Here is a 115,343-nt window from a genome sequence, read left to right on the forward strand (position 1 = left end):
TGGGGGGTAGCCCCCTGGGAGAGTAGGTCGTCGCCAACACTCACCAGCCTCTTTGCTTGTTTAAAGCCCACTAGCATTCCTTCATGATCGTTCAATTTATTTTAAATCCCCAAAACAACCTAAAAACACCTGTTAAAATTCCCGTAAATGTGCTATCTTCTCCTATATTCAATCGGGTTGAAACACGGTTTGACAGGTAGATTTGTTTATGATAATCTTTAAAAAGTTTGTTCTAATTTGTACAATTAACATCTGATTAGCCTCGCGCCGTCTTGCACAAGGGAGAACCTGTTGTGCTATCAGATTTTGCCCCAGTTGCGGCTCTGCTCATTCTGTCCGTCGCGATCAGCTTCCTGATCGTTTTTATGTCGCGTTTGTTCGGCCCGTTCAACCCGGCTGAACGTAAGCTTAGCCCCTATGAAAGCGGTATGAAGCCCTTCGGCCCCGCAATGCGGCGTATTCCCGTCCGCTTCTACCGGGTTGCAGTCCTGTTCATTCTCTTCGACATCGAAGTGATCTTCTTCATTCCCTGGGCAGTTATTTTCCGTGACCTGGCATGGTACGGGTTGGCGGTTATTGGTGTTTTCTTCTTTATCCTGACGGTTGGATTCGTATACGAGTGGAAGGTTGGAGGCTTGGAATGGGAGTAGGCCAGAAGCTCGGTGATTTGGGCGTCGTGACCGTCCGGCTTGAGGATGCGGTCAATTGGGCACGCACCAATGCCATGTGGCCGATGCTGTTTGGCTTGGCGTGCTGCGCGATTGAAATGATGAGCACCCAGGCATCGAATTATGACATGTCCCGCTTCGGGATGGAGCTGAACCGTCCCAGCCCGCGCCAGAGCGACCTGATGATTGTGGCGGGGCGGGTGGCTCGCAAGATGGCTCCGGTCCTGCGCCAGCTCTACGACCAGATGCCCGATCCCAAGTGGGTGTTGAGCATGGGTGACTGTGCATCGTGCAGCGGCGTGTTCAATAACTATGCGCTGGTGCAGGGCGTCGATGAGATCGTTCCGGTTGACGTTTATGTCGCGGGGTGTCCTCCGCGCCCGGAGCAGCTCATCCACGGCATTATAACCCTGCACGAACGGGTGAAGCAGGAACGGTTCGACTACTGGTACGAAAAAGAACGGGCGTAGCAGCGAAGCTGCGCCACTGCTCTCGTCATGGCTTGTACGGACAGGTGAGAATGTTATGCCTGAACTAGATGCAGTTGTAGAAGCGCTCAAATCGGCTTTCCCCGATGCGATCGAGGACGTGCTGGTATTCCGGGGGGATACCACGGTAACCGTCTCGCGCGAGCGCTTGCTGGATATCTGCCGGTTTTGCCGGGACACGGAAGGTCTCGAATACAATTTCCTCTCGGATGTCGCCGGGGTTGACTATTATCCGGCGGAACCGCGCTTTGGGCTTGCCTATAACTTGTATTCGATGCCGCGCAACGCGTCGCTGCGGCTGAAGGTGATGCTGCCGGGCGACGATCCCACCGTGGACAGCGTGACGCCCGTGTATCCGGCGGCAAACTGGCAGGAACGCGAATATCTTGACCTGCTGGGGATTACGTTTAACGGCCATCCGGACCCGCGCCGCATTCTGCTGCCCGACGACTGGGAAGGCCATCCGCTGCGCAAGGACTACCCGCTCGGCTACGAAACCGTGCAGTTCTCGTTTAACTACGACGAGATCACCAAGCACAAGCCGCTGGCCCAAAAGTGACGGATACCGGAAGCGAGTATGTAATGACAACTGTGCCAGAACAATACGAGTGGGAAGAATCCCTGCAATCGCTGAAGAATCTTGTCAGCGAGCGCGCCCTGACGGGTGAAACGATGGTCCTGAACATGGGACCTCAGCACCCGAGCACGCATGGTGTTCTGCGTTTGGCGATTGAGCTTGACGGCGAGACGGTCGTGAACTGTATTCCCGATATCGGCTATCTTCACACCGGTATCGAGAAGAATATGGAGTCCAAGAAGTACGAGGGCGCCCTGGTCATGACCGACCGCATGGACTACCTCAACAACATGGGCAACAACCTCGCGTACTGCCTCGCTATCGAAAAGCTGGCGGAGCTTGACGTGCCGATCCGTGGACAGTATCTGCGCGTGATTGGCGCGGAACTGACACGCATTAACAGCCATCTCGTGTGGCTCGGTACGCACGCAATGGACATCGGCGCGATGAGCCTGTTCCTTTACTGCTTCCGCGAGCGCGAGCGTATCCTCGACATGTTCGAGATGATTTCCGGCCAGCGCATGATGACCAGCTACATTCGCCCCGGCGGTGTGTGGCGTGATATCACGCCTGACTTTCTACCTACACTGCGCGGCTTCCTGAACGATTTCCCTCGCCGCATCGACGAATACGAAACGCTTTTGACCAATAACCCGCTGTGGCGCGACCGCACGCAGGGTATCGGCTATGTTTCGCTCGATGATGCGCTGGCGATGGGCTGCACCGGCCCCACGCTGCGCGGTTCGGGCATCGCGTGGGACATTCGTAAGGCGATGCCGTACAGCGCGTACGACCAGTTCGATTTTGACGTGCCGGTGGGCCAGAATGGCGACGTGTACGACCGGTACATGGTCCGCGTCGAGGAACTGCGCCAGAGCGTGCGTATTCTGAATCAGGCCGTCGAGAAGCTGCCTGATGGCCCGTTCCGTTCGAACAACCGCAAGTATGTGCCGCCGCCGCGTTCCGAGCTGGGCCGCAGCATGGAAGCAGTCATCCACCACTTCAAGCTGTGGACCGAGGGCTTCCGCCCGCCGAAGGGCGAAGTGTAGGCCCGCGTGGAAAGCCCGCGCGGTGAACTGGGATGCTTCCTGGTCAGCGACGGCAGCCCGCGCCCGTGGCGCGCGCACTTCCGCACGCCGAGCTTCATTCACCTGAGCGCGCTGCCCGCGATGTCGGAAGGGTACATGATTGCCGACCTCGTCGGTATCATCGGCAGCATCGATATTGTGCTTGGCGATAGTGACCGCTAAGCCGCGCGATTAACGTTCTACAGAACCGGAGTAATGCCGTGCTGGCAGAAAAGTATCCCGAGCGCATCGCTAAGATTTTCTCGAAGTACCAGGACAAGCGGTCCGGTATCATGGATCTGCTTTATCTGGCGCAGGAAGAATACGGCTGGCTGGACGAGAACGCGCTGCGCGAAGTCGCGGCCCTGTGTGACGTCGATCCGACCCAGGCGCACTCCATCGCCGGGTTCTACACCATGTATTCAGAGAAGCCCAAGGGCAAATATTGGCTTCAGGTGTGCACGGACCTGCCGTGCGCACTGCGCGGCGCGGATGACTTTTACGCGCAGTTGTGCGACTACCTGAGCCTGGGCGATCACGGCGGTACGACCGAAGATGGCCTGTTTACGGTCGAGCCGGTGATGTGCCTCGCGGCCTGCGATCATGGGCCGATGCTTCAGTGCAATTTCCATTATCACGAAAATCTGGATATGGAAAAGATGAAGGCGCTGATCGAACAACTGCGGACCGAAGCGGCACAGTCCGAGGCGGGGGAACCCGCCGCTAGCTAGCAGCATGGATGGCTGGCGGGTTGTGACGCTGGCTGCCGGGGACTACGACGCAGTACGTGCGTTGTGGGAAGCGGCGGGATTGCCCATCCGCCCGACGGGACGCGACAGCCGTGAGGCGTTCGCGGAGCAGATCGAAGGCGGAACCCAGACCGTGATCGGGCTGGAACAGGGCGGGCGGCTGATCGGTGTAGTCCTGGCGACGCACGATGGCCGCAAGGGATGGATCAACCGGTTAGCGGTCGATCCGGCGGTGCGCCGTAAGGGTGCCGGACGGCGGCTGATCGAAGAAGCCGAGTGCCTGCTGAAGGCTCAAGGCATGAGCGTCATCGCGGCATTGATTGAAGGCTCGAACGGCGCGAGTCTGGCGCTTTTTGAACAGGCCGGGTACGAGACGCACCCTGATATTCATTACGTGAGTAAGCGGGATCGTGGTGATGTGTAGTCCTCGCCGGGCTGAACCAGACCCGCAGGGCGGGAATCCGACGGTATCCCGAACAGGAGCAAGTATCGAGAATTATGGCCCATATCCTACTGCGCGATCTTGATATTCCTGACATCTGGCAGTTCGACACGTACGTGGCGAATGGGGGCTACGAGGGGCTGCGTAAAGCGCTCCAGATGACCCCGCCAGAGGTGATTCAAACCGTCCTCGACTCCAACCTGCGCGGTAGAGGCGGCGCGGGGTTCTCGACGGGACGCAAGTGGAGCTTCATCCCCCAGGATGCGGCGATCAAGTATGTGGTGGTCAATGCCGATGAGAGCGAGCCGGGCACCTTCAAGGATCGGCAGATCATCGAGAAGAACCCCCACCAGTTGGTCGAAGGCGCGATGATCGCAGCCTACGCGATCCAGGCGACGGCGGTATACATCTACTGCCGAGGCGAGTTCTGGGATATCGCGCATGCGCTCGAAGAACGCATCGAAGAGGCGCGCCAGGCGAATCTCGTGGGCGAGAACGTGCTCGGCTCCGGCTGGAGCTGTGACATGTTCGTGCACCTCGGCGCAGGCGCGTACATCTGCGGCGAGGAAAGCGCGCTGCTCAACAGTCTGCAGGGGCTGCTCGGCCAGCCGCGCGTCCGTCCTCCGTTCCCGGCGCAGAAGGGCGGCGGTCTGTATTACCAGCCGACCGTGGTCAACAACGTCGAGACGCTCTCGAACGTGCCGTGGATCATGGTCAACGGACCGGATGCCTATAAGGAGATCGGCACGCCGCAAAGCCCCGGCCCGAAGATCTTCTGCCTCAGCGGCCACATTGAAAAGCCAGGAAACTACGAGCTTCCGCTTGGCACGACCATGCGCGAGCTGATCTTCGAGCATGGCGGCGGCATTCCCAACGGCAAGAAGCTTAAAGGTATTCTGCCGTCCGGCGCGAGCGGTCCGGTCATTCGCGTGACCGATGAAGTCCTCGATACGCCGATGACGTACGAGGAAATGGCGAAAATTGGCAGCACGCTCGGTTCCGCGTCGTTCATCCTGATGGACGAAGATACGGACATCGTCTGGGCCGCAGCCAAGATGACGCACTTCTTCAAACACGAAAGCTGCGGGAAGTGCACACCCTGCCGCGAAGGGACATTCTGGCTGGATCGTATTTACGAACGCCTGCTGCGGGGTGAGGGAACGCCGCGTGACCTCACGCTGCTGGAATCCGTGCCGAAGCAGATGAAGGGCGTAACTCTGTGCGCGCTCGGCGATTTCGCCGCTAACCCCGTGTTGGTAACGGTTCAGACTTTCCGCGAGGAATACGAGCAGTATATCGCCAACGCCCAGACGAAGCACGCGCAGACCGTTGAAACGATGCAAGACCTCACGCGCAAAGAAGCGGGCGAGCTGCCCGAGACTGTTCCGCAGGGTGGTGCATAGTGGATCTGACGCCGATTCCGGTGCTGCTGTTGAGCGAAACGATCGAAGCAGAGCCGGACGTGCCCGTCAACTATCTCTTTCGCGCCGAAGAATGGCTGGCGCGGGGATGCGTGGACGAGGCGCAGGCGGATTTTGCGGCGGCGCATGACCTGGCTGCCGATGCGCTGGAACGCAGTGCGTGGGGATATCTTTACCAATACTATATGGACTGGGCTGAAGACGGGCTGCAACGCTGCCGCCGCTAGCTCATTGTTGTTGAGCGAGTACGCTATCGCTGAGCTCTGATCGCTGAGGAGCGACATGACCGACACCGTAACGATTACTGTTGATGGACGCGAGTATCAGGTTCCCCGTGGGGCGAATCTGGTCGATGCGGCCAAGCTGCATGGCGTCAAGATCCCGGTATTCTGCTACCACCCGAAGATGAAGCCGGTCGGCATGTGCCGGATGTGTCTGGTGGAGCTGGGCACGATGACCATCGACCGGGAAACGGGCAAGCCGCAGCTTGACGACCAGGGCCAGCCCGCCGTGCGTTGGTTCCCGACTCTGCAAACCGCCTGCACGCAAACGTGTGCTGACGGCATGGTGATCCGCACCACGACCGAAAAAGTGGTCGCGGGGCGCAATTCCATCCTCGAATTTCTCCTGACCAGCCACCCGCTGGACTGCCCGATCTGCGACAAGGGCGGTGAATGCCCGCTGCAAAATCTGACGATGGGCTACGGCCCCGGCGAGTCGCGCTTCGTGTTCGACGACAAGCAGCGTTTGGCGAAGCACGTGCCCTTGGGCCAGCTGATCTTCCTCGACCGCGAGCGCTGCATCCAGTGCGCGCGCTGCACGCGGTTCTGCGACGAGGTCGCCGGGGACGATGTACTCGGCTTCCACGAGCGCGGACGCCGCCTGCAAATCGTTACGATCAGCGATCCGCCCTTCGATACGAAGTTCAGCGGCAACACGACCGATATCTGCCCGGTGGGTGCCCTGACGACCGCGGATTTCCGTTTTGGCGCGCGTCCGTGGGAGATGGAAGAGCAGGCGACGATCTGCCCGCACTGCCCGGTCGGATGCAACCTCACTGCCAGCACCCGCATGGATCGTGATGCGGGCGGCAAGACGATCATCAAGCGCATCATGCCGCGCCAGAACGAGCGCGTCAACGAGATCTGGATCTGCGACAAGGGTCGTTTCGGCCATCACTTCACGCGGTCCGAAAACCGGATCGAGTGCCCGTCGCTCCGTAAGGACGGGGCGCTGGTCGAGACGGATTGGGCTGCAGTGCGCGGTGAAGTCGCGCGGCAGTTGAAGACGTCCGGCGGGCGGGTCGGCTTCCTGGCCGGTCCGAGCCTGTCCAATGAAGACCTGTGGGAAATGCGCCGGTTGGCGGAACAGGTCGGCGGTGAGCCGCTCCTGGGCGTCTGGCCCGCGACTATGACCGGCGCGGATGCTGTGGCGCAGGCCGGGGTGGGCGTCGAGACGCGCATTCAGGATATGCGCGCGGGTGACGCGATCCTCGTGGTGGCGTCCGATTTTGAGGAAGAAGCCCCGATCTGGTGGCTGCAGGTCAAGCAGGCGGCAGAACGCGGCGTCAACGTCGTGGTGGCGAACGCGCGCCCAACCAAGCTCGACCAGTATGCGCACACCTCGATCCGCTACACTTACGACGACGCGGTGAATTGGTTGAACGGCGTCGTCGCGGCGGCTGTCGGCGGCGACGCAGGCAGCGGGTCGCCGGTTGCCGGGCGCGTGGATGGACTGAAAGAGCTGCGTGCGAGCCTGAAGAAAGCCACGGCGGACAGCAGCGACCTTCCGGGCGCGCTGGCAGGCGCGAACAATTTGGTAATCTTCGCCGGGGCGGAAGGGCTGACGTTGGACCAGCACCGCGATCTGATGCGGTCCGCGGCGAACCTGTTGATCGCCACCGGACATGTTGGCCGTCCGTTAAACGGCCTCGTCCCGGTGTGGCCCGGCGCGAACATGCAGGGCGCATTCGACATGGGCTTCTCGTCCGAAGCCACCGCCGCAATGATCCAGAATCCGCCGGAAGCCTGGGTGATCGCCGGGTGCGACCCCGTGGCCGCCGACGCGACGATTGCTGCCGCAATTCAGAAGGCGCGCTATGTCGTGACGGTTTCGCCGCTGGTAAGCGAAACGACCGCGATTTCTCACGCGGTCCTGCCCAGCCAGACCTTTGCGGAGCGGGATGGCTCGTTCACCAACGGCATGCGCCGGGTGCAGCGCTTCTATGCGGCGCAGAGTCCGGTGGGCGACGCACTGCCCGACTGGCGTATTTTTGCCGATCTGGCCGCAGATCTGGGCGGCAAGGCGCCGCGTGTTTCGGCGGCGGGTGTCATGCGCGACATCACGCAGAACATGGCGCGCTACGCCGATATGGGCTTCAGCAACCTCGCCTGGGTCGAGGATCAGTTCCCCGACGTCGGCGGCGACGACCTGTACTATGGCGGCACGTCCTATACGAACCGCAGTGGCTTGGGCGTCCAGTGGATCACGGATGCTGAAGATCCGGCGGCGCGGCTGAAGGTTGATCCGGTTGGCGGCGCGGCTGCTCCGGCGGCAGGACTTCAGGTCGTGCCGGTGTGGACGCTGTTCGATCGCGGACTGCTGTTCAAAGAAAGCGATCTGATGCACCATCGCGTTCCCGAACCGTATGCCGAGATCAACGCCGATGACGCGGCAAAGCTGGGTGTGAGCGATGGCGATCGCATCGTGGTCAACGCCGGGGGCGCACAGGTTGAGGTTGTCGCGCGGGTGGATGGCAAGGCTCCGGCTGGTACGGTGCTGCTGCCGCGCCAGTTGACCGATACCCCGTCACCGATTTATCCCGCGGCATGCACAGTGCAAAAAGTAGGGGAGTAGCCGGGCTATGTTTGGACCGGGAGAATCTGCGATTATCGTGGAATGCAGCACGAATACCACGTGCTCTGTGCTCCACGCGATCTTCACCAGTTTGCTGTTGTTCTTTGTCTTGCTGACAGCGTTCGCGTATACGACGCTGCTTGAGCGCCGTTTCCTGGCCGCGCTTCAGGCGCGCATCGGGCCGAACCGCGCGGGCCCGTGGGGGCTTTTGCAGCCCGTCGCTGACGGTGTGAAGCTGATCTTTAAGGAAGACCTCACTCCGCTTCAGGCGGAAAAGATCATCTTCTGGCTGGCCCCTGTCATTCGAACGGTTCCCGCCCTGTTGATTGTGGCCGTGATTCCGCTTGGCCCGAAGATCTCGATCCCGTGGTTCGACGGCAAGTGGTATCGCGTCGAGCAGGGGCTGGTGGATCTGAACGTCGGTGTGCTGTGGCTGCTGGCGATTACCAGCATCGGTGTGTATGGCGTTGTGCTGGCAGGGTGGTCGAGCAATAACAAGTATTCGATGCTCGGCGGTTTGCGTTCGTCGGCGCAGATGATCAGCTACGAGCTGAGCATGGGCGCGGCGATCGTGGTCCCGATTCTGCTGGCGGGGTCGCTCAGTGTGGGCGACATCATCGACGCGCAGAATAAGGTCCCGATTCTGGGGTGGTACGTCTTCCAGAATCCGCTGGGCGCAGCAATCTTGCTGATTGCGCTGCTGGCAGAAGTCAACCGTGCGCCGTTCGACCTGCCCGAAGCGGAGCAGGAACTGGCGGCAGGCTACCATACCGAATACAGCGGCATGAAGTTTGCTATGTTCTACATGGCCGAATACATCAGCATGATCAACGTCAGCCTGGTGGGGACGGCAATGTACTTCGGCGGCTATCACTTCTTCTTCATCGACAAGCTGCCGCTGCTTGGCCCGCTGGTGTACGGCATCAAAGTATTCCTGCTGCTGATGGGCATGATCTGGGTGCGCGCGACGCTGCCTCGTATACGCTACGACCGCCTGATGTCGCTGGGCTGGAAGATTATGCTGCCGCTGGCGCTGGTTGCTGTGGCGTGGTCGGCCTTCGCGGTCCTGATTGCGGACGCGATCGGAACCGGGGCGTACGCGGTCCTGTCCATCGTGGCCATTGTGGTCACGGTGATTGGCGCGGCGCGCTGGCTGAACCGCACCGGCGGGAACGAACCGCTCGATCGCAGCGCTCACGTACAGCTCGTGTCGGTTCCGAGCGGCGCGCGTGCGGTAGTGCTGCAGACCCCCGCCTCGACGGGACAGGCCGCGTCTCTTGAGTCGAGCCGTCAGTAAACGTAGAGTTCAGGTGATTGCTGAATGAATATCATCCGTGGTTTGACAACGGTCCTTAAACAATCGTTCGAGCCGAAGGTCACGATCCAGTACCCGGAGCAGGAGCGCCCGGTGCGCGAGCGGTTCAAGGGCCGCCACGCGCTGAAGCGCTATGATAACGGGCTGGAAAAGTGTATCGGCTGCGCCTTGTGCGCGGCGGCCTGCCCGGCGGACGCGATCTGGGTGGAAGCATCTGAAAACACCGACGAACAGCGCTTTAGCCCCGGCGAGCGGTACGCGAAAACGTACGAGATCAACATGCTGCGCTGCATCTTCTGCGGCTACTGCGAAGACGCGTGCCCGACCGAGGCGATTGTGCTGGAACACGACTATCGTCTGAGCTTCCAGGACCGGCGCGACGCGATTTACACGAAAGACATGCTCATCGATCCACCGGCACCGGGTGCGCCGGAAACGCCCCAACAGACGGAACCGGGCAAGTTCACGCGGGCGATCCCAGACATGGAAGATCCGCTCTAGGCGTGACCAATCGGAAGCCAGGCTGGCAAGATGCCCGGCTTCCCGTTACGTATCGTCCTGGTTATGTGTTTGAGCCGGTCGTTATCATAGGACGGCATTACCGATGGAACTCACGCTTTTTATTATCGTTGGCGCAATCGCCGTTGTTGCGGCAGCCATGATGCTCATCAGCGAAAACGCTGTGCACAGCGCCTTGTTCCTGATCTTGAACTTTGCGTGCATCGCGTTCTTCTTCCTGATGCTCAACGCGCCTTTCCTGGCGATGGTGCAAATTACCGTCTATGCGGGCGCAATCATGGTCTTGTTTTTGTTCGTGATCATGCTGCTGGGCGCAGAGCGCGTGTTTCCTGGCGCTCAAACGCGGTTCCGCTGGATGACCCCGGTTGCGATTACCCTCGCGGTTGCGTTCCTGCTCGTCGCCAGTCTGGCGATCGTGCGCGGTGACGTCAAGCTCACCTCGCGCGACCAGACGGTTCCGCGCGTCCGAGTGGTGAACGCGGCCAGCGCGCTCGACAGCATCGACGTGTACGTCAACGACGAGGTCGTGGCGAGCGCACTGGCGTTCAAGTCTGCATCGGACTTCGAGGCGATGGACGCCGGTTCGGTGACCGTCAGCATGTTCAACGCAGGCGACGATCCGCAGGATACCGAGCCGGTCATCACGCAGGATGTCGATCTGCGCGCGGGCGAGGCGGTATCGCTCACTGCAATCGGCACATCTACGCAGCAGTTGGAACTGGTCCCGGCGGTCGAGGATCTGTCGCAGCCTGCGGGCAGCGATCTGCGCGTGCTGGCGATCAATGCACTGCCGGATGGTATGCCGGTCGATGTGCGGGACGTGTCTCAGGACGAGCTGCTGTTCCAGGACTTGAGCTACGGCGAGGCGATACCGGGCGTGACCATCCATGCCGGGACGCATTCCATCGGCGTCTTCCCGACCGGGGACACGAACACGCATCTCGCCATGCTGCGCGATGAAACGCTCGACGCGGGCAAGTCCATGCTGTGGATCTTCACCGCCACCCAGGAAAGCGGCAACGCGTGGGAGAATCAGGTGATCGAGCTGGAAGGCGAGACGCTCGCCAGCTTCGGCAGCCCGACCCACATCGGCCAACTGTTGTTCGGCCACTATATCCTGCCGTTCGAGATGGTGGCGCTGGTGCTGTTGGTGGCGATGATCGGCGCGCTCGTTTTGACGCACGACTCGACCGTACGCCGCGACACGCAGCATCGTCCCGGGTATGTGCCCGCGATAGACCCAATCACCCGCGAGGTCGGCAAGTAGCCGCCGCGCTTACAGGGGGAACCTCATGGGAGCACCAGAAGTCTCAACCGAATTGTTCGTTTTGCTCAGCGCGATCCTGTTCGTTATGGGTGCGGTGGGTGTGCTGCTGCGCCGGAATGCCATCCTCATTTTCATGTCGGTGGAGCTCATGCTCAATGCGGCAAATCTGGCACTGGCTGCCTTCGCGCGCCAGTGGGGGAACGGTGACGGACAGCTTATGGTCTTCTTCGTGATGACCGTGGCTGCGGCAGAAGTTGCCATTGGGCTGGCGCTGATCGTCGCAATTTTCAAGACGAAAAAGAGCATCGATATCGACGAGCTTCATCTCTTCCGGGACTAACCGGCCATGCTTGTCGTTGGATGGACCCATCGATAGGGGCATTCATGGAAAACTTCTTCGACCTTGTACCACTGATAATTCTGTTCCCGCTCGTTGGGATGGTGATCAACCTGTTCACGGGCAAACACCTGGGTGAACGGGGGGTCGCAATCGTTGCCGTTGGCGCGAGCGGGTTGGCGTTTCTGATCGCAGTGCTGCTGTGGATTGCGCAGGTGGACACCGGCTACGGGGCGGCGGTCGTGAATATGCCGCTGCTCGGAAGCTGGATCAAGATCCCCTCGGAAAACATCGACTTCCTGTGGCAGTTCCGCGTCGATACGCTCAGCGTGACGATGATGCTGGTCGTCACGGGCGTGGGTACGCTGATCCACATCTACGCCATCGGCTACATGCACGGCGATGAGCGGTTCCCGCGCTTCTTCGTGTACCTGAATTTGTTCCTGGTGTTCATGCTGATCCTGGTGACGGGCAACAGCTATTTGGTGCTGTTCGTCGGCTGGGAAGGCGTGGGGTTGTGCTCGTTCCTGCTGATCGGCTTCTGGTTCGACAAGCCGAACGGCGAAGGCTGGAAGAACAGCAATGCCGCGCGCAAGGCATTCATTGCCAACCGCGTGGGCGACTGGGGCCTGTTGATGGGCATCTTCCTGGTCTTCTGGACCTTTGGCTCGCTGACCTTCTACGAGAAGGGCGAAGCCCCGCTGGTGCACCACACCGAAGCGGCGGCGGAAGCGGAAGGCGAAGCCGTCTTCGAGGCGGAAGTCCCCGAAGAGCCGCACGAGACGACCGCGATGGGCGTATTCAATCAGGCGTCACATTGGCTTGAAGAAGGCGATCACGAGGTCAACTTCGGCGTCTTTTCGATGAGCCTGAAGACCACCCTGACGCTGATCACGCTGTTCTTCCTGCTCGGCGCGACCGGTAAGAGCGCGCAGATCCCGCTGTTCGTCTGGCTGCCGGACGCGATGGCCGGTCCTACGCCGGTCAGCGCCCTGATCCATGCGGCGACGATGGTGACCGCGGGCGTCTATATGATGGTCCGCTCCAACGTGTTCTACCACGCCGCCGAAACGACATCCTTCATTGTGACGATCATCGGCACGGCGACGGCGCTCGTGGCCGGGTTTATCGCGCTGGGGCAGTGGGACATCAAAAAAGTCCTGGCCTACAGCACGGTCAGCCAGTTGGGCTTCATGGTGGCGGCGGTTGGCGTCGGCGCGTACGCGGCGGCGATGTTCCACCTCGTGACGCACGCGTTCTTCAAGGCGCTGCTGTTCCTCGGCTCCGGCTCGGTGATTCACGGCATGGAGCACGGCCACCATCACCTGCACGAACACGGACACGGCCACCACGACGAGGAGCCGTTCGACGCGCAGGATATGCGTAACATGGGCGGCCTGCGAAACCGCATGCCGGTCACATTCTGGACCTATCTGGCGGCGACGCTGGCTATCGCGGGCATCTTCCCCTTCGCCGGGTTCTGGTCGAAAGACGAAATCCTGGCGGATGCGCTCAAGCTGGGCACTGACGAGGGCCGTCTGGACGGGTACATCGCGTTCGCGGGCCTGCTGATCGCGGCGGCGTTCACGGCGTTCTACATGTGGCGTCAGGTGCGGTTGGTCTTCTTCGGCAAGGCGCGCCACGAGGCTGCCGAACACGCGCCCGAATCCGCCCTGACGATGATCGCCCCTCTGGCGGTCCTGGGCTTCTTCAGCGTCGTGATCGGCTTCATCAACGTTCCGTCCAACGTCCCGATTCTCTCGGACATCTTCGGCTCGCACCAGTTCACGTCCTGGCTGGAGCACGCCGTAACCTACGCGCACGCGGGCAACCTCGTCTGGCTGCTGGCGGGCATCGCGCTGTTGGTCGCCGGGGCTGCAATTTACCTCGCCCAGCTCATTTACAACGATCGCACGCTCGACCGCGTTCCGCCGGACCCGCTGGAAGCCAATCCGCGCACAGCCCCGGCGTTTGCGCTGTCGAATGCCCGGCTGTACTGGGATGAAGCCTACTACAAGTACATTGTGTTCCCGTTCCGTGACGCTGCATGGTGGCTGGCGGGCAAGTTGGACTGGTCGTTCTGGCACGACTTCGTGCACGAGGTGCTGATCTATCGCTCCTTCCAGACCGCGACCCGCGTCCTTTCGCAGCCGATCGATCGCGGCATCATCGACCGCTCGTTCAACTCGATTGGCGGCGGTGTGCAGATGGCGTCAAACCGCTTACGCCGCATCCAAACCGGTTTTGTACGGACATATGCGCTCAGCGTGCTGTTCGGTGCGCTGTTGGTAATCGTCATTATTCTCTTCCCGGTGATCCGCGATCTGCTGGGCATGTAACACAAGGACCGAAAACATATGGATGACATCTCTTTGGTCACTGTGGTTTTTATGCTCCCTCTGTTGGGAGTGGCGGCGCTGATACTTCTCCGCACGCTGAGTGATCAGGCCATTCGTTGGACCGCTCTGACCTTCTCATTGGTCACGTTCGCTGTGTCGCTGCTGGTGCTGCGGGAGTTCGACAGCAGCGTAGTAGGGCTGCAACCGTCAATGACGGATCACTGGAACTGGATCAAGGGCGATACCTTCACGATCAGCTACTACGTTGGCGTGGATGGGTTCAGCATCTGGCTGCTGCTGCTCACCACGTTCATCATGCCGATCGCGATCCTGTCGTCGTTCAACTCCATCAAAGAGCGGGTGCGGCTGTACTACAGCTTCCTGCTCATGATCGAGTGGGCCATGATGGGCGTGTTCATCGCGCAGGACCTCTTCCTGTTCTACGTGTTCTGGGAAGTGTCGCTGATCCCGATGTACTTCCTCATCGGCATCTGGGGCAGCGAAAACCGCATCTACGCCGCGATCAAGTTCTTCCTCTACACGATGGCAGGCAGCCTGATCATGCTGCTGGCGATCCTGTGGTTGGGCAACAAGGCGGGTACGTTCGAGCTGCCGGTTATTCTCGCCCACATGCAGAACGGCTCGCTGGTGCTGGACACGAACACCGCGCGCTGGCTGTTCCTGGCCTTCGCCATTGCGTTCGCGGTGAAGGTCCCCATGTGGCCGCTGCACTCGTGGCTGCCCGACGCGCACGTGCAGGCCCCGACCGCTGGCTCGGTCATCCTGGCGGGCGTCATGCTGAAGATGGGTACCTACGGTTTCGTGCGCTTCAACCTGCCGCTGTTCCCCGAAGCGAGCCGTCACTTCGCGCCGTACATTGCGACGCTGGCCGTCATCGGCATCATCTACGGCGCGTGGGTCAGCTACGCGCAGCGCGACATCAAAAAGCTGGTCGCCTACTCGTCCATCAGCCACCTGGGCTTCGTGATGCTCGGTATCTTCGCGCTGAACTCAGCGGGCATCGAGGGTGGCATCCTGCAAATGGTGAACCACGGCATCAGCACGGGCGGCTTGTTCCTGGCGGTCGGTGTGCTGTACGAACGCCGTCACACCCGTATGCTGGACGCCTTCGGCGGCATCTGGAAGGTGATGCCCCTCTACAGCGGTATCGCGCTGGTGATCGTGCTGTCGAGCATGGGTCTGCCCGGCCTGAACGGCTTCGTGGGCGAGTTCACGATTCTGCTGGGGTCGGCTGGCTCGGACGTGTTGAGCATGGTCTTCACGGCGCTGGCGGCGCTGGGCGTCATCCTGGCGGCGGTGTACATGCTGTACATGTTCAACACCGTCTTCATGGGCGCGGTCACCAAAGACGAAAACAAGAACCTGCCCGATCTGAACTGGCAGGAACTGTGGTCGCTCGTTCCGATCCTGATCGTGATCTTCGTGATTGGTTTGCAGGCGGGCCTGTTCTTCAACCTGATGGATAGCTCGGTGGCGCATCTCGTCGAGCAGCTCGGTGCTACAGCCACGGCAGTCGCAGGTCGATAGGCGGTGATACTCAATGTTTCAAGTTCCTGACATAGGGGATCTCAACATTTGGGCGACGCTGCCGGTGCTCATACTGGCGATCTGGGCGTGCCTCCTGCTGGTCGCGGATTTGTTCATCCCGCAGGAACGTAAGTCCCTCACGGCGGGACTGGCTGCGGCGGGCATTGGCTTATCGCTGGTGCTCTCGCTGCTGTCGCTCACGGATGTGATCGATCTCAGCGGCAGCGATCCGGTCCTTCAGGGGTTGTTCCTGGCCGATCATTTCACCGACATGATCAACGTGATCGCGCTGGTCACGGCCCTGTTGGGCGTCATGGTTGCTTATGACTACTTGCAGCGCACAGGTATCCAGCGCGGTGAATATTACGTTCTGCTGCTGTTCGTCACCAGCGGCGTGATGTTTATGGGGGCGGCAGGCGACCTGACGGTCATCTTCATCGCCCTTGAGCTGCTCTCGATTCCGCTGTATATCCTGAGCGGATTCCGGCGCGAGCAGGCGCAGTCCGAAGAAAGCGCGATGAAGTACTTCCTGCTTGGCGCGTTTGCGTCTAGCTTCCTGGTGTACGGCATTGCGCTGGTTTACGGTGCGACCGGCACGACGAGCCTGCAGGGTGTCTGGACCGCCGTGGATCAAATCGTCGCCGATGCCGACAGCACGCGCTATCTGCTGCTAGTCGGTGTCGGGCTGGTGCTGGTGGGCCTGGGCTTCAAGGTGGCGGCGGTGCCGTTCCACATGTGGACGCCGGACGTCTACCAGGGTGCGCCTACCTCGGTTGTGGCGTTCATGAGCGTCGCGGCGAAGGTCGGCGGGTTCGCCGGGCTGCTGCGCGTGCTGGCGGGTGGCGTGCCGAACTTCATGCTCGATGCAGGTGACGCGGCAGCGTGGCAAAGTACGATCTGGCTGCTGGCGATCCTGACGATGCTGCTCGGCAACATCGTCGCCATCGCGCAGAGCGATCTCAAGCGTCTGCTGGCCTATTCGAGCATCGCGCATGCCGGGTATATCCTGATCGCGGTGGCGGCGGCTGGCCTGCCGGGCGAGGGGCCGGAAGCTGTGCAGGCGATCCTGATCTACCTGCTGGCGTACACCTTCACCAATGTGGGTGCGTTCGCGGTGATCATCGCGGTCGAGCGCAACGACACATCCAATACCGGCCTGGACGCAGTGCGCGGCCTGTCGCGCTCCAATCCGGCGCTGGCGGCGGCGATGGCGCTGTTCATGTTCAGCCTGACGGGCATTCCGCTGACCGGTGGCTTCATCGGGAAGTGGTTCGTGTTCCGCTCTGCGATCTCGGCGGATCTGATGGGCGTGGCGCTGGTCGGCGTGCTGACGAGCGCGATTTCCGCGTTCTACTACCTGCGCGTCGTGTGGGCGATGTATTTCGAAGATGGCGACAGCGAAGCATCGACGCCGTGGCCGCTGGCCTGGGCGATCGGCATTTCGGCGGTTGGAACGCTGATCCTCGGCATCCTACCCTATCTGGCGACCGACATGGCGAAAGGCATCACGCTCGCCTTTGGCCATTGACGCACCACGTGAATTCGATCGAAGGGGCAGCCGCGTGCTGCTCCTTTTTGTTTCCCATACCCCGGTACGTTGCCCAGGACATTGCCCGGCACGTTGACTTGCCGTTACAATTAGAGGGTATGAACGGTTACTACATCCGGTTCTTTTCACTGGCCCCACTGTCCTCTACGACGCAGCTTCAGGTGTGGCTCGCGGAACGGCATCACTACGTCCGCCCCCTGGGAACCAATCGCTTTGAAGTGTTTGACGATCCGGTGCTGGCTTCGCTCCACGTCATTTTGAATACGGCCCGTGATGAAGTCATCCGCCAGGAAGTCATGGCCTTTATCGAGGCAGCAGCGCGGGCGCGGCGTCCGGCGTCAAGTTACGTGATGGACCGGCTGGCACGGTCGCAGGCGGTCGTCGCGCTGCAAGGCTGGCAGTTGGTGGATGAGGGCATCGTGGACGAGACGCTGACCGCCTGTTACGCGATCAGTGAGGGATTGGTCCAGATTGATGGTGAGGGATTTTTCGAACAGGGTGTATTTATTCTAGGTACCGATGATTAACCCGAAGGCAAAAGTCCGGTGAACGATCAAATAACTCCTACGAAAGACGTGAAGGAAGTGCCGGTCCACGAATATGGGCAGCACTATTTTGAAAGTTATAACTATGCCGATCGCCCGCTGGGCCGGTTCAGCATGTACTGGTTTGCGCGGCGCTACTATGCTGCGCTGGCGAAGCGCTATGCGCCGCCCGGCGGCGGCAAGCTGCTCGAAATGGGCTGCGGGCTGGGGCATTTGCTCGGTCTGCTGGAAGATGACTTTTCGTGCGTGGGTATCGATATCGCGGCCTACAGCATCGATCAGTTGCACGTCAACGCGCCGAAGGCGGAAGGCTTCGTGATGGACGCCGACGACCTGTCGCGTTTTGGCGATGGCGAGTTCAGCGTCGTGGTCGCGCTGCATCTGGTCGAGCATCTGGCCGATCCTGAAGGAACGATCCAGCAGGTGAACCGCATTTTGCGCCCCGGCGGGCTGTTCCTGTTTGCGACGCCGAATCCCGGCTACAGCCTGCGCCGTTTCAAAGATCCGGCAACGGACGCGATCGGCAAAGACCCGACGCACATCAACGTGCAGCCGCCCGCCCAGTGGCGCGCATGGTGCGAAGCCAACGGGTTCAAGATGCTGCACCACTTTGGGGACGGGTTGTGGGACGTGCCCTATTTCCCGGTTGTGCCGAAAAGCATCCAGTTTGCCGTGTTGGGTATTCCGTCACTGATCCAGGTGATGACGCGTACGACGCTCATTCCGCTGACGCTGGGGGTCAATCAGGTCGGCATCGCGCGTAAAGTGTCCGGAACGTAAAGGAGCGGCACATGAAACGCAGCCATCGTTTGCTGTGGGGCGGGGCGGTCGCCGGGGGATTGTACTGGTTGGCGCGCTACTTCCAGCCGCGCCATTCGCCGCTGGTGCTGGACGGCGAAGTCGTGTTGATCACCGGCGCGTCATCGGGCATCGGGCGGGCGCTGGCGTTCGCCTTCGCACGCCGGGGCGCGCGTCTGGTGCTGGTCGCGCGGACGGTCGAGCAGCTCGAAGCCGTGCGCCGCGAGGTCGAGCCATACACGACGGCGGTGCTGGTTATTCCGACCGATTTAACCGACGAAGCGCAGATGCAGCACGCCGTCGATCTGACGCTGAGCACGTTCGGTCGGATCGACGTGCTGGTGAATAACGCCGGGCTGCTGTTGGCGGGCAAGCTGCAAGATCAAGACCCGCTCGCGATGCAGCGCGTGATCGATGTGGACCTGCGCATTCCGATTCGGCTCACGCAACTTGTGCTGCCGTCCATGCTGGCGGCGCACCACGGCACGATCATCAACGTAGGATCGGGGTTCAGCCGCACCCCGACGCCGCTATTCACGGCTTACGTCGCCGCGAAGGCCGGGTTAGCCGCGTTTACCGATGCGCTGCGGCGCGAGGTGGACGGTTCCGGCGTGCAGGCGATGCTCGTGCTGCCGGGGTGGACGCATACCGATTTGCTGCCGCCGGAAGCGGAGGATTACCTGGAGCGCCAGGGGTTCCGCATCGAGCACCCCGACGAAGTGGCGGAGCGTGCGATTCTGGGCCTGCTGCGCGGCGAGCACGAAGTTATCATGGGGGGGGCGATGGAAAAGCTGAGTGTGCTGGCGGAGCGATATGCGCCCGGCCTGATGCGCCTCTACTGGCGGCTGCGGCTGACGCCCGAATGGACGGCGGTGCTCAGCCGGGTTGGAAACCAGGGCGAAGGGGTGGATTAAGCCCCGTTTTTCCACGCTGCGATCATGGTGCGGGTGCTTTCAAACGCGAGATCGGGCAGGCTGTCGGTGCGGGTGAGCCAGCACAGCGCATCGACATCATCCTGCGGGCGTGCTTCACCGCCGAGGGCGCGTGCCGCATAGATCAGGATGAGCGATGTCCCGAATTCGTTGGGCCCCATTACCTGCACGAGACGCAGAATCTCGACTTCCAGCCCGGTTTCTTCGAGGACTTCGCGGGCGGCGGCTGCGCGCGGATCTTCTCCCGCATCCATGTAGCCCGCGGGTAGTGCCCACTTGCCGCGCTCGGGGTTGTTGGCGCGGCGCACCAGCAGCACTCGCTCCTGGTCCTCGATGAACGCGGCAACTGCCACTTTCGGATCTTCGAAATAGATGAATCCACAGCTCGAACAAACGCGGCGAACCTTCCCGAACGCAACCTGATCGCTCATTGGTTCGCCGCATACCTGGCAGAAATTGACCGGATATCTCATGTACGCCTGCTATTTTTGCGGCCCAAGACAAAGACGACGCCGGATAGAATGAGCAGCCCTGCGCCGGAGCCGATCAGCGCCCAGTTGCGGCTTGTGCTTGTTGTCTGCGCTGGCGCGGCTTCTTTCGCGGCTTCGGCAGGGACCGTCTCCGTTGCCATTTCAGCCTGTTGAACTGCCGGTTCCGCCAGCGTGATCGCATCGGCGGCGGTTTCTGTCACCGCCATCTGGGGCGCAGCCGCGGCAGGCGCGGGCTGCTCGGCTTCTTCCTGCTCGCGGAACGCAGAAAGGGTGCTCTGTGCTTCCCCTGTACCTCCACCGCTGTCTGCGGCGCTTTCTGCCGCGCTGTCGAAGGCTACCGCAGGCGGCTGAATGGTCGCTTCGGGCGAGAACGAATCGCTCGCTGGGGCAGGGGCGCCATCCAGTTCAGGCTGCGCCGCCGCGCCATAGGGCGCGCTCAAGGCTTCAGGGGAGGTTGGATTCATTTCGCCTTCGGCGGCCTGTGCCGCGTACATCTCGATCTGCGGTGTGCCGGTGGGCAGCACTGCGGGCGTCGCGGTCATGGGCTGCGGCTGCGGTGAGAGAGACGATTCGGCTATAGTTCCTGCGGCCATGTTCGCCTGCACTTCGAGCGTGGCGGTCGGCGCTGCTGCGACTTCGCTCTGGCCCACGGTTGAAAGAGCCTTTTCCTGCGTTGTGCCCGTCAGCGCGCCGATGACGATCAGAATGGCGGCTGCCGCTGCGCCCAACGCGCCGCTGAACTGAAGCACGCGCGGGGTCAGCACGACCTGCCACCATGCCGGTTTGCGGCTGTACACTGCCGGGTCGAGCGTGAAGTTACGCGGCGCGCGCAGCCGTGGCAGATCGTTGAGCAAACTGTGGGTTTGCTCAATGCTGGCCAGGGCGTCGCGCCAGGACGCATCGTCCGCCAGATGGTGCTCGACCTCCGCGCGTTCGCGGGCAGACAGCTCGCCGTCGCGGTAGGCGGACAGAAGCTCGATGTCGCGGTCAGTCAGGGTGCTGCGAGAAGTAGGCATGATTCGTTCTTTACGTGCTTATGGCTGCGATTCGCGGCCCGTGTTTACTCACTGATCAGACGATATTTCGCCGGTAAAAGTTCCTCAGCGCCTTGCAAACAATCGCGCAGGCGGGTTCTGGCGCGGCTCAGGCGCGATTTCACCGTGCCCAGACTGCTGCCGGTCATGTCCGCGATTTCCTGGTAAGCGTACCCCTCGACATCGGCCAGGACGGCTACCATGCGCTGATCGGTTGGTAGATCGGTCAGGCAGTCCTGAATCGCCTGGTTGAGTTCCGCGCGTTGGAGGCGCTGCTCGGGGGTTTCGTCATCGTCCAGCAGGGCAAGCTCGGCCTGGGGCGCTTCATCTTGCAGCGTGTCGAGACTGGCCGCCGGGCGGCGCTGGCGGCGGCGCAGCTCATCGTAACAGGCATTCGTGACGATGCGCATCAACCACGCTTTGAACTGGTCGCCCCGGAACTGGTCCAGCTTTTTGAACGCAGAAATGAACGCTTCCTGGGTGGCGTCGGCGGCGGCTTCGGATTCGCCCATGACGCGGTACGCGACGCTGAAGGCCATGTCCTGGTACGCCAGCACGAGTGTGTTAAACGACTCGACATCGCCCCGCCGGGCCGCTTGAATGAGAAGAAACTCGTCCATGCCGGGTGCCGGTTTTTTAGCCTTTCACGGCGTAAATTACCGTTGACGAATGCTCGAAATCAACATATACTTGCAACACATTAAGCCGGAGTGGCGGAATTGGCAGACGCACGCGACTCAAAATCGCGCGGAGGTGACTCCTTGTGGGTTCGACTCCCACCTTCGGCACTACTGACGAGCCGGGATGCAGACATCCTGGCTCGTGTTGTATTGGTAAACAGTCAGTTCTTGCGCGATCCCGCCGGGCCAGATTATAACAGGTGGCATTGGCTCAGTCTAACCCGAGATGTGCGCGTCTTATGAAACGAACGATTGGTTCCCTGTTAATCGGACTTCTGGCCGGGATCGGCATCGGCATCTACCTGGGGTGGGAACAATTCCCGGTAGAATACACCAACAGTTCTCTGGCGGCGCTGGCGCCGTGGTACCAGGACGAGTATACGGTGATGGTTGCCGAAGGCTACGGGGTGGATCAGGATGTGAACGCCGCGCTGCTCCGGCTCCAGCCGTTGGGGAAAGACAATATTTTTGATTACGTGCAGACCCTAACCGAGCGTTATATCAGCCAGAGCAATGTGCCCAACATCACGCCGATGGTCGCCCTGGCGGAGGCGATGGGCCGGTTGACGCCCGTCATGGAGATTTACCGTAGTACCCCGGCTCCGCAGCCGGATGCGCTTGCTGCGCCGTAACCACACTTTCGATTCTCATGCGTCCAAGTCGTGTTCGTGAGCCAAAACGTTCTTTGCGCGGGATCTCCATCCTGGGGCTGCTGTTGGGCCTTGCCGTGGGGATCGGGCTGGCGCTGATCTATACCTGGGAGATCGATCCGGTCATCGAGCGGAACACAGCTCCCTGGCAGCTTTCCGACAGCGCGCGGGAAGACTACGTGGTGGCGGTGGCGCTCAGTTATGCCGAGAACCAGGATCTCCAACTGGCGTTCGACCGCCTGCGCCAGCTGCGGCCCAGCCAGGACGTGTGGACGGTCGTCGCGCAGATCGCGTGCGAGCGCCATAAGCGCGTGCAGGTGAAGACAAACAGCGACGTTGTCGTGATGCGCGCGCTGGAACAGCTTTATCGCCCGCAGGGGGCGAGCGGGTGCGCGGACGGGCAATATCCGACCCCAGCTCCCGTCAACTTCGTGACGCAGGTGCCAACGCCGTTCCCGACATCGACCCTGACGCCGCCCGCCACCAAGACGCCCACGCCGGTGCTGTTTACCAGCGAGCCGGAGACGCCGTTCGCGCCGACTGCGACTGTCTCGTTCGCGGGCAGTTATGTCCTGGCGCGAATCAACCCGTTCTGCGATTCGGACGTGAATGGGGTGATCCAGGTCAATGTGTACGACAACAACGGGCAGGGTATCGCGGGGGTGCCGGTGCGCGTGTCGTGGGCCGGGGATCAGTCGGATCTGTTCTATACGGGTCTCGTGCCAGACGAAGGCCCCGAGTATGGCGACTTCGTGATGGAAGCCGGACGCACCTATACGGTGGCGGTGGCAAGCGCGGGGGCGGCGCAGCAGTCGGTTGAGGCCGTGCCCTGCGGCAGCGACTCGTCGCTGATCACGTCCTACCAGATCTCCTTCCGGCGCGAAGACTGATCGAGCCAAACTATATTCAGGTAAGAATCAAAAAGCGGACGCTCTCTCAAAGAACGCCCGCTTTTGTATTTTTCAGATCCAGCGGCTAGCGCGCGGACTGCGCGTCCGGATCGATCGTCCATAGATCGAATCGCGCCGCGCCGTATTCGTTCACGTCCGTAAGCCACGGCTGCTGAATCCACGTCGTCGTGGTGACGAACAGCGGAATGACCGGGAACGTGCCGTTGGGGCCGAACATGGCTTCTTCTGCGGTCGCGTAGTCCTGGGTGCGCGCGTCGAGATCCTCCTCGGTGACAGCGCGATCCAGCGCGGAATCACCCTGGTCGCAGGCGCGCCCGGTGCTGATCCAGCCGTAGCGGCAGTGCAGGGCGTCGTTGATCCAGGCGTTCGCGTCGGGATAGTCGGCGCTCCACTGTACGATCCAACTGTGGGAACGTGTCACGGCCTCGGAGTCGTACGTGCCGTGGCTCAATTCGATCATGAGCTTGCGCTCCAGCGGCACGACCTGGAACATGTTCGCCGCGCAGCCGAGATTGGCGACCCACTGGTCCACGAGGAACTGTCCGGCGGTGGTCCAGATCGGATCTTCTTCCGGCACGAGCACAATGATCTGTTCCGGCAGGTTCGTGCAGTCGGGGTAACCCGCCGCTGCAAAGGCGGCGCGCGCTGCGGCGGGGTCGAAGCCCAGCCCCTCGACGTCGGGCGCGGCAGCGACCCCTGCCGGGGTGAACGCCAGCGCTGGCACCGCCTGATTCGGGAAGAACTGATCGATGAGCGCCTGACGGTCGATGGCAAGCGAGAACGCACGGCGCGCATCGGTGCTGTCCACCACGGCGCGATCGGTCGCAAAGCCGAGCGCCGTGATCTGGTTGGCCGGTGTGGCGGCGAGTGCCGAGGATGCGCTGGTGCGCAGCGCGTCCGCTTCTGCGGCGGTCAGGCGCACCATATCGTAGGGCACCGCCGAGCCGATCGCGTCCGTCAGCGCCACTTCGATCTGATCGACGTTGCCGGAAAACGCATCCGGCCACAGCGAATTGCGCACCAGGGTCATGGCCGACGCACTGCGGCTCTTGAGCGCGTACGGGCCGCTGGTGATGATGCGCTCTGCCGATGTCCAGTCGCCTTCATCCGCGACCGCTTCACGTGCTACCGGACGGAACTCGGATGTGCTCACCAGCGTCGGGAAGTACGAGGCTGGCACGACGATGTCGATTTCGAGCGTGTAGGGGCCGGTTGCGCGCACGCCGATTTCACGCGCGATCATCAGATCGGTGATAACTTCGGGGAAGGCGTTCGCAACCGTCTGGCAGCCCTGGACCAGCATCATATTGGTGGTGACGGGGGAGGGGCGCAGCGGGTTGCATGCGCGCTGAATGGCATACACGAAGTCGCCTGCCTGGATCGGGCGTACGGCGGTCACTGCATCCGTGCCGGCGTCGTAGCGCACCCACTGGATGTCGTCGCGCAGGTTGAAGGTCCAGGTCAGGCCGTCATCGCTGACCGACCACGACTCCGCGATCATGGGTTCGACTTGCTGCGTCACCGGGTCGAAGCGGGTCAGGCCCACGAACAGGTTCTCGACCAGATCGTGTGACGTAGGATCGAAGCGCGAAATCAGCAGGGGATCGAGCGTCGTAGTGGTCGCCGCCGCCGTATACAGGGTGACAGGAGTATCACTCTGCGCCTGGGGATAAGCCGCCACAGGCGCGACACTCAATGACAGGCTCACCACGAGCGCTGCCAGAAGATAAAGCGTGATGGTACGTTTTGATGCCGGGATCAATGGCCGCATTCTAATCCTCACTCAATGCAGTGCGAGCATTCCGAGATGGGCAAAACGACGTGTATTGTAGCGCAAAAGTCCCGCCACAAACCGACGCCTCGCCGTTGCTTGGCTGTTGGAGTGACCATCGCCGCTAGTGCGGTGTTGTATTCGCGCCAAATGCAAGCCACGTCAGAAGCGCATCCGCCGCGCCGTAGACGATCCAGCGTGCCCACAGCGGCAGGGAAAATCGCACGGAGAGACGATAGGCCGAGGCCGCGATCAGCGCAATAAGCAGCACGGTGACCACGGGCACGGAAATGCTTGTCGCATCGAGCGCCAGCAGCAGGGCGGGACCACATTGGAACAGACCGGATGGAAACAGCAATTTGAGCGCCGCGTACAGCGCCGAAGCGATCCACAGCGCCGCATTCGGGAACTTCGATGCGACGATAAGCATCATCGTGGGCAGGGCCAGCCAGAGCGCCGCCAGCGGCAGCCCTGCCATCCCGGCGAGGATCGTGGCGCTCAGATCCGGCGAGGCGTCGTGGAAATCAGCGGCAGCCGCCAACAGGTGTGGCTCGGTGTTTTGCAGACTGGTCCAAACCAGGACCGGATCGCTGTCGCCGTCAATTGCAGCGGTGATTGGGCCGCCATCGACCGCATCTTCAGCGGCGATACCTGCTGCGACAACATGCCCCGCATCGAATGCGACCAGCACAGGCTGCCAGCCCTGAACAGTTCGTATAGCCACTACTGCGCGAAGCTGCGCCGACTGACCCTGCGCGAAGCGCGGCCAGCGGAGCAGTGCCGCTCGATCCTCTGCCGCCGGAACAAACAACGCGGCGTCATTCCATGCCGCCAGATCAGAGGGCAGCGCGAGCGTCGAAGTAACCGCCGCGGAAGGATCGGACAGCGGAAGGTTGAGCAGCAGAACGCGCTCCGCATCGGGCCGATCAGCCGAAGTAATCCCAACCAACACGTACCCGTAGCTGGCATCAGTTCCCAGATCGAGCGACGTGATGGTGTCCATCTCGCTCAAATCGATGCTGGTAAGCGGTGCGGGGACCGGAAGCGAGGCGTCGAAAAATGAGTCGAGGCTGCTGTCGCTGTAATACAGTTCGGCTGTGCCGCCAGCACCCAATACGATCCAGACTGCATGCAGGTTTTGGCTGCTGTCGATGCCTGCTGTGAACATTTGAAGGGACGCAAATGCACGGCTGCCCGTGATACGCGGACGCCCCGTACTGTCGATGACCGCGCCTGTTACCGTCGGGTCGCCGGGCTCCCAGGCCAGTATGAGCCCCTGTCCGCCGGACAGGGGCAGCATCTCGAACCGCGCATTGACCGGCAGCGACAGTCGGATCGGGCCGCGCAGCGTCTGGCCCTGCAAATCGATCAGCGCGTTGTATAGCCCGCCACCATGTTCGCGCCAGACGAGATGAAAGCTGTCCGGCCCGGCGGGGACCGCTGCCCAGGCTTCCGGCTCGATGTCCGGGTAGGGCAGCAAGGCGTGGGTATCTACTGAGGAATTTATCTCTCTATACAAAAGGGTGACTGATTTATCTGCGGGCTGCCAGATCGCCGCAGTCGCTCCATTGACGTCCACTAATGCAGGCTGCGTGAGCGCGGGAACCGTGCCCAGATCGTCCACGCCCAATGTCGAAGCTCCGGACGATGAGTTGGCGGAAGCAGCACGCATCCCTGCAATCGCAGCAAGAACGAGGGGAAAGAGGAGCATCCATAAATCCGTGCGGCTGACTTGCCTGAACATGGTAAGTAACGAATCCTGGCGTTGCGTAAGAATGGTTCGATCGCCCATTGCGGCCACAATTCTGCGCATATGAAAAGACGGAGTATAATGGAATTGAGTGTACCCCGTAATCCTTCCGTTCGACCGTAACTGGAACTGTCAAAAGGAATTGTAATGGCGGACGAATCATCGACTCAGCCTGAAGCGAAGCCCATCAAGCGCGAGACATCGATCCTTGATGATTTGGTCGAGCGCAACCCGGCTGCTGCCGATTCGACGACCGGGGGACGCCCAAAGACAGCTCGTCTGGCCCAACCGTGGCGGCTGATGCTGCAAATCGGCGGTGAGACACAAACAACCGTGGGCATCGAGATCAAAGAGCAGGTTACGCTGGGTCGCAGCGATCCGGTCGCTAACTTCTTCCCCGAACTCGATCTGACGCCCTATGGCGGGCAGGATCGCGGTGTTTCGCGCCGCCATGCGACGATCGTGCAGGATAACGAACATAAGGCGCTCTATATCGAAGACCTGAACAGCACGAACGGGACGCGGATCAACGGCTTTGCGCTGGAGCCAAACCGCCGCTATCGCCTGCGCGACGGCGACGAGGTCGAGCTGGGGCGCGTGAGGATGGTTCTGCGCTTCGTCCGGTCGCCGTATAAGTAACGCTGGCGCTAGAGTGTCATGCAATAAAAGCGTCCCTGGCAAAATAACAGGGACGCTTGTTTTTTGGAACTACAGAAGATTGTTTTTGCCGTCTTGCTTAGGCCAGCGGCAGACGCATTTCGATCTGCTTCAGACTGGTCTGGTAATCCAGGTGCCAATAGGCCTGCAGAACGGGATCGTCAGCGGGCGTGTTGTAGGTGCTGCCGGGCGCATCAGGATAACGGGAATGCAGTGCGGTCAGCATGGCGGTGCCTGCCGCCTGCGGATCGCCGTTCGGGTTCATCGCAAAATCAATCAGGCGGACGCCGTGGCGCCCGGCCCAGCCCAGCCCATACCCGGCAAGGCAGTCGCCCAATGTGACGGACCAGCCTTCGATGTGCGGCACCAGCAGCTCAAGCGAGCGCAGACTGCGCTGCCAGCAGTTTTCGACCGTGTGAAAGTCGTTGTAGTGGGGCAGCAGGGTAGTGACCGCCTGTTCCTGCACATTGTAATCGCCAATCGCTTCCAGATTGGCGGGGATGCCGGGTTCGCGCTCGACGGACACCAGGCTGCGAGTCTCGATGAACCCCAGGCTGAGGTACAGCGCGTGCGCGCCATAATTCTGATCGATGACTTCCAGATCGATGTGGCTCAGACCGTGCTGGCGGGCACGTTCGATCAGAAACAGCATCATGTGGCGGCCAATGCCGCGCCGCCTGTGGTCGGGCACGACGCCCATGCCGCCAATCCACCCGTGATTGTCACGGATGCCCAACAAGCCGGTCCCGACAATGCGTTTATCCTCGACCGCAGCCACCGAATCCTGCAGGCTTAAGTCGTCGCGCTCGATCAGCGAGCGAAACGAGGAAACGGTCATCGAAATTGGGGTAAAATAGTCACTGTAAGCAAGGTTGAAAGCAGCGGTGAAAGCGCGAAAGTCAACATCTGTAACCGCGCGATAATCGACGGGAGACATGCGTGCTTCCTTCGGTATTCAAAGAGATGGCCCGATTGTCTCACCTTGTGTTTCCAAAAGCAAGACGCCTACAATGACTGGTGGATTGAGGTATACTGCCACGGGACCAGCGTTTACTTGCGTGCTGGCACAGAGCGAGTATAGTCACGGGTTGAACATCGCCGCTTTTGAAGGATGGATCGCATGCGTTCACAGCGCTTGACGCGAAGCTTGATCGATCGCGTATTGGGAGGCGTGTGCGGCGGCCTGGCCGCTTATATTGGCGTCGGCCCGTGGTGGGTTCGCGCCGTTTTTGTCGTCCTGGGCGTTTTCACGGCGGGCACGGGAATTTTGCTCTACCTCGTCCTGTGGCTGACGCTGCCCGCACAAACGCTGGAGGATCTTGAAGATCTGTCCGACCGGCGCACGCGAACTGCCCCACGCCCTGAGACGGTCATTCTGATCGGCGCGCTCGTGATCGCCATGGGGCTGATCTTGCTGGCACGCAGCCTGGGCATGCTCGACGGCGCGAACGGCGACGTCTTCTTGTCGGTCATGCTGCTGGCCTTCGGGCTGGTGCTGGCCCTCAAACAACTGTGGAGGAGAACCGCATGACAGCCTCCCGGCGTATGGTCATCTGGCCTCTGCTTATTGTCGCGATTGGCGCGTTGTGGCTGCTGGCGACGGTCGATGTGCTGCCGGATGCTGCGACCGATATCCTGCTGCGGTCGTGGCCCGTGCTGCTGATTCTGTTCGGATTCGATCTGCTGATTGGTCGCCGCCGCTTGCGATTGGGGCAGCAGGGCGTCAGTTATACGGTCGTTGCGCTGGTTGGAACACTGGTGGCGCTGGCCGCGATCGTGTGGCTGGCCTACGCGAAACAGGCGGACGTGGTGCGGGCCGACAAGCAGGCGGCATTCGCTCAGGCGGTCGAGGACACTGCCAGCCAGCTTCGTGTTGATGCGGCTGTAAACAGGGCCGAGATCACGATCAGTCCGGTTGAAGGCGACAGCCGCGAGGTCCGAGCAGACTATGCGGGCAGTGATGAAAGTGACGTTAGCTTCGAGTGGTCCTCCGAGGCTGACGTTTCCAGCCTTTCAATCACCGAGGCGGAGCAAGACGCCCTTCCGAAACTGGAAGCCTACGGACGCGGCACGCTCGATCTCACGCTGCCCGTGGTTGTGTCGCTGCAAGAATTGACCGTGGGGGGCGATGCCGGGAACATCAGCGCCAACTTGCGCCCGCTGCGGATCGGGCAGCTTAATCTGGCAGTGGGGGAGGGCGACCTGGACGTGTCGCTGCCCTCTGATGCTGTGATGACCGGCGTGATTCGCACCGGAGACGGCAGCATTACCCTGAACGTGCCGCAAAATGTTGCGCTGACACTCAGCCTGGGTGAAGGCAGTGGACAGCCGACCTACGAATATGACGTAACGCGCTACGATCTGCTGATCAACGGCACGTTGAAGCTAAAAAACACCGATGCGTTCCAGATCGGGCTGACGGTATCACTGCCGAATGGCGCGCACTTGATTATCAACGACGTCGAGTAGCAGGCATGGCCGACTCCATAGGGTGGCGAATCTGGTTGGGGGACATGCCCCTGGGCGCGGTGCACCTGCTGGCGTGCGATCCGCCGCTGGTCGCGGTATGGGGATCGCCTCGGGAAGCGTATTTCTTCGGCGCGTACGACGCGGACTATCTCGGCAAGCTGACCGTGCCCGCGCCACCGGCAGATGCGCCGCACACGGCAAATTGGCGCGACTTTTTGGATGGACTGCGCGCGCCGGACGGCACCTGGCTGCCGGTGGTAAAAGCGGGCGCGTGGCAGATCCACACCAGCTATGATGGCCGGTTCCGGGTGCTGCATACCGACCGGGATCTGCTGGTTGAGATCGATGGCGATATTACCCCTCTCGAACGCGAGTCTGACGAGCCGTTGGCGGCGGTGGCGCTGGATCGGGAACTTGGGACCGTGGCGGCGCTTGATGGTCACTCGCGGCTCCAGTTCTTCCAGCAGGCACTGGCGATGGGCACCTATACGCTCGACGGAGCAGACGCCGCCAGCGGATGTTTGCTCACCCTGCCGGATGCGCCCGATGCGGCGCTCGTGGTGGCCGGGGTGCAGGCGCTCCTGATCGATACGGCAGGGCAAATTCGGCAGCAGACGCGTGCCCGGTCGCCGTTGACCGCTGTAGACATCGCGCCCGATGCCAGCCTCGTTGCGACTGCCGAAAGCGCCTCCCTTCGCATACTGGACGGCAGGCTGGTTCCGCTCTGGCAGGCGGCAGTGCCGGACCTGCTGGATGCGCTCGATCCGCTCGATGACGACACGGCGGCGATCTCCACCAATCCCGCGGTACCGGTTCGTTCGGTGGCGATCCTGGCAGAGGGGACGATTGGATTTGTGGCAGGCGGAATGTTAGGGATCACCATCGCGGACGCGTTTGAGCCGCTGCCCCAGCCGCGTCCATTGCTTTAGCCAAAGTTGAGATTCCAATTATTGACAGGAGGAGGGACTTCTCATATACTGGCAGAAATTAAGGAAGATTAACCTATGAGCGTTTTAAGCCAATCACGTTGTCATTTGCCCACAAGAGCACGCGGGGGTTTTATTCCCGCGTGCTTTTTTGTTATTAAGTTAGCTTAAAGGAGAGGCGAGCTATGGACTACGGGATGATCAGCAAGATCGAAAAGGCCAAGCGGTACGCTGAGCAGCGCGACAGAATTCATTTTACGTCGTTCCAGGTAACCCTTGAGGGTGAAAATAATCCGCATACTGTTACCTATCAGGATGGCAAGTGGGATTGCGACTGCAGTTTCTTTAAGTCACGCGGCGTGTGCAGCCATACGATGGCGCTTGAGCGTGTTCTTGCTGACATGATCCCGAGCTCGGTGACGGCTGAATCTTAGCCGCACCCAACCACATATAACACTTCCTCAAGGCGGCGCCGTTACAGCGCCGTCTTTTGTTTTTTTGCGGAAAACGCGCTGTGGGCGTGTACCACCTGGATAGATAGTGCGCCAGGAGGGGCTTTGGGGTAGAATGCCCCGCTGCCCTTTTGTGTTGGCTGAAAGGATCGTCTGTTTGAACTGGCGACAAGTGATTCAATTTGCCCGCCGCTGGTGGACGCTGGCTCTTGGCATCGCCGTCAGCGCGCTATTTCTTTACCTCGGACTGCGCGGGCTGCACCTCGGTGACGTGTGGGACGATGTGCGCCACGCGCGCGTGGGGTGGCTGGTTCCGGCGGTCGCCGTCTACTTTCTGGCGGTGTGGGGCCGTACGTGGCGGTGGCACTATTTGCTGCGCTCGATCAAGCCGATTTCGCTGAAGGCGCTGTTCCCGGTCGTGGTGATCGGCTACATGGGGAACAACGTCTATCCCTTCCGCGCGGGTGAAGTGATCCGTGCATATGTGCTGAAACGCAACGAAGGGGTGAACATCCCTGCCAGTCTGGCGACGATCGTCATCGAGCGCATATTCGACGGGTTGGTGATGTTGATCTTCGTGTTCGTCGCGCTGCCCTTTGCGGATTTCAACGAAGACTGGCTGCGCAACGTGGTCGTGCTCTCGACGCTGCTGTTCTGGGGCGCGTTCATGGTGTTTCTGGTGATGGCGCTGCGTCCCGAGCGGACGCGCCAGCTTTATATGTGGCTGTTCGACCGGCTGCTGCCGAACCGTTTTCGCGTACCGGTTCAGGGCTTGGCCGATCACTTTATGCTGGGGCTGGAAAACCTGCGCCACCCGCGCGACGTGTGGATGACCCTGGTATCCTCGATCTTCATCTGGCTGACGGAAACGACCAAATACTGGTTCGTGATGCACGCCTTTGACTTCGAGGTCAGCTTCTTCGTGCTGATGGTCATGACTGCCGTGGTGAATCTGGCGACGACGCTGCCGTCCTCGCCCGGTTATGTCGGCACATTTGATACGCCGGGTATTGCGACGCTCAAGGCCTACGGCGTCAGCGAAACGATTGCCGCGTCGTATACGCTGGTGCTGCATGCGGCGCTGTGGTTGCCGATTACCCTGTTAGGGTTTTACTATCTTTACCGTGAGGGGCTTGGATGGAGCGACTTCCGCCGCGCACAGCAAGCGGCATCCGAAGACCGTGCATCCGAGCAGCCTATCGCTCTGGAAGGTGAGGCAAGAATCGGATGACGCAGCAGGTGGCGATCATTGGCGCGGGGGCGGCAGGGCTGGCGGCAGCATATGATCTCAGCCGTGCCGGGGCTGCCGTCACCATCTACGAAGCCGGGCCAGAAGTGGGCGGTCTGGCGGCGGGCTTCCGCGACGAAGGCTGGGAGTGGACGCTCGAAAAGTTTTACCATCACTGGTTCGCTAACGACGATGCCGTGTTAGGGTTGGTCAAAGAACTGGGAGTCGGGGACAAACTGCTGTTTCCGCGCCCGATCACGTCGCTGTGGCTGGACGGCAAGATTTACCAGATGGACCGTCCCAACATCGTGACGGCTAATCTACGCCTGCCGATTTCGCTGCTGGCGAAAGTTCGCTACGGGCTGACGGGCCTGTACCTGCGGTTTTTCGACCGTTGGCAGCCGATGGAGCGCGTGACCGCCGATCAATGGCTGCGGCGCACGATGGGCCGCGAGGCGTACGAGCGCGTCTGGCGCTCGCTGCTGATCGGTAAGTTTGGCCGCGTGTACGATCAGGTCAACATGGCATGGTTCTGGGCACGGGTTTACAAGCGCACGCCGCGGCTGGGCACGTTCGCAGGCGGCTTCCAGGCGTTTTTGGAACTGCTCGCGGCGCGTGACCGGGAATTGGGCGTCAAGATCTGCCTGAATACGCCCGTCGAGCGCATCGAGCAGCGGCCCGAAGGCGGCCTGACGGTGACCGTGGCCGGGGAACCGCACTCGTTCGACGCGGTGATCAGCACCAGCTCGCCGCACATCATGCAACGTCTCGCGCCCGGCCTGCCCGCCGCGTATCAGGATAAGCTCGGCGCGCTGAAAAGTATGGGCGCGGTGGTGGTTGTGCTGGCGTTGAAGCACCAGCTTTTGACCGACGGTACATATTGGCTCAGCCTGCCTTCCGATAACCCCGACAAGTCGAAATCAGAGTTTCCGTTTCTGGCGCTGGTGGAACACACCAACTATATGGATCGCGCGCATTATGGCGGCGATCACATCGTCTACTGCGGGGATTATGTCGAACCGGATCACGAGTATTTTTCGATGAGCGACGAAGCCCTGGTCGAGCATTTCACCGGGGCGCTGAAGACGTTCAACCCCGCGTTTTCGCCGGATTGGATTCGGAAGTCGTGGGTCTTCCGGGTGAAGTATGCGCAGCCGATTCCATTCGTAAACCATTCACAGGCCATCCCCGATCTGCGCACACCGATACCGGGGCTGTATTTCGCCAGTATGAGTCAGGTTTACCCGTGGGATCGCGGGACGAATTATGCGGTCGAGATGGGGCGTAACGTGGCTTCCATGCTGCTGCAAGATCAAGGCATGTCTCAATCCGGCGCATAACATTCAACATATGTGACATTCCTTATCCGTTCCAGTTCTGTTCAGTTGATCAGCCGTAACGTGCCCACCGTGGGGTAGGGGCCGGTGCGGTGAGTGTCTAGACTCAGTGAGGATCAATCTATGAAGAACATCACCGTTGTTGGGGTCGGCTACGTCGGACTGGTGTCCGCGGCTTGTTTCGCCGACCTGGGTAACTGTGTGACGGCGCTCGATATCAACGAGGAGCGCATCGCCAATCTGCGCAAAGGCGTCCTGCCGATTTACGAGCCGGGCCTAGGCGAGATCGTCGAGCGTACGATGCGCGCCAGGCGCCTGTTCTTTACGACGTCCTATGACGAAGCCCTGAAGGATGCCGAATTTGTGTTTATCGCCGTGGGCACGCCCGAGGGTGTGGACGGCGAGGCGGATCTGCAGTACGTGCGCATGGCGGCGGAAAGCATCGCCAAGGCTATGACGCACCCGCTGGTGATTGTGAATAAGTCCACTGTTCCGGTTGGTACGGGGGACTGGGTGGCGGACATTGTGCGCGAAAGCCAGCCCACGTCCGTGCCATTCAGCGTGGTGAGCTGCCCCGAATTCCTGCGTGAAGGCTCGGCCATCACCGACTTCTTCAATCCCGATCGCACGGTGCTCGGCTCGACGGACATGGAAGCCGCCGAACGCGTGGCGCAGCTTCACCTGCCGCTGCGCGCCACGATCATGGTCACCGATCTCCGCACGGCGGAGATGATCAAGTACGCCTCGAATGCGTTCCTGGCGACGCGCATTAGCTTCATCAACGAGATGTCTAACATCTGCGAGGCGCTGGGCGCGGACGTGAAAGAAGTGGCGCGCGGCATGGGCTATGACAAGCGCATCGGGCATCACTTCCTCGAAGCCGGGGTAGGGTATGGCGGTTCGTGCTTCCCGAAGGACGTCAAGGCCCTGGCGCACATGGCGCAGGTGCATGGGCGTCATCCGCAGTTGCTGCAGGCCGTGATGGACATTAACGCGTTCCAGCGGCATCACGTGCTGACCAAGGTCGATACGCTGCTGGATGGCCTGGAAGGGCGCACGGTGGCACTGCTGGGGTTGGCGTTCAAGCAGAACACCGACGACATGCGCGATGCGCCGTCGATCACGATTGCGGAGCAGCTTCACGCGCAGGGCGCGGTTGTGCGTGGGTACGATCCGGTGGCGATGGATGTCGCCAAGCGCATCATGCCGTTCATCGAGATGTGCGAGGACCCGTATGTGCTGGCGCGCGGCGCAGATGCGCTGATCGTGATGACGCCCTGGAACGAGTTCAAGCACCTTGATATGAAGGCCGTGAAAGAGGCGATGACCACGCCGGTGATGATCGACGCGCGCAACCTGTACGAGCCTGCCGAGATGCGCAGCGTGGGCTTCACCTATCGCGGCATCGGGCGCGGCTATAACGGCTAAAAAGCCTGAATCCCCGGCAGACGGGGGCATACATGGTCATTTTACGCAGGGATGCCACGGATCGGCATCCCTGCTAAACTTAGGGCACAAGACGGTCGGCGCTGTAGTGGAAGGACTTGGAATGCCAGGTGAGGGGCACGGCGTAACCCGGCACATACTCGACAACGGCCTTACCATTTTGCTCAAAGAGGTGCACACCGCGCCGGTCATCAGCTGGTGGGTCCTATACCGCGTTGGCAGCCGCAACGAGCCGACCGGGCACACCGGCATCTCCCACTGGGTCGAGCACATGATGTTCAAGGGCACGCCAAAGTATCCCGCGGGCGTGCTGGATAAGGCCGTGGACCGCGAGGGCGGCATCTGGAACGCGCAGACCTCGTATGACTACACCGCCTACTTTGAAACGATGCCTGCCAGCCGGATCGCGCTGGCGCTGGAAGCCGAAGCCGACCGGATGCAGAATGCCGCGTTCGATCCCGACGAAGTGGAATCCGAGCGAACGGTGATCATCTCCGAACGCCAGGGATCGGAGAACTCGCCGGGCTTCTGGCTGTCGGAAGCGGTGCGTGCGACGGCCTTCCGCGTGCACCCGTACCACCACCAGATCATCGGGGACATGGCCGATTTGCATACCATGACCCGCGACGATCTGTATACCCACTACCGGACCTTTTACGCACCGAATAATGCCATCGCCGTTGCCGTGGGCGACTTCGACAGCGCCGAGATGCTGGCGCAGATCAAGGCGCTGTACGGCTCGATTCCGGTAGGCGCCGCGCCGCCGCTGTTCAACCGCCCGGAGCCGCCGCAGCAAGGCGAACGCAGCGTGCGCGTGGAGCGCGAAGGCAGCGCGGCGACGATCTTCACCGCGTACCGCGCGCCCGCAGCGACCGATCCCGATTGGTTCAAGCTGGCTCTGGTAGACAGCATCCTGGCGGGCGCGAGCGCACCGGGGGGTGATGGTATTGGCAACAAGACTTCGCGCTTATATCGCGCGCTCGTCGAGACGGAACTGGCGGCATCGGTGGGCGGCGGACTGTACCCGTCGATCGATCCCTACCTGTTCAGCGTCATCTTGACCGTGCGTGATGGTCGCCAGATCGAGGAAGTGCAGGCCGCGCTGGATGCCGAAATCGACCGGCTGGTGGCAGGCGATCTGACGCAGGCCGAACTGGACCGGGCGAAAAAGCAGGCGAAAGCGCTGTTTGCGTATGGCACGGAAGGCGTCACCGGGCAGGCGTTCTGGTTGGCGTTCTCTGAGAATTTTTCCGGCTACGAGTGGTATCTACACTACCTGGATCACCTCGATGCAGTGACCCTGGACGATGTACAGGACGCCTCACGCCGGTATTTCCGCCGCTCGCAGCGAACGGTCGGCTGGTTTATCCCCACGAACAGCGGGCAGGAAGGCTGACGCAATGACATTACCTGTTGAATCCCTGCCGGGGCCGGATGATATTATCCGGCGTGAGCTGTCCAACGGCATTGTGGTGCTGGTGCGCGAGAACTTCAACGCGCGTTCGGTCGTGCTGGCCGGGTCGCTGGATGCAGGCGCGGCGTTCGATCCGCCTGATGCGCACGGACTCGCCGCTATCACGGCGTCCGCGCTGCTGCGCGGCACGGAGACGCGCGACTTTGCGGCCATTCACGAGTTGCTGGAGAGCAACGGCGCGAGTCTGTCGATCAGCGGCGGGCTGCATACGGTCGGGTTCTCCGGCAAGGGACTGGCCGAAGATCTGCCGATGCTGTTCGATCTTGTGGGAGACGCCCTGCGACATCCGGCTTTTCCCACGGGGCAGGTGGAGCGGCTGCGCGGTGAAATCATCACCGGACTGAAGATCCGTGAAAAGGACACGCGGTATATGGCCGCAAGGACTTTCCGCGAACTGGCGTATCCCGCAGGGCATCCTTATAGCCGCCAGCCCGAAGGGCGGTTGGCGACGGTGGCGGCCATCACGCGTGACCAGATGTCCGCGTTTCACCGCACCCATTACGGCCCGCGTGGAATGCTCGTGGTGATCGTCGGCGCGGTGAATGCCGAGCGCGCGCTGTCACTGGTCGAGGAGACGTTCGGCGCGTGGGAGAATCCCGATCAGCCTGCAATGCCGCTGGCGCCGGACGGTGTTGGGTTGGACGCGGCGCGCACGCAGACGATCACGTTGCCGGACAAAAGCCAGATCGATCTGGTGCTCGGTGTGCCGGGACCACCGCGCCGCGCCGACGAGTGGCAGGCCGCGACCCTGGCGAACGCCGTGCTGGGCGTGTTTGGGATGTACGGACGCATCGGCGCGGAAGTACGTGAAAAGCGTGGGCTGGCCTATTACAGCTACAGCCGCCTCGATGGCGGTATGGGGCCGGGCCCGTGGCGCGTAATCGCGGGGGTGAATCCGGCGAACGTCGAGCGGGCGCTGGAGGCCATTCGCGGCGAGATCCGGCGGATCGTCAGCGAGCCGGTTCAGGAGTCAGAGCTGGCGGACGTGAAGGCGAATTTCATCGGGCGGCTGCCGCTCCAGCTTGAGACGAACGAGGGCGTGGCTGGCTCGATCCTGTCGATGGAGCGCTACGAATTGGGGCTGGACTACCTGCGCCGCTATCCCGATTTGATTGTATCGATCACACCGGAGGCGGCGCTGGATGCCGCGCAGCGTTACCTGGACCCGGACGTGTACGCGCTGGCGCTGGCCGGGCCGGAACTGCCGGACTTTTCCGAAAGCGCCCCCACTGAGGCGCAGTCGGAGGCGTAATGCTGCGTATTGGCGTGGACCTGATCGAAGTCGAGCGCGTCGAGCGCGTGATGAACCGGTATGGCGATCGGTTCTTCGAGCGGTTTTTTACGCCTGCCGAGCGCGCGCAGTGCAAGGATCTTCCCGTGCGGTTGGCGGCGCGCATCGCCGCGAAAGAAGCGGCAGCGAAGGCGCTGGGAACCGGCATTGGGGACGTGCGTTGGATCGATATCGAAGTGTCGTCTGACGATCGCGGCGCGCCGCACCTGCATTTGCACGCGGCGGCAGCGGAACTCGCGCAGGAACTCGGGCTGTGCGAGTGGCAGATCAGCCTCAGCCACACGGCGGAACATGCCATCGCGTTTGTGGTCGCCGTGGGAAATGGAGCCGCTTCGCAGGAGTAGACCATTGTAACCCCCCGCGGCTCGCGTTATACTTCCTGCCATTGTCTAACAACTATGAAACGTCCAGGTGACGAACGCCCGGAAGCGTTCGTCGTAATGGGGGAAGCCGGTCCAAGTCCGGCGCTGTCCCGCAACTGTTGTGCGAGGAGTTTCACAGCCTCGCAGAGCCAGATTACCCGCCTGGACCGCCATATACATTACCCATCTCTCGCGGATCGGAGGTGATTCATGCTGTTCTCAGCGAGCTAGAACAGCGCCTTTCTTAACCGTCGGGAAAGGCGCTGTTTTTATTGGGCTCACTTTCCCCTGCATGTTGTCTTTTTTCAATTTCGAGGAGCATGATCCTGATGAAACGTTCTCATCTGTTGAGCACTATTGTGGCGCTGGCGCTGATCCTGGCGCTGGCGATCCCTGCGTTCGCGCAAGACGATACCGATCCCGCGCTGGCGGCGGTTGATTACCTGGATTCGATCCAGAATGCGGATGGCGGCTTCCCGACCGGCTACGCGCCGGAAAGCGATCTGACGACGACGGCAGACGCGATTATCGCGTTTGTCGCGGCGGGTGAAGATCCTAATGCGGTGCTATCGCCGGACATGGCAAATCCGTACTACTTCCTCGGCCAGCAGGTTGAGGCCGGGAACGTCACGGCTGCCGGGCAGGTTGCGAAAGTCGCCAATGCGGTCATCGCGGGCGGCAAGGACGTCACGGCGTTCGGCGGGCATAATCTGGTGAACGATCTGCTCGCGCTGCAGGACGAGAGCGGCCTGTTCGGAACCGGCGCGTTCGATCACTGCCTGGCGCTGACCGCGCTGGAAAACGCGGGCGTCGAGCTTCCTGAAGGCGCGGTGGATGCAGTTATCAGCGCGCAGACGGAAGACGGCGGCTGGGGCTTCGGGCCGGATCAGCCTGCGGATAGCAACACGACCGCGATCTGCGTGCAGGCGCTGGCCCTGACGGATCAGGCGGACGCGGTTGACGCGGCGCTGGCCTACTTCGAAGCCATTCAGAACGAGGACGGCGGCTGGCCGTACCAGAGCCCGAGCGACTACGGCACCGACAGCGATGTGAACTCGACTTCGGTCGTGGTTCAGGCACTGCTGGCGGCGGGCGAAGATCTGGCCGACTGGAATACCCCGCAGGACTGGCTGCTGTCGTTGCAGACGGAAGAAGGCGCGTTCGGCTACCAGACGGCCATGCCTGACGCGAACATTCTGGCGACGATCGCTGCGATCCCGGCAGTGGAAGGCGTTACGCTGACCGCGTGGGCGCCCATGCCCGAAGCGGAATAACGCCGGTTCGGAACATACACTAAACACGAGGGGCATGCAGACGACCGCATGCCCCTTTCTTTTTTGGACTTGTTGCGGCTGCATATGGGGGCTAGAATCAGCCGCATGTGAGGTTTATCTAGCGCTTTCGCTGCCACAGGATGCCATACACATGACGGATACCCTACCGAAGATGATGAAGGCCGTGGTGAAGGCCAAACGCGCCCCTGGCCTTGAACTGACCGAATGGCCTGTGCCGGAGATCGGCCCCGGAGAAGTACTGGTGAAGGTCCGTGCCGCGTCGATTTGTGGGACGGACCTTCATATCTATAAGTGGGATGAGTGGGCGCAGAACCGCCTCAAGCCGCCGTTTGTGGTCGGTCACGAGATCGCGGGCGAGATCGCGCAGGTTGCCGATGACGTGACGAGCGTGAAGGTGGGCGATTACGTCTCGCTGGAAAGTCACGTCGTGTGTAACGAATGTTTCTATTGCAAAACCGGACGCGAGTATATCTGCGAAAACACGAAAATCCTGGGTGTGGATCGTGACGGCGGATTTGCCGAATATGTCGCTGTGCCCGCCCAGAATGCGTGGAAAAATCCGCCCGATCTGCCGCTGCGCATTGCGGTGATCGAAGAAAATTTCGGCAACGCCGTGCATACGGCCATGGCGCAGGATCTGTCGGCCAAGTACGTGCTGGTGACCGGCTGCGGCCCGGTGGGCATCATGGCGATCGCCGTGGCCAAGGCAGCGGGTGCGCGGCGCGTGTTCGCTACCGACATCAGCGACTACCGTTTAGCGATGGCGCGCAAGATGGGCGCGGATCTGACGGTGAACGTGCTGGAAGAAGACGTGGTCGGCAAGCTGCTTGAGGCGACCTGCGATGAAGGCGTGGATGTGCTGCTCGAAATGTCCGGCGCGCCTAGCGCCATCGATCAGGGTTTCACGGTGCTGAAGGAAGGCGGCGAGGCGGCGCTGTTGGGCCTCGCACCGGGACCGTTCACCTTTGACCTGAACCAGCACATCATCTTCAAGGGTGCGATCGTGCGCGGTATCGTCGGACGGCGGCTGTGGGAGACGTGGTACCAGACGCGCGGCCTGCTCGAATCGGGCGCAGTTGATCTCAGCCAGATCGTGACACATGAGTTTACTCTGGAACAATTTGACGAAGCCTATCATGTCTTCATGAGCGGCGAGAGCGGCAAGATTATGTTCCACCTGTAGACGCCAGAGCCGAGGGCGGATCGCAGGAACTGATCCGCCCTCATTTTTTGAACTATTCCCCGGCGAGCCCTTCGGGTGCCAGCTCGCTGAGCCTCATTTCCTCAGATGCCTGTGCCGCGGGCTGCGGCGAATCGTCAACGTCGCGCAGCGCCCACCACGACACGATCCCCGCCAAGAAAATGATGACGCCCGCCCAGGCGAACACGCTGCGCGCGCCGATAGGGTCCATCAGGTAGCCCGCCGCGCCCATCGAGGCGATGTTTGCCACGTTGACGATGGTGTTCTGTGCGCCGGATGCCCGTCCGAGCTTTTCCTGGGGCACATGCTGCTGCATCAACGTCGCCGCGATGATCTGGGGCGGAGAGATAGTCAGCCCGACCAGGAACAGCACGACGATCATCAGCGAGTAGCTGCGCGTGACGGCCACGAGCACCGTGGTCACCCCGAACGCCAGCATACCCAGCCCGATCAGATTCCGTGCCCGGTAGCGCGCAGCCAGGGTCGAGATTGCCATGCTGCTCAGGATGATGCCCGCCGTTTGCGAGAACCGAATGGGGCCAATGCCCGCTTCGTTCATGCCCAGCTCGTTGACGAGCAGCGGTACGAAGGTGACATTTGCCGCGCCAAGCCCCAACATCATCGCCAGAAAGCTGATGAGTACGCCGCGCATGATCGTATCAGTGAGGGTGTAGCGCACGCCCACGACCAGCTCGCCTGCCATGGCCCGCGCGGTGTTCCAGATACTGTCCAGGGCGCTGCCGAGCGTATTCAGGCTTGCCTGAGCGGCCTGCATGGCGCCCTGGCGTGTGACGCGGCCCGAAATGCTGATGCGCGTGATGAAGTAGGCGGACACGAAAAACGACAGGCTGTCGATGATAAACGCCGGGGCCGTCGCATCAGCCCAGCCGACGAGGATGCCCGCGAGCGCCGCCCCTACGACGAATGACAGTGTATGTGTCAACTGGCCGAAGGCATTTGCAGCCAGCAGCTCTTTCTTATTCAAGATCATCGGCACGAGAGCCGTGCGCGCCGGATAGAAGAACGCGCTGACGACGCTGGATGAGACTGACACGACGAAGAAAATCCAGACTTTGTCCCATTCGTCCACGAACAAATAGGCCAGCGTAATGAAGCCGCGCATCAGGTCAGCGATGATCATCATGTGTTTGCGGTTGGCACGATCTGCCACGGTTCCCGCCACGAGGCCCAGGACGAGCGTGGGCAGCGCGCCGATCACGGCCAACAGGCCAATGACTGAGCCGGATCCCTTTCCTGCATCGTCGGCCATACGAATGATGGCGAACAGCATCGTGTTGTACGCGACAGCGTCGCCAAGCATCGAGATCATTTGCCCGATCCACAGGTTGCGGAAATCGGGCACGGCCAGGACGCTGAACACACTGGTTCCGTCCCGGTAAAACAGCTTTGCGCGGAACCGGCGCATAGCAAAACCAAGACCAGATACACTGCGGTGCATGATCTTCAATCCTTATCTACCGTTTTTCAGGGCAGCAGAGCAGGGCGGTTGAACGGTGAACGGGCATCCTCTGGTGAGATAAAAACAACCGCGCCCGACAATGCGGCGCGGTTGGATGTTTCACACAGAGATGCTAGCGATCCAAACTGGAAGTTTCATTATTATCCAAGAAATAGAGGTCGTCAAGCATTTGATCGATCTCGCCCTCATCTGCAACTTCGTAATCCTGCTCCAATGGCTCAATTTCGACCGTTTCTTCAGGAAGCTCGTACGGGGGCAGCACGACGGCATAGCCATTCTCGGTGGCCCACTGCACCATCTCTTCGATGACCTGGGCGATCTGCGGACCGTCCAGGGCGACAGGGCCGCGCCAGATGACGGGTGGCTCGGGCTCCGTGCCATCGCCAGCGAACAGCGTGATATGTCCATCTTCCGCGATGATGATATAGGCCGGTTCCACGGCTCACTCCTTTGGAATGAATACGCGGGTGAACACATCATAGCGCCACAGCAGCCGGATGGCGATAGCCCAAAGGATTGCCGCCGCAATGACGACCGCAAAATCGGCCCAGCCCAGAACCGACAGCTCAAAGAAGTGGCGCATCGGCGGCACGATATATACGACGACAAATGCGCCCAGCATCGCAAGGGCAAGCCAACGGCGGCGCGGATTATCGGTGCGCGGCGCGCTGCTTTTCCACACCTCGACAGGGTGCTCGGCCAGGATGATAAGCCACAGGCCGCAGAACAGCGCGGTGAGGGTCAACATCGTGCGCTGAAGCTCGACGCTCTGGTCGCGGTAGAGCAGGTAGACAACGAGCCCGACGATCGTGATGCTGAAACCGGTCGGAAGCGCGAACTCGCCCACGACTTTGAGCAGGCCGCGTTTATCCGTTTGCCCGGCGCTGGCCCAGACGGTCAGGATGACGGCGGGAATGCCAACGGGTAGCGTCGTGAGCAGGGCGTTGTGGCGCGGCGTGAAGGGGAAGTTCGCGCCGATGAACCCGGTGATCATGATCAGCAGGGCGGCGTAGATGGTGCGTGTCAGGAACAGACGCATGACGTCTTGCATGCCGTTCAGGATGCGCTGGCCTTCTTTGATCGCTTCCGGCAGAACGCTGAATTTATCGCCCAGCAGCACCATATCCGCGACGCTGCGCGTGGCCTGACTGCCGCTTTCCATCGCAATACCCATCTGGGCCTGCTTCAGCGACAGGACGTCGTTCACGCCGTCGCCAATCATGGCGACGTAGTGTTCATCCGCGCGCAGAGCCTGCACGATGCGCTGCTTCTGTTCCGGCGTGATGCGCCCGAAAACCGTCGCTTCGTTGACGGTTTCGGTGAACCGGCCTTCGCTCATCTCGGCCAGATCCAGGCCGGAGACGACGCTCACCTCGCGGCTGATCCCGGCCTGCTGCGCCAGGGCTGCGACCGTCTGCGGATTGTCGCCGGAGATCAGCTTGAGCGCGACGCCCGCTTCGCGGAAGCTGTCCAGAACGTCTTTGACGCCGGGGCGCAGCTCGTCCGAAAACGTCAGCCAGCCGAGCGGTTCCAGGTCGCCGGGTGGCTGCGGCGGTCCGTCCTGGGAGGTTCCGTTCAAGGCTGCGCCGCAGCGCGTGAAGATCAGGACGCGCAGCCCTTCGTCGGCCCACGCGCCGATGTCGCTGTTCAGCGCGTCGCCATCCGGCACGTAGCGCAGCAGGACTTCGGGCGCGCCGAGAATGAGCGTGTTCGATGCGCCGTTTGTGCCGAAGGTCGCGCCGCTCCACTTGTACTCGGATGAGAATGGAACCTCCGCTGTGATGGGTTTGGCCTGGCCGGGCAACGCGTCGGCTATGGCTTCGGCGGTGCGGTTGACTCGCCCGGTGCTCGCGGCGAAGTCGCCCAGAAGCTGCCGCAGCTCGGCTTCCGCGCAGCGAATGGGCACCACGTCGCGCAGCATGATCCGGTTGGTGGTCAGCGTGCCGGTTTTGTCCAGGCAGAGCACGTCTACGTTGCTCAGCGACTCGACGGCATTGATCTGCTGCACCAGCGCCCCTTGCCCCGCGATACGTACCGCGCCGAGCGCATAGGCGACGGTGATCATGAGCAGGAGGCCCTGAGGGACCAGCGAAATTACCACGGCGGCGGACTTGACGCCGTTGCGGAAGGGCTCATCTTTGACGGCAAAGGACAGAAACAGTAGGATCGAAAACAAAATGGCGAGCACGACCAGCGACCGCACCAGGATGCTGATCTGCCTCTGGAGCGGCGTCCACACGCGGCGATATTCGCGCGCTCCCGCAGTGAGCTTGTTGGCGAAGCTGTCGCTGCCGACGCGCTCGGCGCGGTAAACGCCGCTGCCCGTTACGCAGAAACTGCCCGAAAGCAGCTCGTCATCTTTCTCTTTGGGCACGAAGTCCGATTCGCCGGTGAGCAGCGATTCATTCACGTCGATGCGTCGAGAGGTGAGCAGTCGCCCATCGACCACGATCTGATCGCCGGGGTGCAGGACCAAGGCATCATCCAGCACCACGTCGCCGGGATCGATCTGCGCCTCCTGGCCGTCGCGGATGACGGTTACCTTGGGGCGCGTCAGCAGGGCGATGCGGTCGAGCTGGCGTTTGGCGCGCAACTCCTGAAAGACGCCGATGACCACGTTGATCAGCACGACGCCGCCCGTGACGAACGCGTCACCCGGCTCCCCGATGATGACCAGCACGATCATGATGCCGAACAGGATGACGTTGGTCAGCGAGGCGAAGTTCTCGCGGAGGATCTGCGGTAGGGTACGGCTCGTCTTGACCGGCATGACGTTACGCTGGCCGCGCTGAAGACGCTCCTGTACTTCAGCAGCGGATAGGCCGCGGATGCCCGGAAACGAGGCGCTTTCCTGGGCGGTGCTGCTGGCGGGATCGGACATAACGCTCTCTCTCCGCGAGTGCGATGGGCGAATTAAGCGGTGCGCAGAACCTGCGCGACGCGAGCCTCGACCTCAGGGTCGAGCGTCCTGTACCAGATATGAGTCGGGGGCAGGGCCAGGAAGATGTCGCGCACAAAAATGAAGCGGGTCGGGGAGGTGTCCCACAAGTAGGTCGCCGGTTTGGTCTGATCCAGCGGCCACAGGTAGGCGCGTTCGTCGCGGACGGAGTGCACGAAATAGCGCACGGTCTCAGCCAGATCCTCGCCCGGCGCGACGCTGACATCGCGCGAATCGACCGGCAGCGTTTCCCACGTTCCGGCTTCCGCAGCGCGGCCCTGCTGGCGCGGATGAACCCAGGTTTTGCCTTCCCGCCGCCAGTCGAAGCCAGGGCGCATGCAGTACTGGCGCTCGTAGGGCCAGCCCCGGTACTCGTTGCTGGCATGTGTGCCTTCGTGCAGGAAGACGCGGTAGAGCAGCGACGGATCGTGGCCGGGATCGCCGATCCGCAGGGTGCCGCTGCCGTAGCCACCACCACCCGGCGTGCGATCGATCCAGAGGTCCAGCGGGTGGGCCAGAAACGGGCTGTAGAATGCGGGGCCCAGCAGGGCAAGCGTTTCGTTGATGAGGTGAAGCTCGACTTTACGCCAGGGACGCGCACCGCGATCAGGTGTGGCTTCGAGGATGCGTATCCCGTAGTTCATTGCGATGTCGCCAATTGCTTCAGCGTGTTCAAAGGCTGCACGATCGATCGTCTCTTCACCGGCGAGACGCCTGAACATGCCCCACAGTCCTGTTTGTTTGGTCATTGTCCATCCTTCCCGTCGATCTGTGACGATATCTTACGGCGTTCCTGGAGGTTTCGCCATGTCGAATTGGAGTGTATGATTCTGGCGATTGTACTCTCAACGTTGTTTTTGTCCTAAGTCAATGAACCGTGGAAACTCGGCAGCAACCTATGGGCGATGAAAAGAATAATCGTGCCTCGGTCGATACCCGGCGTGTGGTGGTCCCGGTCGCAAACCCTTCCACCGCACCCGGCCTCATTCGATTGGCGTGCAAGCTCGCTGCCCCTCAGGATGGAGAGGTCACGGCCCTGTACGTCGTGCTGGGATCAGGTGAGGACGACGGCGAAGCCCTCGAAGATCTCGAAGCGATCGTCGAAGAGACCCAGGCTGCCGGATCCCCCGTAGAACTGGTCACGCGTAGCGCGACCAGTGTCGCACGCGGCATCCTTGACGCGGCGCGCGAACAGGGCGCGACCCTGCTATTGATGGGCTTCGAAGCACCTTCAAAGGGTAAGGTCGAGCTTGGCCCTGTTGTGGACGCGGTGGCGCGCATTGCGCCATGCGATCTGCTTGTGTTCCGGCATCCCCCTCACATGAAACACGCGTTTGAAGATATCGAGCACGTGATTTTGCCGCTGGACGGGCGCGAACACTCGCACATCGCTGCACGATTTGGCGTATTTCTGGCGGGGATTGTTGACGCGCAGGCATCGGCGGTCTACATCCAGACGACACCCAATGCTCCAACGTGGTACGGCCTGGGACGGATCGAGGCGTCGCTGCAAGGCGTGCCGAATGCGCAGCGGGTGCACCGGCAGGTGGTTCAGGCGGGGAATGTTGCGGCGGGCATTCTTTCACGGGCCGATCCTGAAGATTTGATCGTGCTGGGGTTTTCGGAACGCAGTTCGCTAGATCGCTTGATCTATGGGACGGTTACGCAGCAGGTGCTTACCCAGGCGCCCGGCCCGGTGCTTGTCGCCAAGCGCGCCATGCGCGAAGATATGCCTGCCATCGAGCGGGCGGGGCGGCGTCTGCTGGCACGACTGTCGCCCACACTGACGCCGTACGAGCGCAGCGAAGTGGAACGCGTGGCGCTGGAAACAAGCCCGGTCAACATCAACTTTATTGTGCTGATCCTGCTCTCCGCGGTGCTGGCAAGCTTTGGCCTGCTGCAAAACAGCGCCGCCGTGATCATTGGCGCGATGCTGGTCGCGCCGCTGATGTCGCCGCTGATGTCGTTCTCCGTTGGATTGGTCCAGGGGCAGCCGCTGGTGCTTCGCCGCGCGGCGATCACTACTGTGTTCGGCGTTTTGATGGCGCTGCTGGTAGCCATTGCGGTTGGTGCTGCGATGCCGGTTAATTTTTCGACTTCCGAAATGCTGGCGCGCGGGCAGCCGTCGTTGATCGACATGGGCGTGGCACTGGCGTCGGGGGCTGCAGGTGCGTATGCGCTGGCGCGGAAAGACATTCCCTCGGCGCTGGCAGGCGTTGCGATCGCCGCGGCCCTGGTTCCGCCGCTGTGCACGGTGGGGCTGGCGCTGGCGTTCACCGATCGTACGCTGGCATCGGGCGCTGCGCTGCTGTTTTTGACGAACATCGTGAGCATCAGCTTGGCGGGCGCAGTGATCTTCGCGTGGCTCGGCCTCCGTCCTGACCGGCGGGTTCGAACGCGCTTTGGCTGGACCGTCTCGTTGGGGCTGCTGCTGATCCTGACCGTGCCATTGGGCAGCGCCTTTTTGAGCGCCGTGCGGACCGAACGCCAAACCGACGCCGCACGCACCATTTTGGAGCGAGAACTGACGGACGCCGACGTGCTCGAAGTCAAGCTGACTTCGGGGACGCCGTTGATTATCACGGCGACCGTGCTCAGCTCAGACTGGGTGTCTTCGGCTTCGGTTTACGCGGCGCAGAGCGCATTGGCGGACGAGCTGGATCAGGAGGTGCAGCTTACCGTGACGAACTGGCGAGCGATTACACCCCAGCAGGCGGAACCGTCTGATCCGGGAATCCGGCCCTGAGGGGCATTCGACGAGTAGGAGCAGCATGACTTTCGCGCGGAAACTGACTACCGAGCGGCTGGCAGCAGCCATTCTGTTCATCATGTTATTCGCAATCGCGGTGCGCGTTCCACTGGACACGGACACATGGTGGCATATCCGCAGTGGCGAGCAGATCGTCGATACGGGCCGCGTTCCTCACACCGATCCGTTTTCGCACACGCGGCTGGGTCAGGACTGGATCGATCACAGTTGGGGATCGCAGGTGGCTCTGTACGCGGCCTATGAGTTGTTCGGGGGCGGAACCGCGCCGGGAGATTCAGGCAACATCGGGCTGGCGCTGTTTACCGCGACTCTGGCAACGATCGGCATGGCCCTTGTGTATCTGATGTGCGAGGGCAATGCGTACCTGCGCGCGTTTGCGGTCGTGCTTGGAGCGAGCGCCGCGGCAGTGTTCTGGTCGCCGCGCCCTCAAATGTTTTCGTTTGCGCTGAGTGCGCTCGTGCTTTACCTGCTGATGCTGTACAAGCGGAAACACATCGATCGCTTGTGGTTCATTCCGCCCATCATGGCGCTGTGGTCCAACCTGCACGGCGGGTTCGCGTTGGGCTTCATCATTATGGTTGGGGTGCTGGCGGGGGAGGTGCTGGGTAACCTGTTCAATCCCGACGACGAGCGCGTGATCCGCTGGACGCGCTTGCGGAAACCTGCACTCGTCGCGGTGGTATCGATCCCTGCGATCATGCTCAATCCCTTTGGCGTGACGATGCTGGGCTATCCCCTGCGAACGGTGCGCATCGGCGTGCTGCAAGATTACATCCAGGAGTGGGCTTCCCCGAATTTTCACCAGCTTCAGATGTGGCCGTTTGCGCTGTTGCTGCTGGATACGCTGGTGGCGCTGGGATTGACTGCACGCCGGGCTGATTGGACGGATCTGGCGCTGACGGCGGGGACGGCGATGCTGGCGCTGATGGGCGGGCGAAACATCGCCCTGTTCGCCGTTGCCGCCACGCCGGTTCTCACGCGTGCGGTGGACGCGTGGCTGGAGGATCGCGGGTGGCAGATTGTACCGGCGCGGCGCGTTCGTGGGGCGCGGCTCGCGCTCAACTGGATCTTACTGGCGGTGATCGCGGCAGGTGCGCTGGCGAAAATCGCCGCGACGTTGAATACCACGACGATGCGCGACGCGCAGAAAGCCAGTCTGCCGGTCGAAGCGGCGGCCTACCTGAACGAAACGCCGCCGCCGGGGGAAATGTTTAACACCTACAATTGGGGCGGCTATTTGATGTTTGCCGCGCCCGATGTGCCCGTATACGTCGATGGGCGCACGGACCTCTATGACGACGATTTCCTGCGCGACTATCTCAAGATCACCTATTTGCGCGACGACTGGCTGGATAAACTGCAAGCGCAGGACATCGGCTTTGTGGTGATCGAAGCGAACAGCGTGCTGGCTTCCGGCCTGCGCGCCTATCCTGATTTGTGGCGCGAGCGGCAGTTCGATGACGGGCGATCCTCGATCTTCGTGCGGCAGGAGTCGTGAGCATGCCATCCGATTCGCGCGCATCACGCCGTCTCTACGTCGTGATATTTCTGCTGGCCCTGATCGTCGCTGCAGGGTATGCAGCCCTTATCTCACAGCCCGGCTATACGGATGCCTACTACTACTACAATGGCGGTGCGCGGCTGGTGGAGGGTGACGGGCTAACCGATCCCTACCTGTGGATGTACCTGAACGCGCCCGATAAGCTGCCCGGCCCCAGCCATACCTACTGGATGCCGATGGAATCGCTGTTGGTGGCCGCCAGCACGGCGGTGTTTGGCGTAGGATTCGGGGCTGCACAGGTGCCTTCGGTGCTGTGTTTTGCCGGGCTGGTGACACTCGCCGCCTGGATTGGCTGGCGGATCGGTGGAACGCAGCGCTATATGGTGATCGCGGCGCTGCTGGTGCTGTTCAGCGGTTACTTCACACCTTACTGGACGGGAACCGATACGTTTGCGCTGTATGGCCTCGTCGGGGCGGGCGCTCTGGCTGCGGTCGGGCAGGGGCGCGGAGAGGGATCGTGGCGCTGGTTTGCCGTGGCCGGAGCACTGAGCGCAGTCGGACATTTATCACGCGCGGATGGCCTGCTGCTGCTAATCGTGACGCTGTTGGTGGCGGTGTGGCCTGCAGCCTCCCTCTCTTCCTCACAGCGCGGGCGAAACGCAGCCATTGCGCTGGGGGCGTATGCGATCGTGATGCTGCCGTGGTTCGTGCGGAACCTGTCGGTGATCGACTCGCCGCTGCCGGTTGACGGGATGCAAACGGTCTGGCTGCGCGGCTACGAGGATCTGGTCAACTATCCGCCGGGCGTGACCTTCAGCGATTTTCTGCATTGGGGCGTCTGGAACATTCTCCAGTCGCGGTGGGTGGCGTTCCAGAATAATGTAGGCACGTTCGTTGCGGTCGAGACGTGGATCGTGTTGGGGCCGTTCGCATTGCTGGGGCTGTGGACGCGCCGCCGCCACCCGATGGTTCCTGGCGTGGTGCTCTATGCCCTGGGTCTGCATGTTGCCATGACATTTGTATTCGCATATCCCGGTTACCGCGGCGGCCTGTTTCACTCGTCTGCGGCGCTGCTGCCTTTCTGGGCCGCGTTCGGACTGGCCGGACTGGATGACGCGATCGCCTGGATGGCGGTTCATCGAGGCTGGAAAAAGCGACAGGCACAGCGTGTCTTTTCAACGGCGCTGGTCGTGCTGGCGGTGGCGCTAAGTCTGGGACTGCTGCTTGGACGCCGGTCGGGTTGGAACACGGCGGACGAACTTTACACGACCATTGACTCGGATCTGCCGCCGGATGCGGTCGTCATGATCAACGATCCGCCGAGCCTGTATTACCATACGGGCCTGAGCGGGGTCGTGCTGCCGAATTCCGATCCTGACGTCGTGCCGGAAATTGCGGCGCGATACGGCGTCACGCACCTCGTGCTGGATATCAACCGGACGCAGCCTTTTGCAGCTTTGTTCGAGGGGCAGGACCGGCGTCCGTTTTTACGTGAGATTCGTGTTTACGATCGAGGAACCTCAGATCCCGACGATGATTTGCGCCTGTTCGAGATCGTATCGACCGTGGAGAACTAAATGGTGCGTCGGCTGCTGGATAAACGGGATACGTTAATTGCGCTGGCGGCGGTGCTTAGTGTCGTCGTGTACGTGGTCGTGTCGGCGGTGATGTACGAAGTCGGATTTGCGCTGGACGACGCATGGATTCATCAGGTGTATGCGCGCAATCTGGCGGAGCATGGGGAATGGTCATTCCTGGCGGGGCAAAGCAGCGCGGCTGCCACGTCACCGCTGTATGCCGTGCTGCTGGCCGCCGGACGATGGCTGCATCTGCCGATGTTCGTGTGGACGTTCGCCCTGGGCGCGCTGACGCTGGCGATGTGCGGGTGGTTTGGCGCGCGTCTGGCCGAGCGGATGTTCCCATCGATAAAACGGATTGGGTTGTTGACCGGCCTGGCGATGGTGTTGACGTGGCATCTGGTCTGGGCGGCGGTTTCCGGAATGGAGACGAGCCTGTTTTGCGCATTGGCGCTGGCCGTGATGTGGCTGGGATGGCGCGAGATCGATGCTGCGGCTCAGCCGATGGCAGCATCGCGGCGCGCGATGCACGGCGGGCTGTTGGGGTTGGTGGGTGCTGCGCTGACGACCACGCGCCCTGAAGGAGCGGGACTGCTGGCGCTGATCGGGCTGGCCGCGCTTGTTGCGTGGCCGCGTGAGCGATCGGGGTGGGGCGATTTCGCGGCCTGGGCGGTGGGAGTCGCCGCCGGGTGGCTGGTGGGCATGGTGCCGTATGCCCTGCTGAACCTCGACATCGCAGGGTCGATGCTGCCGGATACGGCGTCGGCCAAACAAGCCGAATATGAGCCGCTGCTTTCTTTGTCACTCGCGGAACGTTATGGGCGGCTGGTGCTGCCGATTCTGGCAGGCGCGCAGATCATGCTGCTGCCGGGGCTGGTGGCCGGCCTGCGGTCGGCAGCGATCCGGCTGCGATCGTCGCGTACGGCTCTGATGCTGTTCGTGCCGCTGGCGTGGACGCTGCTCGATCTGACGGCCTACGCACTGCGCCTGCCAGCGAATTACCAGCATGGGCGTTACGTGATCCCTGCGCTGCCGCCGATCGTGTTGTATGGAGTAGGGGGCACACTGCTGATCGTACGGGGCGGCAGCCAGTCGATTGCGGGCCGTGTGCTCACCCGCAGTCTGGCGGTGTCGGCTGCGGCGCTGTATGTCGTCTTTTGGGGCGTGGGCGCGCAGGCGTATGGCCGGGATGTGCGGATCATTCAAAGCGAGATGGTCGCCACAGCGCATTGGGTCGAGGCGAATATCCCGGCTGACGTGGTGCTGGCCGCGCACGATATCGGCGCGCTGGGATACTTTGCGCCGCATCCGCTGGTCGATCTGGCAGGGCTGGTCACGCCGGACGTCGTGCCCATCATACACGATCACGAGGCGCTGATGGCGCTGATGTGCGCACGCGGCGCGCAGTATCTGATGGCGCTGCCGGATCAGGTTCCTGCCGATCTGGACGATCCTCACCTCGGGAACGCGCCCGTTTACATCACCAATGCGCCGTATGCGCTGGCGATGGGGTATGGAAACATGGCGGTCTATCGTTTGGAGTGGGAAGACGAGTGCGGCGTTTCCGCACCATAGTAAATGCGGCTGCCGCGTGCTGCCCGCTGCGTACGACGCCCGTAAGCACTGGCGGTGGGGTTGCTTGTGCGCTGTTTTTGTACTATGGTATACTCCCGAAAATGTAAATTTGAACCGAGAATTTGGGACCATCGCACTAATGAGAGGCCGTGTCCCCAAATGAACGAAAATCAGGCGGGTGACGATCTGCGCACCCTCCGCCTAGTCATTGTGGACGATCACCCCGTGTTTCGACAGGGGGTCCGCAACCTCTTCGAAGTTGAAGAGGGCGTTGACGTTATTGCCGAAGGCTCCAGCGGGGAAGAAGCGCTGGATCTCGTGCACCAGCTTCAGCCGGACGTCATCGTGCTGGATATTAACCTGCCGAATATGAACGGGCTTCAGGTGACCAGCCGTCTCAAGGCAAGCCACCTCAACACACGCGTGGTGCTTCTGACAGCGTATGACGACCGCGAACAGGTTCTGCATGCAATGCGATCCGGTGCGTCGGCGTACTGCCCGAAAGATATCGAGCCGGAGCTTTTGGTAGACATCGTGCGGCGCGTCGCAAATGGGCTTTTTGTGGTGGATAACCGCACCTTCGACGAAGAGGCGCTGAAGCTGTGGCTGGATGCAGGCGTTGAGGCGGCAACCGGGCCTTACATGGTCGATCCGGGCGAGCACTTTGTGCCGCTCAGCCCGCGCGAGATGGAAATCTTGCAGTATGTTACGCAGGGTAAGAGTAACAAAGAAATCGCGCAGTCGCTGGGCATCAGCCACCAGACGGTGAAGAATCATATGACGTCCATCTTGAAGAAGCTGGACGTGCGCGACCGCACCCAGGCCGCCGTCTATGCACTGAAACGGGGTTGGGTCCGCCCCAGTGACGCCGATCCCGACTTGAAACATGACTGGTAAGGAACGAGCAGAAACACACAAGGGCGAATCGCATGGCGCAGAGCGCGATGTCATCACGAGATGAGGTACTGGCCGAATTTCGTACCGAGCACGACCGGATTAAGGGCCGTATTCGTGAGAACCAGCAGCTCATCGAGCAGAGCCAGCTTGAAGTGGACCGGCTGCGTGAGAAGAACGTAGCCGTTAGCTCGCAGCTCCGGCGCGTCGAAGGTAATTTCGATACCATTCCGCGCGCGGACATCAAGACTGCATACGATGACGCGCTGGATGCCAAGACGCGTTTGCTGACGATGCAGGGACAGCTTGAAAAGCTGAAGGGAACTCAGGAAGAACTGCAATACTTCGAGCAGCTCGTGGGCCGCTTCCTGGGCCTTCTGGAAGGGGTTATGCCCGACCGGCTGTCGAGCACGGCAGGCTACATGCCTACCACGCCCTCCACCGCGCCCGATGGCAGCCTGTCGAATCAAGTCATCATCCGTATCGTGGAAGCGCAGGAATCCGAGCGCCAGCGCCTTGCCCGCCAGATGCACGACGGTCCGGCGCAGTCGCTGACCAATTTCATCCTGCAGGCAGAAATCTGCCAACGCCTGTTCGACCGCAACCCCGATCGCGCACGGGACGAGCTGGATCAGCTTAAGGTGGTTGCCAGCGGAACCTTCCAGAAAGTACGCGACTTCATTTTTGACCTCCGTCCGATGATGTTGGACGACCTCGGCCTCGTACCGACGATCCGCCGGTATGTCGAAGCCTACCAGGAAAAGACCGAGATCGAAACGCAGCTTAACGTTCTGGGCGATGAACGGCGTTTGCCGGGCCACATTGAAGTGATGATGTTCCGCTCGATTCAAGAAATCATGGGGCACGCCCGCGACAGCCTGGGCGCTAAATCGATGAGCATCGTGCTTGATATGGGGCCGGAGTGGGCCAAAGCGACGATGGAGACAGATGGTCGCGGCTTTGATCCGGCGCAGGTGCTCTCCGATACGCACGACGAGAACCTGTTTGGCCTGAGAACACTGAAGGAACGTGTCGAACTGGTGGGGGGACGGTTGGATGTCACGAGCGCCGAAGAGGGGCTCAATCGCTTCATAATTCTGCTCCCCGCAAATTCTTAACGCAAGCACGTTCACCCGGTGCTCAAGCATCTTTCCGTGCCGCCTAATGTTGGGCCAAGGGCGGCACGGTAGGACTTTCCTACTGTTTGCGTAAATTTTGCATCTGGATACACTGAAGATGCTAAGCGTCAATCTCATCTTAATCAATTAACAGTTTATTGAGGCTGCCATTTTCGTCTCCGCGGGAGGGTGTTCATGCGAGGCCGAGTACTCATTCTTATAGGCGCCATTATCTTACTTGGTGTGGTATTGGTTGCCCTGCTTATGTTCCGTCAGGATGACGGCGGGACTGACGGTGTCTCGACACAGACCGCTGGCGACCTCGCACCCCAGATCAACGATCAGGGTACGCCGGTTCCGGTTGCGCAAGTGGAGCCGATGGTCGATATCGTTATTGCCGTGCAGGACCTCCCGCGCGGCCTGAAGATTCCCGAAGATGGCGTGAGCCTGCAGCCGTGGCCGGAGCGGGCGCTGCCGGAAGAGGGAAGCTACTTCACCAACACCAGCGACGTGGTTGGGATGATTGCCCGTACGGACCTGACGCGCGGCGCACCCGTGCTGCGGCGCCAACTGGTTGAGGACCTGCGCGACATCGCGGCGACCGGCTCCGATGCAGCGGCCATCCTTGAGCCGGGGACGCGTGCGGTATCCGTGCCGCTGGACCTGTCGGGTATCGGCTCGGTGGCGTACGGCATTCAAGACGGGGACTACGTGGACGTGATCCTGTCGTTCCTGTTCATTGATGTCGATGAAGAATTCCAGACCCGCCTGCCGAACAATATCTCGATTATCACCTCGCTGGAAACGGGCGAGTTGGTCATCGGCTCTCCGCGCCAGGGCCGTCAGGAACCCAGCCCGCTGTCGCCGCAGGGTGTCTTGATCAGCCCGAGCGAACAGAACCAGCGCCCGCGCCTGGTAACCCAGATGACGATCGAAAATGCGTTCGTGGTCCATGTCGGATACTTCCCGGCGGATGGACAGTTCATCGGCTCGACGCCGACGGCGCTGCCGGTTGCTGCTGCGCCGGAAGCTGCGGGCGAGGAACAGGCGAATGCGACTCCACAGCCGACGGCAACGTCGTACACGCCCTCTATCGTCACCCTGGCGGTTTCGCCGCAGGATTCACTGGTGCTGACCTGGGCTGTTGACTCGCAGATTCCGATCACGTTGGCGCTGCGCCCGGCGGGCGACCTGAGCACGTCGCAGACGCAGTCTGTTACCCTGCAGTACATGATCCAGAACTTCAATATCACCCAGCCGGACCGTTTGCCCTTCGCGTTGGAACCACCGATCACCAGCGTCCGTCGCTTCGACCTCGGCACGGTGTTCAGCTTCCTGGCCGATAGCGCGTCTGCTGATACGGCGGCTGCGCAATAATGACGCGCGGCTATGAAGAGCAGTAACGGTTAAGTCCCCACGAGGTAAGAGCGCGACCCGAACATTTGGGTGGGTCGCGCTTTTCCCCTACTCGTATAGAGAACGTTCTCATTGCGAGGCCTGAATGACTAGCGGATCGCAGAAACAAGTAATCAAAGTTCTAATCGTCGATGACATCCCTGATGTACGCGACAATCTCCGCAAGCTGCTGGCCTTCGAACCGGATATTGAGGTCGTAGGCGCTGCCGGAACGGGGCGCGAAGCTATCCAGATTGCAACGGAGATGCGGCCCGATGTCGTGCTGATGGACATTAACATGCCGGACATGGATGGCATTACGGCCACCAAGTCTATCAGCACAGCGGTCCGTACCGCAGCAGTGGTTATTGTCTCGGTTCAAAGTGAGCCTGGTTATCTCCGGCAGGCGATGCTGGCCGGTGCGCGTGACTTCCTGACCAAGCCGATCGCCAGCGAAGAACTGTATACGACCATCCGGCGCGTATACGAGCGCAACGAGCCAGTGCGCCAGCAGGAAGCACAGTTGGCTGTGGCGGGCAGAACCACGAAGGGCGAGGTGCCCAAAAAGGTTGCTGCGGCAGCGCGTGCAGCCGGGCATATCATTGTGGTGTACAGCCCGCAGGGTGGGGTAGGGACAACGACGATTGCCACCAATCTGGCATCGGCCCTGATGCGCCCGGATACTCGTGTGCTGTTGGTGGACTGTGCGCTCCAGTTTGGAGACGTTGATGCGTTTTTGAACCTGCAGTCGACGGCGAACATTTCCAAGCTGACCCAGTCGGTTAATGACCTCGATGCAGATGTGATCGAAAATGTGGTCATTACTCACGGGAGCGGCCTCAAAGTGATCACTGCGCCATCGCATCCCGAGCAGGCCTACGACATCACGTCCGACGAGATCAAAGACCTGATGCTGATGCTGGGCACGCTGTACGACTATATCATCGTGGATACGCCGACCCAGTACGACGACATGACTCTGAAGCTGTTTGAAGTCGCGGAACGGATTGTGATGGTTGCCAACCCGACTATTCCGTCGATTCGTAACAGCCGCAAGATGATCGATATCCTCGATGTGGCTGAGCGGCCTGACAAACTGTCTGATAAAGTGATTTTTGTGCTCAATCGCGTGGTGAATGAGAAAGAACGCGGGCATGGCACAGTCCCGATTGCGTCGATCGAAAATCACGTGAAGCGCAAAGTGACAGCGGCGGTTCCGGCGGACGATCGTGCCGTGCTGACGGCGGTGAACCAGGGCGTGCCGTTGGTGGCAAAGCTGAAGTCGCGGTCACCCGGTCGAGAACTGGTGCTTCTGGCCGAGGCTGTGCGTAAATCGGTCGAGTCTGAAGGCGACGAAGAAGATACCGAGGAAAAGCCAACGGAGCGGTCGAAGAGCGGGCTGCGGGCTTTATTTGGCGGATCAGGATAATTGGCTCACGACTATCAGGATATGCCCGTAAAACAGTGAACGTGGAGGAAGTGCGATGTCGTTATTAAGGCGAATTGATCGCGGTGGTCAGGACGAAGAGCCGCCGCAGGATTCCAAACTTGCCCAAATGCGTCGCCGGACGGCGGTTCCTCCGACCGGGGGGAACCCTGCCGCACGGACGGATAATAATACCTACCTGGATCTTAAGAGCCGCGTTCAGAACAAGCTGCTGGCCGAACTTGATACGAGTGTGGACCCGCACTCGCCTGAGGTTCGCACCACGATCGAAGAGTTGTTCACGACGATTCTGGCCGAGGAAAGTATTGTTTTGGGGCGCGCTGAGCGCCAACGCCTTTTCGAAGCCATCGTTGCGGAAATTCTGGGTTTCGGCCCGCTGGAACCGCTGCTTGCCGAAGACAGTATATCTGAAATCATGGTCAACGGGCCAAAGAACGTTTACATCGAGAAATCCGGTAACCTTACACGCTCGAATGTGACTTTCGAGGACGATGACCACGTGCTGCGCGTGCTGGACCGCATTGTCGCGCCGCTGGGCCGTCGTATCGACGAAAGCTCGCCGACGGTGGACGCTCGTCTGCCCGATGGCTCGCGTGTGAACGCCGTAATTCGCCCCATCGCGCTGTGCGGCCCGACGATCACCATCCGTAAGTTCTCCAAGCGGCCTCTGACGGTTGAGGACCTTATTCGGTTTGGCTCGATGACGCCCGAAATTGCGGAGTTCCTGCGGGCGTGCGTTATCGGAAAGCTGAACATCGTCGTGTCCGGCGGTACGGGGTCGGGCAAGACGACGCTGCTCAACGTGCTTTCGAGCTTCATTCCCAACGACGAGCGCATCATCACGATCGAAAACGCCGCTGAGCTTCAACTCCGGCAGGAACATGTGGTAACGCTGGAAAGCCGCCCTCCGAACATTGAAGGGCGCGGTGAAGTGAGTATCCGCGATCTTGTGGTGAACTGCCTTCGTATGCGCCCTGACCGCATCGTGGTCGGGGAGTGCCGTTCCGGCGAAGCCCTGGACATGCTCCAGGCGATGAATACCGGTCACGAAGGATCGTTGACGACATTGCACTCCAACAGCCCACGCGATACCCTGGCCCGTTTGGAAGTGATGTGCCTGATGGCGGGGGTGGATCTGCCTGTACGCGCTATCCGCGAGCAGGTGGCGTCCGCTCTGAACCTGATCGTTCACCAGGAGCGCCTGCGTGACGGGACACGCCGTATCGTGAAGATTACGGACGTGCAGGGCATGGAAGGTGACGTGGTCACGATGTCTGACATCTTCGAGTTCGAACAGACGGGCATCGAAGCGGGCAAGGTGATCGGGCGTATTCGCCCGACGGGCCTGCGCCCCAAGTTCATCGACAAGATCGAAGCGGCGGGCATCCATCTGCCGCCAGCCGTCTTCGGCATTGGCATGTCGCGCTACTAGTCGAACACGACGAGCCGCGGGGCAGTCCGGTTGGCGCCGGAAGCTCCGCGGTTCGGTTACCAAACAGGACCAGATGGGGAGTTACGACACGCGAATTCCTGGTACAATGAAGGAAAGATTGCGTGATTAAGGTTTGGAGGCTGGGGCTTTATGGGTATTGAACTCATTATTGCCGGTGTCGCCGGGATTATGGCGGTTGCCATCCTGATCTTCGGAGTGGTGAGTCTTCGCTCTGAACGACAGACAGAGGTCGAGGAACGCCTGGGCCGGTATACGTCTGAGTACAGCAGCCTTCTCGCGCAGTTCGAAGAGGCCAATGATGAGCGGCTGGCGAACGAGCCGGGCGCGATCACCCAGCGGCTGGATTCTGCCCTTGCGGATCGGGAATTCGCCAAGAAGTGGCGCACGCAGTTGGCTCGCGCAGACCTCAAACTGACGGTGGGCGAGTACTTCGCGTTGCACATCATCGCGGGCATCGCCACGTTTTTCGTGGGCTGGCTCCTCATTTTTGGCAATCCAATTGGCGGCGCTGTCGCCGGGTTTGCCGGATTATTCTTCCCCCGGTTTTACGTCGCACGCAAGCAGGGCCAGCGCCTGCGTTCGTTTGAAGGTCAACTGCCGGATACGTTGAGCCTGTGGGTGAACGCGCTGCGTTCCGGTTATTCCGTCCTGCAAGCGATGGAAGCGATTGGCCGCGAGTCGCCTGATCCGACCTCAACCGAGTTCAAGCGTGTTGTACAAGAAGTGCAACTTGGCATCCCGATGGAGGCTGCGCTCGATCATCTGCTTGTCCGCCTGCCCAGTGAAGACATGGACCTCGTGAATACGGCGGTCAATATCCAGCGCGAAGTCGGTGGTAATCTGGCTGAAATTCTCGAATCGATCAGTCATACCATCCGTGACCGTATCAAGCTGAAGGGTGAGATTCGCGTTCTGACTTCTCAGGGGCGCGTGACGGGCTGGATTATTTCGGGCCTGCCGATCTTGCTGACTGTATTCCTGTACTTTGTGAGTCCCGACTACACAGGGCGTCTCGTCGAAAACCGCCTCTGTGGGTGGCCGATGATCGGCGTTGGCCTGGGCTTGATCGGTTCCGGCGCGGCTGTGATCCAGAAGATCGTGAACATCGAATACTAGCCCTGGCAACAGGGTAGGAGGGGTAAGCCTATGCTGGGCATTGTCGCCCTGATTGTTGCCGGTATCCTGCTGCTGGGCGGACTGGTTATCGTTGGGATGCGCAACGAGAGCGGTGTCGATCCCCTTGAGCGCCGTCTGGCTGAATACGGCGACCGGGAAATGCCCGCATCCCTGGAAGAGCTTGAGCTGTCGCTCAGCTTGCAGGAACGCGTCATTATCCCAATGTATAAAGCGCTGGCGGGCTTCGTCGTGCGCTTTACCCCCGAAAACCAGATCGACAGCATTCGCCACCAGCTTGAGCTTGCGGGGAAGTCACAGTCGGTTGAACCCACTACATTTTTCGGCCAGCGCATCGCGCTGACGATCGGTTTTGGCGTCGGGGCATTTGCCCTGTTCTTCCTGGTCAGCGACTGGGGCGCGACGAAGGGAATCCTGGGCACAATCGGTGCGGCGCTGCTGGGTTATTATCTGCCCGTGCTCCAGCTTCGCAGCCAGATTCGCCGCCGTCAGGATGGCATTATTAAGGCGCTGCCGAACGCGCTCGACCTGTTGTGCATCTGCGTTGAGGCCGGTCTGGGCTTCGAGCAGGCGATGGGCAAGGTATACGAGAAGTGGGATAACGACCTCGCTATCGCGTTTGGCCGTGTGTTGCAGGAAATCCAGTTGGGCAAGCGGCGCAGCGAAGCCCTGCGCGATATGTCTAACCGCATGGAAGTCAACGACGTGACGAGTTTTATCGCGGCGCTGATCCAGGCTGAGCAGTTGGGTGTGAGTATTGCTAAAATCTTGCGTATTCAGGCGGATCAGATGCGAGTGAAACGCCGCCAGCGCGCGCAAGAGAAGGCTCAGCAGGCCCCTGTGAAGATGGTTATCCCCATGGTTCTGCTGATCTTCCCGTCACTGTATATTGTACTGTTGGGCCCGGCGATTATTATTCTGCTTGAGAGCGGCGTTTTTGGAGCAATTTAGCTGCGAAACCGGCTGCTCGGTGTTATAACCATATATTATTGGCGCGGCATCACAATCCCGCTGGAGACATGCCGCTGATGGTTGATCAAGTAAAGCTCCTGGTACGTCAGGCTGTATTCGTGGGGTTGGATCTGGTTTTCCCACCCTATTGTGTACACTGCGGGCGTGTCGGGAGCTTGTTGTGTCCACGGTGTGTCGCTTCGATCGCTCCTTCAGAACCGCGTCACCTACCAGAGTTCGAACAGATATGGGTTGTGGGCCATTTTGATGGCGCAGTTCGTGACGCGGTTCATGCGCTCAAGTATGACGGGATGCGGCGAGTTGCGGAGCCGCTCGGTGATTTGCTGGCGGGGCTGATCGAGGATTCCGGGCAAGTTCCCGATCTCGTGGTGGGGATTCCACTGTCATCCCAGCGACTTGCCGAGCGTGGCTATAATCAGGCCGGGCTGATCGCACATCGTGTTGCCGAGCGGTTGGGGGTGCCCGATGAGCTCGAAGCTGTCACGCGGGTGAAGAATACCGCAAGCCAGGTTGATCTGAGTGCGGCGGAACGCCAGGAGAACGTAAAAGACGCATTTCGCGCGGAACCTGGGCAGGTAGCGGGGCGACGGGTGCTGGTGATTGATGACGTTTTGACAACCGGATCGACCATGTCCGCATGTGCGGAAGCGCTGCGGCTGGCCGGAGCATCGCAAATTTTTGGCGGGGCGATAGGAGGAGCCGGACACGGCATGGATCGTTAGGGACGCAGACAGGTGCGCATCACTGCGCATTCACTCAATGTTCCTTGCTGCACGCTTAAGGAGAGTAATGCTATGGAACTCAAGATTCATACCCGCAACGTTGATGTCACTCCGCGCCTGCAAGAACATGTTGAGAAGAAAGTGAGCAAGCTCGACAAATACCTTCCAAATATTCACGAGGTCCGCGTGGACCTCGCAATGGAGCGGCGTAAGCAAGGACAGGACCAGTCGGTTGCGCAGCTCACGCTGCGGAACTCGCGCGGGGTTATTTTGCGCGCCGAAGAGAAGAAGGAAGGCGATATTTACGCGGCGCTGGACCGGGCGCTGGACAAGATGTATCGCCAGATCGAGCGCTATAAGGGGAAGCGTAAGCGTCGTGGGGGCGGCAAGTTTGCGGAAGCGGATGCTGCGCTGGCACTGGCTGAGCCTGTGCCGCTGGCCGAGGAAGAGGAAGAAGCAGAGGATAAGCTGGATATTGTACGTCGTAAGCGGGTTGAGCTGAATCCGATGACCGAGGAGGAAGCAATCGACCAGATGGAGCTGTTGGGCCACGATTTCTTCATCTTCCTCAATGCAACTACGGCGCGGATCGGTGTGTTGTATCGTCGCGAAGACGGCAACTACGGTGTGTTGGAGCCGGATGTCCGGTAAGGTTTAGGCGTGTACTCGCAGGGCCGGGGTTGTCCCCGGCCCTTTTTTGTATAGTCAGGACAATTCAATGCCCCAACATCCGCCCAGCGCCGTGATTTTAGTGGGTCCCGAAGGCCAAACCATTCCAGAACGTATCGTGACGCGGGCGGTTCGGGGCGCGGCGCTCGACTTGGTCGCCATGCTCGCAGCAGCGGGCGTCGAACCGGTCATTGTCGCCGGGCCCGACCTGGACTGGCTGCCGGAGCAGTTATCTATAATCCGCGATGTGGATGTAGTTCCGTTTCAATTCGGGCAGCGCCTTGCGGATCTCATCGAGCGATACGATCTGCGCACGATGTTGTATTTTGGGGCTGGCAGCGCGCCGCTGCTGCCGCCGGACGCCGTGGCGCACCTGTTGCATGCGTGCGGTGAAGGGGATCGCGTCGTCGTCACCAATAATCTGCATTCGAGCGATTGGATCGCTCTGGCGGATGCACCTTCGGCGCTGCCTGTGATCCGGCAGGCGGACCGTGACAACAGCCTCGCGTGGATGCTGCACGACAGCGGCCTGTTCGATGTGGGTGTACTGCCGGATCTCGGTCTGGCTGCCGGGCTGGATATCGACACGCCTTCTGACGCGGCCCTGCTGGCGCATTATGGGCCGCTTGCTCCACACTTGGCCGGTGCGCTGAGCGATCCACTGCTTGAGGCTGTGCCGGTAGGGCAGGTGATCGATGTGGCGGTGCGGGACGGCAGCCGGATTGCGCTGATCGGGCGAGTGTCTCCGGCGGCCTGGACCGCGCTCAGCCGTGCCACGCAGTGCTGGATTCGCGCTTATTCCGAAGAACGCGGAATGGCGGCCAGCGAGCGTCTGAAACGCGGCGAAGTGCGGTCTCTGCTGCTGCCGCTGTATGAACTATCAGGGCCCGAAGGCTTTTTTCGCTCTTTGGCGGACGTGGCCGATGCAGCGATCATGGATTCGCGCGTGCTGATGGCGGCCAGTGGCCACTATCCACCCGATGCGGAGCGATTCGCTTCGGATTTGTTGATGTGCGATGCAATACGGGATGACTGGGTGTGGGCGTTCACGCAGGCGGCTGCGTCCGCATCGATTCCGGTGCTGCTGGGCGGGCATAATGTTGTGGCGAGCGGATTGGCGTTGCTGGCGCAGATCGTCGCGGGGCGGCGGGCAGCGGGTTAGGGGCGATCGCGTTCGAGCCGCCGCAGGTGCACGTATTTCTGAAACTCGTACCACGCCATGAGCAGGCTCAAGCGCAAGCCGTGCCAGCCATCGCGGTAGCCTTCCAGCGTGACGAAGCGCCAGATGAACTGGCGGGCAGGCTGAGTGATGAACTTGTGCGGCTTTGGCTGAATGCCCTGCTGTTGAAGCATACGCGCATCGTACTGGACGTAGCGGCGCTGCTTCGCGCGGAACTGGGCAAAGCTGGTGTAGTTATAGTGGATGAACGGCGTCTTCAGATAGCCCGGTTCGCCTTCGAGATTGACCAGCTCGTGAACCTGCCGTTCCATGTCGTAGTGGGCTTTGCTGCGGCGCAGCAGGCGAAGCTGATAGTCGGGATACCACCCGGTGTGCCGCGTCAGCTTGCCAAAAATGTAATTGTGGCGCGGAATCCAGTAGCCGTTGTGCTCGCCGGAGCGAATCAGCGTGCGGATCTCGGCGGCTTGCTCCTCGCTTGAGCGCTCGTCGGCATCGACGAACAAAATCCACTCGGCATCCACCGCCTGCAGCGCGGCTTCCCGCTGGCGCGCATAATCTTCAAAGGCGTGTTGGATCACTTCTGCGCCCGCGGCGTGCGCCCGCGCAACCGTTTCATCCTGGCTGAGCGAGTCGAATACGACGATCCGGTCGGTCCAGCGCAGGCTGTCGATGCAGGCGGTAACATTTTCCGCCTCGTTATACGTCAGGATAACCGCTGCCAATTCGACGGACATCAGTGCCTCACAGCTTTTGTACGCTCCGGTAAGCGTCGATGATCTGGGCCACCTGATCGTCCGAGAGCTCACCACGCGCGGCAGCGGTTCGCGCCTGCCGGATTTTGTATGCCATGCCCGCATGGACGATTCGCCGCGCCAGCGCGCGCCGAAGAGGTGAATAGTAGCGCTCGAATAACATCAGGCGGCTGCGCCACAAGTTGACGATGCTTTGCGGGCGGACCTGACTGGTGCTCTGCCCGGCAAGGTGTGTTACATGCGCGCCGGGAATGCAGTAAATCTCCCACCCGGCCCGGCGAATGCGCATGCTCCAGTCAATTTCTTCGCAGTACATGAAATAGCGCTCGTCGAGCAGGCCGGTTTGCCGGATGACCTCGCGGCGCAGCATCATCGTCGCGCCCAGGGTGTGATCGGCGGGGAAGGGCGCGTTGCCGTCGTACGCCGCGTAGGGGTAGCGGCCATTGAGCGCGCTGTCATAGAAGCGTGCCGGAACCGGGAACAGGTCGATCACCAACTGCGCGAGACCGGGGAACCGGAAGGCGCTGTGCTGGTGCGAGCCATCGCCATAAAACAGACGCGCACCGACGACACCCGCACGGGGCTGCGACATCAGCGCGTCATAAAGCGCACGCGTCGCGCCGGGATGCGTGCGCGTATCGGAATTGAGCAAATACACGGCCTGAGGCAGTGTGTCGTCAGGCGCAGGGTCGTCGGTGTCGAAGCCCAGTTGACGCAGCGCGTGGTTATTGCCCCCTGCAAAGCCCAGATTCTCCTTGCAGGTGACCAGATGCGCCTGCGGAAACCGTTCCCGGATGGCGTCGGGCGAGCCGTCCGATGACGCGTTGTCTACGATCCACACCTGCGTCTGAGGGCCGTTTGCGTCGAGATCGGCATACAGCGTGCGCAGCGCGTCGAGCGTGAGATCGCGCGTGTTCCACGAGACGATGATAACGGCCAGTTCAGGGGGAGATGCGTTCATGAGTTTCGAGTCAGACCATGCGGCAGGGTTCGTGGCTGCCGCATGGTCTTGAGTGTGTGGGATTGGGCAGGGCTAGCCCGCAAAGGTCATATCCCAGTTGGCTTGATTGACGACCGCGCGGAACGCGCCAAAATCGCCTGCATCAACAGCGATGACAGCCGACGCGTCCAAAACCGTGTCCAGCAGGTCCCGACCGTCCCGGCTTTCAGCGTGCTCGCTGAGCGCGGCGACGATTTGCTCGCGCAGTTCGTTCGGCAGCACGCTGGACGGCGGAAACACCAATGCGTCATACGGAATCACGTTGGTATCGTAGCCGCTCCAGCTTGCGCCACGGGGCGGAGCCGGATCGCCTGCGGGCCGCAGAATGGTGAACGCGGCTTCAATTTGCTCGCGGCTGACGCCTGTCAGCGAGCTTTCCAGATCATCCAGCGCGTCGTCGTAGACGTCCGGCGGCAGTGCCGCCGCAGGGCAGTCGCCGTCGTAAATGGCACGGACGACATCTGCCGCGCTTTCATACTCGCGCGGGGCGGGCATATCGGTGAACGGATTGACACCCGCGCCCGTAAGCAGCAGGGTTGGATAAATCCAGGTGCTTAAATCGTCTTCGCCCGCGACGCGGCATATGGCCTGACCGCGCAGCGCATCTAACGCCGCCAGCCCAGCGCGTCCCACAAGCTCGACGGCTGTGCCTACCGCGGCACGCGTGCCCGTGCCGCGCACGATGCCCATTACAGGTTCAGCGCCACAGGCGCTTTCCGCGGCCATGACCGTGAAGGCACTCACCCACGCGGCGGTGGGGGAGGCGTCTTCCGTTTCCGAACATATGGCGCGCAGCGCTTCGGAATCGTTGTTAACGAAGGTGACAGAGACGGTCACTCCCAGCTCGCCCAGGAGCCACGTTTCCAGATCGTTCGCGGCGGCTGCCGTTTGCGTATCTCGATCGTCGATGGGGAGCACGAAGGCCAGAGTCAGCGGGCGATCTTCGCTGCCAAGCTGCGCGACCGGCGACACTTCGGGTAGAGGCGTTGCACGCGGCGTCGGTGAGACGGGAACCGCTGTGGTACGCCGTCCGACCGGCTCCTCGCTGCTGCTGCAAGCCGCAAGCGCCAGACTCAAGGCGAGACCGGCGACTGCGATATGTCGTGTAGAGAAAATTTGATGCGAAATGGTACACCTCCTGCCCGGGAACCGCGTTCGCCCTCATGCTACAGCAGGGCACGCATTGGGGCAAGATTACTCCGGTCGTGCCGCGATCAGTTCGCGCTGCCCGGACCGGGCGCGATTTTCACTTCGCGTGCGCCAACACGCGTCTGTAGGGTTTCCACGCGCTCGTGGATCAACCCCGCCCAGCAGTCCTGCGGGTTCACCGCCGGAACCAGCTCCGTGAGCCGCACCGCGCCCCAAACCTCTGCGCGCGCGCCGGGAAGCAGATAATAATAGGTCGCGTCCTGGGTTTCGTCGTATACGGCTTCAAGCTGATCCTTGGGCGCGATCGCCCACCGCCACGGGAAATCACTCAGCGCGGTGTCGCAGTTGATGCCCACGCGCCACGCACCGGGTTCGACGTAAGCGCCAATGGTGCTGTACTGCTGGTCGAAATCGTAGACCGTGCCGGGGAAGGGGCCAATGGTGCGGATAGGCGTGTCGCCATAATTCCACACCGTCAGCTTGAATACCAGCAGATCGCCCTGGACGACTTCGAGTGTCGTCAGGTCGGACATGACGCCTTCGGGCATCGGGATCATTGCCCCGGTCTCGTCGGCGGTGGTGTGCATCGCCTCGTCGTAGGGCTGCGTCTCGAAATACACGTCGGTTCCGGTCGTCTGGGCCACGATCTCGACCTGCGGCAATCCGCCGTCCTGAATCTCAAGCGTGCCCTGGCGCATGATGCGCTGTCCTTCTGCATCCTGCGCGACCGCATAGACGGTATAAACCCCGTCGGCGGGCGGCTCCATACCCTGATCTACGCCGCCGTCATAGTCGAACTCGTGGTTTCCCATGTCGCCCGGTTCGCGCCCCTGCTCGATTTCGTCAAGGTAGTAGCGCTGTCCGGCGTTGTCTTCGAGATAAACGCTGAGGTCGGCGGCTTTTTCGAGATAGACGTTGATGTCCACCCGGTCGCTGATGCCGTCCTGGTTGGGCGTGAAGATGCCGGGATTGATGCTGAAGCTCGAAATAACCGGCGGACGGCTGTCAGCATCAACAACATCCAGCGTGCCCGTGGCGCTGGCGGAGTCGTCATCGTTATGGGCATCGATCACCCAGGTGTAGCTGCCGTTGGGGATCAGTCGCGTCTGAATGTCGCCGGGGATATCTTCGCCGTCGAGCGTGTACCCGCCGACGATCCCGCTGAACAGCACGCTGTAATCGCCGGACGTGCGGCGCTCATTGTCACGGAAGGTATACCGGTCACCCGACTCGTTTTCGAGCGTGATGCTAACCTGCGCGGGACGTGCCAGAGAATAGGTGATCGTTGTCAGGTCGTCCACGCCATCAGCGTTAGGCGAGATCAGTGCCATCTCGAAGGCCGCATTGCTGAGCAAGGCGGTCGGTGGGCGCAGCACGACGTAACCAACGACGCCGACAACCGCCAGCGCGATGACGGCGATCACAACTGTGAGCAGTTTGGGAAAGTCCATCGTTCTCCTCTTGGGCGCGCCTGCGATTATGCCATGCCGACCGTAATTGTACCAGGGTCCAAACCGCACGGGACCGCCGTGAGGCAATCACCGTCTGTGCGGTGGTCAGGCTGAAACGGTTATCGTAAGTTAACCCTTGTAAGCTGTGTATTTTAACGGTAGTATGTGGGATATGTGGGATAATTAACGCGCCGAATGGCCTGTAATATCCCACCTGCTTTTGCTCGTCCTTTCCACAGCCTTATCGAGATGACCATGACGCAATCTTCTATCTATACCTTTGCCGAAGCACTTGAATATCTTTATAGCTTTATCAACTGGGAAGTCGAACGGCACGTCCGTTATGCCCCGGAAGTTATGACGCTCGATCGGCCACGTCGCGTCATGGAGGCGTTCGGCAACCCGCACGAACAGTACCCGATTCTGCACATCACGGGCACGAAGGGGAAGGGTTCGGTGGGGGCGATGGCCGCCTCGGCGCTCCAGGCCTCCGGCTTGAAGGCCGGGTTGTACTCGTCGCCTCACCTTCAGGACTTCCGCGAACGCTTCCGTATCAATAACATGCTGATCCCGGAAGACGAGTTCACACTGCTGGTAAACGACATGAAACCCGTGCTGGATACCATCCCCGACATCACGTGGTTTGAAGTGACCACGGCGCTGGCGTTCCTGTATTTCGCGCGGGAAAAAGTCGATGCGGCAGTGATCGAGGTGGGATTGGGTGGCCGCCTGGATGCGACCAACATCGTGACCCCGGTCGCGTCGGTGATCACCAGCATCAGCTACGATCATATGCACCTGCTCGGCAATTCCCTCGCTTCCATCGCGCGCGAGAAGGGCGGCATCATCAAACCGGGCGTGCCGGTTGTTTCCGCACCCCAGGCGCAGGAAGCGCTCGATGTGTTGGCCGAGATCGCAGAGGAACGGCACGCGCCGTTTGTATTGGTGGGGCGTGACTGGCTGTTCGACGCAGGCGATCTCTCGCCGTACTGCGAGCCGTTCCGTGCCGGGCGAGCGGGTGAGCCGCTGCATGGGTATGCGACAGCATTACCCGGCGAGCACCAAGCCCTGAACGCGACCGTAGCGCTGGCCGCGCTGGACGTGATGAAGCAGGCCGGTGTGGACGTCACGGAGGCGGGGATTCAGGCCGGGCTGGCCGGTGTGGATTGGCCGGGACGGCTGGAAATCGTCGAACAGAAACCGCTGCTGGTGCTGGACGCCGCACATAATGGCGAATCGGCACAGCGGCTGGCCGCGGCGCTGACCGGCACATTCTCTGAACGGCCCATCGCGTTTGTGTTTGGCGCGTCCGCCGATAAGGACGTCAGCGGCATGTTCGAACACCTGCTGCCGGTGGCGGACTTCCTGATCGTGTCTCAGGCCGTGCACCCGCGTGCGCTCGATCCGAACGAAATCAAGAATATCGCGCTGGCGAAGGGTTTTACGCACCCAATCGAGATTATTCCCGATACGCGCATCGCTCTGGATCGCGCGGCGGAGTTGGTTGGTCCCGGTGGCCTCATCTGCACCACCGGATCGCTGTTCATCATTGGGGAAGTGCGGTCGGTGTGTGGACTGCCCGCCGGGCATGTCCCGCGCGCAAACCGCGTACCGTGCGCCCCCATTTCACCAGAGCTTTAACTTGCGGCCTAGCTTCACGCAGTGCTGAAAGCATAGATCAATGCTCGGACACGGAATTAACGACTTCTACGCCATTCAAGACGCGGTTCCAGATGCCGACGGTTTGATCGAAGCGGCGGTGATTCCGCTCATCAACGTTGTGATCTTCCCGAACATGGTTGCGCCGCTGTTTGTCCAACGCGAGCAGGATCTGCTGGCAATTTCCGGCGCGCAGGCTGATGGCCGAACGGTGATTGGGATCGCACTGCGCGAGCCGGACCCGGAAACCATCACGCCTGAGGATCTGTTCGCTACCGGGACCGAAATGGCGCTGGGACGCACGCTGAATATGCCGCAAGGCGGCACGTCGGTGCTGGTCCAGGGACGGCGGCGCGTAGAAATAGTCGAGTTCGTGCAGACCGAGCCGTATATGCGCGTGCGCGCTCGCCCGATTGAAGTGGACGAAGACGCCGATCACGATAGCACGGCGCTGATGCGCGCGACCACAAATCTATTCCAGAAGTGCGTGCAACTTAACCCACGCGTGCCTGAAGAAGCCTATATCTACGCGCTCAACATCGAGGAACCGGGGTGGCTGGCGGACATGATCGTTTCCACGCTCGACCTGCCGCTGCCCGAGCGCCAGTCGCTCTTGGAACTCGTCGATCCGGTCGAGCGTTTGCGGCAGGTCAGCGCCCTGTTGGGGCGCGAGCTTGAAGTGTTGGAACTGGAAGAAAGCATCCAATCTCAGGTGCGCGATGAAGTGGATCGCGGGCAGCGCGAGATGTTCCTGCGCGAGCAAATGCGCGTCATCCAGAACGAGCTGGGCGAAGCGGATATCTACCAGCAGGAGATCAACGAGCTGCGTGACCGGATCGCGCAGGCTGGGCTGCCGGATGCGGCGCACGATAAGGCGGAAAAAGAACTCGCGCGGCTGGCGCTGGTCCCGCCGATGGCTCCCGAAGTCGGGATCATTCGCACCTACCTGGAATGGTTGGTGGATCTGCCGTGGAGTGCTGTCACCGAAGATAATCTCGACCTGAGCAACGCAGCGAAAGTGCTCGATGAGGAGCATTACGGGCTGCCCAAGGCGAAGGACCGGATTCTGGAGCATATTGCCGTGCGTAAGCTCGCGCCGGACAAGATGCGCAGCCCGATCCTGTGTTTTGTGGGCCCGCCCGGCACGGGCAAAACGTCGCTGGGCAAGAGCATCGCCAAGGCCCTGGGGCGCGAGTTCGTACGCGTCAGCCTGGGCGGGGTGCGCGACGAAGCCGAGATTCGCGGCCACCGTCGAACGTACATCGGCGCGCTGCCGGGGCGCATCCTGCAGACGATGCGTCGGGCAGGTACGGTTAACCCGGTGTTCATGCTGGACGAGATCGACAAGCTGGGCATGGACTTTCGCGGCGATCCGGCGGCGGCGCTGCTGGAAGTGCTCGATCCCGAACAGAACGCACAGTATTCGGATCATTATCTGGAAGTGGATTACGACCTGTCGAAAGTGTTTTTCATCACCACGGCCAACTATCTCGATCCGGTTCCGCCTGCGCTGCTGGACCGCATGGAGCTGATCGAGTTCCCCGGCTACGTGGAAGAGGAAAAACTGGAGATCGCCAAAGCGTACCTGATTCCGCGTCTGCTGGAGCAGCACGGGTTAGATGGGCGCGGACTTCACTTCGATGACGAGACGATTCGCCTGATCAGCCGCGAGTACACCTACGAAGCGGGCGTGCGCAACCTGGAACGCGAGATCGCCCAGGTGTGCCGCAAGCTGGCGCGGCGCGTGGCCGAAGAGAAGACTATCCCGAAGCGCATCGTGCCTGCCAGCCTGACGCGTTATCTCGGTCCGCCGGAGTTCATCCTGCCGTTGGCGGAAGAAGAAGACGAGATCGGCGTGGCGACCGGGCTGGCCTGGACGGAAGCGGGCGGCGACATCATGGCGATCGAAGTGTCGCTGATGCCGGGGAAAGGCACGCTGCAATTGACCGGGCAGTTGGGCGAAGTCATGCAGGAGTCGGCCCAGGCTGCACTGAGTTATACCCGCGCGCTGGCGGGGCAGTGGGATATTGATCCGGACGAATTCGACCGTGTGGATATCCACGTGCATCTGCCGGAAGGCGCCATTCCCAAAGACGGCCCTTCGGCGGGTATCACCCTGGCGACGGCGATGATCTCGGCGTTCACGCAGCGGCCTATCCGGCGCGACGTCGCCATGACGGGCGAAATCACCCTGCGGGGACGTATCCTGCCGATCGGCGGCGTGCGCGAGAAATTACTGGCTGCGCGGCGTGCCGGGGTGAAGACCGTTTTGCTGCCCAAACGGAACGAAAAAGATCTGGCGGATATTCCCAAGCGCACGCTGCGCGGGTTGACGATTGTGCTGGTGGATCGGATGGATGATGTACTGGCGCAAGCGCTGCTGCCAGCAGTGTACTAGCGCCTGCAGCACGGAGCATTTCGGACGGGGGGCTTGTAATGCAGGAGCAGGAAATTCTCGATCTGCTGGAGAATGGCCGCTCGGAAACGGTCGAGTGGCTGCCAGGGCGCGCGCCAGTCGAGGAGATCGCCACGACGATGGCGGCGATGGCGAACGCTCGTGGCGGCACCCTGGTGCTGGGCGTTACGGTGCGTACCAACAAGCCGGGCGGCATCGACGATCCTGAAGCGATGTCTGACCGCGTCCTGGCTGCTGCCCTGGCGATCCAGCCGCCGCTGATCATCCCGCTCCCCGATGTAATCAAGGTCAAAGACGTGGTGATGATGGCTATCCAGGTCCCGCGCGGGATGCCGCACGTGTACGCCGTCGATGGGCGCTATCTGACGCGTGTGGGCGAAAAGAACGAGCCGCTGGCCCCACTGCACATGCGCCGCCTGTTGTTCGAGCGAGGCGACGTATCGTTCGAGTCGCTGCCCGTGCGCGGCGCACGCAAAGAAGACCTGGACTGGGATCAGGTCGTGATGTATACGTCCAAGCTGACCGGCATGGGCGGGATCTCGCCGGAGTTGGTGCTGATCAAACGCGGCTGCCTGGTCAGGCAGGAAGGCAAGCTCTATCCGACCAACGCGGGTATGCTGCTGTTTGGGCGCGATCCGCAGCAGTTCTTGCGCGGCTCCGAGATTACGGCGGCGCGGTTCGCAGGCAAGGAAATGGGCGACGTCTTCTTGCGGCAGGATATCAACGGCCCGCTGCCGCAGCAGATCCGGCGGGTAGAGACGTTCCTGATCGACAGTATGCGCAAAGGGGTGCAGCTCAGCGGGAATATGGCGCGCTCGGAAGAATTTGAGTATCCGCTGCAAGCCGTTCGTGAGCTGGTGGTAAATGCCGTTGCGCACCGGGATTACAGTATTCAGGGCGATGGTATCCGGCTCTACCTGTTCAGCGACCGGCTTGAAATCACCAGCCCCGGCGGGCTGCCTGGGCCGGTGACGGTGGACAACATCGTGGATGAGCGGTTCTCGCGCAATACGGCTATCGTGCAGGTGCTGTCGGATATGGGGTTCATCGAGCGTCTGGGCTATGGCGTGGATCGCGTGCTGGCGCTGGTCAACGAGCACCGGCTGCCGCGACCTGTTTTCACGGAAACAGCGGGCGGTTTTCGAGTCAGCCTGTATAATCGTCCCGAAGCGGCAGAGGATGCACCCGCCGAGCCGCAGCTTTTTGGGGGCGTTTTCCGTGGACAGCCGATCAACCGGCGGCAGGAATATGCCCTGGACTTCCTGATCAATCAGAAAAACCCACGGATTACCAACAAAGATTTACAGGAACTTTGCCCGGACGTGCATTCCGAAACGCTCCGGCGAGATTTTGCGGATCTGGTAAGTCGTGGCATTCTCGTGAAGATGGGTGAGAAGCGGGGATCGTACTACGTCTTGAAGCGCCACCCCTGACGCCCAGTGACGTCGCGGTGCAGCGGCACCGCGCCTGCGTGGACCGAGTGAAAGCGCCTTAATTTGCCAATGCTTACGCGTATCAACCGTCAATCGTGGATCGTCCTGGTTCTCCTCGCGGTCATCCTTGCCGCCTGTAATTTTGCAGTCGGCACGCCTACACCGGAGCCAACCGCGACTTCGACGGAGACCTATACGCCGAGTCCTGAACCGACCGCGACGGCCTCTCCGACCACGACACCGAGTCCTGAGCCGACCGTGACGCCAACGGCCACGCTGACGCCGAGTATCACGCCGACCGCCTCGGCGACGCCGATGGCGACGGCCATGTTTACCAATGATCAATGGACGAGCTTTTCAGTCGATCCGGCGCTGGCAGGTGGCATCGACAGCGCATGGTTCGCGTTCATCAATGCCAACGAGCGCGCCAGCACGGAAAATATGCTGACGCCGGTGCCGTCGTCCGATACGGAAACCGTGTATCTGGTCAATCCGTCGACGGGCGATCGCGTCAGGATCATGGATTTGCCCTATTCGACAGGTGACCGGGTGTACTGGTCGCCGGACGGCATGAAAATGTTGTACTTCCTGGAGCCGTCGATCTCCAGCAGCGGCGTGCAGGTCGGCGGCCTGTATTTGTTGAATATGCGTTTAGGAATCAGCCTGCGCGTGTTGGATATTTCCACACTCAGCCCGCGCGGCATCCCGGAGCACCGGCCCGTCTGGTCGCCGGATAGCACGCAGTTTGCGATCGCGCTGCCGACCGATTATGACGTGGACATTTTTGTCATTTCGGAAGACGGATCTTCGTTCCGCAATGTGACGTCGAGCGGTGCGTTTGACCTGTGGCCCGCATGGTCGCCGGACGGTCGAACGCTGGCGCTCGTGTCGGATCGGGGTACCTGCCCAAGCTGGATCCCTGGGGACGAGGATTCGTGCGCGGCCATCGACGCAACCGCCCCACTCAGCGGGCGGCTGTTCACCGTGGAGTTGGAGAGCGGCCAGCTTGAACAGGTCTCCGAAGTCGCGGTGGATGGACCTCCAACGTGGATTACGAATTCACAGGTGGCTTTTTCTACCGGTGTAGCCGATGTGTTCGCCAGCGAGAGCCACGTGTTTCTGGCGGACGTGACATCAGGCACGGTGCGCCAGATTTCCAGCGGGGATCAGTCGGTCAATCTTGCTCCCGCATGGGCACCCGGCGCAACCGGCGTGGTGTATTACGAGGCGAACGATCCGGGGCAGGTGATCCTGCGCGACCGACAGGGGAACCGGATTGCGTCGCTGGATGATTACACCTTCCCACGGTACGGATTCTCGGCATCCTGGTCACCGGATGGCCGCTACGTGGCTATCGGCGGGCATAACGGCCAGTGCCCCTACGGTCTGATCGTCGCAGGCGAGAATTTGCAAATCGTATATGGCCCGACACAGGCCCCGCGCGTATGTGATCCCTCCTATTCACCGGACGGACGGTGGCTGGCGTTTGCGGGTATCACGTATGTGGCCGGAGTCGATGACGGGCGACTTGACGTTTACATCGGGCAGCCTAATGGTTACAGCGCGCAGAACCAGACGGGCAGCCTGAGGGGAGAAATTCGATTGCTGGGATGGATCGGTCCGAAAGTCAGCTAAAACAACAGTGACAACAGCGCACTCAAAAGGGGGATACGGTGACAGCACGCACGGCACTCGTCACAGATAGCACTAGCGACCTGTCGCACGATCTGGCAGCTGAAAAGCACATTCATGTTGTGCCACTGTATGTACTGTGGGGCGAAGAAACAATGCGCGACGGCGTCGATCTGGAGACGCCCGATTTCTACCGCATGCTGGAAGCATCGGAAGAAATCCCAAAAACGTCGCAGGCATCCCCTCAGGATTTCGTGGATGCGTTTATTGCAGCCCGCGAGACTGAAAACGCCGATGAGGTGGTGTGTGCGCTGATCTCAGAGCAGCTCAGCGGCACCTATGCATCTGCGATTCAAGCCAAGTCGATGGTCGATTTTCCGGTTCATGTTATCGATACGCAGCAGACGACATGGGCATTAGGCCATGCGATGCTGTCTGGCGCGGAAGCGCGCGACGGTGGCGCGTCCCCGGAGGAGATCGCAGACGTCATCCGGCAGGTGGCAATGCGGCAGCGTATCCTGTTTACGGTGGAAAACCTGGAATACCTGCGGCGCGGCGGGCGAATCGGCAACGCGCGCCTGCTGATCGGCACGGCGTTGAACATCAAGCCGGTGCTTCAACTGAAAGACGGCGTTGTCGCGTCGGTGGATAATGTGCGTGCGCGCCGCCGTGCAATGGATCGTATTTTGGCGGAGGCGGAGGCATTTGCGGGCGAGCATCCCATGACCCGAGTGGCGGTCATTCATGGCAATGCCGAAAGCGAAGCGCAGTTTCTACTAGGAGAAGTGAAGCGGCGTTTTGCGCCGGATGATCTCCGTATCGGCTATGCGTGCATGGCGATCGGCGTGCATACTGGCCCCGGTGTGTTGGGATTGATCGTAGAGCGTGGCCTGTTGGATTAGTGGGATAACCATTTCCCACACAAAACAACATTCCATGCTGTCTCTGGTGGGTTTTATCACTATCGCCGGATAAATAGAATGGTTAACTATCCAACATATCCCACAAAACCCACATTCTTGTGGGATATGTTGGAATTCCGTTTGGGAAATGTGGGTTAACCTGTGTGATTCGCTATTCACTACCTTCTTGAATCAAGTTTACCTGAAGCTTTTCCAACACCTCCAGCAAGTTTCCCTGCCATATGACATCTTCCAGCGTTTCCTGGGGCAGCCAGACTGCCGTCCGGCTGACTCGCACATTGTGGCCTAGCTCTAGTTGCAGCGCAGGGCGATCGACGCCCGCCAGATAAGGCAGGCGAATGCTGATCTGCCCGTTCTCGCTGGCGATGGCGGTTACGTTAGAGTGCTGCGCCAGCAGCTTGACGCGCATCTGGAACAGTAAATTCTGGACGGTGCGGGGCAGAGGGCCGAACCGGTCAGTCAGCTCCGTCTGCATGTCATTAACCGCGGCCATATCCCGCAGTTCGGCCAGCCGCCGGTACAACTGGATGCGCAGGGCGGCCTCTGGGATGTAGTTGGTGGGGATATAAGCCGGGATAGGCAGGTCGATGGTGACCGTCGGGGTCGAAATCGGGAGCTGCGGCGCTTCACCTTCGCCCTTGAGGTGGCGCACTGCCTGGGCCAATAACTGCGTGTAGAGGTGGAATCCCACCGCTGCGATGTGACCGCTCTGGCGCGTGCCAAGCAGGTCGCCTGCACCGCGAATTTCCAGGTCGCGCATGGCGATGTTCATCGCTGCACCGAGTTCCGTCTGCTCCCCGATCGTGTCGAGGCGCGCACGCGCCTCCGGCGTCAGGCGGTTGGTGCGCGGGTGGAAAAAGTAGGCATACGCCTGATTCGCACCGCGCCCAACGCGCCCGCGAAGCTGGTAAAGCTGGGCCAGCCCGAACCAGTCGGCACGGTCCACGATCAGGGTATTGGCATTGGGGATATCCAGCCCACTTTCGATGATCGATGTCGAGAGCAGCACATCGTAGTCACCGCGCGCAAACGCCGTCATCACTTCTTCGAGCCGGTCCTCATCCATTTGCCCATGCCCGATGACCACACTCGCTTCGGGCACAACACGCGACAGGCGCGCGGCAATACCCTGAATCGTCTGGACGCGGTTGTGCACGAAAAACACCTGCCCGCCGCGATCGACTTCGCGCAGGACGGCTTGGCGTATAACTTTGTCATCGTAGACGCCCACCTGCGTGATGATCGGCAGGCGCTCTTCGGGCGGGGTCTGGATCATGCTGATGTCACGGATGCCGGTCAGGCTCATATACAACGTGCGCGGAATGGGCGTGGCAGTCAGAGTGAGCACGTCTACTTCGGTGCGCAGCTCTTTGAACTGCTCCTTGTGCGTCACACCAAAGCGCTGTTCCTCGTCGATGATCAGCAGGCCCAGGTTCTTGAGCTTGACGTCTGGTTGGAGCAGACGGTGCGTGCCGATGATGATATCGACCTGACCCTCAGCCAGATCGTAGATGATCTTGCGCTGCTCAGCAGGGCTGCGGAAACGGGACAGCATCTCTACTTTGACGGGGAAGGGCAGCCGCCGCCGCGAGAAATTGTTGAAGTGCTGCTGGGCGAGTACGGTTGTGGGGACCAGGATGGCGACCTGTTTGCCATCCATCACGGCCTTAAATGCCGCACGCAGCGCGACTTCCGTTTTCCCATATCCCACATCACCGCAGATCAGGCGGTCCATCGGCTGTGGGCGCTCCATGTCGGCTTTCACTTCGTCCAGCGCGCGCAGCTGGTCGGACGTCTCGATATAGGGGAACGATGCCTCAAGCTCGGCCTGCCAGGGTGTATCGGCACTGAACGCGTAGCCCTGAACGTTCTCGCGCGTGGCATACAACTCCAGCAGTTCGCGGGCAACTTCCTGCACGGCAGCCTGGGTGCTGGCTTTGGTGCGGGACCAGTCTTGCGAACCCAGCCGGTTAAGCTGGGGCGGGCGTTCATCCGCGCCCACGTAGCGGGACAGCCGGTCGGCCTGATGGATGGGCACGTAAAGCAGGTCGCTGCCTGAATATTCGATGACGAGGTACTCGCGTTCAGTCTCGTCGATTTGGCGTTTTCGCAGCCCGGCAAAGCGACCGATGCCGTATTCGACATGCACCACGAAGTCACCCACTTGCAGATCGGCAAAGTGTGATTCGGGCGGCAGGGCGCGCGGCTGCATGCGGCGGCGCGGCTCGGGACGCTTCCAGCCGAAGATCTCGGCGTCGGTCAGGAGATGCAGTTCGGTGTGGTCGCCGCGCAGCACCCATCCTTCGCCTAGAGAGCCTTCCACAAAGGTCAGGTATCCCAGATCGCCGGGACTTTCTATCACGGTCACCGGATGAACATAATCTTCCTGTTCGCCCCATAGTTCCGCCAGCCGCTGTGCCTGCTGGGTGACGATCACGACCGGGCGCGTTTCGTCGTACAGGCCGACCAGATCGTCAAGTACGGATCGAAGCTGCCCGCCGTAGCGCTGCCCCGGTGCGAACAGGTCTCCCAACGCGGGCGTCGTATCACCGGGAATTTCGTAGTTCGTGCCGAGGTGGAGCGTCTGCCGCGTCGAGATTTCGTCCTGAAGCTCGGCCCAGGTGAAGTAGGGCAGCGGGAAATCGGGCGGAAGCTGGTTGGAAGACACCTTGTCTTCGCGGTTAGCAAGCGCCTGCTCTTCCATCTCGGCCATTGTGTCGCCCAGGCTGCCCCAATCGTCCATGACGATCAGCGCGTCGTCCGGGGCATAACTGAGCAGGCTGGCCGGGTACGAATAGAAGTAGGGCAGGTAGAATTCGCTCTGCGGGAAGGCAACGCCATTCGCCAGCGGTTCGGCGTCCGGCTGCATCGACGTGACATCCTCGGTGGGATCGGGCTGCGACACGAACCAGTCATGCAGGCGTTCGGCGACCGACAGCGAAAAACGCGGCAGGGCTTCGCGGGCCGGTGTGACGACGATCTGATCGATGGTGTCCATCGATCGCTGCGTAGACGGGCTGAACGTGCGCAGACTTTCGATCTCGTCCCCGAAAAACTCGATGCGCACGGGCACATCGGCGGAGGCAGGGAAGATGTCGAGAATGCCGCCCCGGCGGCTGAATGTGCCCGGCTCCACCACAATCGAGGCGGGCATATATCCCACCTGGAGCCACGTACGCAGCAGCTTGTCGGGATCGCTGATCGCGCCGACTTTGAGCGCGCGCGATCCAGACCGGAACTCGCGTACGGGCAGTGTCTTCTGCATGAGCGCGTAGGCGGACGCGACGACTACCGCTGGCGCGTTCGACTGCACCGGCGTGCCGATGGGCGGCGCAAGACGGGCCAGGGTGTTCAGGCGGCTGCGGATAGTCGTGGCGGTCCAGGGTGAGCGCTCGTAGAAGCTGGCGCTTGGCTCAGCGAACCGCTCCACGGACCGGTCCGGCATCCAGACCGGAAGCTGCTCAGCTAGGTTGTGTGCGCGATCGACCCGGCCTGCCAGGAACATGATCGGGCAATTGAGGTCTTCCGCCAGCGCCGCAGCGACGAACGGGCGGGCTGCCCGCATCAGCCGCTGATCGACAGTGGGGCGATTCGCGCGCAGGTCGTCCAATAACTGCCGGTATATGCTGCTCTGACGCAGCAGCTCCAACAGCCCATTGAGATGCATAGAGTCGTGATCCGTTCTACTGTAGACTTGGTCCGGTAGATGGGGTGGGTGAGGCGTGCGGTTTGGCGGGCGTGTCGTTCTGATCCGGCTCGTTCACCGATCCGTTGAAGTGATTCATGGCCGCATCGAGTCCGCTGACCAGCCATGTTTCGACCGCTTCATTGACGCGCGCGATCGCAAGCTGAAGCGTCGCGGTTTCTTCGCCATCAAATGGGCGCAGGACGTACGCCGCCGGGTCCATCCGGTTGGGCGGACGCCCGATCCCAAACCGGATACGAGGAAAGTCCTGTGTGCCCAGCCGCTGGATGATGTCGGTCAGCCCACGATGCCCGCCCGCTCCGCCTTTGTGGCGGATGCGCAGCGTGCCGAAGGGCAGGTCCAGGTCATCGAATATGACCAGCAGGCGTGATGGCGGGATCTTATAGAACGCCATCAGCCCCTGTGCTGCGCTGCCGCTCAGATTCATATAGGTCTGGGGTTTCGCCAGCAGGACACGCCGCCCCGCGATTGTGCCGTCGGCGATCTTGGCATGGGAGCGCTTTTTCGGCTCAAACGCAATGTGATGTGCCTGTGCCAACGCATCAACGCAGCGAAAGCCGACGTTATGCCGGGTGTTGTCGTATTCTTTGCCGGGGTTGCCCAGGCCGACGATCAAGTAACGCTCGGTCATCGTGTAGTCGTATTGCCTTTGTAGTCTCGAAAGGACGGAAATGGTTCAGTATGGTCTGTGGGAGGAATCCCGCTGAGGCCATGCCGGGTCCTGAACGGACGAACGAAAGCGCCTGTGCAGGACAGCATAGAGCAGTACTAGCATGAACACTCCGCCGCCAATGATCGCGCCGGTGCAAAAAGCGTCTTGTACGCGCCCGACATTGACGGTGGTTTTAGCCTGCGGCTCGTTATCGTCCAGCAGACTTGGGGCGGCGGCCTGCCCGTTTTCCACGACGATTCCGGCAGCGCCCCCATCATTCGGATTATTGCTTGGCGGCTGTTCTACCGGCGACGTGGGCGAAGGACCGGGCGTGATCGCCAGCGGCGTCGCTGCCAGCCCGCTGCCCGGCACCGTTGGAACCGGCGTAGGCGCGCTGTTGATGACGCGCAGCCCACGCACGACGTACTCGCCGATGTCCCCGGTTGTCAGCGTGACGCTCAAGCGAAGCTGGTACGTGCCATCGGGAACAAGGTTGGTGTTCCAGGCTCCCAGCACGCCGTTATCGACCTGCTGCGTGACGCGCTCCTGAACCGGGATCCACTGCTCGGCAGGGTCACTCAGATCATCGTATTCCAGTGTGTAGCTGGCAAATGCGCCAGAATGACGGGCGCTGCCGCTGATGCTCACCATGCCGAACAACTGCTGTCCGTCGGTGGGGGAGGTGATGACCGCCGTCAGCTCACCGTCCGGCGACTGGGCACGAGCGTTCCGCCCGCTACCCCACAGCGTGCCTAACGAGATGATCACGGCAATGGCATAAATTGTCCGCCGCTTCATGAGGCGCCTCTCTACCCACCTGAGCGCAACGCAATCGGCTAAGTTTACCCAGCGCCGGAGCGTCCTGCAAGCGTGGAAGCGCGCATTTTATAGGGTGGAGTTTCGTAGAAATTCATTAATTTTTTATCTAATTGAATTGACAGAACACGCGGTCTATGGCATAATCTCGCTATCGATCAACCCGGTTGGTCGATCCCAAAACTGCCATCCCAAAAAGAAGGAGGTGGTGTCGATGTATGATAGTAGTAGCACGTATGGCGCTGTGACACCCCTCCTCTCGGTTGAGAGCTAGTGTCACAGCGCCAGCAAAGTTCGTGAAAAGACCCCGACTCGTCGGGGTTTTTTCATTTCTGGGCCCTCAACGGCCTGAATCGGCCCCAGAAGGGCGATTGTTAACCGGTAACAGGATGCTATTCCTCACTTTTTTGACCTCCAAACCTAAACTCTAGGTCTATTCACCCTTTGCGCTGTGGTCCTAAATTTGCGAACGGGGTAGAATTTAGCCCGTGATTTGGCCCGCCCTAACCTAGTCTGCTTAGGCCGGTGATTAGGAGCATTTCTGCTTCGTCGTAACACCCTAATTAAATATGGGCGTCTGTTTTTTTGGCTAAATCATGCCTGCTGGTCGTCGCAGGTCGTTCTTAGACCTACATCTTTTTTTAATATAGGAGGGGCATCGTTCACCATGTTCCAAATGGATATCAAAGCCTTCGAGCAAGTCATGATGTTCATCGTGCTTGCGATCGCTGTCGTAGCCTTAGCCTACGCCTTTTGGTTACGCAACTTCATTATGTCGTCCGACAAGGGCAACTCCGAGATGCAGCGCATCTGGGGGTACATCCGTGACGGTGCGAACGCTTATCTCCGTACGCAGCTGAAGACGGTTGCCGTGCTGATCGTCGTGCTGACGGTGGCGATGTTCCTCAGCGTGTTTGTGGTTAAGCCAACCCCCGAAGCTCGCGCATTCTTCGATAACGACGAAGACAAAGCCCGTATCGTGATCGCGATCGCTCGCGCGCTCGCGTTCGTCATGGGCTCGACCTTCTCCGCGATGGTCGGCTTCTTTGGCATGAATATGGCCGTGCAGGGCAACGTGCGCGTGGCCGCTGCTGCCGAAAAGGGTGGTTACCAGGAAGCCCTGAAGATCGCTTATCGTTCCGGCACGATCACGGGCATGCTGACCGACGGCCTGGGCCTGCTGGGGGGCACGACGATCTTCATCATCTTCGGTGAAGCTTCGCCGGATGTGCTGTTGGGCTTCGGTTTCGGCGGTACGCTGCTGGCGTTGTTCATGCGCGTGGGTGGCGGTATCTATACCAAGGCGGCTGACGTTGGTGCAGACCTCGTCGGCAAGGTCGAAGCGGGGATGGAAGAAGACGATCCTCGTAACGCTGCTGTGATCGCTGACCTCGTCGGTGACAACGTGGGTGACTGTGCCGGTATGGCTGCGGACATCTTCGAGTCCTACGAAGTGACGATCGTTTCCAGCCTGATCCTCGGCCTCGCGCTGACCGCCATCAACGGCGAACTGTACTGGATCGTGCTGCCGCTGCTGGTCCGTGGTATCGGCGTGGTGAGCTCGATTGTCGGTACGTACGCGGTGTCCCTGTGGCACGTAGACGACGCCGAAGAGGCGATGTTCAAGAGCTATGAAGTGTCGAGCTTCATCACCATTACTGCGACCTTCCTGCTCGCGTGGCTGTATGCGGGCCAGCTTTCCCTGGCGACCCTGGTGGCCGTCGGTGTGGCTCTGGCCGTGGTGTTCAACCCGCTGACCTCTTACGCAACCAGCGCCAAGAGTGAGCGCGTGAAGACTATCGCTGCGTCTACGCGTTATGGCCCGGCCTCGGTGATCCTCGAAGGTCTGTCGCTGGGTTATCTGTCGAGCGTGTGGGCGCTGTTCGTGATCGTTGCAAGCCTGACCGCTTCGATCCTGGTCTACAGCTTTGACTTCCCGGACAAGTACGAAATCTTCGTCGTGCTCGGTGGCGCAATCCTCTCGGTCGTATGGATCATTCGCCGCCAGCAGCAGGGTCACCTGATTGAAGGCCTGTTCTCTGCGCTGTGGATTATGGTGGCGGCGCTGTTCGTCGTCAGCATGCACGAAGTTCCGGAAATTCACCGCTACAACTACATCCTGTTCGGCATCACGCTGATCGGCGTTGGTATGCTCTCGCACACCGGCAACAACGTCAGCATGGACTCCTTCGGCCCGATTTCTGACAACGCTAACGGTATCGGCGAGTTGGCGGGCATGGGGCCGGAAGCGCGCCAGATCATGGCCGATCTCGACGCGGCGGGTAACACGACCAAGGCTATCACCAAGGGTGTGGCGATTGGCTCGGCGGTTATCGCTGCGGTGTCGCTGTTCGGCAGCTTCTTCGCTGACATTCAGCGTGTGAAGCCGGACTTCGAAGAAGTGATCAACCTGGCGAATCCGACTGTGTTCGTCGGCCTGCTCATCGGCGGTTCGCTGCCGCTGCTGTTTAGCGGCCTGCTAATCAAGGCTGTGAACCGCGCTGCGGGCCTGATCATGGCCGAAGTTCGCCGCCAATTGCGTGACCCGAAGATCCTAGACCGCACCAAGACCCCGGACTACGCCAAGGCCGTGACCATCTCCACGCAGTCCGCACAGCGCGAGCTGGTTCCGCTGGGCGTGATCGCCGTGCTGGCCCCGATTGCTGTGGGTCTGCTGTTGAAGGAACAGGCATTGGGCGGCTTCCTGGCGGGCGTGATCGTCTCCGGGCAGCTTCTGGCCGTGTTCATGTCGAATGCGGGCGGCGCCTGGGACAATGCCAAGAAGTACGTTGAAGACGGCAACTATGGCGGCAAGAACAGCGAGAATCACAAGGCGAGCGTCGTGGGTGACACGGTCGGTGACCCGCTGAAGGACACCGCTGGCCCTGCACTGAACCCGATGATCAAAGTCATGAACCTCGTTTCAACCATCATGGCCCCGATTATCGTCCAGTACGATGGCTACAGCATCGGTGTGATCATCGCGGCGGCGTTGGCCGTGGCTGCTATCGTGTACGCGGTTCGCCAGAGCGACCGCCGCATCGAAATCGCAGACGACGCGGCCTCCGAGCGTATCACCACGGCAGTCAGCGCGAGCGACTAACTCTGACTGTTTGACCAACTGAAAGCGTTACTGCTGCGGCCCATTCCGGTATGTGCGGGAATGGGCCGTATTGTTTGCATAAGGGAGGGTGCAAGCGGGACTTTCGGTCGATTTCCGGCTGGGCGGAGCCATTCTATAATGGGGGCCATCTTGTTCGCTGCCGGGTAGAAAGAAGTGTTATGCCTACCGCCTACGCTACGGCCAGCTGCTTCGCGCTGCACGATAGGCCCGACCATCCCGAAAACGCCCGCCGGTTATTCGCCGCACAGCAAGGGCTGCTCGATGCCGGATTGAATGAGCGTCTGGCGGAGGTGGATGCGCTGCCGGTAAGCGACGACCTTCTGCTTGCTGCTCATGCGGGGGCGTATTTGCACCGGCTTGGCCAGCTTGCCCAGGGCCGCAATTCGATGCTTGGGCCGGATACGTATGTGACGCCGGAGTCTTACGACGTGGCGCGAACAGCGGTCGGCAGCGTCGTCGGGGCGGTTCATGCCGTGCTGGAAGGCCGGGCCGCAAATGCGCTTGCGGCAGTTCGTCCGCCCGGTCACCACGCGACGCCGACACAGGCGATGGGATTCTGCCTGTTGAATAACATCGCGCTAGGCGCGTGTTATGCCCGGCGCGAATTCGATCTTGAACGCGTCTTGATCGTGGATTACGACGTGCATCACGGGAATGGAACGCAAGATATTTTTTACGACGATCCATCCGTGCTGTTCGTCTCGACCCACCAGTGGCCGCTGTACCCTGGAACCGGGGCGATTGCCGATGTGGGATCCGCGTTAGGGCGGGGGATGACGATCAACGTGCCGCTGCCGCCCGGTACCGGTGATCGCGGCTACGCGGCTGTTTTCGAGCGCATTGTCTGGCCCGCGGCAGAGCGTTTTCAACCGGAACTGATTCTGGTATCCGCCGGGTTTGATGCTCATTGGGATGATCCACTGGCGCAAATGGGATTGTCTCTGGCAGGGTACAGCCACCTCACACGCGAGCTGATTCGCATGGCACAGACGTTGTGCAATGGGCGGATCGTGTTCGTTTTGGAAGGAGGCTATAATTTAATTGTACTGCGATACGCGTGGGCAGACGTTGCGCGCGCGCTGCTAGGCGACGATGAGAGCGCCGATCCGTTGGGGGCTGGGCCTCGCGGCGAACCAGATATTGCATCGGTACTGGCACGGGTGACGACCGTTCACCAACTGGATTAAGGCTGCCGCACCGGTTTTGCTCATCTGTTCTTACTATTGCATAATTGGTAAATGCTGCGCCTGAGTATTGCGAAATGGGTCGGTCATGGCGAACACCGTAACACTTCAAGCCTATCTGCAAGAACTTAATTTCATGCTAGACAATGACGCGCCTACCGAGGTGGTTAGCCATTGCCGGTATATTCTGCAGCATTTCCCGAAGAACGTGGCCGTATATCGCCTTTTGGGGCAGGCGCTGCTGCAAAAGGGCCAGAACGAAGTCCAGCCGCAGCTTCTTGAGGAAGCTGCTGAAATCTTCCGGCGGGTCCTCAGCGCGCAGCCTGATGATTACGTGGCGCAGATCGGGTTGGGCGAAATCGCTGAGCAGCGCGGCGCTTTGGACGACGCGATCTGGTACTTCGAACGCGCGGCTGAGCAGACTCCCGGAAATAACGTGCTGCAAGACACCATCCGGCAGTTGTACGAAAAGCGCGGCGTACAGCGCAGCACCGAAGAAAAGCTCCCGCTGACGCGTGTCACGCTCGTCCGGCAGTATTTGAAAGCGGGCGCGCACGATCAAGCGTTGAGCGAAATTCGCGGGGCACTGGCAGACACGCCCGATCGTCTCGATCTGCGTATGCTGGAAGCGGAAGCGTTGTGGGAAAGCGGGCGCTGGACCGAGGCGGGTGAGGCGGCGGCAGCGGTTTTGCATGACTGCCCGGACTGCCTGTCCGCGAACCGTATCATGGCGGGCATGTGGCTCAAATACAAGCGCCCAACCGATGCGCAACCGTTCCTGGCGCGGTTGGAGTCGCTCGATCCGCTGGCTGCCGCACGCGTATTAAAGGCGGATGGAGAGGTTGCGGATGTCGTCGCGCTGCCCCGGCTGGACTATACCAGCAAAGCTGCCGCATCGCTGACTTCGGAAATGCCTGAATGGGTGCAGGATCTGGGCGAGACGGACCAGTATACGAATCCGTTCGAGGCCCCGCCGATCGAGCCGCCAGCGCCTAGTATGCCTGCTTTCCACGAAGAACCGCCCTCGGCGGGGGTTCCTGATTGGGCTGCAATGTTTGCCGGGGCTGAACCGGAGCCTGAACCTGCATGGCCGCAGGCACAAGACATGGGTGCTCCGCGCGAGGATATGGGCTCCTCACTGCCGGAAGATCTTTGGGATGCGCCTTTTCCCTCGACGCCTTCCTCGCCTGCCTCACCGTCGGCGCCCGCTCCGCTGGCAGATGTGCCGGACTGGTTTGCCGAAGCGATTCATGAACAGGCTGCACCTGAAGAACCCTTTGGTGCGGCTCAATGGCCCGGCCCGGATACCCTGAGGGCCGATGACTATTCTGAGGCGCAGTGGGACGCGGGCAGTGAGCAAGCGCCGGAATTCGACAGCTTTTTTGAAAATCTCTCGGCTGCTCGGAGCGAGCCGGGCGAGTTCGGCGGCGTAATGGAGTCAGATCTGTTCAGTTCTGGCGGCAGCAGTGACACAAGTGAAGATCCGTTTGGTTCCGCACCTGCTGGCGACAGCGGCTACGCGCTGGACTGGATGAACGATCTGGGTGCGCCTGCGGCTGAACCAGCCCCCGCACCAGAACCTGAGCCGGATTTCACGACGCCCGATCTGCCGTCCTGGGATTCGCTTGCTGAACCGGCTGCGCCCGCACCGGCGGACGACTGGCTTGCCAACTATTCGGCGGAGACTGAAGAAGAACCGGAAGCTGAACCGGAACCCGATTTGAGCGAAAACGACTGGCTCTCGGTTCTCGAAACGCGTGCCACGGCGGGCACGGAGCACGACGTGGTTCCCGCTGAAACGCCTGAAGAAGATGACTCGTTGAGTGAAGAAGACTGGATTACGCGCCTGTCCACCGGGCCGCTGGACAGCCAGTCTCTACCCGAATCGACCCAGGATCAACTCGATTTGCTGGGCGATCTGAACTTTGCGGCGGACGAGGAAATCAGCAGCTCGGCGGTTGAGCCGGAACTGCCCGAACCGGAGACATCTGCGAAGCCAACGATCACCGAGGAAGAACTGGCAATGCTGCGGCGGGCGTCGATGCCGCCACCAGAGCTTGATCCCAACGCGCCGTTTGTACCCGAGGATGTAGAGGCCGTGCCCGCGGAGGAGATCCCGTCGTGGATGCAGCCTCTTGAGCCTGAGGAACCTGCTGCCGAAACCCCCATGCAGTCACCGGAGGGTAAAGCCTGGGGGCAAATTGACGCGGCCAGTTTCGCAGAAATGCTCGATACCGAGGCGGCACAACTCTCCGATGAAGAGATCCAGTCCGCGTTTATGCCCATGGAACAGCCAGGCGATGCGTCCGACATGTTCAACTGGTTGGGGAATAACTCGACAGAAGAATCGGATGAAGCCGCTTCAGATCTAATGGGTGTGCTCGATCTTCCGCCTGCGTCGCTGCCGGGCACGGTTGAACTCGATGCGGAACTGCTGGCGTTCTTCGAGACACCTGCGGAGCCTGAGACGCCCGCCGGGCTGAGCCTGCCGGGTACGGACGTTCTGCCGGAAAGCTCGGAGTTTGGGCATGCATTTGAAGAGAGCACTGCGGCGGAATCTTCTGACGAGCCGGAACGCGATTGGCTGAGTTCCTATGCTGCACCCGAAATGCCCTTGGAAGAGGAGGCGGAAGCCTCTGCTTTTGCGGAGAGCGTTCCGGCTGAGTGGATGCCACAGGATCTGGATCTCGGCCCGCTGACGAACGATATCGAATCCGAGCCGGAACAGCCTCAAGCGGAGGTCGCGCCGGTTTGGAGCGATGAAATCGAGGCGCTGACTGCGGATACGCCACCCATCGATGAAGCTGAAGAGACTGAACTCGCTGGCGTGACCGGGCTGGAAACCGACGAATCGCAGGATCAGCCGGTGGCGCTTGATGTGGAAGAGATCCGCGAGGTATCCGGGGATGCCGAAACGCCCGGGTGGCTGTCCGCTATGCAGCCCAGCACGGCGGAATCCCCGCTGCTGGCGGAATTGGACACTCTGCTCAATCAACCGTACGATCCCTTCGAGAGCGGGCGTGAAGATCAGGTCCCGAGTTATGCGACTGCCGGGGAAACCGGCATCCTCCAGCCCAACGAACAGCCGGATTGGATGACTGCCTTCCTGGATGGCGAGGCGGATGAAGAGGCGGAGCCTGCTGAAGCTTCGGACGCACTCGCAGCGCCCGACAAGCCCGCGAGCCGCGCTGCGGTTCAAGGGGAAGGCGTTCTGGCCCCTGATGCTGAAGAGGATTGGCTGGCGTCGCTGGAAACGGACGATGAAGTCGAGCCGGATGCTGACATTGTGGACGGAATTCCTGCTGTGGCGTCGCAGCCCCGCGAAGAACCAGCACTAGCCGAATCAGAGAGCGAAGAATCGACGGAATCCGGCGGTCTGGGCGGTGTATATGTGCCGCTTCAGTCGCGCCAGCCGAAATTGAACTATATGCCAGATTGGTTGGCGGCAATCGCGTCTGAAGGCAAAAAATTCGACGCGGAACTGAATGCCGCTGAACAGCCAGATGCGGACGAATTCGAACCGGCCCTTGAAAACGCGCCAGCCAGCGCCCCTGAACCACAAGCAGATGATTGGTACGCGCTGGCAGAGGAGACCGCGTGGCAGGTCGAGGATGTGGCAGAGCTTCCGCAGGATGCGTCTGAATCTGTCCAGCCCGCGGCATCGCTGGACGTCGAGGATCTGATGGAGGAAGCCCACGAACCAGCCCCGGAGGCAGCACCTGGCGACGATACGAGTGCCGCATCTTTTCTGGAACAGCTGGATCAGGTAGGCTGGCTGCCGGAAGTACGGGAAGAAACCGACGGCGACGAGGCTGTGCCCGAAGAGGATTTCCTGACCGATCTGGATCTGGGCGACCTGAGCGATACGATTTATTCCGCGCAGTCATCCGCGCCTGAGCCAGAGGTTGCGCCCGCGTGGGATCTGCTCGATACTACTAACGATTCGCCCGCGCAGCAGGACGATTTCGCGCCGACGGACAATTTTGCGTTTGACGATGAAGAATTACCAGCATGGTTTCGTGGGGAGCACGGACGCGATCAGGGGTTAGGCCCGGATAGCGGGCTGCCGGAGTGGCTGCGTTCGCCCGACGAAGATTAGCATGAGCCGCATGGGATGAGCGTGCGCCGAGCGTTGCGGCTTATGCCCACCACACGCGCCTAGGAGGAATGGTATGGTTCCGCCGCCAGATGATGCCGGCATCGAATTCCCTGATTTTGATAAGATGACGCTTGAGGAGCAAATGGCATGGCTGGAAAGCCTTGCCCGGCGTCAGGGTGCAAATGACGAGGAATTCACGACCGCCGCGGACTTAGATATTGCTATTCCCGAGGACGCCGTTGTGGACGAGCCGGGCTATGTGCCGTTTTTCGAGCGCGAGCGCGGCAGCGCACCGCGCGAGGAAGCGCCCGCACAGGAGGCCCCCGCGCCACAGGCATCTGCTCCCGAACCGGAGGTTGTCGAAGCCCCCGAAGAGCCTGTAGTGGAAGAACAGTCCGTGCCGGAAGTGATTGAACCGGAAGCTGACCCCATGCGCTGGCTGGACAGCTTTACGCCGCACTCGGAAGACGCTTTCGGCGAGCTGGATCTCGATCTTGAGCCTGCTCCGCTTGAAGATTTCGATCTTGACGCATTCGAACCGCTGGATCTTGAGCCGCCCGAACCCGTTCAGCCCAGCCCGCGCCCGGTTGATCCCACGCGCGAGGCTCCGCCCGCCGCCGAGTTTATTGAGGCAGATGGTGAGCTTGAACCGTCCGAGGAGTTCGATTTCAATGCGCTGTTCGGAGAATCCGAGGCGGCAGTAGAAACCGAGCCGCAGTCTGCCAGCGAGGATCTTCCAGGCGGCTTTGACCCGATGCGTTGGCTTGAAAGCCTTGCGGTTCGTCAGGGCGTGCCCACCGAGGAACTGACTACCGCCGCCGATCTTGAAATTCCCGAGCTGCCGGAAGATACGGTCGTGGATGAGCCGGGCTATGTGCCTTACGACGCGACCGACGGCACGCGCGAACCGGACTCGATTCGCCGGATGGCCTCGGAAGTAGAGCCACCTGTGTCCGCCGCGGAAGACACCGCCGCTCCGGCGCAAGAAAGTGTGCCCGCTGCGCCGCCGGATGTTCCGGAATTGTTCGAGGATGAGCTTGCCGGATCGCTGGCGTGGATGTCCGACCTGACAGCGGCCCCCGAACTCGATGAATTTGCCGCCATGCTTGACGTGGACCAGGGAACGCTCGGTACAGAGTACCCCGTCGCTCAAGATATGGGGCAGGGGCAGCCTGACGAGGACGAAGAAATCTCGCTGGAAGAACTGCTGGCCGGGCTGACCGACGAAGAAATCCTTGAGCTTCAGGTGCGGGGCGAGCTGACCGGCGAGCAGGAGTTAATGTGGCTCCAGCGGCAGGCGGAGAAGCTGGCGGAAGCGCGGCAGCTTGAAGCGAGCCAGGCAGGCACGCCCGAAGAAACACTCGAAGAGGCCGAACCCGCCGTTTTGCCGGATTGGCTGGAAGAAATGCGCACCGAGGCCGAGCAAACGGAAGCTGAGGTGGTCGAGACGCTCGAACAGGATCTGTTCGCCGCCGAACCGGGAACCTTGCCGGATTGGCTCACGCCGCCTGAATCGGCTCCGGTGATGGGAAGTACATCCGAGGAAGTGCTGGACGCGCTGTGGGGCGAGGCCGTTACTGGTGATACGCCGTTGGAAGCGCCGGTCGAAGTGTCCGCGTCGGAAGTGGATGCTTTCCTCTCCGATCAGTACGCGGTAGAGCCGGATCCCCTGGCGGATGCGCTCGATGCGGAATACGAGCGGCGGATGACCGGGGACAATTCCGAGCCGGACTGGTACCGTGACGCCACTGCTGAAAGCGGCGAGCTGGAACCGGCAGCCGTAGACGAGTCGGAGCTTGATCTCCAGCCCGCCGTTCCTGTCGATCTGCCGGATTGGCTCAAAGACGAGACGGAATCCGAAGAGGCCGTGGTTTCTGGCGACGAGCCTGCATGGCTGCTGGAATCGGAACCTGCTGCAGAGCAGGCCGCTGCCGAGGCGGTTCCTGATTGGCTTGAAGCGTCCGCCGACGTATTTGATGCCGAACCGGCGATACCCGAACCGGCAGCGCCTGCCGTCCAGCGTGAAGCGGCAATACCGGCCAGCCCGCAGTTTGAGATGTACCGCGAGCAGCTTGAGCAGGATCCTGCGGATCATCCCGTCCGGCTGTCTTTGGCGCGCGCTCTGCGCTCTAGCGGCGAGGTCGTCGGCAGCCTGGACCATTACGAGGTCCTGGTAGAATCAAATTCGCTGCTGCCGGATGTCTCCGAGGATCTTTCTGCGCTGGCGAGCGAACAGCAGGCGGATACGCGTGTCCATCGCCTGCGCGGGGACGTTTATATGCGCCGGGGTATGTTACAGGAAGCGCTGGACGCTTACCGGACGGCCCTGGAACAACTGTAGGATTGAGGGTACACTAAGCGGACTATCAAGTGGGCGGGGTGACGACATCCGGCCCACTTCTACTGAAATGGCTCAGATCAATTCTCTGGAGGACCTGTGGAACGCACACTGATTATCATCAAGCCCGATGCCGTACAGCGCGGCCTCATCGGTGAGATCATTCGCCGGTTCGAAAACCGCGGCCTGCGCATCGCGGGCATGAAGTTCATGCTGGTAACGCGCGAAATCGCCGCCCGCCATTATGCCGAGCACGAAGGCAAGGGCTTCTACGAGGGCCTGATCGATTACATTACGTCCGGCCCAGTGGTCGTGATGGCGCTCGAAGGCAAGGACGCGATCAACATCGCGCGCAACACGATCGGCAAGACTAAGCCCGTCGAAGCCGCGCCGGGCACGATTCGCGGCGATTTCGGCATGGAAGTTGGCCGGAATCTGGTGCACGGCTCGGATAAGCCGGAAAGCGCCGAGCGCGAACTCGGTATTTTCTTCGATGCGGCGGAACTGTACGACTGGACCCGCGACGTGGATCGCTGGATCTTCGAAAATTAAGCGGTCAGTTTGCCACGCAAACAAAAACGCTGCACCCGGTATCATTCCGGCGCAGCGTTTTTTGTTCTTTCACCGTGGAATGCGGCTCGAAATCGGACTCACTGCATGTGGACGACGACGGGGGCGTTGTGCCACAGCCCTTCGAGGTCGTAATAGGTGCGTTTTTCGGGCAGAAAACCGTGAACGACAATATCGCCGAAGTCGATGAGCACCCAACCGTTCTGCGCTTCACCTTCGGTTCTCCAGGCGGTGATGTGGTACTGCTTTTTGACTTCTTCAGCGATGTGATCCACGATGGCTTTAAGCTGCCGCTCGCTCGTTCCTGTGACGATGACGAAATAGTCTGCGATGGGCGAGACCTGGCGCATATCCATCAGGACGATATTTTCGCCTTTAATGTCCGATGCAAGGTCCACGACTGCGTGGGCGAGATCTAGTGTTTCCAGGGGTTCAATCCTCCCAAGTTTGGTAATCGTTCCTTTGGCTTATTGTAGCACGGCTCTAACAGAGCGCCATGCTAACTCACTCCGACGGGTGGAGCAGGGACTGCCCGATCTCGGTATACACCGCGCCGCCGGGCTTTAGTTCGCTGCGCATGAGGCTGATACGGTCTACTGTCCAGGTTTCATGTTCGGTGGTAGGCTTGTCGCTGAGCAGTGTTCCGAGCTTGGCGAGAGCATCCCGGCGGGCTTCCGGGCGCACGCGCCCCAGCGTCAGGTGAGGGCTGAACGGGCGGTCCTCCGTCGGGTAGCCTAACGGCGCAACATGCGTTTCGACCGCATCGCGCAGCGCGTTCAGGGCAGACCGGCTGCGTTCGATCCCAATCCAGATCACACGTGGGCGGGTCGCGTTGGGAAAACAGCCCAGCGAGCCCGTTTCTAGCGTGAAGGGGGTATGCCCCCGCGCGGCTTCTGACATCGCGCTGCGCACGGCATCCAGGTCCGTTACAGGCACATCACCCAGGAATTTGAGCGTGAGGTGGATTCCTTCCGGCGCGACCCACCGCACCGATCCTGCCGGAGCCTGACGCTTCAAATCTGCCTGCGTGCGGCTGAGCAGACTCAACGGCGGATTGGGCAGTTCCACAGCGATGAAGACACGCCACATTTCAGGAGACATACACATTCCTTTTGTGCCGGGTTTTGTTCAGGCACGTTGTCTATTATACCTGCCACGCCCAGACGCAGCAGGTTGCAGTCTTGGTAGTACTTTTGCCTGCTATCGGCACGAGGGATGTTGTAGTAAAATGTCCGCAGCGCTATCGTGTAGGAAGAATTAAGACCTGCATGGCTTTCGAACAAACAGAGCAAGCTAGGCAACTTTTACAGCAGGGGATTGCGGCGGCACGCGGGGGGCGGCCCGAGCGTGCGCGCGATTTGCTCCAGCAGGCAGTGCGGCTCGATCCACAAAACGAGACGACGTGGCTGTGGCTGAGCAGTGTCGCGCGTGATGACAAAGAACGCCTCTTTTGTTTACGGCAACTGCTGACGATCAATCCGCAGAATGAATTCGCGTTGAAGGGATTGCGCGCGTTGGGCGCTGAGCCGGTTGCTGCCAACCAGCCGACCGCGACGCCCGGTGTGCCGATTCTGGACGACGATAAATATGCGCGACTCCAGGCTGAAATCGACGCGTTCGTTCACCGTTACGCACCGCTTCCTCCCACTTCGGCAGCGGGGCAGTGGGTGCACCGCACGCGGGGTCGCTATGGCGAAGGCGGCGCGCAGCGGCTGCGAACGGCGGCGTTTATCGTGGCCGCGCTCGTGGTCGTGGGGCTGGTAGCCCTGGTGGCTCTGGCTGGCGAGAACATTCAGAGCTTCCTGACCGGGACCGAGGTTGCGGCGCGTGCAACGCACGTATTGACGTCCACGCCGACCGCGACGGCTTCTCCCACGCCCGGCGGGGCGACGCCGACACCGTTCAGCGAGTCCATGGCTGTGCCTCCGACGCAGATTCCCAGTGGCATCCAACCGGGCAGCATTTACGGCGCGACTTCTACGCCCGTATATCCCGCCCTGGACCCGAGTATCCGCGTCATTGAGGGTGCGATCGACCGCTACTCGTCGGGCGACTATCCGAACGCGATCGGCACGCTGACGATCGAGCAGGAAGGCTCAAGCCCTCACTGCTATTCGGCCATTGTTTACTACGAGGCGATGAGTTATCTCGCCCAGGGTGGAACCCAGAATGTCAACCGGGCTGATCAAATTCTGGAAGATGCGCTATCCTACCAGCCGTCTGATGTGCGCTACAGCACGTGCCAGGATGCGCCCCTGGTCTTGACCGGATTGGCTAATGTCCGCCGCGTCCAAGGGCAGTACGATGAGGCGATTAGCCTGACGGATCAGGCGCTGGCGGATGATCCCAAGCTGGTGCTTGCCGTGGTGGAAAAAGCACGGGCCCTTGACGCGATGGGGCAGGGCGATCAGGCACGCAGCGTGGTGTTGGAAGCGCTGACCGATCTACCCAACGACACCAATCTGCTTGTCGTGGCGTCTGAACTTTCTCTCAACGCGGGACAGCCGTCCTCTGCGCTCGATTTCATCGGGCGTGCGCTCTATCTCAATCCCTTGCTGCAAGATGCACTCGATCTTCAGGCGCGCATTTACCTGCGGTTGGCGGATGGGGCATCGGGGCAGGCGCAAGAAGAATACTTTGGTCTGGCGGCGCTCAGTTCCGAAACGCTGCTGCTGCACTATCCCGGCGATCCACGCGGTTACCTGTATCTTGCCCAGGCGCGGATCGGTGAGGGCAAAGACGATCTTGCTGAAACCGCACTGACGCGCGTGATCGCTTCCGCGGATGCGCTGCCCGCTAGCGCTGAGTCCATCGTCGAAGCGGCATACCGCTTGCGCGGCGATCTTTATTACCGGGCGGGCCGGTTGGCCGCAGCGCGTGATGACCTCGAAGAAGTCGCGTTCGACGATCCGCAAGCGATGGCTCAACTGGTGAACCTGGATCTGCGTATGGGTGATTACGCCAGCGCGGCAGAAGGGATCGACCAACTGGTCGCTTCAAGCCCCGACGACGCGAATTACAGACTGCTCCAGGCCCATATACTGGTCGAGATTTGTACCTTCTATGAAAATGTCGTGGACTGCGACTATGACGGCATGGCGGTCCTGTTAACCGATACTTTCATCGACGGGCTGGGCACACCGCTTCAGCGTGCGGATGCTCATTCGTACCGGGCGCAGGCCACAGTCTTGCTGACAGAGCGTCGCGCGGAATCACTGTCGCCAGCGGATCTTTCTGTCGCCTATCAAGGTGCACTGGCCGACGTGAATCAGGCGTTGAGCGTGCGGGAGACCCCGATCGATCATTACTATCGCGGACGCATTTTTGAGGCTCAGGGGCAAAGCAGTTCGGCGCTTGAGGAATACCGCTGGATTGGCTACTGGAACCGGCTCTACGACTATCCGTTTGTTGACACCGCGTTCGAGGAACGTGTGGCCGCGCTCGCGGAGATCGTCAGCGCGTCGCAGCCGACCGTGACGCCGCGACCGGATAATCCGACGCCGGTACCACAGGCAACGCAAACGCCTGCACCGACGACCGTCCAGGGCACACCGTCACCGACGCCGAGCCCGACCCCAGAAGCGACGGCAACCCAACCGCCGACGCCTCCGCCCGCGCCGCAGCTGCCATAGCGGGGACCCTATAGGATTTCATGACCGCCAACTGGCGGTCTTTTTTTTGTGGCGAATGCGACCGGATTTAGATGGGAGGCCAGGGATAGTTGGGGCCGGGGCCGGGCTGTGGAAACGTCTTGCAGTCGATGATCTGGGTCGTGCGCTGAAGCAGCGCCCGGATCTCAACTGTGCTGAGCAGCTTGCTCAACGCCTTGTGCAGCGTTCCGCCGCCGCCGATCTGTTCCGCCAGAGTGCACACATCCGCTATCAGCGGATCGTCAATCGGCTGCCCGGCAAAGTCCCAGACGACAGTACGCAGCTTGGGAACCGCGTGGAAGGTAAGTCCATGATCGATAGCCCACAATTTGCCCGATTCGTCCAGCAGCAGATGCCCGCCCTTACGGTCAGCATTGTTGATGAGGAAGTCGAACAGGGCATATTTTTTGAGTTGCGGCGCAAACTGCGCGTCGAGGGTGAAATACGTAACTTCCGGGTTGTGCGACACGAAGTATTGCAGCGATCCCAGGCCATGTGGCCCCTGACGCAAGACTGTAGGCGGCACGAGATGCCACCTGAGCGCTTCCGACACGTGGTACGCGGCAACCTCGCGGTAGCACAACGTGCCGTCGGGAAAATCCCACAAAGGGCGTTCCCCGCGCTGGGGCTTGTAGACGGCGGTTACCGTGGGGCTGTCCTCGCCACTGACGGATACCAGCGCCGCGTAGTTCGATCCCCAGCGCATGACGCCATGCGTGGTGGAAATACGCCCTTCACGCAGCAGGTGTTCCATGCGCTGTGTGAAGGACGCGATCGTATTTTCGGTGCTGCCAGATGGCTCCGCCGGATCGGATGGGGTAGGCGGCTGGTGAAGGTCGTCGGTCATTATATCCAGTAGTACGTCAAGTGCCCGTTGCTCTTCGGATCGACGCGGCCCTGCCTGACAACCTGGAGCGTGTGTTCGCTCAGCGCGCGCATTTGCTCGCGTGTGCCCCACAGGCGAACGACCTGTGGCTCAGGCACTAACGCGGGATCTTCCTCTTCCGAGGCAACGAGTTCCTGGGCAACGAGGACGACCATGTTTCGCGCCTCCTCATACCCCAGGCCCATCTGGGCGATGCGGAACATAGGATCGATGGGGTCCCGCAGGGACATGTCCCACCGTGACAGGTTCACTTCGTCTTCGGAGACTTCGGGTAACTTGACGGCGAGGTCATCCAGCATTTCGACGATTGCTTCCGCCAGTGCGCGGGCCTGTTCTTTTTCGAGAACGAGGGTGATGATTTCGCTGCCGCGCCCGCCTTGAAGGTGAAACAGGCGTTTTCCCTTAGGACCGACGGTCCCGATAGTCACAAAGTCCACAGGATCGAGTTCAATTTCGTTCCGAGGCATCCTCGCTAACACCTTTCAGAACATGGATGATGGCGCAATTAATTGCCAATCTCTAACGATTTTATGGCTGTGCTGTTTGGATGACAACAAACGATGAAATTGGATCAGCCGCCGCCGAACAGGCCGAGAAACCGCTTGCGTCGTTTATCTTGTTCGCCAGGTGGTTCGCGGCGCGGTAAATGGCTCGTGTCGTTGACGCACACGATGTACGGGCGGCTCTGCCCGAGCGCCAGAATCGTGAGCGACGCGGGGGAGATCTCAATGCGTTGGAAAAAGTCGATATGCGCGCCGAGGTAGTGAGCAACGATCAACTTGATGATGTCGCTGTGCGAAACGACGACCACGCGCCCGGAAGGGTATTTTTGGAATAACTGCTCCAGTGCATCCACTGCGCGGGCCTGCGCCTGGCGAATCGTCTCGCCGCTCGGAAACTGTACCCGGCTGGGATAAGTCTGAACGTTATCCCACAGTTTTTCGCGCCGCAGGTTGCTGAGCTTGGCGCCTTGCCACGTGCCGTAGCGGACCTCGCCCACGCCCTCAAGCGGCTCGACCTGCATGCCCTCATGGTGCGCTGCGACCGCCTCGGCTGTCTGCACGGTACGCTCAAGCGGGCTGGCATAGATCGCAGCCAGTTTTACGCTCGCCAATCGTTCCCCGAGCGCCGCCGCCTGAAGTTTTCCATCATCATTGAGGTGAACGCCGGGTGTCCAACCCGCCAAGCGGCCAGTGCTAACAAACGTGTTAGTGGCGTGGCGTATAAGCAGGAATTCAGTCATAACTTGCCCCACTTCACGATACGAAGATAATAACATAAAAATAGCATGGTCACCTGTGGACATACCACAGCATTACCGCAAAACGAATGAGTTTTTTACGCGTTTTTTGTTGCTTTCTAAACGTACCTGGACTAACGTTGTTCTAGTGCAACTGTTGCTGATGTGATGTGACTGATGAGTAAACAAGATTCGCTCGATACGCTTGCGCTTCATGCCTGGGCGGACACGTCGAGTGATGGAGTCATCGTAGTCGATCTCGCAGGTCGGATAGATCTCATTAACGTCTCGGCGCAGGAGTTTCTGCTTACAAACTGCGTGCCGGAAACCGTTGATGAGCTTCTGGCCTGTGTTGGTGCGCCTATTCCCAGCCTATCACCCATGTTCAGCCGTGATCTCGTGTCCGAAACGACCCGGTGGGGGAGTATGCGGGTGCCGAAATATCCTGCGCGGCTGCTGACGTGGCATCGTGTACCGCTGTACAGTTTAGGGGATGTAGTCGGAGTGTTGTTGGTCATCAAAGCGCCACCCAATACCTCACCCATTGATCGGGTAAACCAATCGTTCCTGAGCGTGATTTCTCACGATCTACGGACGCCGCTAAGTGCTATTCTCGGATTTGCGGAACTGCTGCGCAACAACCGGGGCACGCTTACCGCCGATGAACAGACGGAATTCCTGGACCACATCATCAAAAACGCGAACGAGCTGAACCAATACACTCAGATCGCGCTCGACATCATGTACCTGGAAGCCAATCTGCAACAATTCGAAATCGAGCCGATGGTGTTAAGCCAGTTCGTAGGACATTGGATGTCCGACGCCCGCCATCGCTTCCCAGGCGGGCGCTTAGTTTACCAGGATGGCGTCGCCGAGGAGCCTATCACGCGCTTCTCGCCCTCGGCGCTGCACCGGATTTTGCATATCCTGGTGGAATTTGCGATGGCCGAAAGCGTGCCTCCCGATCCGGTTCAGATCTGTCTGTCCTATTCGGATTCGATGGCGCGCGTGTTGATCCAGCACAGTGCGCCGAACCTGCCTGCGTCGGACGCACCGTCTTTGTTCGAGATTTTGACCAACCGCGACCTCCGCTACCAGGGACGCCCGTATCTGCACCGGATGCAGCTCTATGTAGCGAGTCTGTTGGCGGAGCGGCAGAACGGGTCGCTGACGCTGCACGCCCAGGGTGGAGATCGCTACCTGATCGAGCTGATGCTGCCCTGCGCTGCGCCTGCATGACCCGAAAAAGCCTCTTGACTTTGACCCCTGCTGCCAGTATCGTACAGCGACTGTTGGCGGATGCCTCTTGGATCAACAAGACTGGAGCCATAGAACGTAATGAGCCGCGTTGTAAATACAAATAGCCCCGGAAAAGTCCGTAATCAGAATATGCGCACGGCGGCGGAGCTTTTGCGCCACCTGAGCCAAAAAGCCGATCTGGACGATGAAGTAAAAGATATGGCGGCAGAGCTTGTGTACTGCCTGCGCGCGATTGATGATGGCATCGAGGCGTCGGCGGGGGCGTGGGAAAAGCGCGACTACTGGATCAAGGCGGAGCAGCTTCGCCAGCGCTGGGTGTGGACCAGTTCCGCCTCGGCCCGGCTGGAAAACATGATCCGTACCGGCGTATGGGAAAACCTGCCGGAAATCCTCGTCTCTATGGTCGAGCATTTCGCTGACATCAAGATCACCAAGCTCACGCGCAAATCCAGCGAATGGGCAGGGGCCTATCAGGAACTGCTGGCGGATCTGGAACAGCAAGGAAAATAACCGGATCGATCAGTTGAAGTTCTGATCGATCCAGGGCTGGATCTGCTCGTAATCCGGGACCGCGTAGCCGCCTTCGGTCACGTACAGGTAATCGCGGTCCAATACCATGCTTTCACGCCCTGACCATCCCAGCACAATGCCCGGACTGAGCCGCAGCATGTCGATGACGTTCATATCCGTATCGATATGCGACTGAAGCACGCTCAGAATCTTCGGCCACCGCACCACCTGAAGCGGATTTTCCAACTTGTGGATGACGGCATCGACCACCTGCTGCTGGCGTTCGGCGCGGCGATAGTCGTCGTCCTGGTGGCGGGTGCGGGCGTATTTCAGCGCCGTTTCGCCATTCATGTGTTGGCGTCCCGGCTCGAAGCGGATGTGCTCTATCCCCCCGTCGACGGTGGGATACTCCCAGTCTTCCACGACGTACGGCACGTCGATATCCACGCCGCCAACGGCGTCCACCAACTCGATGAACGCATCAAAATCCAGCCGGGCGTAATAGTCTGCCTGGATGTCAAAGCTCTGCTGCAAACTGGCCTTGATCAGATCGGGTCCACCGCCGGATGCATCCTGTTCGCCAAGCACGTTGATTGTGTTGATGCGCTGCGCCCCGTAGCCCGGTACATCGATGAACACGTCACGCGGGATCGACAGCAGCGCCACGTGCGCGCGACCGGGTGCGACGTTGAGCAGCATGATGCTGTCGGTGCGGGTGAGGTACCCCTGGCCGGGGCGTGCGTCCACGCCCAGCAGCACGATGGTCGCCGGGGTCGGTGGAAACAAGATAAACGCGATTAGAAATGCGCCCACGCACGTCAGGGGCAGGGCGATCAGCAGCAAGCAGGATGGGATCAGGCAGCCGCGACGACGCCGCACCGGGCGCATGGGGCGCGGCGGACGAACATACTGCGGCGGGGAAGGGTTCTGGACCGGGTACTGTTGCAAGCCTGGCTATCCTTTCAACGACGATCGAGCGGCAGAGATTGTCTCCTGTCAGCAGAGGGAATGCAATCTACGCCTGCCCTGCGCGTGTCTCGCGTTTGAACGGTGGACTATTGGCGGTGCGCTTCTTATAATCATAACAGTTTGCTCGCGGCCCCCTCAATTCAGGAGCTAGCTTTGTCCGCAGCCGATATTTTCATTACCGTGGCGATTATCGCCGTTCTGTGCGTGATTACTATCGCGGCAAATTATGCTGACCGATCGCGGAGCGCTTCGACGCGGCGGTCTGTTTTTGCCGCGCTGCTGTTGATTAACGGTCTGATTGTGATGGTCTACGGTGTGCTCCAGGTCGCGGCGGCGTACAGCTCTTCCGAAGACGCGCCTAAGAAATCGGATGCCTGGATCTCGTTTGCCGTAGCGATTGTGATGGCGACGGCCACTACTGCGCTGATGAGTCGCGCCGTGCGGGAGCGGTTGGGCCGATTCTTCCCGCGCGGATCTGCCGCAGTGCAGGAACATCGGGCGGTGGTTTTAACGCCGGAGCAGTTCAAAGTTCCTAACGCCGATTCTGCCGGAACGCCGCTTTTCCCACAGATGTTGAATTACTATACAGCGGAAACACGGCAGCAGGCGGAAGGGACGCAGATCTGGAACATTCCCTCGGCGCGCTCGTCTATCCTGGCGCAGACGGGACCGTATGGCTTCAACCCTGCTTCTCTGGTGCACATGTTGGCGCTGGTATTCATTTGCTACCTGATCGGCAATACCATCGTGAATTTTGTGCTGGGCGGTGGCCTCAGCGGCGTGGCGGAGGAATATTCGACGAGCGGGCTAACCTCCACGGATCTGCTGCTGAACATGCTGCCGATGGTTGTGCTGCCTGTCGCCGGGGTTGGGCTCGGCATCCGGCGCAATGGGCGGCAGGTATTAGACCGCCTCGGACTCAAACTGCCAACGCTGGATGGCCTGGGAATGGGCATTGGGGCGGCGATCGGATTGATTATCTTCGCCACGATCATGGCAGCGCTGTGGCAAACCCTCGTATCGCCGGAAACGTTTGAGCAGCAGACAGAAGCGTCAGAGGCGCTGACGAACAGTGTCACCACGATTGGGTTGGCATTCCTTGTGGCGGCAACGGCAGCGATCGGCGAAGAGATCGCGTTTCGTGGTGCGATGCAGCCCATTTTTGGCTTCTGGCCGACTGCGCTGATCTTCGCGCTGACGCATATTCAGTATACGCTGACGCCTGCCTCCCTGATCATCCTGGGCGTGGCACTGGTGTTTGGCTGGCTGCGCGCGCGTTACAACACGTCGGTGGCGATGATTGCGCACTTCCTGTACGACTTCATTCCTCTTGCACTATTCGTGGTCTACCCGGATGCTGTGCTGTTACTCCACCTGCATTGAGGCTGAACGTCTGCACCCTTGAAAGGACTCGCCGCGCATGACATCGCTTGATACGGGGGCGGTTCAGGATGTTCAGGTGGACAGTTACGCTCTCGGGCGTTCCATGCCGCTTAAGATCGTGCTGCCGCCCGGATATGATGAGTCGGCTGGTACGACCTATCCGGTGCTGTATTTCCTGCATCCCTGGGGCCTCAGTCCGCATTATATCGTGAGCAAGCTGCGCATCGACCATCACCTCGCTGCTGGCGTCGAGACGGGCGCGCTGCCGCCGATGGTGATCGTGCTGCCAACCGGAGAAAAAAGTTTCTTTGTCAATGCGGAAGATCCGCAAGGGTACGACTGGCCGCGCCTCATCGACATGGAGAACGACTTTTTCCGTGGCGCGCTCGACCAGTACGGGCAATATGGAGACTACCTGTGCAACGAAATCATCCCGTTCGTGGAGCAGCATTATGCCGTGCGGACGGAGAGGGCAGGGCGGGCGATAGGCGGTATTTCGATGGGCGGCGCTGCGGCGGCGGTGCATGCCTTCCGCGATCCGGCGCAGTTTTGCGCACTGGGTATTCATAGTCCCGCGCTGTTTATCGGCCCGCCGGAGCAAAACGGCCCGCCGTGGATTTTCGGCGTCACACGCGACCGGTTTGCAGCCTATAACCCGGCGGATCTGGCAGCCAGTGTAAGCCCTGAGGTTCAGCCGCGCATCTACCTGGATGTGGGCAATCAGGATATGATGGCCGAGCGGGTGAAGCATCTGCATACGGCACTGGACAATGCCGGGCTGGTGCATACCTACCAGCTGCGACCCGGCGGGCACAATAAGCTGTACTGGGAGCCCAATATGCCGGAATATCTCGCGTTTTACAGCGCGGGCTGGGGAACCCCTTAGGGAAACAAAAACGGACCGCTCATCACGGCCCCTTATTTTTTGCGGCAGCGGTATCTATGACGTCTGACGGCGCGGCACTTCGTGGTGCTCGCGGCAGCGGGCCTCGTAGCTCTCTGACGCGCCCACCATGATGATTGGGTCGTCATAGTAGGCCGGACTGCCATTTACGAGGCGCTGGGTGCGTGTGGCGGGCTCTCCACAGTCCACACAGATGGCGTGGAGTTTCTGCACGTCGTCCGCGCAGCACAACAGCTCCGGCATGGGGCCGAACGGCTCGCCCCGAAAGTCCATATCCAGTCCGGCGCAGATTATGCGCAGGCCCCGATCGGCAAGCTGCTGCGCGACGGCTACGATACCGGGATCAAAGAACTGAGCCTCATCGATAGCGATGACTGTTGTTTCTGGTTCAACACGTGCCAGCAGCGCCTGCGAGTCTTTTACGGGCAGCGCCTCGAAGGCCAGCCCGTTGTGTGAAGTTACGCTTTCGACGGAATAACGCGTATCAATTTCCGGCTTAAAAACCTGAATCTTTTGGCGAGCAATGACAGCACGGCGCACGCGACGGATCAGTTCTTCCGTTTTGCCGCTGAACATGCTGCCGCAGATTACCTCAACTCCCCCAGTGTGGTGCTTCACGTGGCTCTCCCTCTGGTGTGTTGACTGGTCGGGGTCGGAAGGGCTTGGCGCGCGTCCGGCTTCGTGCCGGGAGTGCGCTGCCACAAAAACCCTCTAGGCATCAAAGATGGAAATAAGCGCATCTCAACAGAAAGGGCAGGTGTAGAAAACTACAGCCTGCCCTTTAATATACTAGCCGGGGTTCCGGTGCTTACTCGGCAGCCTCTGCTTGATCCACGGCATAGCCACGCGCGCGCAGCGCCTTCTTGGTGTCGGCCAGGACCTTGCGGCCAATGCCAGAGATGGCGAGGATGGCGTCATCGCCACCTTCCTGCCAACGCGCCATGAAGTCACCGATGACTTCGATGCCCGCTTCAGCGAACACGGTCAGATAGCGGCGCTCAAGGCCCAATTCGCTCATCGACACGTCAGGCGACATGCGCTGCGTGTTGCGGGTTTCTATATCGGCCATGATGTCGTCGCGCACGCGCAGACGCTTCATGAAGCGGTCGACCTGACCCTCGGTGTCCACGATACGCTGTTCGCCCGTGAAGAACGGGTGGCAGGCAGAGCACACATCGGTGCGAATTTCCGGCACGGTCGAGCCGACCGTCCAGCTGTTGCCACACGCGCAGACGACGCGCGCTTCAGGATACCACTTGGGGTGAATGTTTTCACGCATGATGTTGTTTTTTCAACCTTTCCGGCCACGGTTCCCTCAGGTGAGGGGGATGCGTAGCGGTTATCTGCGGCTGATGAGATCGACTAATTCAGGCGTTATGCCTGTGCGGCATCCTGAGCTTCGGTCTGCGGTTGTTCAGGATAGACGCTAATACGTTTGCGGCCACCACGGAACGTCTCGAAGGTCACATAACCTTCCACCGTGGCGAAAATGGTGAAGTCACGACCCATACCAACGTTTTCGCCGGGGTGGAACTTCGTGCCGTGCTGGCGCACGATGATGTTGCCGGGAATGACGTATTCGCCGCCGAAGCGCTTGACGCCTAGCCGTTGACCCGCGCTGTCGCGCCCGTTACGAGTCGAGCCGCCACCTTTTTTATGTGCCATGTCTCAGTACCCCTCTATCCTCTGATGCCTATACGCCCGCGATACTGTCAATGCGCAGCCGGGTGAAGTACTGGCGATGGCCCCGACGGCGGCGATAACGCAGCTTCGGCTTGTACTTCCACACGAAGACCTTACGGGCGCGATCCTGCTTGACCACCGTGGCTTTCACGACGGCGTTGGCGACGGTCGGCTGACCGACCTGCACGTCACCCGCGTCCGACGCGACCAGCAGCACATCCGTAATGTCGATGACCTCGCCCTCGGCCTGGGGCAACCGCTCAACGTCGATCACCAGACCGGGTTCGGCGCGGTATTGGCGACCGCCCGTGCGAATAATTGCATACATCTTGCAGTGTCTCCAATCTTCGCTTTGCCGCCGTGAGCAACAGCCTTGAAAGGCGTCCTCACGGGGAAAATTGGCATGCGAGTGAACAAACAAAGACATCCCAGCAGCAGCCAGGATACCGGGTGGGTATTATACCAGTAGGGAAGGGGCAGCGTCAATGGCGCGTCAGGCAGGCGGATGCCTGCGGCATTGGCGGGGCGGGGCGCGTGGAGTATTATTCTGGCGTCGTCCAAGTGGTGAGGTATTTATGACTCGCAGCCTCAAGGCTTTAGTTGGAGCCGGAGCGATCGGCCTCCTTGTGTTGATACTGCAAGCGTGCGCGCCGGAGTCGCAGACGGCGATCATTTCGCCGGTTCCGCGCACCCAGGCGACCGTGCCGCCAACCAATACGCCGCGCCCCGTGCCGCTGCCGTCGCAGGTGGCTGAGGTCACCGCTGTGCCGGTAACGACGAAGGTTCCGTGCCCCGCGCAGGTGGAGAGCGCTTCACCACTGCGTTACGACATCACGGCGGCATTCGATTGGTCCAGTCGCGCCGTGACCGCACAGCAAAAGGTGACGTTCCTGAATGAGACGGGCCAGACGCTGCAAGAGTTGGTGTTTAACGTGGATGCCAACCGGGTTGCGGGGCAGTTCACGTTCAAGGGAGCCAGGACCGCGGACGGTCGCCCGATCGACCATTCGGTGTTGGAGGGCACGACGCTCACCATCCCGCTGCCGGAGCGCCTGCACGCGCACTGCGGGGTCGCGGTGACGTTGGAATTCACCGTGGCGCTGCCCGTTGTGGCTTCCGATGCCCAATCGCCCGGCTATCGCGCTTATTCGTCCCGGCAGGCGAATTTGGGGCTGTGGCTGCCGCTGCTGGCCGGGTATGACGGAGGGCGAGGGTGGATCACGCCCGAGGCTTACGCAGTGGGCGAGCAGGACGCGCTGCTGGCAGCGGATTTTAGCCTCGATTTTGCCGTCACGAACGCGCCTTCGGGGCTCCAGATTGCTGCACCGGGAGAAGTGACTCAAACGGGGGCCGCGACGTGGCATTACGATTTGGCTCAAGCGCGGGAGATCACCCTGTCACTCTCCGATCAGTTCCAATATCTCAGCACAATGACGGAATCCGGCATTAAGGTCGAGCTATATTATTACCAAGTTCCCGGCTCGTCACTGGATGCGCCTCAGCATGCGCTGAAAACAGCGGCGCAGGCCATTGAAGTGTACAGCCAGTTGTACAGTCCCTATTCGCGCGAGCGTATCACTGTGGTGGAGGGCGACTTTCCCGATGGAATGGAATTTACCGGGCTGGTCTTCGTCAGCGAAGCGTGGTTCCGCACCTGGACCGGGGAGCCAAACGACTGGCTGACGATCATCACCGCGCACGAGGTTTCGCACCAGTGGTGGTATGCGTTGGTGGGGAACGACCAGGGCAATTATCCCTATCTGGACGAATCGCTTGCCACTTACAGCGAACTGTTTTTCTTCGAGCATACTTATCCCGAACTGGTCGATTGGTGGTGGCAGGCTCGCATCTACGATTACGGGCCGGGGGGATATGCCGACTCGAAGGTCTACGACTTCTATTCCGTGCGGGAGTACATCAACGCGGTGTACCTGCGCGGCGCGCTGATGCTCGACAAGGTCCGCGAATCCATTGGGGACGACGCGTTTCTGGCGTGGCTGCATGCGTATCTCGACATGATGCAGGGCCAGCTTGCGACGCCGTCCGATTTTTGGAGCGCGCTGCCGGAAGATGGCTACATGGCGGCGGCTCCGGCGCGCAGCGCGTACCTGAAGCATCCTGATGTGCTGTCGCTGCGTGTCGAAGTGCCGTAGGAGCGAACAGCCCATCCCTTTGTTTCAAGGGTAACGAAGCGCCGGGTTTTCCAGAATGCCGATCACCTGGAACCATCCCGGCGTTGGCGACGGGTTATGCTCGACGTACATGCCGAGGCGCTGCATAACGACGGCAGAGGCGTAGTTGTCGTACTCGGTCGTGGCGACCACGCGGAGCATCGACAGGCGCTCGAACGCATATGTAACAAGCGCCTGTGCTGCTTCGGTGGCGTAACCCTGGCCGCGGTGGGCTGGTCCAAGCGCCCAAAACAGGCCCATCTCGGTGGTGAATAAACCCGACGGGGAAACGGATGATCTGGCGCGGAAAAACGGCAGGGTGTCGAAGGGCCCCAGTGCAGGAACCAGCCCAACCAGCCCGATCAACTCCTGAGTGGACTTCAAAACGACCGCGCGATCTCCATATGGCGGCTGGTAAAGCCTCGACAGCGCGGTGTAGTTCTTGATGCTCCAGTCCAGCCATTCACGGTGTCGTTCGAGCGACTCTTCACCGAATGCGTCGTCTTTGATCGCCTGGACGGCAGGGAGATCGTCGAACATGAGCGGACGAATCACAAGGCGTTTCGTTTCAAGCGTGAATGTTTCAGCTTCAGCGGACATGGGGATCCTCGCTCAGTTACTGTGCCCGAAGCCTACAGGAAAGGATCTGCCTGCGCAATGCGGCGCAGATTTCCGCACGCCCTTCAGCCGCCTTTTCCACTTTCGGCATCTACGCTAGGATATGCGTAGTTGGGTGGGGCTGAGTTACCCAATCCTTCCGGTAGGTGGTGAGAAATAGATGCTTGCTACAGTCTATTCGTGCGCGGTCGTTGGGTTGGACGGCGAGATCATTCAGGTTGAGGTGGATTTTAGCCCACACTCGATGCCAGCCTTTACAGTGGTCGGGCTACCGGACGCTGCCGTGCAGGAAAGCCGGGAGCGCGTCCGGGCGGCGATCCGCAACAGCGGACTCCAGTTCCCCAATAAGCGCTTCACCGTGAATCTGGCTCCGGCCAGTCTGCGTAAAGAAGGCCCGGCGTACGATCTGCCGATGGCGATCGGCGTCCTGGCCGCAACCGATCAGGCCCCTCTCGAAAAGCTGGCAGGCGCAATCTTCGTCGGTGAACTCTCTCTGGATGGCAGTGTACGCCACGTCAGCGGTATCCTGCCGGTGGTCCATCGTGCGTGGCAGGAAGGGTATGAATGCGTCTATGTGCCTGCCGAAGATGCGCCCCAAGCCGCGCTCGTGCCGGACATCGACATCATCCCGATTCCATCGCTGGGCAGCCTGATCGAGCATCTTTACGACTTGCAGCCTATCCCCTCTTACGTGCGTGCGCCCGTCGATACCAGCGTGCCGACCGATCTCGACGGCTTGACTGACTTCGCGGACATCAAGGGACAGGAACACGTCAAACGTGCGCTGGAAGTCTCTGCGGCAGGCAGTCACAACGTGTTGCTGGTGGGCCCGCCTGGGGTAGGGAAGACACTGCTGGCTCGCGCGCTGCCTGCGATTTTGCCCACCATGTCCCTCGAAGAAGCATTGGAGGTGACGCGGATCTATTCCGTCGCAGACCTGCTGCCGCACGACAAGCCGCTGATTCGCGTGCGACCTTACCGCTCGCCGCACCATACCATCAGTGAGGCCGGATTGGTTGGCGGCGGATCGTGGCCGCGACCGGGTGAGGTGAGTCTCGCTCACAGAGGCGTTTTATTTCTCGATGAACTGCCTGAGTTTGGACAGCATACGTTGGAAGTGCTGCGCCAGCCGATCGAGGATAAGCGGGTTACGATCAGCCGCGCCAAGGTCACGCTGACGTTCCCGGCCAATTTCATGATGGTGGGGGCTATGAATCCCTGCCCGTGCGGCTTTTACGGTGATCCGGTGCGGGAATGTACGTGCTCGCCTGCGGCGGTGCGCCGTTACCAGCAGCGGCTGTCTGGCCCGCTGCTCGATCGAATCGATATTCACATCGATGTGCCCCGTGTGGACTACGATAAGCTCACGGATGACCGGCGGGGCGAGTCTTCAGCGACGGTGCGTGAGCGAATCGAGATCGCGCGCGATCGCCAGCGGATGCGGTTCAGGGATGAGCCGCGCTTGCAGGCGAATGCGGACATGGGACCAAGCGAGATCCGGCGCTACTGCCAACCGGATGCTGCCGGGCAGCAGCTCCTCAACACGACCCTGCGCCAGATGCAGCTCAGTGCGCGTGCCTACCACCGCATTCTGAAGCTAAGCCGCACGATTGCGGATCTCGCCGGGGCAGACACGATTCAGGTCGTCCACCTGGCCGAAGCGATCCAATATCGACCGCGTAAAGTGCTCTATTGAGTTCGCGTAGTCATTAACCCAGAAAGAAACAAAACCATGAGCGCTATCCCATCCGGCTACGAAGACCTTTTCAGCGATGATTCACAAAATACTTTCGCAGTTATCGCTACTATCACTCCCAACGAAATTCCAGTTACTACGCCAATCTGGTTTTTGGCTAACGAGCAAACAATCGTGTTCTCAGCTTCACTCAACAGCATCAAATACCACAACATCCAACATAACCCCAACGTATCGCTGTGCATCCTCAAAGAGGACAACCACGTGCGATATGTCGAAATCCGAGGAAAGGTTACCAACATCACACGCGAAGGCTGGGGGGATTTTTCCCACCGGATCAAACGAAAATACCCCGGCGGCGATGAGCCCTCCGAAACCGCACCCGAAAACATGACGATTTTTGTCGTCTCTATCGAAAAAGCCTTCGGATTCGATTACAGCTAAACACACGAACTCAATAGGCGAGCCCGGATTAAGCGGGTTATAATCGTGAAACGAAAAGTGATTAAACTGATGGAGCAAAACAGTGACTGACCTGATCAGCCTCAACGACATCCAGACTCCAGAGCAGTCGCCAGATCCCACGCGGCCTAGACGCCGCCCTGAGTGGATTAAGGTGCGCGCACCCAGCGGCGAAACCTATCAGATGGTGCGCGACCTGATGCGCAGCAAACAGCTTCACACGGTCTGCGAAGAGGCGATGTGCCCGAACCTGGGTGAATGCTGGGGCAGCGGAACCGCAACGTTCCTGATGATGGGCGACACCTGCACGCGTTCGTGCCGGTTCTGTGACATTAAGACCGGGCGACCCTCACCGCTAGACTGGCAGGAACCGAATAGAATTGCGCAATCCGTGCAGGCCATGAATCTGCGCCACGTTGTAATCACCAGCGTGAACCGTGACGAGCGTAAAGACGGCGGCGCCCCGATCTTTGCGATGGTGATCCGGCGCATCCGGCAGCTTCAACCGGGGTGCAGCATTGAGGTTTTGATCCCGGACTTCAAGGGCAACCGGGACGCGCTGAAGATCGTCATGGACGCGCAGCCTGAAATTTTGAACCATAACGTCGAGACGGTGCGGCGTATGTTCCGTAGCGTGCAGCCCCAGGATCACTACGAGTGGGCGGAAGCAACCCTGCGCAACGCGAAAGAACTCGATCCACTGGTGCTGACTAAGAGCGGCATTATGGTCGGTTTGGGTGAGACGTTCGATGAAGTGGTTGAAACCATGCAGGATCTCGCCAACTGGGGCGTCGATATCCTCACCGTCGGACAGTACCTCCAACCGAGCAAAAAGCACATGCCCATCGACCGCTACTATACGCCCGATGAATTCGCGGACCTGAACCGGTTGGGGTTGGATATGGGCTTCAAGTGGATCGAAAGCGGGCCGCTGGTGCGCAGCAGTTATCACGCCGAGCAGCAGGTTCGTACATTGTCTCAACTGAACTACATTCACCTGCGCGAAAACGCCCAGTAGGGTGACTGTACCGTTCAAAGCAATCAGGATGCCGCTCGGCAGTTGAGCGGCATTTTTCATGTGCAGCGACAAGTACTGAGGAGGAAGCGATGAAAATGCCTAAAACGGCGCGGCTGGTTGTGGCGCTAACCGGCGCGATGTTGTTGATCGCCGCCGCCGGGTGCAACCTGACGCGCGACGACACGGAACAAGCACCGGAAGTTGAAGGGATCTCAGGGACCGCGCCGGTCGTTGACACGACGGCCAGCGCGCTTGACACTTTCGGCGCAACCAGTACGGCACGCTTGCAGGCGACGCCAACACAATCCGCGCCGGGATCATCTTCCATGAACACGGCAGTTCCAACGCCGACTGCTTTTGTGCTTTCGCCTGTACCCAACGGGCAGGGCGCTGCTCCGGTTGTTACGGCTGGGAGTGCGGGAACCAGCAATCTGCCCGCTACGCCCGATTTCAGCCAGCCCGGCGGCTTCAAGGTTGAAAGCAACTTCGATACGCCAGGAACGAACTGGATTTCAGGCAGCGACGAAACCGTCGCACGGGGTTACGAAAATGGCGAGTATTACCTGAGCGTGCAGTCGTCCGAGGGGCTGCTCTGGGGATACACCCTGGGTCCAAAAACCGGGGATACACCGCCGCGCGATGTCGTTATGGAAGCAGATGTGCGTCTCAGCCAGGGCGGTGGCGAAGTCGCTTATGGCTTCATCTGTCGCCGCACCGAAGGCGAAAACTATTACTACCTCGTGATCGATAACCTCGGGCAAGCACAAATCGGGCGGATGACTGCCAACCAGTCCGCTTCCCTAACCGGTGCGATCCCGGTACCCGGCATCCAACCGCCACAGAGCATGAATCACCTGCGCGCAGGGTGCGTGGGCAGCACCTTGTGGTTGGAAGTAAACGGTGCACTAGTCGCCCAAACGCAGGACACGGCCTTTGGTGATGGTGACTATGGGTTGTTCGTCATGAATAACCGGGGGGGCATCGCGCAGGCCAACTACGATAACGCTGTGATCGTTGCGCGTTGAGTCGATATCTGTATGCATGTACAAAAAAGCGCCGGGTTGCCCGGCGCTCTTTTCTTTGGGGATAATGCCAGCGCTTAGGATTCGATGATTTTGTCGTCGATGAGCTGCTGCTGGACCTTTTGGCCGCGCGGGTCAAAGGCAAAATACGGCGCGTGAAGCTGGAACTCCATATCTTGCATGGCGCGCCCGGCACGATTCTTTTCAATCGTAAACACTACCCAGTCACGGAACTGCCGCGCCTGATAGGGATTAAACGTGACATGCTCTTTTGAAAGGATGTGATACTTGTTATTCATGACGATGGCAATGTCGCACTCATAGTCGAGCGCGGAGCTGCCGCGTAAATGGAACAGGTGCAGGCGATTGGCCTTTAATCCCTCTCGATCCGCTGCGACAATGGCCCAGACCGGCACGCCAAGCGCCAGCGCCATATCCTTCAGCCCCTCGACGACGATCGTAACTTTTTCGCCTTCGTCGGTAGCGCGCTCCGGGTGAATGGCAATCTTCTGCAAATAGTCCACGAAGACGCTCACATTGCCGCCGGTCGCGTCGCACAGGCGGCTGGTCATTTCGCGGATCGCGCGCAGGGTTGTCACGGCAGGGCTGGCTTTGACGAGGATCAGACGGTCGGCATAACGGTTCATGCGCGCCAGCGCCATCGCCGTCTTTGAGTTTTCGCGTAGGATGGTTTGCAGTGAGCCGCCGCTGTCCGACGCGCCGCGAAGCGTACTCTTAGCGCGCTCGGCAATGATGACGTCGTACATATCCTTGAGCCGGATGCCCTGCTTGAGATCAACCTCAGGCGGGTTGATGCTTTCCAGGCAAAGGAGCCGGTTCATCAGGTGTGTTTCGGTATGCTCGTACGAGAGATAAAACGCAAACTGGCCGCTACGCATCGCAATATTACGCGCAATTTGCAGCGTCGCAATGGTTTTGCCAATGCCCTGTGCTCCCCCCAGCAGGACAAGCTCCGTTTTCCGCAGTCCGCCGCCGATCATGCCATCGAGCGGATCGAAGCCAGTTGGCAGTGGTACATATTCGGTGAGATCGCCGCGAACAACCATGTCGTTCGCTTCGTTCATCACTTGAGCCAGCGTACGAGGCATATGCGCTGTGCTGCGATTTGAACGCCCGCGCGGAACTACCCGTCGCTTGGGATCATCAACGCCGCGCTCGGGTTCGGATGGGGCTGCGTTGGGATTTGGAACGTAGGTCCCTGACGCTGGCTTGTCCGCCATATCGTCATGGAAGCGTCGAGTTGACATGTATTTGTACCACCCCTCTATGTACCAGAGTATCAGCGATTGTACAGTTGAGTAGTTATGCGCGCAACCGACGTAATACCACCGTGCGAGAGCCGGATGGTGTGTGTTATACTCCAAAACAACGGTGCCGTCGTCAGCATGCAGGTAAGAGGTCCATGGTAGACAAGCAGGAAGTTTTTTCCGAGATCGATCCCCAGGTCAATGATACGGTTGATTTGCGCGACCCATCCCTTTATATCAACCGGGAACTCAGCATCTTGGAGTTCAATTATCGCGTGCTCGAAGAAGCGCTAGACACCCAGGCGCCTTTGCTGGAGCGCGTGAAATTCCTGGCGATCTTTGCCAATAATCTCGACGAATTCTTCATGATTCGCGTATCCGGTTTGCGGGAACAGGTGGCCGCAGGCGTGATCGAAACGCCCGCCGATGGCCTGACACCTGCGCAGCAGCTTGTGGCAATTCGCAGGCGGCTTCTGCCTATGCTCGAATCGCAGGATCGCTGTTTTCACGAAGATGTGCTGCCGCAGTTGGAAGCCCACGACATTTTCATTCACCGCTATGCGGATCTCTCCGACGAGCGCAAGACGGCATTAGGCTACTACTTCGACAGTGAAGTGTTCCCGGTGCTCACGCCGCTTGCTGTGGACCCGGGACGGCCTTTCCCGCATATCTCAAACCTCAGCCTGAATCTGGCGGTCTTACTGCGGGACGAACAGGGGCAGGAACGCTTTGCACGATTAAAAGTACCTCCCGCACTACCGCGCCTGATCCCCATTCACGAAATCTCGCAGCGCTATCAGGGCAAGCCGGAACCAAAGAACAAACGCTTCGTCTTTCTGGAAGAAGTGATCGCCGCCAACCTGCACAGGCTGTTCCCCGGCATGACGCTGCTTGACAGCTACCCCTTCCGTGTGACGCGTAATGCGGATATGGAAATCGAAGAAGACGAAGCCTCCGACCTGCTGGAAACGATCGAAGCAGGTGTGCGGCAGCGGCGTTTTGGGCGGGTCGTGCGGCTTGAGGTGGAAGCAGACATGCCCGCAAACGTGCTGGAACTGCTCAAGGGCTATCTGAACATTGAGCGTTCTGATATCTATCAAGTATGGGGGCCGCTGGGTATGAGCCAGCTCTTTGAGCTGGCGGACGTAGACGCGCCTGAACTTAAGTTTGTGCCGTTCGTACCCCAACGCCCAGCGGTATTCAACCAGAACGACGACATTTTTTCGCTGCTGCGCAACCAGGATGTGCTGCTGCACCACCCGTACGATTCGTTTATGCCGGTGGTGGAGTTCATTCGCCGCGCTGCGTACGATCCCAAAGTGCTGGCAATCAAGATCACGTTGTACCGCGTGGGCAGCAACTCGCCGATCGTCAACGCGCTGTTGGAAGCCCAGGAAAACGGCAAACAGGTTGCGGTGCTGGTAGAACTTAAAGCGCGATTCGACGAGGAAAACAACATCGTGTGGGCGCGAAAGCTGGAAGCGCAAGGCGTCCACGTGGTCTATGGCCTCGTGGGGCTGAAGACACACTGCAAGATCGCCCTTGTAGTGCGCCGCGAAGACGATGGACTGCGGCGCTACGTGCACCTAAGCACGGGGAATTACAACGCCACAACTGCGCGCATCTATACCGATATGGGATTCCTGAGCAGCCGCGAAGAGTTGGGTGTCGACGCGAGCGAGGTTTTCAACCGCCTGACGGGTTACGCTCCTGCGGCAGCCTATCATGAACTTATGGTCGCGCCGGAATATCTGCGCGATGAGTTCGATTATCTGATTCGCCGCGAGATTCAGCACGCAAAGGAAAATCGCGGCGGGCATATGATCCTGAAGATGAATGCGCTGGTCGATCCCAAGCTGATCCGGCGGATCTATGAAGCATCAATGGCCGGGGTGAAAGTCGATCTGCTGGTGCGCGGTATCTGCTGCCTGAGACCGGGACTAAAAGACATCAGCGACAACGTGCGCGTCACCAGCATCGTCGGGCGATTTTTGGAGCACAGCCGCATCTACTACTTCGCAAACGGAGGCGA

The 115,343-nt window shown here is 60.6% G+C and carries 97 protein-coding genes, 1 tRNA gene, 1 pseudogene and 1 riboswitch (1 of these 100 running past the window's edge); of the genes and pseudogenes, 70 read left to right on the forward strand and 29 right to left on the reverse strand.

What is annotated here, in order from left to right:
• Positions 1-293 precede the first annotated feature (293 nt).
• From V7116_RS00005 to V7116_RS00095, 19 genes and pseudogenes are all read left to right on the forward strand, one after another.
• Positions 294-650: an NADH-quinone oxidoreductase subunit A gene (locus V7116_RS00005; protein ID WP_324389094.1), complete on the forward strand. Its 357-nt coding sequence runs from the start codon at positions 294-296 to the stop codon at positions 648-650.
• On the forward strand, positions 641-1,138 hold the full coding sequence (locus V7116_RS00010) for an NADH-quinone oxidoreductase subunit B (RefSeq protein ID WP_324389096.1): 498 nt from the start codon (positions 641-643) through the stop codon (positions 1,136-1,138). The genes V7116_RS00005 and V7116_RS00010 overlap by 10 nt, the downstream gene beginning before the upstream one ends.
• A 55-nt stretch (positions 1,139-1,193) precedes the next feature.
• A complete protein-coding gene (locus V7116_RS00015; RefSeq protein WP_324389098.1) occupies positions 1,194-1,715 on the forward strand; it encodes an NADH-quinone oxidoreductase subunit C in 522 nt (173 codons plus the stop codon).
• Positions 1,716-1,738: 23 nt separating this feature from the next.
• Positions 1,739-2,983 (forward strand): annotated as a pseudogene (gene nuoD / locus V7116_RS00020) (NADH dehydrogenase (quinone) subunit D).
• A gap of 38 nt (positions 2,984-3,021) precedes the next feature.
• Positions 3,022-3,531, forward strand: coding sequence for an NADH-quinone oxidoreductase subunit NuoE family protein (locus V7116_RS00025; protein ID WP_324389100.1), 510 nt, complete (start codon positions 3,022-3,024; stop codon positions 3,529-3,531).
• Between the two features lie 4 nt (positions 3,532-3,535).
• Complete coding sequence (locus V7116_RS00030) at positions 3,536-3,973, forward strand: GNAT family N-acetyltransferase (protein WP_324389103.1); 438 nt, start codon at positions 3,536-3,538, stop codon at positions 3,971-3,973.
• Positions 3,974-4,047: 74 nt separating this feature from the next.
• Complete coding sequence (nuoF, locus tag V7116_RS00035; protein ID WP_324389105.1) at positions 4,048-5,394, forward strand: NADH-quinone oxidoreductase subunit NuoF; 1,347 nt, start codon at positions 4,048-4,050, stop codon at positions 5,392-5,394.
• The gene (locus V7116_RS00040; protein ID WP_324389106.1) at positions 5,394-5,639 is read left to right on the forward strand and encodes a hypothetical protein; all 246 of its coding nucleotides are present in this window, start codon (positions 5,394-5,396) and stop codon (positions 5,637-5,639) included. Before nuoF ends, V7116_RS00040 begins: the two co-directional genes overlap by 1 nt.
• A gap of 55 nt (positions 5,640-5,694) precedes the next feature.
• Complete coding sequence (gene nuoG, locus V7116_RS00045; protein WP_324389108.1) at positions 5,695-8,268, forward strand: NADH-quinone oxidoreductase subunit NuoG; 2,574 nt, start codon at positions 5,695-5,697, stop codon at positions 8,266-8,268.
• A gap of 7 nt (positions 8,269-8,275) precedes the next feature.
• Positions 8,276-9,565: an NADH-quinone oxidoreductase subunit NuoH gene (nuoH, locus tag V7116_RS00050; RefSeq protein ID WP_324389110.1), complete on the forward strand. Its 1,290-nt coding sequence runs from the start codon at positions 8,276-8,278 to the stop codon at positions 9,563-9,565.
• A gap of 24 nt (positions 9,566-9,589) precedes the next feature.
• Positions 9,590-10,084: an NADH-quinone oxidoreductase subunit NuoI gene (nuoI, locus tag V7116_RS00055; RefSeq protein ID WP_324389112.1), complete on the forward strand. Its 495-nt coding sequence runs from the start codon at positions 9,590-9,592 to the stop codon at positions 10,082-10,084.
• A 103-nt stretch (positions 10,085-10,187) separates the two neighbouring features.
• Positions 10,188-11,369: an NADH-quinone oxidoreductase subunit J gene (locus tag V7116_RS00060; RefSeq protein WP_324389114.1), complete on the forward strand. Its 1,182-nt coding sequence runs from the start codon at positions 10,188-10,190 to the stop codon at positions 11,367-11,369.
• A gap of 25 nt (positions 11,370-11,394) precedes the next feature.
• On the forward strand, positions 11,395-11,709 hold the full coding sequence (nuoK, locus tag V7116_RS00065) for an NADH-quinone oxidoreductase subunit NuoK (protein WP_324389116.1): 315 nt from the start codon (positions 11,395-11,397) through the stop codon (positions 11,707-11,709).
• A 44-nt stretch (positions 11,710-11,753) separates the two neighbouring features.
• The gene (nuoL, locus tag V7116_RS00070; protein WP_324389118.1) at positions 11,754-14,045 is read left to right on the forward strand and encodes an NADH-quinone oxidoreductase subunit L; all 2,292 of its coding nucleotides are present in this window, start codon (positions 11,754-11,756) and stop codon (positions 14,043-14,045) included.
• Positions 14,046-14,063: 18 nt separating this feature from the next.
• Positions 14,064-15,593 carry a complex I subunit 4 family protein gene (locus V7116_RS00075; RefSeq protein WP_324389120.1) on the forward strand — a complete coding sequence of 510 codons (1,530 nt, stop codon included), beginning with the start codon at positions 14,064-14,066 and terminating at the stop codon, positions 15,591-15,593.
• A gap of 13 nt (positions 15,594-15,606) precedes the next feature.
• On the forward strand, positions 15,607-17,121 hold the full coding sequence (locus V7116_RS00080) for an NADH-quinone oxidoreductase subunit N (protein WP_324389122.1): 1,515 nt from the start codon (positions 15,607-15,609) through the stop codon (positions 17,119-17,121).
• 119 nt (positions 17,122-17,240) lie between these two features.
• Positions 17,241-17,669: a hypothetical protein gene (locus tag V7116_RS00085; protein ID WP_324389124.1), complete on the forward strand. Its 429-nt coding sequence runs from the start codon at positions 17,241-17,243 to the stop codon at positions 17,667-17,669.
• 18 nt (positions 17,670-17,687) lie between these two features.
• Positions 17,688-18,467: a class I SAM-dependent methyltransferase gene (locus V7116_RS00090; protein WP_324389126.1), complete on the forward strand. Its 780-nt coding sequence runs from the start codon at positions 17,688-17,690 to the stop codon at positions 18,465-18,467.
• An 11-nt stretch (positions 18,468-18,478) separates the two neighbouring features.
• The gene (locus V7116_RS00095; protein WP_324389128.1) at positions 18,479-19,399 is read left to right on the forward strand and encodes an SDR family NAD(P)-dependent oxidoreductase; all 921 of its coding nucleotides are present in this window, start codon (positions 18,479-18,481) and stop codon (positions 19,397-19,399) included.
• On the opposite strand, the gene V7116_RS00100 is transcribed toward V7116_RS00095, so the two are convergent.
• Genes V7116_RS00100 through V7116_RS00110 form a run of 3 tightly spaced genes read right to left on the reverse strand, consistent with a single transcriptional unit; the run spans position 19,396 to position 21,562 of the window.
• The gene (locus V7116_RS00100; protein WP_324389130.1) at positions 19,396-19,848 is read right to left on the reverse strand and encodes an NUDIX hydrolase; all 453 of its coding nucleotides are present in this window, start codon (positions 19,846-19,848) and stop codon (positions 19,396-19,398) included. The two genes, V7116_RS00095 and V7116_RS00100, sit on opposite strands and share 4 nt — an antisense overlap.
• Positions 19,849-19,886: 38 nt before the next feature.
• A complete protein-coding gene (locus V7116_RS00105) occupies positions 19,887-20,924 on the reverse strand; it encodes an anti-sigma factor family protein (protein WP_324389132.1) in 1,038 nt (345 codons plus the stop codon).
• Positions 20,925-20,968: 44 nt separating this feature from the next.
• A complete protein-coding gene (locus V7116_RS00110; RefSeq protein ID WP_324389134.1) occupies positions 20,969-21,562 on the reverse strand; it encodes a sigma-70 family RNA polymerase sigma factor in 594 nt (197 codons plus the stop codon).
• 84 nt (positions 21,563-21,646) lie between these two features.
• Here V7116_RS00110 and V7116_RS00115 point away from each other — a divergent pair.
• The 3 genes from V7116_RS00115 to V7116_RS00125 all read left to right on the forward strand — a co-directional run bounded on the left by V7116_RS00115 (position 21,647) and on the right by V7116_RS00125 (position 23,162).
• A tRNA-Leu gene (locus tag V7116_RS00115) sits at positions 21,647-21,730 on the forward strand.
• A gap of 131 nt (positions 21,731-21,861) precedes the next feature.
• Positions 21,862-22,254: a hypothetical protein gene (locus tag V7116_RS00120; protein ID WP_324389136.1), complete on the forward strand. Its 393-nt coding sequence runs from the start codon at positions 21,862-21,864 to the stop codon at positions 22,252-22,254.
• 53 nt (positions 22,255-22,307) lie between these two features.
• Complete coding sequence (locus V7116_RS00125) at positions 22,308-23,162, forward strand: hypothetical protein (protein ID WP_324389138.1); 855 nt, start codon at positions 22,308-22,310, stop codon at positions 23,160-23,162.
• An 85-nt stretch (positions 23,163-23,247) separates the two neighbouring features.
• On the opposite strand, the gene V7116_RS00130 is transcribed toward V7116_RS00125, so the two are convergent.
• Together V7116_RS00130 and V7116_RS00135 are read right to left on the reverse strand one after the other, a co-directional pair.
• Positions 23,248-24,954 carry an ABC transporter substrate-binding protein gene (locus V7116_RS00130; RefSeq protein WP_324389140.1) on the reverse strand — a complete coding sequence of 569 codons (1,707 nt, stop codon included), beginning with the start codon at positions 24,952-24,954 and terminating at the stop codon, positions 23,248-23,250.
• Positions 24,955-25,078: 124 nt separating this feature from the next.
• A complete protein-coding gene (locus tag V7116_RS00135; protein WP_324389142.1) occupies positions 25,079-26,434 on the reverse strand; it encodes a hypothetical protein in 1,356 nt (451 codons plus the stop codon).
• Positions 26,435-26,851: 417 nt separating this feature from the next.
• Here V7116_RS00135 and V7116_RS00140 point away from each other — a divergent pair, with 417 nt between their 5' ends.
• On the forward strand, positions 26,852-27,343 hold the full coding sequence (locus V7116_RS00140; RefSeq protein WP_324389144.1) for an FHA domain-containing protein: 492 nt from the start codon (positions 26,852-26,854) through the stop codon (positions 27,341-27,343).
• A 97-nt stretch (positions 27,344-27,440) separates the two neighbouring features.
• On the opposite strand, the gene V7116_RS00145 is transcribed toward V7116_RS00140, so the two are convergent.
• Positions 27,441-28,298 (reverse strand): GNAT family N-acetyltransferase, encoded by an 858-nt coding sequence (locus V7116_RS00145; RefSeq protein WP_324389146.1) that lies wholly within the window; start codon positions 28,296-28,298, stop codon positions 27,441-27,443.
• Positions 28,299-28,481: 183 nt separating this feature from the next.
• Here V7116_RS00145 and V7116_RS00150 point away from each other — a divergent pair, with 183 nt between their 5' ends.
• The 12 genes from V7116_RS00150 to tdh all read left to right on the forward strand — a co-directional run bounded on the left by V7116_RS00150 (position 28,482) and on the right by tdh (position 40,824).
• Positions 28,482-28,892: a PspC domain-containing protein gene (locus tag V7116_RS00150; RefSeq protein ID WP_324389148.1), complete on the forward strand. Its 411-nt coding sequence runs from the start codon at positions 28,482-28,484 to the stop codon at positions 28,890-28,892.
• Positions 28,889-29,830 (forward strand): LiaF transmembrane domain-containing protein, encoded by a 942-nt coding sequence (locus V7116_RS00155; RefSeq protein WP_324389150.1) that lies wholly within the window; start codon positions 28,889-28,891, stop codon positions 29,828-29,830. Before V7116_RS00150 ends, V7116_RS00155 begins: the two co-directional genes overlap by 4 nt.
• Before the next feature lie 5 nt (positions 29,831-29,835).
• Entirely contained in the window at positions 29,836-30,759 is a 924-nt protein-coding gene (locus V7116_RS00160; protein WP_324389152.1) for a hypothetical protein, read from the forward strand.
• A 182-nt stretch (positions 30,760-30,941) separates the two neighbouring features.
• On the forward strand, positions 30,942-31,190 hold the full coding sequence (locus tag V7116_RS00165; protein ID WP_324389154.1) for an SWIM zinc finger family protein: 249 nt from the start codon (positions 30,942-30,944) through the stop codon (positions 31,188-31,190).
• 175 nt (positions 31,191-31,365) lie between these two features.
• Positions 31,366-32,439, forward strand: a complete 1,074-nt coding sequence (locus V7116_RS00170; protein ID WP_324389156.1) for a lysylphosphatidylglycerol synthase transmembrane domain-containing protein — start codon at positions 31,366-31,368, stop codon at positions 32,437-32,439.
• Positions 32,436-33,776 carry an NAD(P)/FAD-dependent oxidoreductase gene (locus V7116_RS00175; RefSeq protein WP_324389158.1) on the forward strand — a complete coding sequence of 447 codons (1,341 nt, stop codon included), beginning with the start codon at positions 32,436-32,438 and terminating at the stop codon, positions 33,774-33,776. The genes V7116_RS00170 and V7116_RS00175 overlap by 4 nt, the downstream gene beginning before the upstream one ends.
• Before the next feature lie 120 nt (positions 33,777-33,896).
• Positions 33,897-35,201, forward strand: coding sequence for a UDP-glucose dehydrogenase family protein (locus V7116_RS00180; RefSeq protein ID WP_324389159.1), 1,305 nt, complete (start codon positions 33,897-33,899; stop codon positions 35,199-35,201).
• Positions 35,202-35,322: 121 nt separating this feature from the next.
• Complete coding sequence (locus V7116_RS00185) at positions 35,323-36,615, forward strand: M16 family metallopeptidase (protein WP_324389161.1); 1,293 nt, start codon at positions 35,323-35,325, stop codon at positions 36,613-36,615.
• 4 nt (positions 36,616-36,619) lie between these two features.
• Complete coding sequence (locus V7116_RS00190) at positions 36,620-37,945, forward strand: M16 family metallopeptidase (RefSeq protein ID WP_324389163.1); 1,326 nt, start codon at positions 36,620-36,622, stop codon at positions 37,943-37,945.
• Positions 37,945-38,328 (forward strand): holo-ACP synthase, encoded by a 384-nt coding sequence (gene acpS / locus V7116_RS00195; RefSeq protein ID WP_324389165.1) that lies wholly within the window; start codon positions 37,945-37,947, stop codon positions 38,326-38,328. Before V7116_RS00190 ends, acpS begins: the two co-directional genes overlap by 1 nt.
• A 48-nt stretch (positions 38,329-38,376) precedes the next feature.
• Positions 38,377-38,526: riboswitch (cobalamin riboswitch) on the forward strand.
• 149 nt (positions 38,527-38,675) lie between these two features.
• On the forward strand, positions 38,676-39,620 hold the full coding sequence (locus tag V7116_RS00200; RefSeq protein WP_324389167.1) for a prenyltransferase/squalene oxidase repeat-containing protein: 945 nt from the start codon (positions 38,676-38,678) through the stop codon (positions 39,618-39,620).
• Positions 39,621-39,771: 151 nt separating this feature from the next.
• Complete coding sequence (gene tdh / locus V7116_RS00205; RefSeq protein ID WP_324389170.1) at positions 39,772-40,824, forward strand: L-threonine 3-dehydrogenase; 1,053 nt, start codon at positions 39,772-39,774, stop codon at positions 40,822-40,824.
• Positions 40,825-40,876: 52 nt separating this feature from the next.
• Here tdh and V7116_RS00210 read toward each other — a convergent pair whose 3' ends face one another.
• The 4 genes from V7116_RS00210 to V7116_RS00225 all read right to left on the reverse strand — a co-directional run bounded on the left by V7116_RS00210 (position 40,877) and on the right by V7116_RS00225 (position 46,009).
• Positions 40,877-42,301, reverse strand: coding sequence for an MFS transporter (locus tag V7116_RS00210; RefSeq protein WP_324389172.1), 1,425 nt, complete (start codon positions 42,299-42,301; stop codon positions 40,877-40,879).
• Positions 42,302-42,434: 133 nt separating this feature from the next.
• Complete coding sequence (locus tag V7116_RS00215) at positions 42,435-42,761, reverse strand: hypothetical protein (RefSeq protein WP_324389174.1); 327 nt, start codon at positions 42,759-42,761, stop codon at positions 42,435-42,437.
• Between the two features lie 3 nt (positions 42,762-42,764).
• A complete protein-coding gene (locus tag V7116_RS00220) occupies positions 42,765-45,203 on the reverse strand; it encodes an HAD-IC family P-type ATPase (protein WP_324389176.1) in 2,439 nt (812 codons plus the stop codon).
• Between the two features lie 32 nt (positions 45,204-45,235).
• Complete coding sequence (locus tag V7116_RS00225; protein WP_324389178.1) at positions 45,236-46,009, reverse strand: hypothetical protein; 774 nt, start codon at positions 46,007-46,009, stop codon at positions 45,236-45,238.
• 149 nt (positions 46,010-46,158) lie between these two features.
• Here V7116_RS00225 and V7116_RS00230 point away from each other — a divergent pair, with 149 nt between their 5' ends.
• The 14 genes from V7116_RS00230 (at position 46,159) to V7116_RS00295 (ending at position 63,649) form a co-directional block, all read left to right on the forward strand.
• Positions 46,159-48,006, forward strand: a complete 1,848-nt coding sequence (locus V7116_RS00230; RefSeq protein ID WP_324389180.1) for a DUF389 domain-containing protein — start codon at positions 46,159-46,161, stop codon at positions 48,004-48,006.
• Between the two features lie 25 nt (positions 48,007-48,031).
• Positions 48,032-49,528: a hypothetical protein gene (locus V7116_RS00235; protein WP_324389182.1), complete on the forward strand. Its 1,497-nt coding sequence runs from the start codon at positions 48,032-48,034 to the stop codon at positions 49,526-49,528.
• Between the two features lie 2 nt (positions 49,529-49,530).
• Positions 49,531-51,108, forward strand: a complete 1,578-nt coding sequence (locus V7116_RS00240; RefSeq protein ID WP_324389184.1) for an ArnT family glycosyltransferase — start codon at positions 49,531-49,533, stop codon at positions 51,106-51,108.
• Positions 51,109-52,683 (forward strand): hypothetical protein, encoded by a 1,575-nt coding sequence (locus tag V7116_RS00245; RefSeq protein WP_324389186.1) that lies wholly within the window; start codon positions 51,109-51,111, stop codon positions 52,681-52,683.
• Positions 52,684-52,842: 159 nt separating this feature from the next.
• Positions 52,843-53,580 (forward strand): response regulator transcription factor, encoded by a 738-nt coding sequence (locus V7116_RS00250; RefSeq protein ID WP_324389188.1) that lies wholly within the window; start codon positions 52,843-52,845, stop codon positions 53,578-53,580.
• Between the two features lie 47 nt (positions 53,581-53,627).
• Complete coding sequence (locus V7116_RS00255; protein ID WP_324389190.1) at positions 53,628-54,695, forward strand: sensor histidine kinase; 1,068 nt, start codon at positions 53,628-53,630, stop codon at positions 54,693-54,695.
• Positions 54,696-54,959: 264 nt separating this feature from the next.
• The gene (gene cpaB / locus V7116_RS00260; RefSeq protein ID WP_324389192.1) at positions 54,960-56,072 is read left to right on the forward strand and encodes a Flp pilus assembly protein CpaB; all 1,113 of its coding nucleotides are present in this window, start codon (positions 54,960-54,962) and stop codon (positions 56,070-56,072) included.
• A gap of 124 nt (positions 56,073-56,196) precedes the next feature.
• On the forward strand, positions 56,197-57,519 hold the full coding sequence (locus tag V7116_RS00265) for an AAA family ATPase (RefSeq protein WP_324389194.1): 1,323 nt from the start codon (positions 56,197-56,199) through the stop codon (positions 57,517-57,519).
• A gap of 55 nt (positions 57,520-57,574) precedes the next feature.
• A complete protein-coding gene (locus tag V7116_RS00270; RefSeq protein ID WP_324389196.1) occupies positions 57,575-58,969 on the forward strand; it encodes a CpaF family protein in 1,395 nt (464 codons plus the stop codon).
• A gap of 150 nt (positions 58,970-59,119) precedes the next feature.
• A complete protein-coding gene (locus V7116_RS00275; RefSeq protein WP_324389198.1) occupies positions 59,120-60,106 on the forward strand; it encodes a type II secretion system F family protein in 987 nt (328 codons plus the stop codon).
• Positions 60,107-60,136: 30 nt separating this feature from the next.
• Positions 60,137-61,075, forward strand: coding sequence for a type II secretion system F family protein (locus V7116_RS00280; protein WP_324389200.1), 939 nt, complete (start codon positions 60,137-60,139; stop codon positions 61,073-61,075).
• A gap of 254 nt (positions 61,076-61,329) precedes the next feature.
• Entirely contained in the window at positions 61,330-61,818 is a 489-nt protein-coding gene (locus V7116_RS00285) for a ComF family protein (RefSeq protein WP_324389202.1), read from the forward strand.
• 72 nt (positions 61,819-61,890) lie between these two features.
• Positions 61,891-62,469 (forward strand): ribosome hibernation-promoting factor, HPF/YfiA family, encoded by a 579-nt coding sequence (gene hpf / locus V7116_RS00290; RefSeq protein WP_324389203.1) that lies wholly within the window; start codon positions 61,891-61,893, stop codon positions 62,467-62,469.
• A gap of 67 nt (positions 62,470-62,536) precedes the next feature.
• Positions 62,537-63,649, forward strand: coding sequence for a hypothetical protein (locus tag V7116_RS00295; RefSeq protein WP_324389205.1), 1,113 nt, complete (start codon positions 62,537-62,539; stop codon positions 63,647-63,649).
• Here V7116_RS00295 and V7116_RS00300 read toward each other — a convergent pair.
• The 4 genes from V7116_RS00300 to V7116_RS00315 form a co-directional block, all read right to left on the reverse strand.
• Complete coding sequence (locus tag V7116_RS00300) at positions 63,646-64,401, reverse strand: glycosyltransferase family 2 protein (RefSeq protein WP_324389207.1); 756 nt, start codon at positions 64,399-64,401, stop codon at positions 63,646-63,648. The two genes, V7116_RS00295 and V7116_RS00300, sit on opposite strands and share 4 nt — an antisense overlap.
• Before the next feature lie 7 nt (positions 64,402-64,408).
• Positions 64,409-65,380, reverse strand: a complete 972-nt coding sequence (locus tag V7116_RS00305) for a glycosyltransferase family 2 protein (RefSeq protein WP_324389209.1) — start codon at positions 65,378-65,380, stop codon at positions 64,409-64,411.
• Positions 65,381-65,452: 72 nt separating this feature from the next.
• Complete coding sequence (locus V7116_RS00310; protein ID WP_324389211.1) at positions 65,453-66,496, reverse strand: phosphate/phosphite/phosphonate ABC transporter substrate-binding protein; 1,044 nt, start codon at positions 66,494-66,496, stop codon at positions 65,453-65,455.
• Positions 66,497-66,633: 137 nt separating this feature from the next.
• Positions 66,634-68,019 carry a hypothetical protein gene (locus V7116_RS00315; RefSeq protein WP_324389213.1) on the reverse strand — a complete coding sequence of 462 codons (1,386 nt, stop codon included), beginning with the start codon at positions 68,017-68,019 and terminating at the stop codon, positions 66,634-66,636.
• A 255-nt stretch (positions 68,020-68,274) separates the two neighbouring features.
• Between V7116_RS00315 and V7116_RS00320 the strand changes: the two genes are divergently transcribed.
• From V7116_RS00320 to V7116_RS00340, 5 genes are all read left to right on the forward strand, one after another.
• On the forward strand, positions 68,275-69,660 hold the full coding sequence (locus V7116_RS00320; RefSeq protein WP_324389216.1) for a bifunctional folylpolyglutamate synthase/dihydrofolate synthase: 1,386 nt from the start codon (positions 68,275-68,277) through the stop codon (positions 69,658-69,660).
• 40 nt (positions 69,661-69,700) lie between these two features.
• Positions 69,701-72,076, forward strand: a complete 2,376-nt coding sequence (gene lon / locus V7116_RS00325; protein WP_324389218.1) for an endopeptidase La — start codon at positions 69,701-69,703, stop codon at positions 72,074-72,076.
• A 38-nt stretch (positions 72,077-72,114) separates the two neighbouring features.
• Positions 72,115-73,527, forward strand: coding sequence for an ATP-binding protein (locus V7116_RS00330; RefSeq protein WP_324389220.1), 1,413 nt, complete (start codon positions 72,115-72,117; stop codon positions 73,525-73,527).
• Positions 73,528-73,596: 69 nt separating this feature from the next.
• Positions 73,597-75,162, forward strand: a complete 1,566-nt coding sequence (locus V7116_RS00335; protein ID WP_324389222.1) for a TolB family protein — start codon at positions 73,597-73,599, stop codon at positions 75,160-75,162.
• Positions 75,163-75,200: 38 nt separating this feature from the next.
• The gene (locus V7116_RS00340) at positions 75,201-76,061 is read left to right on the forward strand and encodes a DegV family protein (protein ID WP_324389225.1); all 861 of its coding nucleotides are present in this window, start codon (positions 75,201-75,203) and stop codon (positions 76,059-76,061) included.
• Between the two features lie 172 nt (positions 76,062-76,233).
• Here the strand turns inward: V7116_RS00340 and mfd are convergent, their stop codons facing one another.
• The 3 genes from mfd to V7116_RS00355 are packed head-to-tail and all read right to left on the reverse strand — an operon-like array spanning position 76,234 to position 81,238.
• Entirely contained in the window at positions 76,234-79,749 is a 3,516-nt protein-coding gene (gene mfd, locus V7116_RS00345; RefSeq protein ID WP_324389227.1) for a transcription-repair coupling factor, read from the reverse strand.
• Positions 79,750-79,765: 16 nt separating this feature from the next.
• Positions 79,766-80,419 carry an aminoacyl-tRNA hydrolase gene (pth, locus tag V7116_RS00350; protein WP_324389229.1) on the reverse strand — a complete coding sequence of 218 codons (654 nt, stop codon included), beginning with the start codon at positions 80,417-80,419 and terminating at the stop codon, positions 79,766-79,768.
• A gap of 45 nt (positions 80,420-80,464) precedes the next feature.
• On the reverse strand, positions 80,465-81,238 hold the full coding sequence (locus V7116_RS00355; protein ID WP_324389231.1) for a hypothetical protein: 774 nt from the start codon (positions 81,236-81,238) through the stop codon (positions 80,465-80,467).
• Between the two features lie 685 nt (positions 81,239-81,923).
• On the opposite strand from V7116_RS00355, the gene V7116_RS00360 reads away from it, so the two are divergent.
• From V7116_RS00360 to ndk, 5 genes are all read left to right on the forward strand, one after another.
• Positions 81,924-84,359, forward strand: coding sequence for a sodium-translocating pyrophosphatase (locus V7116_RS00360; RefSeq protein ID WP_324389233.1), 2,436 nt, complete (start codon positions 81,924-81,926; stop codon positions 84,357-84,359).
• A gap of 179 nt (positions 84,360-84,538) precedes the next feature.
• Positions 84,539-85,567, forward strand: coding sequence for a histone deacetylase family protein (locus V7116_RS00365; protein WP_324389235.1), 1,029 nt, complete (start codon positions 84,539-84,541; stop codon positions 85,565-85,567).
• Positions 85,568-85,652: 85 nt separating this feature from the next.
• Positions 85,653-89,663: a tetratricopeptide repeat protein gene (locus V7116_RS00370; protein ID WP_324389237.1), complete on the forward strand. Its 4,011-nt coding sequence runs from the start codon at positions 85,653-85,655 to the stop codon at positions 89,661-89,663.
• Positions 89,664-89,736: 73 nt separating this feature from the next.
• Positions 89,737-92,004, forward strand: a complete 2,268-nt coding sequence (locus V7116_RS00375; RefSeq protein ID WP_324389239.1) for a tetratricopeptide repeat protein — start codon at positions 89,737-89,739, stop codon at positions 92,002-92,004.
• Positions 92,005-92,100: 96 nt separating this feature from the next.
• A complete protein-coding gene (gene ndk, locus V7116_RS00380) occupies positions 92,101-92,553 on the forward strand; it encodes a nucleoside-diphosphate kinase (protein WP_324389241.1) in 453 nt (150 codons plus the stop codon).
• A 98-nt stretch (positions 92,554-92,651) separates the two neighbouring features.
• On the opposite strand, the gene rsfS is transcribed toward ndk, so the two are convergent.
• Positions 92,652-92,969 (reverse strand): ribosome silencing factor, encoded by a 318-nt coding sequence (rsfS, locus tag V7116_RS00385; protein ID WP_324389243.1) that lies wholly within the window; start codon positions 92,967-92,969, stop codon positions 92,652-92,654.
• A 106-nt stretch (positions 92,970-93,075) separates the two neighbouring features.
• Positions 93,076-93,672 (reverse strand): RNA 2',3'-cyclic phosphodiesterase, encoded by a 597-nt coding sequence (gene thpR, locus V7116_RS00390; protein WP_324389245.1) that lies wholly within the window; start codon positions 93,670-93,672, stop codon positions 93,076-93,078.
• Between the two features lie 167 nt (positions 93,673-93,839).
• On the opposite strand from thpR, the gene V7116_RS00395 reads away from it, so the two are divergent.
• On the forward strand, positions 93,840-96,203 hold the full coding sequence (locus tag V7116_RS00395) for a tetratricopeptide repeat protein (RefSeq protein ID WP_324389247.1): 2,364 nt from the start codon (positions 93,840-93,842) through the stop codon (positions 96,201-96,203).
• 67 nt (positions 96,204-96,270) lie between these two features.
• Here V7116_RS00395 and V7116_RS00400 read toward each other — a convergent pair whose 3' ends face one another.
• The 3 genes from V7116_RS00400 to V7116_RS00410 form a co-directional block, all read right to left on the reverse strand.
• On the reverse strand, positions 96,271-97,068 hold the full coding sequence (locus V7116_RS00400; protein WP_324389249.1) for an SCO1664 family protein: 798 nt from the start codon (positions 97,066-97,068) through the stop codon (positions 96,271-96,273).
• The gene (locus V7116_RS00405; protein ID WP_324389251.1) at positions 97,068-97,574 is read right to left on the reverse strand and encodes a DUF3090 family protein; all 507 of its coding nucleotides are present in this window, start codon (positions 97,572-97,574) and stop codon (positions 97,068-97,070) included. Before V7116_RS00405 ends, V7116_RS00400 begins: the two co-directional genes overlap by 1 nt.
• A 104-nt stretch (positions 97,575-97,678) precedes the next feature.
• Positions 97,679-98,350 carry an MSMEG_4193 family putative phosphomutase gene (locus V7116_RS00410; protein WP_324389253.1) on the reverse strand — a complete coding sequence of 224 codons (672 nt, stop codon included), beginning with the start codon at positions 98,348-98,350 and terminating at the stop codon, positions 97,679-97,681.
• A gap of 174 nt (positions 98,351-98,524) precedes the next feature.
• Between V7116_RS00410 and V7116_RS00415 the strand changes: the two genes are divergently transcribed.
• Positions 98,525-99,586, forward strand: coding sequence for a histidine kinase dimerization/phospho-acceptor domain-containing protein (locus V7116_RS00415; RefSeq protein ID WP_324389255.1), 1,062 nt, complete (start codon positions 98,525-98,527; stop codon positions 99,584-99,586).
• A gap of 219 nt (positions 99,587-99,805) precedes the next feature.
• Positions 99,806-100,117 carry a hypothetical protein gene (locus V7116_RS00420; protein WP_324389257.1) on the forward strand — a complete coding sequence of 104 codons (312 nt, stop codon included), beginning with the start codon at positions 99,806-99,808 and terminating at the stop codon, positions 100,115-100,117.
• 9 nt (positions 100,118-100,126) lie between these two features.
• Here V7116_RS00420 and V7116_RS00425 read toward each other — a convergent pair whose 3' ends face one another.
• On the reverse strand, positions 100,127-101,065 hold the full coding sequence (locus V7116_RS00425; RefSeq protein ID WP_324389259.1) for an LCP family protein: 939 nt from the start codon (positions 101,063-101,065) through the stop codon (positions 100,127-100,129).
• A 174-nt stretch (positions 101,066-101,239) separates the two neighbouring features.
• Here V7116_RS00425 and V7116_RS00430 point away from each other — a divergent pair, with 174 nt between their 5' ends.
• Both V7116_RS00430 and V7116_RS00435 read left to right on the forward strand, forming a co-directional pair.
• Positions 101,240-102,469 (forward strand): CPBP family intramembrane glutamic endopeptidase, encoded by a 1,230-nt coding sequence (locus tag V7116_RS00430; protein WP_324389261.1) that lies wholly within the window; start codon positions 101,240-101,242, stop codon positions 102,467-102,469.
• 37 nt (positions 102,470-102,506) lie between these two features.
• Positions 102,507-103,355: an alpha/beta hydrolase gene (locus V7116_RS00435; RefSeq protein WP_324389263.1), complete on the forward strand. Its 849-nt coding sequence runs from the start codon at positions 102,507-102,509 to the stop codon at positions 103,353-103,355.
• Positions 103,356-103,409: 54 nt separating this feature from the next.
• Here the strand turns inward: V7116_RS00435 and V7116_RS00440 are convergent, their stop codons facing one another.
• The 4 genes from V7116_RS00440 to rplU all read right to left on the reverse strand — a co-directional run bounded on the left by V7116_RS00440 (position 103,410) and on the right by rplU (position 105,384).
• Positions 103,410-103,949, reverse strand: coding sequence for a thymidine kinase (locus V7116_RS00440; RefSeq protein ID WP_442891722.1), 540 nt, complete (start codon positions 103,947-103,949; stop codon positions 103,410-103,412).
• Between the two features lie 232 nt (positions 103,950-104,181).
• Positions 104,182-104,652, reverse strand: a complete 471-nt coding sequence (gene rpmE, locus V7116_RS00445) for a 50S ribosomal protein L31 (protein WP_324389267.1) — start codon at positions 104,650-104,652, stop codon at positions 104,182-104,184.
• A gap of 95 nt (positions 104,653-104,747) precedes the next feature.
• Positions 104,748-105,038 (reverse strand): 50S ribosomal protein L27, encoded by a 291-nt coding sequence (gene rpmA, locus V7116_RS00450; RefSeq protein WP_324389269.1) that lies wholly within the window; start codon positions 105,036-105,038, stop codon positions 104,748-104,750.
• A gap of 28 nt (positions 105,039-105,066) precedes the next feature.
• Positions 105,067-105,384, reverse strand: coding sequence for a 50S ribosomal protein L21 (gene rplU, locus V7116_RS00455; protein WP_324389271.1), 318 nt, complete (start codon positions 105,382-105,384; stop codon positions 105,067-105,069).
• Positions 105,385-105,631: 247 nt separating this feature from the next.
• Here rplU and V7116_RS00460 point away from each other — a divergent pair, with 247 nt between their 5' ends.
• Complete coding sequence (locus tag V7116_RS00460; RefSeq protein WP_324389273.1) at positions 105,632-107,209, forward strand: M1 family aminopeptidase; 1,578 nt, start codon at positions 105,632-105,634, stop codon at positions 107,207-107,209.
• A gap of 24 nt (positions 107,210-107,233) precedes the next feature.
• On the opposite strand, the gene V7116_RS00465 is transcribed toward V7116_RS00460, so the two are convergent.
• Positions 107,234-107,827 (reverse strand): GNAT family N-acetyltransferase, encoded by a 594-nt coding sequence (locus tag V7116_RS00465; RefSeq protein ID WP_324389275.1) that lies wholly within the window; start codon positions 107,825-107,827, stop codon positions 107,234-107,236.
• A 178-nt stretch (positions 107,828-108,005) separates the two neighbouring features.
• Between V7116_RS00465 and V7116_RS00470 the strand changes: the two genes are divergently transcribed.
• The 4 genes from V7116_RS00470 (at position 108,006) to V7116_RS00485 (ending at position 112,046) form a co-directional block, all read left to right on the forward strand.
• A complete protein-coding gene (locus V7116_RS00470) occupies positions 108,006-109,541 on the forward strand; it encodes a YifB family Mg chelatase-like AAA ATPase (RefSeq protein ID WP_324389277.1) in 1,536 nt (511 codons plus the stop codon).
• A 36-nt stretch (positions 109,542-109,577) separates the two neighbouring features.
• Positions 109,578-109,985 (forward strand): pyridoxamine 5'-phosphate oxidase family protein, encoded by a 408-nt coding sequence (locus V7116_RS00475; protein ID WP_324389279.1) that lies wholly within the window; start codon positions 109,578-109,580, stop codon positions 109,983-109,985.
• A gap of 91 nt (positions 109,986-110,076) precedes the next feature.
• The gene (gene lipA / locus V7116_RS00480; protein WP_324389528.1) at positions 110,077-111,021 is read left to right on the forward strand and encodes a lipoyl synthase; all 945 of its coding nucleotides are present in this window, start codon (positions 110,077-110,079) and stop codon (positions 111,019-111,021) included.
• A gap of 89 nt (positions 111,022-111,110) precedes the next feature.
• Positions 111,111-112,046 (forward strand): hypothetical protein, encoded by a 936-nt coding sequence (locus V7116_RS00485; protein ID WP_324389281.1) that lies wholly within the window; start codon positions 111,111-111,113, stop codon positions 112,044-112,046.
• A gap of 74 nt (positions 112,047-112,120) precedes the next feature.
• Here the strand turns inward: V7116_RS00485 and V7116_RS00490 are convergent, their stop codons facing one another.
• Entirely contained in the window at positions 112,121-113,152 is a 1,032-nt protein-coding gene (locus V7116_RS00490; protein WP_324389283.1) for a DnaB-like helicase C-terminal domain-containing protein, read from the reverse strand.
• A 314-nt stretch (positions 113,153-113,466) separates the two neighbouring features.
• On the opposite strand from V7116_RS00490, the gene ppk1 reads away from it, so the two are divergent.
• Positions 113,467-115,343, forward strand: the 5' portion of a protein-coding gene (gene ppk1, locus V7116_RS00495) for a polyphosphate kinase 1 (protein WP_324389285.1). Its footprint extends 253 nt past the window's final position; the window shows 1,877 of its 2,130 coding nt (coding positions 1-1,877); the start codon lies at positions 113,467-113,469; the stop codon falls past the right edge of the window.

The sequence above is a fragment of the Aggregatilinea sp. genome (assembly GCF_036822615.1).
Classification (GTDB): Bacteria; Chloroflexota; Anaerolineae; order Aggregatilineales; family Aggregatilineaceae; genus Aggregatilinea.

Coding starts and splice junctions, on each gene's coding strand:
- V7116_RS00010 (WP_324389096.1), top strand. CDS start 641: ATGGGAGTAGGCCAGAAGCTCGGTGATTTGGGCGTCGTGACCGTCCGG.
- V7116_RS00015 (WP_324389098.1), top strand. CDS start 1,194: ATGCCTGAACTAGATGCAGTTGTAGAAGCGCTCAAATCGGCTTTCCCC.
- V7116_RS00030 (WP_324389103.1), top strand. CDS start 3,536: ATGGATGGCTGGCGGGTTGTGACGCTGGCTGCCGGGGACTACGACGCA.
- nuoF (WP_324389105.1), top strand. CDS start 4,048: ATGGCCCATATCCTACTGCGCGATCTTGATATTCCTGACATCTGGCAG.
- nuoG (WP_324389108.1), top strand. CDS start 5,695: ATGACCGACACCGTAACGATTACTGTTGATGGACGCGAGTATCAGGTT.
- nuoH (WP_324389110.1), top strand. CDS start 8,276: ATGTTTGGACCGGGAGAATCTGCGATTATCGTGGAATGCAGCACGAAT.
- nuoI (WP_324389112.1), top strand. CDS start 9,590: ATGAATATCATCCGTGGTTTGACAACGGTCCTTAAACAATCGTTCGAG.
- V7116_RS00060 (WP_324389114.1), top strand. CDS start 10,188: ATGGAACTCACGCTTTTTATTATCGTTGGCGCAATCGCCGTTGTTGCG.
- nuoK (WP_324389116.1), top strand. CDS start 11,395: ATGGGAGCACCAGAAGTCTCAACCGAATTGTTCGTTTTGCTCAGCGCG.
- nuoL (WP_324389118.1), top strand. CDS start 11,754: ATGGAAAACTTCTTCGACCTTGTACCACTGATAATTCTGTTCCCGCTC.
- V7116_RS00075 (WP_324389120.1), top strand. CDS start 14,064: ATGGATGACATCTCTTTGGTCACTGTGGTTTTTATGCTCCCTCTGTTG.
- V7116_RS00080 (WP_324389122.1), top strand. CDS start 15,607: ATGTTTCAAGTTCCTGACATAGGGGATCTCAACATTTGGGCGACGCTG.
- V7116_RS00085 (WP_324389124.1), top strand. CDS start 17,241: ATGAACGGTTACTACATCCGGTTCTTTTCACTGGCCCCACTGTCCTCT.
- V7116_RS00095 (WP_324389128.1), top strand. CDS start 18,479: ATGAAACGCAGCCATCGTTTGCTGTGGGGCGGGGCGGTCGCCGGGGGA.
- V7116_RS00100 (WP_324389130.1), bottom strand. CDS start 19,848: ATGAGCGATCAGGTTGCGTTCGGGAAGGTTCGCCGCGTTTGTTCGAGC.
- V7116_RS00105 (WP_324389132.1), bottom strand. CDS start 20,924: ATGCCTACTTCTCGCAGCACCCTGACTGACCGCGACATCGAGCTTCTG.
- V7116_RS00110 (WP_324389134.1), bottom strand. CDS start 21,562: ATGGACGAGTTTCTTCTCATTCAAGCGGCCCGGCGGGGCGATGTCGAG.
- V7116_RS00120 (WP_324389136.1), top strand. CDS start 21,862: ATGAAACGAACGATTGGTTCCCTGTTAATCGGACTTCTGGCCGGGATC.
- V7116_RS00130 (WP_324389140.1), bottom strand. CDS start 24,954: ATGCGGCCATTGATCCCGGCATCAAAACGTACCATCACGCTTTATCTT.
- V7116_RS00140 (WP_324389144.1), top strand. CDS start 26,852: ATGGCGGACGAATCATCGACTCAGCCTGAAGCGAAGCCCATCAAGCGC.
- V7116_RS00145 (WP_324389146.1), bottom strand. CDS start 28,298: ATGTCTCCCGTCGATTATCGCGCGGTTACAGATGTTGACTTTCGCGCT.
- V7116_RS00150 (WP_324389148.1), top strand. CDS start 28,482: ATGCGTTCACAGCGCTTGACGCGAAGCTTGATCGATCGCGTATTGGGA.
- V7116_RS00155 (WP_324389150.1), top strand. CDS start 28,889: ATGACAGCCTCCCGGCGTATGGTCATCTGGCCTCTGCTTATTGTCGCG.
- V7116_RS00160 (WP_324389152.1), top strand. CDS start 29,836: ATGGCCGACTCCATAGGGTGGCGAATCTGGTTGGGGGACATGCCCCTG.
- V7116_RS00165 (WP_324389154.1), top strand. CDS start 30,942: ATGGACTACGGGATGATCAGCAAGATCGAAAAGGCCAAGCGGTACGCT.
- V7116_RS00175 (WP_324389158.1), top strand. CDS start 32,436: ATGACGCAGCAGGTGGCGATCATTGGCGCGGGGGCGGCAGGGCTGGCG.
- V7116_RS00180 (WP_324389159.1), top strand. CDS start 33,897: ATGAAGAACATCACCGTTGTTGGGGTCGGCTACGTCGGACTGGTGTCC.
- V7116_RS00185 (WP_324389161.1), top strand. CDS start 35,323: ATGCCAGGTGAGGGGCACGGCGTAACCCGGCACATACTCGACAACGGC.
- V7116_RS00190 (WP_324389163.1), top strand. CDS start 36,620: ATGACATTACCTGTTGAATCCCTGCCGGGGCCGGATGATATTATCCGG.
- acpS (WP_324389165.1), top strand. CDS start 37,945: ATGCTGCGTATTGGCGTGGACCTGATCGAAGTCGAGCGCGTCGAGCGC.
- V7116_RS00200 (WP_324389167.1), top strand. CDS start 38,676: ATGAAACGTTCTCATCTGTTGAGCACTATTGTGGCGCTGGCGCTGATC.
- tdh (WP_324389170.1), top strand. CDS start 39,772: ATGACGGATACCCTACCGAAGATGATGAAGGCCGTGGTGAAGGCCAAA.
- V7116_RS00210 (WP_324389172.1), bottom strand. CDS start 42,301: ATGCACCGCAGTGTATCTGGTCTTGGTTTTGCTATGCGCCGGTTCCGC.
- V7116_RS00220 (WP_324389176.1), bottom strand. CDS start 45,203: ATGTCCGATCCCGCCAGCAGCACCGCCCAGGAAAGCGCCTCGTTTCCG.
- V7116_RS00225 (WP_324389178.1), bottom strand. CDS start 46,009: ATGACCAAACAAACAGGACTGTGGGGCATGTTCAGGCGTCTCGCCGGT.
- V7116_RS00230 (WP_324389180.1), top strand. CDS start 46,159: ATGGGCGATGAAAAGAATAATCGTGCCTCGGTCGATACCCGGCGTGTG.
- V7116_RS00235 (WP_324389182.1), top strand. CDS start 48,032: ATGACTTTCGCGCGGAAACTGACTACCGAGCGGCTGGCAGCAGCCATT.
- V7116_RS00240 (WP_324389184.1), top strand. CDS start 49,531: ATGCCATCCGATTCGCGCGCATCACGCCGTCTCTACGTCGTGATATTT.
- V7116_RS00245 (WP_324389186.1), top strand. CDS start 51,109: ATGGTGCGTCGGCTGCTGGATAAACGGGATACGTTAATTGCGCTGGCG.
- V7116_RS00250 (WP_324389188.1), top strand. CDS start 52,843: ATGAACGAAAATCAGGCGGGTGACGATCTGCGCACCCTCCGCCTAGTC.
- V7116_RS00255 (WP_324389190.1), top strand. CDS start 53,628: ATGTCATCACGAGATGAGGTACTGGCCGAATTTCGTACCGAGCACGAC.
- cpaB (WP_324389192.1), top strand. CDS start 54,960: ATGTTCCGTCAGGATGACGGCGGGACTGACGGTGTCTCGACACAGACC.
- V7116_RS00265 (WP_324389194.1), top strand. CDS start 56,197: ATGACTAGCGGATCGCAGAAACAAGTAATCAAAGTTCTAATCGTCGAT.
- V7116_RS00270 (WP_324389196.1), top strand. CDS start 57,575: ATGTCGTTATTAAGGCGAATTGATCGCGGTGGTCAGGACGAAGAGCCG.
- V7116_RS00275 (WP_324389198.1), top strand. CDS start 59,120: ATGGGTATTGAACTCATTATTGCCGGTGTCGCCGGGATTATGGCGGTT.
- V7116_RS00280 (WP_324389200.1), top strand. CDS start 60,137: ATGCTGGGCATTGTCGCCCTGATTGTTGCCGGTATCCTGCTGCTGGGC.
- hpf (WP_324389203.1), top strand. CDS start 61,891: ATGGAACTCAAGATTCATACCCGCAACGTTGATGTCACTCCGCGCCTG.
- V7116_RS00295 (WP_324389205.1), top strand. CDS start 62,537: ATGCCCCAACATCCGCCCAGCGCCGTGATTTTAGTGGGTCCCGAAGGC.
- V7116_RS00300 (WP_324389207.1), bottom strand. CDS start 64,401: ATGTCCGTCGAATTGGCAGCGGTTATCCTGACGTATAACGAGGCGGAA.
- V7116_RS00305 (WP_324389209.1), bottom strand. CDS start 65,380: ATGAACGCATCTCCCCCTGAACTGGCCGTTATCATCGTCTCGTGGAAC.
- V7116_RS00315 (WP_324389213.1), bottom strand. CDS start 68,019: ATGGACTTTCCCAAACTGCTCACAGTTGTGATCGCCGTCATCGCGCTG.
- V7116_RS00320 (WP_324389216.1), top strand. CDS start 68,275: ATGACGCAATCTTCTATCTATACCTTTGCCGAAGCACTTGAATATCTT.
- lon (WP_324389218.1), top strand. CDS start 69,701: ATGCTCGGACACGGAATTAACGACTTCTACGCCATTCAAGACGCGGTT.
- V7116_RS00330 (WP_324389220.1), top strand. CDS start 72,115: ATGCAGGAGCAGGAAATTCTCGATCTGCTGGAGAATGGCCGCTCGGAA.
- V7116_RS00335 (WP_324389222.1), top strand. CDS start 73,597: ATGCTTACGCGTATCAACCGTCAATCGTGGATCGTCCTGGTTCTCCTC.
- mfd (WP_324389227.1), bottom strand. CDS start 79,749: ATGCATCTCAATGGGCTGTTGGAGCTGCTGCGTCAGAGCAGCATATAC.
- pth (WP_324389229.1), bottom strand. CDS start 80,419: ATGACCGAGCGTTACTTGATCGTCGGCCTGGGCAACCCCGGCAAAGAA.
- V7116_RS00355 (WP_324389231.1), bottom strand. CDS start 81,238: ATGAAGCGGCGGACAATTTATGCCATTGCCGTGATCATCTCGTTAGGC.
- V7116_RS00360 (WP_324389233.1), top strand. CDS start 81,924: ATGTTCCAAATGGATATCAAAGCCTTCGAGCAAGTCATGATGTTCATC.
- V7116_RS00365 (WP_324389235.1), top strand. CDS start 84,539: ATGCCTACCGCCTACGCTACGGCCAGCTGCTTCGCGCTGCACGATAGG.
- V7116_RS00370 (WP_324389237.1), top strand. CDS start 85,653: ATGGCGAACACCGTAACACTTCAAGCCTATCTGCAAGAACTTAATTTC.
- V7116_RS00375 (WP_324389239.1), top strand. CDS start 89,737: ATGGTTCCGCCGCCAGATGATGCCGGCATCGAATTCCCTGATTTTGAT.
- thpR (WP_324389245.1), bottom strand. CDS start 93,672: ATGTCTCCTGAAATGTGGCGTGTCTTCATCGCTGTGGAACTGCCCAAT.
- V7116_RS00395 (WP_324389247.1), top strand. CDS start 93,840: ATGGCTTTCGAACAAACAGAGCAAGCTAGGCAACTTTTACAGCAGGGG.
- V7116_RS00400 (WP_324389249.1), bottom strand. CDS start 97,068: ATGACCGACGACCTTCACCAGCCGCCTACCCCATCCGATCCGGCGGAG.
- V7116_RS00405 (WP_324389251.1), bottom strand. CDS start 97,574: ATGCCTCGGAACGAAATTGAACTCGATCCTGTGGACTTTGTGACTATC.
- V7116_RS00410 (WP_324389253.1), bottom strand. CDS start 98,350: ATGACTGAATTCCTGCTTATACGCCACGCCACTAACACGTTTGTTAGC.
- V7116_RS00415 (WP_324389255.1), top strand. CDS start 98,525: ATGAGTAAACAAGATTCGCTCGATACGCTTGCGCTTCATGCCTGGGCG.
- V7116_RS00420 (WP_324389257.1), top strand. CDS start 99,806: ATGGCGGCAGAGCTTGTGTACTGCCTGCGCGCGATTGATGATGGCATC.
- V7116_RS00435 (WP_324389263.1), top strand. CDS start 102,507: ATGACATCGCTTGATACGGGGGCGGTTCAGGATGTTCAGGTGGACAGT.
- V7116_RS00440 (WP_442891722.1), bottom strand. CDS start 103,949: ATGTTCAGCGGCAAAACGGAAGAACTGATCCGTCGCGTGCGCCGTGCT.
- rpmE (WP_324389267.1), bottom strand. CDS start 104,652: ATGCGTGAAAACATTCACCCCAAGTGGTATCCTGAAGCGCGCGTCGTC.
- rpmA (WP_324389269.1), bottom strand. CDS start 105,038: ATGGCACATAAAAAAGGTGGCGGCTCGACTCGTAACGGGCGCGACAGC.
- rplU (WP_324389271.1), bottom strand. CDS start 105,384: ATGTATGCAATTATTCGCACGGGCGGTCGCCAATACCGCGCCGAACCC.
- V7116_RS00460 (WP_324389273.1), top strand. CDS start 105,632: ATGACTCGCAGCCTCAAGGCTTTAGTTGGAGCCGGAGCGATCGGCCTC.
- V7116_RS00465 (WP_324389275.1), bottom strand. CDS start 107,827: ATGTCCGCTGAAGCTGAAACATTCACGCTTGAAACGAAACGCCTTGTG.
- V7116_RS00470 (WP_324389277.1), top strand. CDS start 108,006: ATGCTTGCTACAGTCTATTCGTGCGCGGTCGTTGGGTTGGACGGCGAG.
- V7116_RS00475 (WP_324389279.1), top strand. CDS start 109,578: ATGAGCGCTATCCCATCCGGCTACGAAGACCTTTTCAGCGATGATTCA.
- V7116_RS00485 (WP_324389281.1), top strand. CDS start 111,111: ATGAAAATGCCTAAAACGGCGCGGCTGGTTGTGGCGCTAACCGGCGCG.
- V7116_RS00490 (WP_324389283.1), bottom strand. CDS start 113,152: ATGCCTCGTACGCTGGCTCAAGTGATGAACGAAGCGAACGACATGGTT.